We start from the raw sequence: 113,845 nt of genomic DNA, 5'->3' as shown, positions 1-113,845 counted from the left end.
AGCACCGCCTCGACCGCCGCGTCCGACACCTCGTTCCGGTACAGGTCGCTCTTGCCCACGGGGGGAACGGGACAGGCGGCCGTCGCCCACACCGGACCGGCGTCCATCTCCTCGTCGGCCTGGAGGACGGTCACGCCCCACTCGCGGACGCCGTCGTGGATGGCCCAGTCCAGGGAGGACGGGCCCCGGTCGCCGACGGGCCCGGGGTGGACGATCAGGCAGGTGCGGGCCGACCACACATCGCGGGGTACGACGGCCTTGAGCATCGGCGCGACGACCAGGTCGGGGGTGTGCCGCCCGACGGCCGCCCGCACGTCGTCGCCACGGGGCGTCACCTCGACGGCGACCCCGTGCCCGCGGTCGCGGAGCTCGGCGTGCACACGCTGGGTGAGGCTGTTGTAGGCGCTGCCGATGAGCAGGATGCGCATGCCCGTGATGGTCATACAGGCGCATCCCTCGACGTCGACGCGAATCCCGCCGGTCACTCGTAGGAGGCGCGGTTCCCGCCAGATGGCCGGGCGGAGGCCGGCCGGAGCCGGCGGGCGAGGGGGCCTACACTGCTGGGCATTTATGTGGTTATGCCCTGTATGCCGGTGAGTGGGAGAATCGCTAGCGTCCGGGCACCGACGGTGCCCCCTTCCGACAGCGGACAGGCAGGTCGGCGCATGGCCAAGGAACGCAAGTCATCGAAGTCGTCTCGCGGCGGTGGGCCCAGCCGGCACGAGGGGACCGAGCAGCACGGCTGGTCCCCCGACGTCGACGAGACGCGACAGCAGGACAACCCCAGTGCCCGGCGCTCGTTCCAGGCCGAGGAACACGCGCCGAAGCGCGGGCCGGGCCGCAGCAAGTCCAAGGAGGAGCGCAGGTCCGTCCCCGGTGACGTCGTAGGCAGCGAGGGCCGCAGCGGCGAGGAGTACGCCCGGAAGTCCGGCAAGGGCATGCGGGACAGCGGCGGCAGGGGCCGCTCCGGCCGGCCCAGCGGCACCAAGGACGACGACGCCTACACCGGCGTCGACCCGAACGACTCCGAGCCGGGGCACCGCCCGGGCTGACGGCCCGGCACATCCGGTCCGTCGCGCCGCCCTCCCGTACCCGGGACGGGTGGCGCGACGGCGTGAGGGCAGGGACGGGGTGTGCCTCCGTACTCTCTTGCGGTTACTCGGAAACCGTAGGAGAGTCAACGCTGAACTGGAAGAAGGCACCTTTGACGTCTGGGGGACCACAACGTGGCCAAGCAGTTCACGGGCCTGCCCGAGGACGCGGACCTGCGGCGCGCCGACTCGCTGGCGCGGGAGATCTTCTCGGACGTCGCCAACAAGTGGGCCTTGCTGATCATCGAGGCTCTCGGTGAGCGCACCCTGCGCTTCAGCGAGCTGCGCGCAGAGGTCGAGGGCGTCAGCCACAAGATGCTCACCCAGAACCTGCGCATGCTGGAGCGCAACGGACTGGTGGACCGGAAGGTGCACCCCACCGTGCCGCCGCGGGTCGAGTACACCCTCACGGTGCCGGGCCGGGCCCTGCGGGCCACGGTCGACGGCATGTGCGGCTGGACCCACCGGTACCTGGGGCACATCGAGGACGCCCGCAGCCGCTTCGAGGCCTGACGGCCGCGGCGTCACCACCGCGTCACGCGGTGCGCACCTCCCGGATCGGATCACCCCACCTGTCCCGCGACCTGTCCCGCGCTCGACGGGCTCGGCGTCGGGGCCGTGGTGTTCACGTCGAGGTCCGGACGGGGTTTGAGGGCAAGGACGGGAGAGCCCGGCTGGGGCGGAGGCGGGGTCAGCTGTTCCTGGGGCAGCTTCGGCGGCGAGGTCTGCTGGAACTGGACCTGCTCGTAGTTGACCATGCCGGTCTTCTCCAGCACCGTGATGTGGTCAAGGACGGTGTCGTTGGCCTGGTCGGCCAGCGTGCGGACCAGCGAGTTCTTGGTGTTGGCGCGGATCTTGGCGATCGCCGGGAAGATCTGGCCGTGGGTCACGCGCATGATGTTGACGGCCGTGATGTCGAACTGCTGTCCCGTCTCCGAGTCCACGGTCGCCACGAACTGCTGCTGCTGCGGCGACGCCTGGTTGGGCAGGGTGATGCCGAGTTCGGGCGCGATTCTGCGGCAGGTGGCGTCGAGTGCCGCGTGCCCGACGATGAGGTGCTCGCCGGCCTCCTTCATCTCCGGAGTGGTGCCCCGTTCCATGGCCATCTCCCCGAGCGGGTACTCCCACAGCCCCGCCGAGCGGACCTTGACGACGAAGTCCCGGTCGGCTTCGGTCAGCGGGCCGTAGGCGGTGTTGGCGATGATGCGGTCCTGGGAGGAGGCGGTGTTCTCGATCCCGAGCATGGCCGGGTACGCGAGGGCGGCGAGGGTCAGACCCATCGCGCCGAACACGAAGATGCTTCCCAACTTGCTGGGTGAGACGGGCATGGAGCCTCCTGACGCGAGCGACGTGTACGCCAGGAGGTACGGATGGGCCGGTCGGATCCATCATCGCGGCGGTCGAAAATCGCTCCAGGGCGTGTGTTTTGCGTCACAGTGTCGGTGGGCCGGGGCAGCGTGTCGCCGGCCGGCCGGCACGCCGGTCATGGCCTGCCTACGGTGTCCTGGTCGTCGAGGTGCGCGGTGGGCGGGTTCTGCTGGGCATCGGCCCTGGAGGCGGACCTGCGCCGCAGACGCGCCAGGCGTGTGGCGACAGGCTCGGTGTAGCGGGCGGTGAGCGGTCCTAGAAGGACCAGGATCAGGACGTACGCGGTGGCCAGCGGGCCGAGCGAGGGCTCGATCCCGGCGGTGACGGCGAGTCCGGCGATGACCACGGAGAACTCGCCGCGCGCCACCAGGGTGCCGCCCGCCCGCCAGCGGCCCCGTGTGGCGACGCCCGCCCGTCTCGCGGCCCAGTACCCGGTAGCGATCTTCGTCAGCGCGGTGACCGCGGCGAGGGCGAGCGCGGGCAGCAGGACGGGCGGGATGCTCGCCGGGTCGGTGTTGAGGCCGAAGAAGACGAAGAACACGGCGGCGAACAGGTCCCGGAGCGGCGCGAGCAGACTGTACGCGCCCTCGGCGACCTCACCGGACAGCGCGATGCCGACCAGGAACGCGCCCACCGCCGCGGACACCTGCACCTGCTGGGCGAGCCCGGCGACCAGCAGCGTCAGCCCGAGGACGACCAGCAGCAGCTTCTCCGGGTCGTCACTGGAGACGAAACGGGAGACGTGGCGGCCGTAGCGCACCGCGACGACCAGTACGAGGGCGGCGGCACCGAGCGCGATGGCCAGGGTGACACCGCCGGCCGCCAAGCCGATGCCCGCCACGAGGGCCGTGAGAATCGGCAGGTAGAGGGCCATGGACAGGTCTTCGAGGACCAGGATGCTGAGCACGACCGGCGTCTCGCGGTTGCCCAGCCTGCCCAGGTCGCCGAGGATCTTGGCGATCACGCCCGAGGACGAGATCCAGGTGACGCCACCCAGCGCGACGGCCGCGACCGGACCCCAGCCCAGCAGCAGCGCCAGCCCGGCGCCGGGCAGGGCGTTGAGGGCGGCGTCCACCAGGCCCGCCGGGTAGTTGCACTTGAGGTTGGTGACGAGGTCGCTCGCCGTGTACTCGAGGCCCAGCATGAGCAGCAGCAGGACGACCCCGATCTCGGCGCCGACGGAGATGAACTCCTCGCTGGCGCCCAGCGGGAGCAGGCCGCCCTTGCCGAAGGCGAGCCCCGCCAGCAGATAGAGCGGAATGGGCGACAGCCGCAGCCGGCCGGCGAACCGGCCCAGCAGCCCCAGGGCCAGGATGATCGCCCCGAACTCGATCAGGAAGACGGTCGAGGAGTGCACGGCGGCTCACTTCCGCCCGAGTGTCCCGGCCGCCGCCTCCAGTCCCTCGCGGGTGCCGATCACGATCAGGGTGTCGCCCCCGGCCAGCCGGAAGTCCGGCGTGGGGGAGGGGATCGCCTCGGCCCGGCGCAGGACTGCCACGATCGAGGCGCCGGTCGTGGTGCGGAGCCGGGTCTCGCCGAGCACCCGCCCGTTCCAGTGGGAGTTGCCGGACAACTCGATCCGCTCGGCCACCAGGCCGAGATCGGTGGTGTACAGGAGATTCGGGGTGTGGTGCGCGGGCCGCAGCGCGTCGATGAGGGAGGCCGCCTCCTCGGCGGTGAGCCGCACGGACAGCGCGCAGTCGTCCGGGTCGTCCTGGCGGTAGGTGCTGAGGGTGCGCTCCCCGTCCCGGTGCGCGACCACCGACAGGCGGCGATGCTCGTGAGTGGTCAGGTCGTAGCGGACGCCGATTCCCGGGAGCGGCGTACTGCTCAGGCGTGGAGCGCCCATGGCGACCCCCTCTCTCACGGGGCACCCGCGGCGGCACCGTGGGGACGCGCCGCGGCACCCCGGTCCGGGCCTGTGGGAACCATCCTAGGCGCGGCAATCCGGACAGGCCGGGCGCCCGGCCGTCCCGGCTGCCCGGAACGGAGACCGTCTCGTCCCGGCACACCGGCCGCCGCCGGTGCGGTGCGGTCGAGGGGACGGTGGGCGATGTCCGGCGCCGCCGAAGCCACCGCGCCCCGCGGCACCCGGCACCGCCGCCGCTCGAAGCACTGGCCCCGCCCCTCCGACTGCCCGTAGGTTGCGGTGACTTCGGCGCCCGAGCCCGGCACCGCCCTGCGACCGGGCGCGGAAGGCCGTCATCGCGTACACAGGACAACCGCATACGCGCGTGTTGGGGGGAAGGCGGTGGGAATCCGGCACTGACCTGCAAGCGTGTGCGGCCGTGGCGCCGCGAGCCGGGCAACCCGGCACGTGCCGAGTGCCGCTTCCCACTGTCACGGTCTGCAGCGCGAAGCCGAGAGCCGGGCCGGCGCCCGCCGCCGACGCGGCGCACGACTCCGGCTCCGCCGTCCCGGCGGTGACAGGCCTCGTGCTGGTCGCGCTGGTCGCGCTGGTCGCCGGGGCGGCCGGTTCGCCGCGCGCCGACGTCGTCGTACCGAGTGACCGGCCGCGGCCTCCACGACCTTGGACGCGGCCGGGACACCGGTCCAGGCCTCAGCGGGCCGCAGGACCCTGCTCGTAGACATGGAACCCGCGCCCGGCCTTGCGCCCCAGGAGCCCCGCCTCCACCATCCGCTGCAGGAGCGGGGGCGGGGCGTACAGCGGCTCCTTGAACTCGTCGTACAGGGACTCCGCGATCGAGGCGACCGTGTCCAGGCCGATCAGGTCGGCCAGCTTGAGCGGGCCCATGGGGTGGGCGCAGCCCAGTTCCATGCCGGCGTCCACGTCGCCGGCGGAGGCGAAGCCGGACTCCGTCATTCGGATCGCGGACAGCAGGTACGGCACCAGCAGCGCGTTGACGACGAAGCCGGCCCGGTCCTGGGAACGGATCACCGTCTTGCCGAGCGTGCGGCCGGCGAAACGCTCCACCGCGGCGACGGTGTGCCGGCTCGTGTGGAGCGAGGTCACGACCTCCACCAGGGGCAGCACCGGTACGGGGTTGAAGAAGTGCAGGCCCACGACCCGGTCCGCGCGCCGCGTCGCCATGCCCAGCCGCATGACGGGGAGGGAGGAGGTGTTGGTGGCGAGGATCGCCTCCGGATCGTCGACGATCTTGTCCAGCGCGGCGAAGACCTCGGTCTTGGCTTCGGCGTTCTCCACGACGGCCTCGATGACCAGCCGGCGGTCGCCGAGGTCGTCGAGGCTGCCGGTGAAGGCCATCCGCGCGAGCGCGTCCCGCGCGGCCGACCGCTCCAGCTTGCCGCGCTCCACCGCACGGTCGAGCGAGGCAGCGACACGCTCCCGGGCGGCGCGCGCCGCGACCGCGTCCACCTCGCACACCACCGTGTCCAGCCCGGCCCGCGCGCACACCTCCGCGATGCCGGCGCCCATCTGACCGCCGCCGACCACGCCGACGCGCACGATGTCCCCGCTCATGATCCGACCCCCACGGTCGCGTTGCGGACGAGGTGCCGGGCGCAGGCGTCCGGGGTGAAGAACAAGGGCAACTCGGCGGCCAGCGCGTTACGTTCGAACAGTTCACGGACCTCGTCGAGCGGGGCCCACGGGTACGCGGCGCCGACGGCGGCCAGCTCGTCGTCCAGCAGCCGCAGCACCGTCTCCCGGTCGACGACCCGGTGCCGCAGCCACTGCCAGATCTGGACGCGGGCGATCTCCGCGGTGGCCGCGTCCTCCATCAGGCCGTCCAGCGCGACCGCGCCCTGCCCGCGCAGCCAGGCGGCGAAGTACCGCAGCGCGACCGCGATGTTGGTGCGGACACCCTCCGGGGTGGGCGGGCCGCTGATCCGGCGCACGCACAGCAGGTCGGCCGCCGTGACCTCCACGTCGTCGCGGGTACGGTCGATCTGGTGCGGGCGCTCGCCGAGGACACCGTCGAAGACCTCGCGGCACACCGGCACGAGGCCGGGGTGGGCGACCCAGGAGCCGTCGAAGCCGTCCTCGGCCTCCCGTTCCTTGTCGAGCCGGACCTTGGCGAGTGCCGCCTCGCGGGCGGCCGGTTCCCTGCCCGGCACCTCGGCGGCCATGCTGCCGATGGCGTGCGCGCCGCGCTTGTGGCAGGTGTGCACGAGCAGTTCGGTGTACGCCCGCATGAAGGGGGCGGTCATGGTGACCTTGGCCCGGTCGGGCAGCAGGAAGTCGGTGCGGTGGCCGAAGGTCTTGATCAGGCTGAAGAGGTAGTCCCAGCGACCCGCGTTGAGGCCGGAGCTGTGCTCGCGCAGCTCGTAGAGGATCTCCTCCATCTCCACCGCGGCGGTGATCGTCTCGATGAGGACGGTGGCGCGGACGGTGCCGCGCGGGATGCCCAGCAACTCCTGGGCGAGGACGAAGACGTCGTTCCAGAGCCGGGCCTCGTAGCGGTTCTCCAGCTTGGGCAGGTAGAAGTACGGGCCGTGACCGGCGTCGATCTGCCGCTGTGCGCAGTGGAAGAAGTACAGGCCGAAGTCCACCAGGGACGCGGGCACGGGCCGCCTGTCGTACTCCAGGTGCTCCTCCAGCAGATGCCAGCCGCGTGGCCGGACCACGACGGTGGCCGGCCGGCTCCGCTCACCGAGGCGGTGGTCGCCGCCGTCCGGCGCGGTGAGGTCGATACGGCACTCGACGGCGTCGAGCAGGCAGAGCTGCCCGCCGACGACGTTGTCCCAGGTGGGGGCGGTGGCGTCCTCGAAGTCGGCCATCCACACCTGGGCACCGGAGGTGAGCGCGCCGACGGCCGTGCGGCGGTCGGGCGGGCCGGTGATCTCCACACGGCGGTCGGTCAGGCCGGGCGCCGGCGGGGCCACCCGCCAGGTGGGGTCGGCGCGCACCGCGGAGGTGACCAGCGGGAAGTCGAACGGGGATCCGGTCGCGAGCCGGATCGCCTGCCGCCGGCGCTCCTTGAGCAGTTCCTGACGGCGCTCGCCGAACGCGGCGGCCAGTCTGCCGACGAAGTCGAGGGCGGCGGGAGTGAGGATCTCGTCGTGACGATCGCCGGGGGCGGCGAGAACACGGACCTGATGAGCCAGTGCGGTGACGGTCATGGGGGTTCTCCTGAACGAGGGGAGGAACCGCGCCCCGTGAGGGGCGCGGTGCTGTACCGGTCTGCGGCACCGCCGCGTGGGCACGAACCGCCACACCCGGCCCGCAGTCCGCACACGGCCTAGTGGAACTGCTCCTCCTCGGTCGACCCGGCCAGAGCGGTGGTCGAGGAGGCCGGATTGACGGCGGTGGAGACCAGGTCGAAGTACCCGGTACCGACCTCCCGCTGGTGCTTGACGGCGGTGAACCCGTGCGCCTGTGCGGCGAACTCCCGCTCCTGGAGGTCGACGTACGCGGTCATGCCGTGCTCGGCGTAGCCCCGGGCGAGGTCGAACATGCCGTGGTTCAGGGAGTGGAAGCCGGCCAGCGTGATGAACTGGAACTTGTAGCCCATCGCCCCGAGCTCCCGCTGGAACTTGGCGATCTGGTCGTCGTCCAGCGCGGCCTTCCAGTTGAAGGACGGCGAGCAGTTGTAGGCCAGCATCTGGTCGGGGTACTGCGCGTGGATCGCCTCGGCGAACTCCCGTGCCTGGGCGAGGTCCGGGGTGCCGGTCTCGACCCAGATGAGGTCGGCGTAGGGGGCGTAGGCGAGGCCTCGGGCGATGACCGGTGCCATGCCGTTGCGCACGCGGTAGAACCCCTCGGCAGTCCGCTCCCCGGTGACGAACTCGGCGTCCCGCTCGTCGACGTCGCTCGTGAGCAGGCTGGCGGCGAGCGCGTCGGTACGGGCGACGATCACGGTGGGCACATCGGCGATGTCGGCGGCGAGGCGCGCCGCGTTGAGGGTGCGGATGTGCTGCGAGGTCGGCACCAGGACCTTGCCGCCGAGGTGGCCGCACTTCTTCTCGGACGCGAGCTGGTCCTCGTAGTGGATGCCGGCGGCACCCGCGGCGATCATCGCCCTGGTCAGCTCGAAGGCGTTCAGCGGTCCGCCGAACCCGGCCTCGGCGTCGGCGACGATCGGGGCGAGCCAGTCGGTGCGGTCCGCGCCGCCCTCGGCGGTGGCGATCTGGTCGGCCCGCAGCAGCGCGTTGTTGATCCGGCGTACCACCTGAGGCACCGAGTTGGCCGGGTACAGGCTCTGGTCGGGGTAGGTGTGCCCGGCCTGGTTGGCGTCGGCGGCGACCTGCCAGCCGGACAGGTAGATGGCCTGCAGGCCAGCCTTGACCTGTTGGACCGCCTGGCCGCCGGTCAGCGCGCCGAGGGCGTGGATGTAGTCGTTCTCGTGCAGCTGACGCCAGAGCCGCTCGGCGCCGCGCCGGGCCAGCGTGTGCTCCTCACGGACGCTGCCGGAGAGCCGGAGGACGTCCTCGGCGCCGTAGGTGCGCTCGATGCCCTGCCACCGGGGGTCGGTGGCCCACCGCCGTGCGAGTTCCTCGGCGGCCTTCGTCGTCGCCTCTGCCATGACTCTCCTCCGGTTGTCGGCGTTGCCAATTCCTCCGCCACCCGGACGGAGACTTGGCACTGTGTGTCTTTCCTTCTCTTCACAAAGGGTGCGGCCCGCCGTCCCGCTGCTGGGCGGAGCTGAGCAATGCTGCCGTCCGGCGGTGCGCCGTGGCCGGGATCTCCGACGTCAGGGCGTGAATCGTGCCCGGTGCTGGGCGCCGGCTGCGGTGGTTCCGGCGGGCCGCACTGGAACTCTGGCACTGGCACTGAGTGCCATCAAGCGTGGACATCTGCCAACTTCTGCGAATCTTCGCAGGCTGCTTTGCCAAGGTTGCGAAGGTCCTTTCGGGGTCTTCGTCGCATAGGCTGACGGTCATCCGTCCCCAGGAGGGGCTGAGACGAGGTGAGGACGCCCGTGAGCAAGACCTACGCGGGGGCGCGGCTGCGCCGGCTGCGCGAGGAGCGCCGGATGAGCCAGGCCGAACTGGCCCGGGCCCTCGCCATCTCGCCGAGCTATCTGAACCAGATGGAGCACGACTCCCGCCCGCTCACCGTGCCCGTGCTCCTGAAGCTGACGGAGACCTTCGGCGTCGACCCCACGTTCTTCTCCGAGCGCGACACGAGCCGGCTGGTCGCGGACCTGCGCGAGGCGCTGGCCGGAGAACTCGCCGAGGCCCGGGTGGCACCGTCCGAACTGTCTGAACTCGCCGGGCGCATGCCCGGCGTCGCGCAGGTCCTGCTCGACCTGGGACGCCGCAACCAGCTCCTCGCCGAACGGCTCGCCGACGGCCGCGGCAGCGCGCCGGACGCGCCCCGCTCACCCCACGAGGAGATCCGCGACTTCTTCTACCGCCGCCAGAACTACCTGCACGCCGTCGATCTCGCCGCCGAGCACCTGGCCGAGGAGATCGGCATCCGTCCCGGCGAGGTCCTGCGCGCCCTGACGGCACGACTGACGGACCGGCACGGCGTGCGTACGGCCACCGGGACCGGTGACCTCCTGCACCACTACGACGAGGACACCCGCACGCTGCACCTGTCCCCGCGGCTGCGCCCCGGACAGCGCGCTTTCCGCATGGCCACCCAGCTCGCCCTGCTGGAGCACGGCGACGACCTGGGCCGCCAGGCCGCCGAGGACTTCCCGCCCGCGTCCTCCGCCCACGCCCTGGCCCGGATCGGCATCGCGAACTACTTCGCCGCCGCGCTGATCCTGCCGTACACCGCCTTCCACACCGCGGCCGAGGAGGAACGCTACGACATCGAACGCCTCACGGACCGCCACGGCCTCGGCTACGAGACCGTCTGCCACCGCCTGAGCACCCTTCAGCGGCCCCGTCTGCGCGGGGTGCCGTTCTCCTTCGTCCGCGTCGACCGCGCAGGGAACATGTCGAAGCGCCAGTCGGCCACCGGCTTCCACTTCTCCCGCGCGGGTGGCACCTGCCCGCTGTGGAACGTCTACGAGGCGTTCGCCGCCCCCGGCCGGATCCATGTCCAGATCGCCGAAATGCCCGACGGGCAGCGCTACCTGTGGACCGCCCGCGCCGTCACCCGCCACCGCGGCGGCTGGGGCGAACCCGGCAGGACGTATGCCATCGGCCTCGGCTGCGAGCTCCGCCACGCCCATCGCCTCGTCTACTCCGACGGCCTCGACCTCGGCAACGCCTCCGCGGCCACACCCATCGGGATGGGCTGCCGCGTCTGCGAACGCCTCGACTGCCCCCAGCGCGCCGCACCACCCCTCGGGCGGCCGCTGCGGATCGACCACCACAGCAGCACGTTCGTGCCGTATCCGGTCGCGGACCGGGGTGAGAGCTGACCGGGGTGAGAGCTGACCGGGCAGGCGGTCGCCGTCACCCGAGCCGCAGGACGTCGAGCGCCGTGAGCGCCGTGTGCAACTCGGTGCGCTGTTCGCCCGATTCGAGGTCGCAGTCGAGGAGCCGCTCGATGGTGCGCAGGCGCTGGTAGACCGTCTCCCGGGAGAGGTTGCCCCGGCGGGCGGTGGTGGTCTTGTTGCCCGCCGCGTCCAGATAGTGCCGCAGCGTCGTCACAAGGCCGCTGCCGTGCCGGCTGTCGTGGTCGAGGAGGGGGCCGAGCCGTCGTTCGGCGAAGTCCTGGACACGGGTGTCGGTGCGGAGCGCGTACAGCAGGTGGCGCAGCCCGATGTCGGACTGTTCGTGGAACGACCTGCCGTCGGGCGGCGGCCGGCCGGGCAGCGCCGCCTCCGCGACGCGGGCCGCCGCGCGGAAGGAGCGTGGGGCGTCGGCGAGGTTCGTGACCTCCGGCCCGACGCTCACCACCGCCTCGGGACGGACCCCCAGCACGAGGCGGCTCAGCCGCTCGACCGTGGGCCGCCACCGCTGCGCGGGCCGCAGCGCCAGCAGGATGCCGATCCGGCCCGGGGCCAGCGTGCCGACGAGTGCCGGCCGTCCGAGCGCCGTGAGTTCCCGGGACAGGCGGCTCTCCAGGCCGGCCTCGTCGCCGACCGTCCCACCGTCCGTCAGCACGGCCCGGTAGACGGCACCCTCGGTCGGCAGCCCCAGCGCGGCGACACGGGCGCGGGCGTCCTCGGGGGAGTGGTGACGCTGCTCGGTGAGGTCGCGCAGGGCACTGCGGTGCGCGGTGCGCTCCCAAGGGGTGGAGTGGATCAGGCGGGCGATGGTGAGGGCCATCGCCGTGCGCTCCAGGACGGTGACGTCCTCGGGCGAGAAGGCCGCCGCCGCGCGGGCGGCGTCGGTGCCCGGCGGCGGGAGCATGGCGACGCGCCCCCAGCGTTCGCCCTGGTACTCCACCGCAGTCACCAGCCAGCCCTCCGGCCCGCGTGTCCGCGTCCGATCCCCGGGTGGAGCCGACCGGGAGCGCTGTTCCCAGCCTGTCAGCACCTCCTCCACGGTGCTGCCGGAGGGTTCGCAGATCAGGGCCTGGTGCACCAGGTTCTCCAGGACGACCGTGCGACCGCTCATCACCGCCGCCGCCCGTACGACGTCCTCGGGTCCCGCGCCGCGCAGGGTCAGGGCGGTGAACGCCTCGTGGATGCGCTGGGTGCGGCGCATCGCGTCCGTCTGGTTGCCGAGGATCAGGGCGTGCACGAGCTGGGTGACCTCCAGGAAGTTGACGTCCCTGGCCAGGGTGACGAGCGGCAGCCGCCGCGACCGGCAGGCCTGCACGAGGGCGTCCGGCGGGCGGTGGTAGCGCCGTACGAGTTCGATCACGAGGGCCGCGGCATCGACGTCGGCGAGTTCGTCGACGTAGCGGCGGACGCCCGCAGTGTCCTCGGGCAGCGGCATGCCGGTGGTCAGGACGAGTTCGCCGCCCTTGAGGAAGGAGGCCGGGTCGGTGAGTTCGGTGATGTGCACCCAGCGCACCGGCCGGTCGAGCCGGGTGACGCCGGTGACGACCTGGGGCTGACCGGCCGCGAGCACCGGGAGCGCCAGCACGTCGGCCACCGTCAGGCGCCGGCCGCTGCCTGGCGTACCGCCCGCGTGCCTCGTCCCGTCGCCCGTCGGGGGGCAGTGGGAGGGGCGAGGCGGTCCGGTGTTCTGGCTCATGATGCCTCCCTGCCCGCCCGGACACTCTGACAAGCCGTGCTGACCTGCGCAACAGCTGCCCCGGCGAGCGCCGCGACACCCAGGACCGTGCATCCGCCCCGACCCGGTTGACACTTCGTCCGGACTCCGCGCCCGCACCGGACAGATCAGTCGTTGTCCGCGTCGGGGCCGGCCGCGACGCTCGGAATGTCGGAGCAGACCGCAACGCATCGGCCGGGAGACGACCATGACCGCACTGTCGCCGCACCTTCGCCAGGCCACGCCCGTCACGGCGGTCCGGGGCGAGGGCGTCCACCTCTACGGCGAGGACGGCCGCCGCTACCTCGACTTCACCGCCGGCATCGGCGTCACCAGCACCGGGCACTGCCACCCCCGCGTCGTGGCGGCGGCGCGGCACCAGGTGGGCACGCTCGTCCACGGCCAGTACACGACCGTCATGCACCGGCCGCTGCGCCAACTCGTCGACAAGCTCGGCGAGGTCCTGCCGGGCGGCCTGGACTCCCTGTTCTTCACGAACTCCGGCAGCGAGGCCGTCGAGGCCGCGCTACGGCTGGCCCGCCAGGCCACCGGCCGGCCGAACGTCCTGGTCTGCCACGGCGGTTTCCACGGCCGTACGGTCGCCGCCGCCGCGATGACGACGTCCGGCATCCGCTTCCGCTCCGGCTTCTCACCGCTGATGAGCGGCGTGGTGGTCACCCCGTTCCCGACGGCCTACCGCTACGGCTGGGACGACAGGACGGCCACCGACTTCGCCCTGAAGGAGCTCGACTACACCCTCCAGACGATCTCCTCGCCGGCCGACACCGCCGCGGTCGTCGTCGAACCCGTGCTCGGGGAGGGCGGATACGTGCCCGCGACCCGCGCCTTCCTCGAAGGCCTGCGGGAACGGGCGGACCGGCACGGCTTCCTGCTGATCCTCGACGAGGTGCAGACCGGCGTCGGCCGCACCGGACGTTTCTGGGGCCACGACCACTTCGGCGTCACCCCCGACATCCTCGTCACCGCCAAGGGACTGGCCAGCGGCTTCCCGCTGTCCGGTATCGCCGCCCCCGAGGAGCTGATGCGGAAGGCGTGGCCGGGCTCGCAGGGCGGCACCTACGGCGCCAACGCCGTGGCCTGCGCGGCGGCCTGCGCCACCCTCGACGTCGTACGCGACGAGAAGCTCGTCGAGAACGCCGAGGCGATGGGCCTGCGGCTGCGCCGGGGCCTGGAGGCGGTGGCCGGGCGGACACCGGCCATCGGCGACGTACGGGGGCTCGGACTGATGCTCGGCACCGAGTTCGTCACCGAGGACGGCGGCCCCGACCCCGAGACCGCCGCCCGCGTACAGCGGGCCGCCGTCGACGAGGGGCTGCTCCTGCTGCTGTGCGGGGCCTGGAACCAGGTCGTCCGGATGATCCCGGCGCTCGTCGTCGACGAGACGGCGGTGGACGAGGGCCTGCGGGCGTGGGCGGCGGCGGTGGAGTCCGGCACGTCCGCGGCGGCGCGTCGATGACCACGGCGTCCGGGGAACGGCTGGCCGCCCGGCTCGCCGAACTCGCGCCCGGCCTGCCGGTGGCCACCGGACCGGGCGCCACCGGCCCGTACGCGTACGACGCCTCCAACTACCGCGTTCTTCCACGGGCCGTGGCCTTCCCGCGCTCCGCCGCCGACGTCCGCGCGGTGCTGCGGGCCTGCCGTGAGGCGGGCGTTGCCGTCACCGCGCGCGGCGGCGGCACCAGCATGGCGGGCAACGCCGTCGGGCCCGGGGTGGTCCTCGACCTCTCCCGGTACATGAACCGGATCCTCGACATCGACCCGGTGGCGCGTACCGCACGCGTCGAGGCCGGAGTCGTGCTCGACGCCCTGCGTGACGCGGCCGGTGAGCACGGGCTCACCTTCGGCCCCGACCCGTCCTCGCACAGCCGCTGCACGCTGGGCGGGATGATCGGCAACGACGCCTGCGGCAACCGGTCGGTACGGTACGGCCGGACCAGCGGCCACATCGAAGCCCTGGAGATCGTCACCGCCGCGGGACTGCACGCCGTGGCCGACCACGCCGGGCTCCGCGCCGTGGACCCCGCGGACGCCGAGCGCGTGGCCCGGCTGGAGGCGGACGTCCGGCGCCTGATCGCCGCCGACCTCGCCCCGATCCGCACCGAACTGGGCCGCATCCCCCGTCAGGTCTCCGGCTACCCGCTGCACCGGCTGCTGCCGGAGAACGGCTTCGACATGGCCCGCGCCCTCGTCGGCACCGAGGGCACCTGCGCCGTCGTCACGGCCGCCACCGTCCGCCTGGTCGCCACCGCGCCGGCGTCCGCGCTCCTCGCCCTCGGCTACGACGACGTCGTCGACGCCGCCGAGGACGTCCCGGAGATCCTCCTTTGCTCGCCCACCGCGGTGGAGGGCATGGACGAGGCGATCGTCGCCACCATGCGCGCCCGCCGCGGCCCCGGCTCCGTCACCGGGCTTCCGGACGGCCGCGCCTGGCTGTACGTCGAACTCGACGGCGACGACGAGGCCACCGTCACGGCGCGAGCGGCCGAACTCCTCGACGCCCTCAAGGCCCGGGGCCGCACCACCGGCGGACGGGTCGTCGCGAGCGCGGCCGAGCGGCGCTCGCTGTGGCGGGTCCGCGAGGACGGCGCGGGGCTGGCCGCGCGCCTGGTCGAGGGCGGGGAGTCCTGGCCCGGCTGGGAGGACGCGGCGGTCGCCCCCGGCGATCTGGCGGCCTACCTGCGGGACTTCCGGGCGCTGCTCGCCGCCCACGCGCTGACCGGTGTGCTGTACGGGCACTTCGGCGCCGGGTGCGTCCATGTGCGCATCGACTTCGACCTGGCCACGGAAGCCGGCCGCACCGCCACCCGCCGCTTCCTCGGCGCCGCGGCCGAACTCGTCGTCGCGCACGGCGGCACACTGTCCGGCGAGCACGGAGACGGACGGGCACGCGGCGAGCTCCTGGAGGTGATGTACGGCCCGCGGCTCATCCGGGCGTTCGCCGCCTTCAAGGCGGTCTTCGACCCGGAGGGACTGCTGAACCCGGGCGTCGTCGTCGCCCCGGCCCGGCTCGACGCCGACCTGGCCCTGCACGAGATCCGGCCCGTCGCTACCGAGTTCACCTTCCCGCACGACGAGGACGGCTTCGCGGGCGCGGTCCGCCGCTGCGTCGGCGTCGGGCGGTGCCGCGGCCACGCGGGCGGCGTGATGTGCCCCAGCTACCGGGCCACCGGCGAGGAGCGCCACTCCACCCGCGGCCGGGCCCGTCTGCTCCAGGAGATGCTGCGGGGCGGCGCGGTCCAGGACGGCTGGCGCGCGACCGAGGTCCGGGACGCCCTGGACCTGTGCCTGTCGTGCAAGGCGTGCGCCGCCGACTGCCCGGTGGGCGTCGACATGGCGACGTACAAGGCGGAGTTCCTGCACCGGCACTACCGGCGCAGGCTCCGGCCCCGCTCGCACTACGCGCTGGGCTGGCTGCCCCTCACCTCCGCCCTCTGCGCGTACGCCGCCCGCCCGCTCAACGCGCTGCTGCGCGGACCGCTGCGCAAACCCCTCGCCCGGCTCGGGGGAGTCACGACCCGCCGCACGATCCCCGCCCTCGCCTCCCGGCGCGCCCTGCGCGAGGAGCTGCGCTCGGCACAGTCCGGCGAGCCGGCCAGGGCCGTGCTCTTCGTGGACAGCTTCACCCGCGCCTTCCGCCCGCAGGTGGCGGGAGCGGCGATGCGCGTGCTGCATGCCGCCGGCACCCCCTGCACGGCCCGCAGTGGTCTGTGCTGCGGCCTGACCTGGGTCAGCACCGGCCAGCTGTCCATGGCACGCCGGGTCATGGCCCGCACGGTCGCCCACCTGGACGACGGCGGCGACATGCCCGTCGTCGTGGCCGAGCCCAGCTGCGCCGCCACCCTGAAACGTGACCTGCCCGAACTGCTCGGCTCCGAGGCCGCCCGGCGCGTCGCGGCCCGTGTCCACACCCTCACCGGCGCCCTGACCGACCTGGCCGCGCCGGAGTGGACCCCGCCGCCGCTGCCGGACCACGTCGTCCTCCAGACGCACTGCCACGAGTACGCCACCTTCACCGGGCGCCGCCCGCGCGACCTGCTGCGCCGCCTCGGCGCCGGGCGGATCGACGAGGCCGAGGGCTGCTGCGGACTCGCCGGGAACTTCGGCTTCGAGGAGCAGCACTACGGCACCTCGATGGCCGTCGCCGGGCTGGCCCTCGCGCCGCGCCTCGGCGACATCCCGGACGGCGGGACCACCGTCGTCGTGGCCGACGGATTCAGCTGCGTCACCCAGATCGGCCACCTCGCCGGTGACCGAGGAGTCCGGGCCCTGCACCTCGCGGAACTGCTCGACCCCGCCGCCGACCGACCAGGAGAGACCCCATGACCGCGGACGTACGCAAGCAACTGCTCATCGGTGGCGCCTGGGTGGACGCCGCCGACGGCGCCACCATGCCCGTCGACGACCCCGCGACCGGTGAGATCATCGCCCACGTCGCCGACGGCGGGCCCAAGGACGCCCGGCTGGCCGAGGACGCGGCCGTGCGCGCACAGCGGGAGTGGGCACGCACGGCACCGCGCACCCGCAGCGAGATCCTGCGGCGGGCGTACGAGATCCTCCTCGACCGCACCGACGAGCTCGCCCGCCTGATGACGTCCGAGATGGGCAAGCCGCTGGCCGAGGCCAGGGGAGAGGTGGCGTACGCGGCGGAGTTCTTCCGCTGGTTCTCGGAGGAGGCCGTCCGTGTCGACGGCGGCCACGGGACCCTCCCCGACGGCCGCAACCGCATGCTGCTCTCCCGCCGCCCCGTCGGGCCCAGCCTGCTGATCACACCGTGGAACTTCCCCCTCGCCATGGGCACCCGCAAGATCGGCCCGGCGATCGCGGCCGGCTGCACGATGGTGCTCAAGCCGGCCCCGCAGACCCCGCTCTGCGCTCTGGCCGTCGCCGCGGTCCTCAAGGAGGCGGGGCTGCCGGACGGCGTGCTGAACGTCGTCACCACCTCCCGGGCCGGCCAGGTGTGCGAGCCACTGCTGCGTGGCGGACGTATCCGGAAGCTGTCGTTCACCGGCTCCACGCAGGTCGGGCGGCTGCTGCTCGCCCAGTGCGCCGACACGGTCGTACGCGCCTCGATGGAGCTGGGCGGCAACGCCCCCTTCATCGTCTTCGAGGACGCGGATCTGGACGCCGCCGTGGACGGCGCGCTGGTGGCCAAGATGCGCAACATGGGGGAGGCGTGCACGGCCGCCAACCGCTTCTTCGTCCACCACCGCGTCGCGGAGGAGTTCGGGCAGCGGCTCGCCGCGCGCATGGGGGCGCTCGTCGTGGGCCCGGGCACCGAGGAGGGGGTCGACGTCGGCCCGCTCATCGACGCCGCCGGACGCGCCAAGGTCGAAGGGCTCGTCGCCGACGCGGTCGAGCGCGGCGCCCGGGTGCTCACCGGCGGCCGTACGCCGGACGGGCCGGGCTGCTTCTATCCCCCGACCGTGCTCACGGACGTCTCCCCGGACAGCCGCCTGACGGCCACCGAGATCTTCGGACCGGTCGCGGCGATCCTCACCTTCGACGACGAGGACGAGGTCGTGCGCCGCGCCAACGACACGCCCTGGGGACTCGTCGGTTACCTCTTCACCGAGGGCCTCGACCGTGCGCTGCGCGTCAGCGAAAGCCTGGAGGTGGGCATGGTGGGGCTCAACACCGGCCTGGTCTCCAACCCGGCGGCACCCTTCGGCGGGGTCAAGCAGTCGGGACTCGGCCGGGAGGGCGGCCGCGTCGGAATCGACGAGTTCCTGGAGTACCAGTACCTCGCGATGCCCGTGGGACGGTGAGCCCGGCGCCGTCGGCGGACCCGTGCCGGTGGACCGGCCCCGCCCCGGTCCGCAGCCCGGAGGGCGGGCTCCGGTGCTCCTGGGCGCGGCGTGCGGCGGTCTCTCCCCGGATCGGTGTGAGGCGTGGCACGCCGGGCCCCGGCGTGCTTTGCTCGTCCTTTACCATGGGTCGGGGCGACGACGCCCTTCCGTACCGACAGACCGAAAAGGAGCCAGGGACCCGCAATGGGTGAGCCTCCCAGTACCAGCCGTGCCAAGCCCCATCCACGTCACGACGGTGAGGGAACGGGGGTGGCACGGTGACCGAGGTCCTGCTGCTCCTGCTGGCCCTCCTTCTGACACTGGCCTGCGCGGTCTTCGTCGCCGCCGAGTTCTCCCTGACCACCGTCGAGCGCGGTGAGCTGGAGCGGGCCGTCACCGCTGGTGAGCGCGGCGCCGAAGGCGCGCTGAAGGCCGTACGCCGCCTGACCGTCCAGCTGTCCGGTGCCCAGCTCGGCATCACCGTCACCTCGCTGGTGATCGGCATGCTCGCCGAGCCGTCGCTGGCCGCGCTGCTGCGGGGCCCGCTCCAGGCGGCCGGCCTGGGCGGTGCCGCCTCGCCCGTGGCGACCGTGCTGGGCGTGGTCGTCTCCACCGTCGTACTGATGGTGATCGGCGAGCTGGTGCCCAAGAACTGGGCGATCTCCCGCCCGCTGGCCGTCGCGAAGGTGGTGGCCGGCCCGCAGCGCGGCTTCACGGCCGCGTTCGGCCCCTTCATCCGGCACCTGAACAACACGGCGAACCGCTTCGTCCGGCGTGTGGGCCTGGAGCCCGCCGAGGAGCTGGCCTCCGCCCGCAGTGCCGAGGAGCTGGTCGCGCTGGCCCAGCACTCGGCCGCCGAGGGTGCCCTGGAAGCCGACTCCGCCGAACTCTTCGTCCGCACCCTGCACCTCGGCGAACTGACCGCGGAGAACGTCATGACCCCGCGGGTCGACGTCAAGGCACTCGAGGCGCGGGCCACGGCCACGGACGCCGCGAACCTCACCCACGCCACCGGCCTGTCCCGCTTCCCGGTCTACCGCGACAGCCTGGACGACGTCATCGGCACCGTCCACATCCGCGACGTCCTCGCCCTGCCGCCGGAGCGACGCGCGGTCACACCGGTCACCGACCTGGCCACCGCGCCCCTGCTGGTGCCCGACAGCCTCTCCGCCGACCGGCTCCTGGAGCGGCTGCGCGCCACCCGCACCATGGCCGTGGTCATCGACGAGTACGGCGGCACGGCGGGCGTCGCGACGATGGAGGACATCGTGGAGGAGGTCGTCGGCGAGGTCCGCGACGAGCACGACCCCGTCGAGGTCCCCGACCTGCTGGCCACCCCGGCGACCGCGGACGGCCGTGCCGCGTGGGATGCGGACGGCTCCGTCCGGCTCGACCAGCTCGCCGCGATAGGGCTGACGGCCCCCGACGGCCCCTACGAGACCGTCGCCGGCCTCGTCGCCACGCGCCTCGCGCGCATCCCGGCCAAGGGTGACGTCCTGGACCTCGACGACGGCTGGCGCCTGGACGTCCTCGACGTCGAGCACCACCGCGCCGACCGCGTCCGCATCACCGCCCCCGCCAGGCTCCCGGTCCAGGCGGGCGTGACGGGGGAAATGGCCGGGGAGGCTTCCCGATGACCGCGCTGCAACTCGCCATCGGCGCCCTCACCCTGCTGACCAACGCGTTCTTCGTCGGCGCCGAGTTCGCCCTGATCTCCGTACGCCGCAGCCAGATCGAGCCCGGCGCCAAGGCGGGCAACACACGGGCCCGCATGACGATGTGGGCCCTGGAACACCTGTCCGCGATGATGGCCACCGCCCAGCTCGGCATCACCGTCTCCTCGCTGGTGCTCGGCGCGGTCGCCGAACCGGCCATCGCGCACCTGCTGGAGCCCGCCTTCGAGGCGGCCCACATCCCGCACGGCCTGATCCACCCGATCGCCTTCGTCATCGCGCTCACCGTGGCGACATATCTGCACATGCTGATCGGCGAGATGGTCCCGAAGAACATCGCCCTCGCGGCACCGGTCCCGACCGCGCTGCTGCTGGGCCCGCCGCTCGTCGCCCTCACCCGTGCCCTGCGGCCGGTGGTGTTCGGGATCAACGCCTTCGCCAACACCCTGCTGAAGCTGCTGCGGGTCGAGCCGAAGGACGAGGTCGGGTCGGTCTTCACCGACGACCAGCTGGCCCGTATGGTCGTCGACTCGAGCGAGGCGGGCCTGCTGTCGCCCGCCGACGGGGAGCGGCTGCGTGACGCGCTGGAGCTGGGCACCCGTCCGGTGGGCGAGATCCTGGTGCCCGTGCCCCGGATGCGCACCGTCGGACACACCGTCACGCCGGCCGAGCTGGAGCGGGTCGCTGCCAAGGCGGGCTTCTCCCGCTTCCCCGTCACCGGCCCGAACGGCAGCCTGCTGGGGTACCTGCACATCAAGGACACCCTCGGCGTCACCGACCGCGACCGGCCGTTCCCGCGCGAGTCGGTGCACCGGGTCACGCGTGTGCGCATCGACACCCCGCTGGACGACACCCTCACCGCCCTGCGCGCCGACGGCAGCCACCTGGCCGCGGTGACCGGCGAGAAGGGCGCGGTCCTCGGTTTCGTGACGATGGACGACGTGTTGTCGGAACTGGTCGGCCCGGAACCGGCGAGGGCCTGACGCGACCGGGCGGCCGTCTCCCGACGGCCGCCCGGCACCGCGAAGTGGACCGTCGACCTCGACGGGTCAGCAGCCGCCGCGGTTGCAGACGCTTCACCCCGACCCGCCCCGGGACTGACGGCCTGCCCCCGAGGCCATGGCGCCGCGAGGTCGGGTCCGGCCCCGTCACCGACGCACGCGGGCGTTGAGCCGGGCGGCCTGGCGCGTCAGGTGGTCGCGCTCTGCGAGGGTGGACGCCTTGTGGGCGGCCTCGGCGTACAGCCGTGCGGCTGTCTCCAGGTCGCCGTCGCGCTCATGGAGGTACGCCGCAACCGCGGCGTGGCGGGGCAGAGTGGCGTCCAGCTCCCCGAGGGCCGCCAGCCCGGCGCGCGGCCCGTCGGCCTCGCCGACGGCCACCGCGCGGTTGAGCCGTACGACCGGGCTGTCGCTCAGGCGGGCGAGCTCGTCGTACCACTCCACGATCTGCACCCAGTCGGTCTCCCCGGCGGTGGGCGCGTCGGCGTGGAGGGCCGCGATGGCGGCCTGGGCCTGGAACTCGCCCAGCCGGTCGCGCGCGAGGGCCGCCTGGAGGATGCCGACGCCCTCGGCGATGGAGGCGGTGTCCCACCGGCCGCGGTCCTGCTCGGCGAGCGGCACCAGGCCGCCGTCGGGAGCGGTCCGGGTGGCGCGCCGGGCGTGGTGGAGCAGCATGAGGGCGAGCAGGCCCGCCACTTCGGGGTGGTCGATGACCGCCGCCAGCTGCCGGGTGAGCCGGATGGCCTCGGAGGCGAGGTCGACATCGCCGGAGTAGCCCTCGTTGAAGACCAGGTACAGCACGCGCAGCACGGTGGCGACGTCGCCGGGCTGGTCGAACCGCACACCGGACACGGTGCGCTTGGCACGGCTGATGCGCTGCGCCATGGTCGCCTCGGGGACCAGGTAGGCCTGGGCGATCTGGCGGGTGGTCAGCCCGCCCACGGCGCGCAGCGTGAGCGCGACCGCGGACGACGGCGTCAGCGACGGGTGGGCGCACAGGAAGTAGAGCTGGAGCGTGTCGTCGACGGCGGGGGCGGGTCCGGGGGCGGGCTCCTCGTCGACGCGCTCCTCACGCCGGCGGCGGGCGGCGTCGGCCCGGCTCGCGTCCAGGAACTTGCGCCAGGCCACGGTGGCCAGCCAGCCCTTCGCGTCTCGCGGAGGGCCGGCCGGCCAGACGCGGACCGCCTCGACCAGGGCGTCCTGTACGGCGTCCTCGGCCGCCGCGAAGTCGGCTCCGCGGCGGACGAGGATCCCGAGCACGCCCGGAGTGAGGCTCCGGAGCTGGGCCTCGTCCATCGACGGGTCACTCCGTGATGGTGGGCGGCGCGGCCAGGAACGGACGCAGTTCGAGCCACTCGTGGATCGGCCTGCCGCCCGCCCCGGGAGCGGCGGACAACTCCCCGGCCAGCTCGACCGCGCGCTCGTGGCTGTCCACGTCGATCACCATCCAGCCGGCGATGAGGTCCTTCGTCTCGGCGAACGGGCCGTCGGTGACCGGAGGGCGCCCCTCACCGTCGTACCGGACCCACATCCCCTCGGGCGCGAGCGCCTGACCGTCGACGAACTCTCCGGTCCCCTCCAGCCGGGCCGCGAAGTCCCGCATGTACTGCACGTGCGCCGAGATCTCCTGCGGCGTCCACTGCGCCATGGGCGCGTCGTTGACCGCGGCCGGAGCGCCGCGGTAGTGCTTGAGCAGCAGGTACTTGGCCATGGTGACTCTCCTCGGTGGCGATGCGACCCATTCTGGCCGCGCTCGCTCCGGGGACGGAGCCGGTCACGGGTTCTCGACATCGCGGAGCGAGATTCTTTCGCGGAGCTCGGGGACGCCGGCCGCCGAGACAGGCCCGGACCTGCCTCGGCGGCCGCCCGGGAAGTGCGACAGCGGCGGCTCGGGAGGTGCGACCGCGGCCGCTCAGGGGAAGTACGACTGGAGCGTTCCGCGGCGCCGGACGTCGAGTGTCGCGCAGTGGAACGAGCCGCCGAACGGCGCGTAGTGCAGCAGGTCGCACGGGATCGGCTCGAAGCCCCACTTCTCCAGCGCCCGCAGCATGCCCGTGTGATGCCGCTCCGCGATGACCCGCTTCTCGTCGACCATGAGCACGTTCATGCTCAGCCACTTGCCGCACATCGACGTGATCCTGAGCAGGTGCTCGCCGATCGGCTCGGGCTCGGGCGCGACCAGGATGTCCCACGAACTCAGCACGTCGGGCAGGCGGTCGACGTCGATGTACTCCGGATTGACCAGTGCCTTGCCGGGCGCCAGCAGGACGAACGTGGTGTCGATGTGCATGGGCGTACGGCAGCGGCTCTCGATCTCGTGGATGCGGTAGCCCGGCCCGAGGTGACGGCGCAGCCAGTCGATGCCCATCCGGTTGGTGACGTTGCTCCGGGTGACGAACAGGTCCCGGCCGGCTCGGACGAAGTCCGCGGCGTCGAACACGGGCTCGAACTCGGTGAGGATGTACCGCATCGGCTCGCCGGCCTCGGGGACGCGGAAGCCCGGCTCGAACAGCTCGTCGGTGAGCTGCGGCTTCGGCGCCGCCGTCCAGCGCGCGCCCCGCCGGAAGTAGTCCTTGAGGATCTCGCGGTAGGAATGGGTCTCGAAGTAGCGGCACGGCCATGCCATCGGCGTCTCGATGATCTCGTCGCCGATCACCAGCATGGCGTCGCGCGGGCAGGTGTTGCAGAACCCGCGCGACGACCAGTCCGGGGTGCCGTAGCGCCGCTTGTGGTCGACCGGGTCCGGCCGCCTGACCGTGACGTCCAGCGACTCCAGCACAGCGATGAACTGGTCGAGTTCCTGCTGGGCCCGCTCGATCAGGAGATCCGGGTACCTGACCCCCGCGGCAAGCCGCTGGAACCGCGCCGCCCAGGGCGGGATGTTGCAGGTCACGACCGGATGTCCGGAAGGGATCGTCGCGCCCTCCAGGCGCCCGACGACGATCTCCTCCAGCGGATCCCACTCGTTGTGCGAGTTGACCGGCAGGACGAGCGGCTCCTCCGCGGCGATGTCGGCCCTTTGCGCTACCGCCATGCTCCACCGCTTTCGCTTGCGGGATGGTAGTAACTCAATATAGCCAATCTGTTACCGAAGGTGAACAGCGGGGCTTCTCACTCGAGGACCGCCATGACCTCCAGCTCGACCAGATGCTCCGGCACGTCCAGCGCCGCGACACCGATCAGCGTGGCCGGCGGCACCGGTGCGCCCCCCAGTCGCGCGCCCGCCCGGGCCATGCCCTCCAGCAGCAGGGGCATCTTCTCGGGGGTCCAGTCGACGACGTACACGGTCAGCTTCGCCACGTCGTCGAAGGAGCCGCCGGCCGCGGCCAGGGCGGTGCCCGCGTTGAGACAGCACCGCTCGACCTGTGCGGCGAGGTCACCTTCGCCGACCGTGACACCGTCGGCGTCCCAGGAGACCTGCCCGGCGACGAAGACCAGCCTCGAACCGGTCGCGACGGACACCTGCCGGTAGACGTCGATCTTCGGCAGTCCGTCGGGGTTCATCAGGGTGATGGCCATGCCGTCCTCCTCCTCGTGAGAGTGTCGTGCTCTCCTGCGGTTACTGGGGAACCGTACGAGAGTGGCCGCTGACGTGGAAGAACGCACTTTTCGGTGACTCGGGAACCTTTTGGTGACTCAGGCGCCTTCAGGGCAGGGCCGAGGCGGAGCGCACCCGTCACCGGACGGTCGTCACACTCCTCCGGCTCTGGTGCGGTGCGCGCCGGGACGGGTACGCGGTCGGTGAGAGGCCGATACACCGATTCGCAGGGCCGGCCGGGGAAGAAGTTGATGTCGATGATTTCCGACATGGTTCTGGTACCCACCGACAGCGCGATGCTCCCGGGCGACCTCGTCGTGCCGGCGCCCGCGAAGGCGGTGGTGTTGTTCGCACACGGCAGCGGCAGTTCCCGGCACAGCTCACGCAACCGTACGGTCGCTGCCGAACTGCGCTCCGCCGGCATGGGGACGCTGCTGATGGATCTGCTCAGTGAGCGGGAGGAGCGGCATGACGCGCTCACGGGCGAGCACCGCTTCGACATCCCGTTCCTGGGCCGCCGGCTGGTCGCCGCCATCGACTGGCTGGACACGCAGCCCGACACAAGGGGGCTGCCGGTGGTCGTCTTCGGCGCCAGCACCGGTGCCGCCGCGGCCCTGGTCGCCGCGGCCGAGCGCCCGGACCGGGTGCTGACCGTCGTGTCCCGGGGCGGACGGCCCGACCTGGCCGGCGAGGCGCTGGTCGCGGTACGGGCGCCCGTGCTGCTGATCGTCGGCGGCGCGGACCACGAGGTACTGCGGCTCAACCAGGAGGCGGCCGACCGGATGAGCGCCCCGCACGCACTGCACGTCGTGCCCGGCGCCACCCACCTGTTCGAGGAGCCGGGGGCGCTCCAGAACGTCGCCGACGTCGCCCGGCGGTGGTGCGGTGAGCGACTGCGCGCGAGCCGGGAGCCGACGACAGGGGTGTGACCCGCGTCGGCGGGGTGCCGAGCCGTCGGGCCGACGGGAGGAGGAGGCGGGGCTGTGAGGGCCGCCTCCTCCCCTCACCCCTGCCGCTGACCGCCCTGCCCCGTCCCGCCCGTGTGCGGCAGCGGTAGCTCCTCGTCGTCGTCGCGCTCCCCCTCCGCCTGGGAGGGGGTGGTCCGGGGCGGATCGGTGGCACGCCGGCCAGGGTCGCGGGTGCCTGGGGCGTCCATCTCGTCGTCCCGCTCGCCTTCGGCCTGGGACGGTGTCTGCTCACTCATCTCACTCATCGGTGTGCCTCATTCCCGTTGCTTCCACCGCGCCCCGCGCGCCCCGGAACCTCTTCCCGGGTCGCCCGGAGCCTAGGGCAGCGGTGTGCCCCCGGTGGCGTTGAGGATCTCCGCCGTGACGAAGCTCGCCTCCTGGGAGGCCAGATAGACGTACGCGGGTGCCAGCTCGGCCGGCTGCGCCGGGCGGCCCAGCGGACTCTGCTTGCCGAACTCCACCGTGTCGGGCAGCGTGGCGGGAATCAGCGGCGTCCACACCGGCCCCGGTGCGACCGCGTTCACCCGGATCCCGCGCTCCGTGAGCATCTGGGCCAGGCCCTGTGTGAAGGTCACGATCGCGCCCTTGGTCATGGCGTAGTCCAGCAGGTGAGGGCTGGGTTTGTACGCCTGCACAGACGTGGAGTTGATGACGCTGCCGCCCTGCGGGATGTGGGGCACGGCGAACTTCGTCAGCCAGAACATCCCGTAGAGGTTGGTACGCATGACCCGGTCGAACTGCTCGGTCGAGATCGCCTCGATACCGTCCGGCTGCGACATCTGGTAGGCGGCGTTGTTGACCAGCACGTCGACACGGCCGAACTCGGCGACCGCCCGCTCGATCAGGGCCCGGCAGTTCGCCTCCTCACGGATGTCGCAGGAGACCGCGACCGCCTTCCGGCCGGCGTCCTCGACCAGCCGGGACGTCTCGCGCGCCTCGTTCTCCTCCTCCGGCAGGTGGGTGAACAGCACGTCCGCGCCCTCCCGGGCGAAGGCGAGCGCCACCGCCCGGCCGATGCCTGAGTCCCCGCCCGTGATCACGGCCTTGCGGCCGGTCAGGCGGCCGGAGCCGCGGTAGGACTCCTCACCGTGGTCCGGGGGCGGGTCCATGGGGCCGGTCCACCCGGGGTGCGGCTGGTCCTGCGCCGGAAACTCCGGCGTCGGGTGCTGGGTCACCGGGTCCTGGCGAGCGTGCTGCGGGTCGGTCACGTCGGCCTCCTGCCTCCCGTACGGGTCCGGACGTGCGCACGAGTTCCCCCTCGCCCCGGTGAGAAAAACCCGATCGCCGGGATGCGGGCACCGGGCTCGTTCGGACCGCACACCTCGCCCCTCCCGCCCCGGCCGGTCCCGCCGCGCCGCACATACCTGGCCCCGACCGGGTCCGGCGCGGCGACGATCGAGGAAGTTCGCGGGCAGGCCGCGGACCCCTGCGACAGCGCCTCACGAAGGACGGCGCACGCGCCTGAGCCCGGGTCGGGTCAAGCGGGCAGGCCCGTGAGCCAGTCGGTGAGCAGCCGGTTGATCTCCCGGGGGCGTTCCTGCTGGATCCAGTGACCGCAGCCGTCGAGCACGCGTGACGAGAGCAGGCCCGGCAGAGTGGCCGGAAACGCCTCGATGGCGTCGGCCATCCAGCCGGTGGAGGCGTCCTGGGTTCCGCCCACGAACAGCGACGGCTGGGTGATCGGGGCACCGTCGTGGTCGGCCAGGTCCTCCCAGTCGCGGTCCACGTTGCGGTAGCGGGCCAGCGCCCCTGTCATTCCCGTCCGCTCGAACTCCCCGGCGTAGAAGTCCAGATCGCGCTCGCTCAGCCAGGAGGGCAGCCGGCCGGCCGGGAACCGGTCACGCAGGCGCCCGCCGCGGTTGACGAAGTGCGGGGCGGGCGCGCCGGGGGCGGGCATGGTCCGGGCGGACAGTGCGGCGTAGAAGCCGGCGAGCCAGCCGCGTACGTCGGGCTCGATCTCGGCCTCCGCCCGGCCCGGCTGCTGGAAGTACGAGACGTAGAACTCCTCGTCCTCCCCGCCGAACTGCGCGAACATCTCGCTCGGCCGGGGTCCGCCGCGCGGGGCGTAGGGCACGCTCAGCAACCCGACCGCACGGAAGACGTCGGGCCGCAGCAGCGCCGAGTTCGCGGCGATGGGGGAGCCCCAGTCGTGCCCGACGATCACCGCCGTCCGCTCGCCCAGGGCCTGCACGACGGCGACGTTGTCCGCCACGAGTTCCAGCATCCGGTACGCGTCCAGGGCCTCGGGCCGGGAGGAACGTCCGTAGCCGCGGACATCCACCGCGACCGCGCGGTAGCCGGCCGCGGCCAGGGCGGGCAACTGGTGGCGCCATGAGTACCAGGACTCCGGGAAGCCGTGTACGAGCAGGACCAGCGGACCGCTGCCCTGCTCCACGAGATGGATCCGGCCGGCGGGGGAGGGCACCAGGCGGTGAACGAGGTCGGCGGTGATCGTGTGCGGCATGGATCCTCCCTGGGGCTGGGGAACGGCCGGCGGCGCTGCTGCCGTGCTCCGGCCGCGGGCACTGACGGTGATCCTTCGGCAGGCGGCCGGCCGGGCGCGAGTCCGGTTGCCGCTTCGGCAAAGAAGTTCCACTCCCATCGACGAAAGGTGGCGACATGGCACTGCAGCACCCTGCCGACCGTGGCGGAGGCAAGCGTGGCCCGTTCGAACGATTCGCCGAGGCGGCGTCGTTGTTCACCAGCTCGCCGGTCTTCCATCTCCTCTGCCTGGCCATGGTGGTCGCAGTGGTCGTCACCCATGCGTCCGGCGTGGCATTGGAGTGGAAGGTCTTCGCAGGCGAGTGCATGACGGCAGTGACGCTGCTGCTGCTCGCCCTGCTGAAGAATTCCGAGCAACGGGCGGATCGAGCGATTCAGCGCAAGCTGGACGCCATCGCCACCGCGCTCGTGGAGTCCCACGTCGGTGACCGGGAGCAGGCGTTCGAGGACCTGAAGGCGGCGATCCGGATGGAGGAGGAGACGTGAGGCCGCCATGGAGCCGTGCCCGTGCTGCGTCGTCCCCGTGACGTCGCCGGCGCGATGAACGCCATCCGTACGCGGTCAGTACGGCGAAGGTGCGCCGCGCGCTAGGTTCGACGCGGTCGACGCCCTGGTCGCGTCCCGCTCCCCGTTGCCGCCCCCGGCGGAGCGCAAGCGGCTGCGCCAGGCACACGGACTGACGCTGGACGAGGTGGCCGCGGCTCTGCGAGTGCGGCGGGCGACACTGAGCGGCTGGGAGGCGGGCCGGACGGAGCCCCGGCCGCCCGAGCGGGAGGCGTACGCCCGCCTGCTCAGGCAGCTCGCGGAGATCTACCCCGCCGATCCCGACGCCACGGCGCCGCAGCAGGAGACGGCCCCCGCGCGGCAGACCTCCGCCGACCCCGACGCCACGGCGCCGCAGCAGGACACGGCCACCACGACGCCATCGCGGGACTCGGCTCCCGCGAAGCACGCGTCCGCCGACCCGGCGCCTGCGCCCGCCCTCGCTCAGGCCGGCACCCGCCCTGGCGAAGGCGGCACCCTCGTCGCCTCGCACGGGTACGAAGAAGTCCGCCGCCGGCATGGCGGACCTGGGCGTGGGCGAGAAGCTGCCGCCGGAGGAGTTCCTGAAGGCCATGGACGGCCACCGGGACCCGGAGATGGCGATCGTCCTGGACGCGGTCAAGTCCACGGTCAAGGGCGGCATCGGCACGCTGCGTGAGCAGGCGCGGGGCGGCGGCTGGAGAACGGGTCAGGCCTGGCCGGCCCTCGCCCGGCCGACCTGGCGGCCCGACATCCGCGCGGCCGTGATCTCCCGGGCCCGGGTCAACATGCACCGCAAGACGGTCGCGCTCGCCGCGGCCACCGGCCGCTACCCGGCCCGGAAGACCGCGGCCAGCACAGGTGGCATTGTCATCGACACCCGCGCCCGCTCCGGCTACACCGCCGCTCCCGGCACGACCGACGACGCCAGGCTGCGCCACCTCACCGTCGCGCTGCCGCCCCCGTACGCGGCACGCCTGTTCGAGGCACAGGAACAGGGCGCCACCGAGCAGCAGTTGCGCCACATCGCCGCCGAGGGCCTGGGCGAGATCTACTTCCGCGACCGCGACCGGCGGGCCCACGGCCTCGACGTCGAGTTCACGGACGTGGAGCACATCGACTTCGACCTCTGACCCGCGGCCCCGGCATCAGAACCCGGAACGCGGACCGCCGCCCCGGCCCCGAGGGGCGGGAGCGGCGGAACGGGCGGACGGCGCCGATCAGGTGCGGTAGGCGTAGTACGCGGCGTTCGGGTACGAGGCGATGATGCTGGCCACCGACCGGCGGTACGTGTTGGTCGAGTGGTACGTCAGATACGGCACACCCTGCCGGCTGCGGTACGTGACGATCATCGTGTGGTCCTTGGACCCGTCCTTGTCGAAGTCGACCTGGAGCACGTCGCCGACGTCCATCTGGTAGACGTTGGCAAGGCTCGTGGTGCGCTTGGCGTTCTGCGTGAACCAGGACCACTCGTTGACGCCGACGAACGAGTGCGACTGGATGTCGGCGGTACCGAACCACCTGGTGTAGTCGTACACGTAGCCGGGCACGTGCTTCCAGCCGCCCGCCTTCAGGGACTGGCTGACGAAGTTGGTGCAGTCACCTCCCGCGCCCTGCCCGTTGAAGTTCGGGTAGGCCGGGTTGTAGTTGCTCCAGTACTTCTCCGCGTAGGCGGCCATCGCCTTGTAGTCGTAGCCGCTCGCGGTGAAGTTCTTCGGGTTCGACGGCGCGGGCCGCGTGGTGGCCGCGCGCGGAGCCGACGGCGTCGTGTTGCCCGCCTTGGCCTTGGTGGCGGCCGCGACGCTCGGCGTGGCCGTCTGGTTGATCGCGAGGCCGCTGTCGTCGGACTCACGGACGTCCGTCAGCCGCCAGTTGCCGTCCCGGTCGGCCTTGAACGTCAGCTCGTGGTGCGCCTGGAACCCGGTCGTCCCCGGCTCGTCGCCGCGGACCTTCTCATACGTCAGCGTCGTGGTCTCGGTGACCTTGACGACAGCCTTGCGGCCCTTGACGCTGGTGCGGTTCAGGGTGACGGTGGTGTTCGCCGCGCTGTACTTCTCGCCGAGCCGGGCGAGCCCGTCCTTGCGGTCGCCGAGCTGGTCCACGGCGCCGTCCTCGGTGCGGGCGGCACCGGAGGAGAGCGCGACCTCGCCGGAGAAGCCGTCGATCAGCTGCTTCTTCCCCTTGCGGGGCTTGTCGACCAGGGCGTTGGTGCGGTCGGTGAAGACCGCGTCGGCCAGTCGCTGAAACGTGGCCTTCGTCTGGGCGTCCACCTCGGGCTCGGCCGGGGCCGACGCGCCCGCGCTCCAGTTGGGCAGCAGCGCCGCACCCGCGACGACCGATGCGGCGGCCGCCGTGAGTATCGTCGTGCGACGCCGCGTACGGCTCAATTTCCTTGACTTCACTGAAGTTCCCCTCTTCCCCCGGCGGAGGTATGCCGAGGTAAGCGGCATCTTTGCATGGCGTATGCGGCCAGTGTGAAGGGGGTTGCGCCCCGAACCGGGCGGAGTTACCGGACTGTCATCGCCGCCCGGCCGCGCCGGGCGGCGGGGGTCACTGCACGACCGTGGACCAGTCCGGGGACTGCGCCGGGTCCAGGCTGCGCAGCCGCTCCAGGGTGGCCGGCTTCTGGACGTCCATCCAGTCGGCGAGCTCCTTGAAGGACACGCACTTGACGTCCTTCTTGGTGCAGACGGTCTTGATGACCTCGTCGACGGCGTTCATGTAGATGCCGCCGTTCCACTCCTCGAAGTGGTTGCCGATGAACAGCGGTGCCCGGCTGCCGAAGTAGACGCGGTTGAAGCCGGCCATGTAGGCGTCGATGGTCTCCTGCTGCCACTGCGGGTACATGGCCGGATCGCCGTCGGTCTCCCCGTCGGACTGGTTGTAGAGGAAGTTGAAGTCCATGGACAGGCCCTGGTACTTGCCGCCCTCGTACGGGAGCATCTGGAGCGGAAAGTCCCAGATGCCGTTCTTCTTCGTCGGCCAGATCTGGAAGTCGCCCGCCGAGCTGGCGTCGTAGCGCCAGCCGTAGTCCTTGGACGCCTTCAGCAGGTTCTCCTGGCCTTCCAGACACGGGGCGCGGCCGCCGGTGACCGCCTTCCTGATGTCGAAGGGCAGCGGATCGAGGTCCGTGTAGCCGGTGTTGGTCTTCCACTTCTCCACGAAGTCGTAGAACTGGTCGATCTCGCTCTTCCACTCCTCGACGCTCCAGTCGCCGCCGCCCTTGGCGCCGCAGAAGTGGCCGTTGAAGTGGGTGCCGATCTCGTTGCCGTCCTCCCAGGCACCGCCGAGCTGCTCCAGCGTGGTGCGTATGTGCTCGTCGGTGGGGAAGCTGATGGCCGCGGTGCCCTTGGGGTGCTGCGGCGGCGCGTAGAGGTCCTTCTTGCTCTTGGGCAGCAGGTAGATGCCCGTGAGGAAGAAGGTCATGTGGGCGTTGTACTCCTTGGCCATCTCCCGGTAGTGGGCGAAGAGCTCGTCGTCGCCCTGGAGGGCGCCGTCCCAGGAGAAGACCACGAACTGGGGCGGCTTCTCACCGGGCTTGAGCGGCACCGGCTTCAGCTGGTTCTTCTGCGGGCCGGTGTAGGACGTCGAGCCGTCGCCGAGCACCTTGGTCTTCCCGTCCCACGCCGGCTCCTCGGTCGCCCGTGAGCCCGCGTTCTGCGGGGCGTGGTCCTCGGAGGCCGCGGTGGAGGCGGTGTCGCCGGTGTGGGAGAGCACCAGGTATCCGGCGACGAGGGAGGTCACGACGAGGAACGCCGCCAGGGTGATGAACTGCGGACGGGCGGCGGGGCGGCGGGGTGCTCGGGCCTTGCGGCGGCGGCCCGACGGCTGTTTCATCTTGCGGCTCAATCTCTTGGGGACAGGGCTGGAGCGGTGCCGGTGTCGCGCCGGTGATCAGTCGAGCGGACTCATGGCACGTGACCAGATGCCGTACGGGACGCTTTCGGTCGCGGTCCCGTCCAGGCCCTGGAGCGGCAGGGGTTCGAGGCTCTTGTTCAGGTCGATGCGGTAGACGACCACCGCCGTGGCCACCTTCTTGGCGCTGCCGACGTACCAGGCGGCGGTGTCGTCCTCGGTCGTGCCCACCTTCCCGGCGACCTCGGCGGAGGCGGGTGCGGCGTCCGGGTGGGCGGTGCGGAAGGCGTCGACGAGGGCGGACTGGACCTCCCGGGCGGTGTCGGCGCCCATCGCGCGGCGGCTGGGGGCAGCGGCGAGGGCGACCTTGTCGCCGTTGTGGGTGATCCTGCGGACCGAGTACGGCTCGGTGTGCAGGCCGTCGGCGACGAAGGTGGCGTAACCGCTGGCCATGCGGATGGCGCTGGGGGTGGAGCTGCCCGTGGAAAGGGTGGGCACCTGGGCGCCGATGCTGGAGGACAGCAGCCCGGACGCCTCCGCGGTGGAGCGCACCTTCTCCAGGCCCGTGTCCATGCCCAGCTGCATGAAGGGGGTGTTGACGGACTGGGCGAGCGCCTGATGCAGGGAGATCTGCCCGTAGGACCGGCCCCCGTCGTTGCGTGCGGCGACCTTGCGGCCGCTGCGGTCCCAGTACGGGCCCTCGGGGGTGGTGACGGGCACGCCGTCGTCGCCGTTGTAGAGGGTCTCCCCGGTCACCGGCGTGACCTCGCCGTCGCGGGTCTTGCGTACGCCGTGCTCCAGGCCGGCGGCGTAGACGAACGGCAGGAACGCCGAACCGGCGGGCACCGTGGTGGCGTTGGACTCGTTGTAACCCTGCTTACGGTGGTCGGGGCCGCCGTAGACGGCGAGGATCCGGCCGTCCGAGGCGATGGAGGCGGCGCCGTAGTGGGCGGTCCGGGCGAGCTTCGGGTGGTCCTCCTTGGCCTGCTTGCGGGCTCGGGTGACGGCTTCGGTGAGCTGGGCCTCACGGTGCTTCTCGAAGGTCGTGTAGATCTGGTAGCCGCCGAGGTCGAAGTCCTTGTCGGAGATGCGCGCGGTCTTCTTGGCGTACTGGGAGGCCAGTTGCACCAGGTAGTCGCTCTGCTCGCCGGTGTCGTACAGCGGGTTGCTCTTCAGCGGCTCGGGAAAGGTCTTGTACTTGGCGCGCTCCTGCGGCGACAGCTTGCCGATCGCCACCATGCGGTCGAGGATCCAGGACCAGCGCTCGACGGCCCGTTCGTGGTTGGCCTTGTTCAGCGTGGGGTCGTACAGGCCGGCGCCCTTGAGCAGGGCGGAGAGGAAGGCTGCCTCGCTGGCGTTGAGCTCGCTGACGTCCTTGCCGTAGTAGGCCTGCGCGGCGCGCTGGATGCCGTAGGTGCCGCGTCCGAACCAGCTGGTGTTGAGATAGCTCTCCAGGATCTCGTCCTTGCTCATCCTGTTGTCGAGCTTGAGGGCGATCATCGCCTCGTGAAACTTGCGGGTGAGTGTCTGGTCCTGGTTGAGGTAGACGTTCTTGACGTACTGCTGGGTGATGGTCGAGCCGCCCTGGGTGTCACCTCGGCCGAGGGTGCGGAACAGGGCGCGGGTGATGCCCTTGAAGGAGATGCCGGGGTCGCTGTAGAAGCTCTCGTTCTCGGCGGCCAGCACCGCCCAGCGGACGTCCTCGGGGACGTCCTTCAGGGGCATCGCCTGGCGCTGCACCCAGCCGGTGCGGGCCATCGGGGTGCCGTCGGCCCAGAAGTACACGTTGTCCTGCTGGGTCGCGTAGGTGTTGAGGTTGTCCGGGATGTCGGTGGCGGCGTAGGCGACGACCAGGAAGAGGGTGCTCAGGCCGAGGGAGGCGAGGAAGCCGCCGAGGCTCTGCCGCCAGGAGGGTATCCAGCGGCGCCACCCGGTGCGGCCCGGCCGGGGATACAGGGGGCGCAGCCGGCGGGCGTAGGGGCCGAGGCGGGCGGCGAGGGGGCCGAGCACCAGGGCGAGCCGGGGGCCGAGCGCCGCGGCGACGCGGGCGGCGGGGGAGGGGCGTGGGGCTTTGCGGCGGCGACGGGAGGACTTGCCGGATATGCCGGGCGAGGCGGGGGCAGTGTCGGGCTCGTCGGAAGTCGTGGCAGCGGCGGAGGTGGAACCGGATGTACCGGATGCGGCGGACATGTCGGAGCCGTCGGGTATCTCACCCTCGGGTATGCGCAGTTGCATGGTCTCGTCCGCGGCGGGCCGCGGTGGCGCCGGGACCTTCAACTGCATGGTGACGTCGGGCTCCACGGACCCCTCGTCGCCAGCCTGATCGCGTCCCCCCTGCCCTCCCTGGGCCACGACTGTGCCTCCCTCCGCACTCCGTGTTGCTCGCGCAGGCAGACCGTACAGTCGTACGAGGTTGGATGGTGTTGCCGCAGCAGCGGCCGTACATCCCGACTCCCCCTCCCCGGCCTCGCGGGGTATCGCGCCGCTCTCAAATTACCAGCGTCCTTCGCAAGGTCTCCACACAGAACCAGGCGGAACCGGTCACTTGTGATGTGACGGAAACCTCAGTCGATCGAGGCAACCTTCTGGCGGTCGGACACATCCCGTCAGGTTCGGACCAGGCGCCCATCAGCGGGGAAGCCGATCCGCTCCCGCACACCACCCCGGGCGGGCCGCGGGAGGCGTGCGGTGGAACTCACGTGCCGGGCGCGCTCGTGCCGAGCCGCCCGGAAGCGCGCAGCCCGGTCGGCGGATCTTCCCGGTGGTGAACGGCCGGCCCGCCGACCGGCGGGGGCACGGTGACGCCGCCGTCATGGGTGCTGCGAGGAGCGCTCCGTTCTCCGTCCGGCAAATCCCCGTCAGGGACATCCCGTCCGGGAATTCCCCCTCCGGGATGGAGTACCGAGAACCGCCGGTGTGTCATGGCGCGACGGCGCGCGCCCCGCACTTCCACGGCGGGGTCCGCTCGGGCCCGCCGCTGCCACCCCCCACCTGCGGGAACCCGTGTCCACAAGTCCGTCGCGGCCACAAGATCAGCGACTTCGTCGATACGGATCCGGCGGAGCCTCGTCCAGGGGTGCATCGGCATGCAGAACCACGGCGAGAGGGCGTGGAGCCGTGTCGAGAGGGTCGGCATCGCCCCCTGGCACGGCCCCGGAGCCCTGGCGCTAGAAGGTCAGCTTCCAGCTGTCGATGTAGCCGGTGTCCCGTGAGGCGACGTCCTGCACCCGCAGCCGCCAGGTGCCGTTCGCCGTCTCGCTGGAGGCGTCGACGGTGTACGTGGTGATGACGTCGTCCGCGGAGTCGGAGCTGCTGGAGTTCTTCAGCCGGTAGGCCGTGCCGTCGGGTGCCAGCAGGTCGACGACCAGGTCACCGCGCCAGGTGTGCTTGATGTCCACCCCGACCCGGAGCGCGGCCGGGGCGTTCCCCGTGCGTCCGGCGACGGCGACGGCCGAGGTCACCGCGGGCCCGTTGTCCGGGATGGCGACGTCGGCGGTGTTCTCGTACGAGTCGCCGGGGGGCACCGGCTGCGAGGTCCCCAGCGTCCAGACGGCGTGGGCGAGGGCGTCGCTGTTGCGGTCGAGCGCGGTGTCGTCGATGTTCGTGGTCGAGTCGCAGGAGGAGTGGTAGCACCGGTCGAACGCCTGTCCGGAGGTGCCGCCCCACTTGGCCGCCTGCGCCGCCGTCTTGGTACGGCTGGCGCCGGTGAACAGACCGCCGACGGGTATGCCGGCGTTCTTGAACGACGCGTGGTCGGAGCGGCCGTCGCCCTCCGTCTCTATCTCGGTGGGCACGCCGATGCCCGCGTACCAGTCCTTGAACACCTTCTCGATCGCCGGATCGTCGTCGTAGACGAAGTAGCCCGGGTTCGGGGAGCCGACCATGTCCAGGTTGACGTACCCCGAGACCTTGGCGCGCTCGGCGGCGGGCAGGTTGTTCACGTAGTACCTGCTGCCGATCAGCCCCAGTTCCTCGGCGCCCCACCAGGCGAACCGCAGGTGTTTCGTGGGCTGGAGCTGGGCGCGGGAGACGGCGAGGGCCGTCTCCAGTACGGCCGCGGAGCCGGAGCCGTTGTCGTTGATCCCGGCGCCCGAGGAGACCGAGTCGAGGTGGGCGCCGGCCATGAGGACCTGGTCCGGGTCCCCGCCGGGCCAGTCGGCGATCAGGTTGTACCCGGTGCTGCCGGACTGGGTGAACTGCTGCACGGTGGTGGTGAATCCGGCGGCGTCGAGTTTGGCCTTCACGTAGTCGACCGAGGCCTTGTAGCCGGGGCGGCCGTGAGCGCGGTTGCCGCCGTTGGCGGTGGCGATCGACTGGAACTGCGTCAGGTGCGCCTTGACGTTGGCGAACGGGATGTCGGGTGCCGCCAGGGTCCCGGCGCCGGTGGCGTCCGCCCCGATCCGGTCGGGCGCGGCCGTGGCGGCCGGCGAGGCGGCGATCAGTCCCGTCACGGCCGCGAGGGCCACGGCGGCCAGGCGTGCGGAGCTGGTCGTGGGCAGGCTGGATCTCGGATGTGTCATGTGGGGAGCCGCACTTTCTCGTCGATGAGGGGAGTCGATCGATGCCTGGATCAAGTGGTGCCAGAGCTGTGCGGGTGCTGTGTGCGCCTGATGCTCAGTCAGATGTCGATGTCCTGTCAAGAGCTCTATCCGGTCATGAGTGTCCGCTCAACGGACACCTGGGACGGGTGTGTGGGTGGGACGACCGCCTGGCGGCCCGGCACGGGGACGGCGCGGAACTCCCGGCCCCGGTCGAAACGGTTGTCGACGCTCACACCCGGGGCGACGATGTCCCCAGCGCATCGTCCCGAGGGAGGTTCCGTTGGCCGATCCCTGGGTGGCCCTGGAGCCGGGGGCCGACCCCGCCGAGCGCGTCCGGGTGCTGCACCGTGCCCACGAGATGTTCACCGCGGCCGGCACGGTCCCGCGTCCGGTGCGCGACGTGGTCGCCGACTCGTGGCGGCGCTCGGCGCGGGCAGGGGTCCGCCCGGACGGCACCGCCGACATCGAACTCACCGACGACGACCTCGGTGTCCTGCGCGACGAGCATCCGCTGGCCCCCGTGATGCCGCTGTTCCGTGAGCTGCTGGGCACGTTCGCCTGCGACGGCCGGCATCTTCTGGCCGTGTGCGACGCGCAGGGCAGGCTGCTGTGGGTCGAGGGGCACGCGTCGACGCTGAAGCAGGCGGGGCGGATGAACTTCGTACCGGGCGCGCGGTGGGCGGAAAGCGCGGTCGGAACCAACGCGCCGGGCACGGCCGTTGCCGTGGACCGCCCGGTGCAGGTGTTCGCGGCCGAGCACTTCGCCCGGCGCGTGCAGCCGTGGACCTGCGCCGCCGCCCCCGTCCACGATCCCCGCACCGGGCGTGTACTGGGTGCGGTGGACATCACCGGCGGCGACGGACTCGCGCACCCGCACAGCCTGGGCTTCGTCCGGGCCGTGGCACGGGCGGCCGAGTCCCAGCTCGCGCTGCTCGGCCCGCGGCGCCCCGAGGCCCGCGAACCCGACCTCACGGCGCTCGGACGCGACCAGGCGCTGCTGACGGCGGGCGGCCGCAGGATCAGGCTCAGCCGCCGGCACAGCGAGATCCTCGTGCTCCTCTCCCGCCACCCCGACGGCCTGAGCGGCGACGAGCTGCTGTGCGCCCTGTACGAGGACGAGTCGGTGACCCCCGTGACGCTGCGCGCCGAACTCGCCCGGCTGCGCCAGGTGCTCGGCCCCGGACTGCTCGCCTCCCGCCCCTACCGGCTCACGGTGCCCGTCGCCTCGGACGCCGCCGTCGTGCAACGCCGGCTGTCGGCCGGCGCGGTCACGGCGGCCCTCACCGCCTACGCGGGCCCGCTGCTGCCCACCTCGCAGTCGCCGGAGGTCGTACGGCTCAGGCGCCGCCTCGCCGACGGTCTGCGCGCGGCCCTGATCGCCTGCCGGGATCCCGACCTGCTGGCCGGCTGGGCGCACGCGCCCTGGGGCGAGGACGATCTGGACGTGTGGCGGTCGCTGGCCTCGGCCCGGCCGACGGCGGCGACCCGGGCCCGCCTCGCCGCACTCGAGTCGGAACTGGCGGCGCCGCCGAGCCGGGGACGCCCGACAGGGACGGCCCGACGGCAGGGATGAGGGCGGCCGCAACGTGACTGCAACGTCCGCCTCCCTACCGTCCCTCGCAGAGCTGCCCAACGGCGGGCAGCGCTGCTGAAGGAGGCCAGTTCCGCATGACCCGATACGCGGCGCCCGGAAGCGAGGGCGCGATCGTCTCCTACCAGCCCCGCTACGACCACTTCATCGGCGGCGAGTACGTGCCCCCGGTCAAGGGGCAGTACTTCGAGAACCCGAGCCCGGTGAACGGCCGGCCCTTCACCGAGGTCGCCCGCGGCACCGCTCAGGACGTGGAGCTGGCGCTCGACGCGGCGCACGCGGCCGCACCCGCCTGGGGGCGCAGGTCGGCGACCGAACGCTCCGACATCCTGCTGAAGATCGCCGATCGCATGGAGGCCCACCTGGAGCCACTGGCGGTCGCGGAGAGCTGGGAGAACGGCAAACCGGTGCGGGAGACCCTCGCGGCCGACATCCCGCTGGCCATCGACCACTTCCGCTACTTCGCCGGTGCCGTGCGCGCCCAGGAGGGCTCCCTCAGCGAGGTGGACGACGACACGGTCGCCTACCACTTCCACGAGCCGCTGGGTGTGGTCGCCCAGATCATCCCGTGGAACTTCCCCATCCTGATGGCGACATGGAAGCTCGCGCCCGCCCTCGCCGCGGGCAACGCGGTCGTCCTCAAGCCCGCCGAGCAGACCCCGGTCTCCATCCACTACTGGCTGAGCCTCGTCGCCGACCTGCTCCCGCCCGGGGTGCTCAACATCGTCAACGGCTACGGCCCCGAGGCCGGGAAGCCGCTCGCCTCCAGTCCCCGGGTGGCGAAGGTCGCCTTCACGGGCGAGACGTCCACGGGCCGCCTGATCCTCCAGTACGCGGCGGAGAACCTGAAGCCGGTCACGCTGGAGCTCGGCGGCAAGTCGCCGAACATCTTCTTCGACGACGTGTGGGACAAGGACGACGAGCTGCGCGACAAGGCCCTCGAAGGGTTCACGATGTTCGCGCTGAACCAGGGCGAGGTGTGCACCTGCCCGTCCCGGGGCCTGATCCAGCGCGGCAACTACCCCGACTTCCTGGCCGCCGCGGTCGCCCGCACCGAGCTGATCAAGCCCGGGCACCCGCTCGACACCGACACGATGATCGGCGCCCAGGCGTCCAGCGAGCAGCTGACCAAGATCCTGTCCTACATCGACATCGGCAGGCAGGAAGGCGCGAAAGTGCTCACGGGCGGTGAACGCGCCGACTTCGACGGTGACTTGAAGGGCGGCTACTACGTACGGCCCACCATCTTCGAGGGTGACAACCGTATGCGGGTGTTCCAGGAGGAGATCTTCGGGCCGGTCGTCTCGGTGGCGTCCTTCGACGACTTCGACGACGCGATCAAGATCGCCAACGACACGTCGTACGGCCTCGGCGCGGGCGTGTGGACCCGCGACATCAACACGGCCTACCGCGCGGGCCGCGCCATCCAGGCGGGCCGGGTCTGGACGAACTGCTATCACGCCTACCCCGCACACGCGGCCTTCGGCGGCTACAAGCAGTCGGGGATCGGCCGGGAGACGCACAAGATGATGCTGGACCACTACCAGCAGACGAAGAACCTGCTGGTGTCGTACTCACCCCAGAAGCTGGGCTTCTTCTAGCCCGGCGGGCAGGCCGCCTGACCGGGTGTCAGGCGGCCCGCCGGCTGCTCAGCCCGCTCCGTCGGCGGCCGTGAACGTGACGGGCAGGCGTACCGGACCACGCAGCCCGCCGGGGCGCCAGGTCAGCTCGGCCGGTGGCACCGCGAGGGCCAGGTCCGGCAGGCGGCGCAGGGCCGTGCCGATGGCGATCTGGCCCTCCAGGCGGGCGAGCGGGGCGCCGAGGCAGTAGTGGATGCCGTGCCCGAAGGCCAGGTGGCCGTTGTCCTGCCGGGCGAGGTCCAGCCGGTCGGGGTCGGTGAACCGGGCCGGATCGCGGTCGGCGATCGCGGAGGCGATGAGGACCGTCGCGCCCCGTGGCACGGTCACACCCGCGATCTCGACGTCCTCGCGTGCGAACCGGGCGATGCCCGGGCTGACCGGACCGTCGTAGCGGAGGAACTCCTCGATCGCGCCGGGCAGCAGACCGGGGTCGTTGCGCAGCAGCTCCAGCTGGTCGGGGTGGTCGAGGAGTGCGGCGATGCCCCCGCCGATCAGGTTGACCGTCGTGATGTACCCGGCCACCAGCAGCAGGAACGTCATGGAGATCAACTCGTCCTCGCTCAGCCGCCGCTGCTCGTCGCGGGCGCTGATCAGGGCGCTGAGCAGATCGTCCTCGGGCCGGGCGCGCTTGGAATCCAGCAGCGTCGTGAGGTACGCGCGCATCTTCTGCCACGCCTCGTTCACGACCACCGGGTCCGGCATCCGCTCGCCGCGCAGCAGCATGTCGTCGGTCCACCGCTGGAAGTCGTACCGGTCGTCCACCGGCACACCGAGCAGCTCGCTGATCACGGTGACCGGCAGGGGCAGCGCGAAGTCCGCGACGAGTTCCGCCCGGCCCGCCGGTGCCACCTCGTCGAGCAGCCGGTCGGCGATCTCCTGGATCCGCGGCCGCAGCCCGGCGACCCGGCGCGCGGTGAATGCCTTCGAGACCAGCCGGCGCAGCCGGGTGTGGTCGGGCGGGTCGGAGCGCAGCATGTTGCTCATCATCGATTCGCGCTCGAACTCGGGCAGCTGCTCCATGAGGCGGCGGTCGGACGCGTCGCGGACGTCGCTGCTCAGCCTCGGGTCGGACAGGGCCGCGAGCCCGTCGTCGTAGCGGGTGACCAGCCAGGCGTCCAGGCCGCCCGCGATGACGGCGCGCCGGACCGGGCCGTCCTCGCGCAGCTGCCGGTGGAGCGGGAAGGGGTCGGTCACGAAGGCCGGGTCGGAGTAGGGGAGAAGGACCGGCTGCTGGCTCATCACGCCTCCCGGGCACAGGGCGGACACGGGGACACTCACACGAAGTGGCATGGACACGGAGCGACTCAGGGACACGGAGCGACTCAGGGACACGGAGCGACATCGACACGGAGCAACGACGAAGAGCGACCCTGTGTGACGGTTTTACGGCTACTTGTGGGTATATACGCCAGTGTGACGCATAGGTGGCGCCAGTGAAGGGCGGAGCACGATGGACACGAGGGACGGCAGGCGGACGGGGGAGCGGACCACCTGCTGCGTGGTGGGCGGCGGGCCCGCCGGAATGGTCCTCGCCCTGCTCCTGGCCCGGGCCGGGGTGGAGGTGACGGTCCTGGAGAAGCACGGCGACTTCCTGCGGGACTTCCGCGGCGACACCGTCCATCCGACCACCCTGGCGCTCCTGGACGAACTCGGCCTGGCCGAACGGTTCGCGCGGCTGCCGCAGCGGCGGGTCACGACGATCCAGCTGCCGATCGGCGCCGACCGGACGCTGGTCACCGTCGGGAACATCGCCGCGCTGCGGCGCCGCTACAACTACATCGCGATGGTGCCCCAGTGGGACCTGCTCGACCTCCTCGCCGACGAGGCCGGACGCGAGCCGGTGTTCACCCTGCGCATGAACACCGAGGCGACGTCCTTCCTGAAGGAGCGGGGCCGCGTCACCGGCGTCTCCTACCGCACGTCCGACGGCCGCACCGGGGAACTGCGCGCCACCCTCACGGTGGCCTGCGACGGCCGTGGCTCGCTGGCCCGCTCGCTGCCCGAGCTGGAGCTGCGCACGTTCCGGTGCCCGATGGACGCCTGGTGGTTCCGGCTGCCGCGGCGCGACGGCGATCCGCACGGGCTCGTGGGGGGCGTGGGCGAGCGGTTCCTCAGCGCCATGATCGACCGCGGGGACTACTGGCAGTGCGCCGCCCTGATCCCCAAGGGCAGCGACCCGCGGCTCCGCGCGGAGGGCCTCGACCGCTTCAGGGACTCCTACGGGGCCGGCGTCACCTGGCTCGCGGACCGCATGCACACCCTGTCCTCGTGGGACGAGGTGAAGCTGCTCGACGTACGGCTCGAACGGCTCCGGCGCTGGCACCGGCCGGGGCTGCTGTGCATCGGGGACGCGGCGCACGCCATGTCGCCGGTGTTCGGCATCGGCATCAACCTCGCCGTCCAGGACGCGGTGGCCGCCGCCCGCCATCTCGTCGGGCCACTGAGCGGCGAGACGTCCGGCCTGCCGGCTGCCGTACGCCGCATCCAGCGCCGCCGCCGGCTGACCACGGCCGTCACCCAGCGCATGCAGCGCCTGGCCCACACCAACGTCATCGAGCCGATCCTGCAGGGCAGGCCGCCCTTCGGCGACCCCAAGCGCGCCAAACGCATGGCCGAACTGGTCACCACCTCACGCTGGCTGAACCGGGTACCGGCCTACTTCCTGGCCTACGGGGCGCTCCGCGAACGCCCGCCGGCGGCATCCGTGCGCCGGGCGGACAGCGGCTGAACAGCGCCGGCGCCCGCCCGGAGGTGGCGGTGGTCCGGGGAAGCGACGGCGCAGGGCCCGGAGGGTCGAGCCGGCCTCACCACGTCAGTGTCAGCGAGCCGCCGGCCGGCAGCGCGTGCCAGCGGCCGGCGTAGTCGTCGAACCGGGACACGATCCGGTCCACCACCGCCGGGATCTCCCCGGCCGTCACATACGCCGGCAAATGGCGCGCATGGCCGTGCCGCACCTCCCACACGGGTACGGCGATGCCCGCCAGCTGCTCGGACATGGCCATGTCGGCCTTCGCCCGCGGGGACGGCTTCACCGGCCTGGACCTGCGGCGCCGGGCGGCCTTGGCGCGTTCGGCGGGGTCGGCGGGCCAGAACAGGCCGTTGTCACCGGCGGCGAGCCGCCCGTAGACCCCGAGCTCGATACCGGCCTCCGCCTCGACCAGGAAGTGCACCAGGTCGTGCGGGAGGTAGGGGTGTCCGCCGGGCCCGTTGCGCGGGGCGAGCGCGACTCCCCTGTCGCGGTGCACGGCGATGTCGTAGCTCGTACCGGGGCCCTTGGTGAAGACGACACGCATGCCCGGAACGGTAGGAGCCGGACGCGGCGGACGCACCTGGTTTTCCGGCGGGCGCGACCACATGCGCCCGGTGGTTCCACCACGTGCAGGCCCGCGGACCGAGGCCTACCGTGGAAGGACACACAGCGGCAACCAGCAACGCGCACCGGAAGAGGTGACGGCGATGCCGGCAGAGCAGAGTGCCCCCTCCACGGCCGCTGCGGAGCAGGCGATCGCCGATGAGCTTCGCTCCGCGCTCCAGGGTGAGGTCATCGACCGTGCCCATCCCGGCTACGACGAGGCACGCACCGTGTGGAACGGCCTGATCGACCGCCACCCCGCGGTCGTCGCCCGCTGCTCCGGCACGGCGGACGTCGTCGAGGCGGTGCGGATCGCGCGGGAGCACCGTCCCGTCGTCAGCATCCGCGGTGGCGGGCACCAGGTGGCCGGCAGCGCGGTGTGCGACGACGGACTGGTGATCGACCTGTCGCGGATGAAGGGCGTGCATGTGGACCCCGCGGCCCGTACGGCACGCGCCCAGGCGGGCGTGACATGGGGCGAACTGGACCGCGAGACCCAGCTGCACGCCCTGGCCACGCCCGGCGGGGAGATCTCGGCGACCGGGATCGCGGGTCTCACGCTCGGCGGCGGCTTCGGTTTCGTGATGCGGACCCTGGGTCTGAGCTGCGACAGCGTCCGCTCGCTGGAGATCGTCACGGCGGACGGCACGGTGCGCACGGCCGACCGGGAGAAGGAGCCCGATCTGTACTGGGCGGCGCGCGGCGGGGGCCGGGGCATCGGCGTCGTCACCTCCTTCGAGTTCGGACTCCGGCCGCTGGGCCCGGAGGTGGCTGCGGCGGTGGTTCTCCACCCGTACGAGCACGCCGAGGCGGTGGTACGGGCCTGGCGGGACGCGACGTACACCGCGCCGGACACGGTGACCCCGGAACTGCTGCTCTGGAGCGTCCCCGCCGACCCGGCGATACCGCGGGAACTGCACAGGTCGCCCTGCGTCATCGTCGGTGCCGTGTACGGAGGGCCGCCGGACGACGGTGCCGCCGAGGCGCTGGCCCCGCAGCGCGCCCTCGGCCCGGTGCTCATGGACCTGAGCGGCACGGTGCCCTACGTGGTGCTGCAGAGCGCGAACACCTGGCGGTTCCCGGACGGCGAACGCTACTTCATGAAGTCGCACTTCATGGACGAGCTGAACGACGAGGCCATCAGGACCCTGCTGGACTGGGACTCGCGGCGGCCGACTCCGGAGAGTCTCGTCGTCGTGCGCACACTCGGGGGCGCCGTGGCCCGCGTGGCCCCCGACGACAGCGCGTTCGCCCATCGGCACGCGCGCTTCAACGTGAGTATCGACGCGGGCTGGCGCGACCCGGCGATGGACGAGGCCGCGATCGAGTGGGCCCGCTCGGCCTGGGACGCGATGAAGCGGTTCTCGAGCGGTGGGACATACGTCAACTTCGCCGGGCTGGGCGAGGACGCCAGTGAGCTGCGGGGAGCCGTCTTCGGCTCCCACGAGGAGCGACTCGGGCGCATCCGCGCCGCCTACGATCCGGAGGGGCTGTTCGCACCGGCCGCGCGGATGCCGTGAGGCTCACTCGCACGTCACCCGATGCGGGCGCCGGTGCCACTCACGCGAACGCGCCGCTCACCCGCGCGCAGCGTCACCGTGAGCTCGCCGGGGCGGCCCAGGTCCTCGCCCTGGTGCAGGGTGAGGACGGCGTCCTCGGGCACCAGGCCGAGTTCACGGGCGTACGCGCCGAACGCGGCGGCCGCCGCGCCGGTCGCCGGATCCTCCACGACGCCGCCGACGGGGAACGGGTCACGGACATGGAAGACGGTGGCTGACTCCCGCCACACCAGCTGGAGCGTGGTGAGGTCCAGACGGTGCATCACGGCTTCGAGGCGCGCGAAGTCGTAGGCCAGGTCCGCGAGGCGTGTGCGCGTCGCCGCCGCCAGGACGAGATGGCGGGCACCGGCGAACGCGATGCGGGGCGGGAAGCCCGGGTCGAGGTCGGCCGCGTCCCAGCGGAGCGCGGCGAGCGCCTCCGCGAGGTCGGCGCGGGCGATCTCCTCGATGTGCGGCTCGACGCTGGTGAGCGTGGCCCTGAGCGCGCCGCCCTCCTCGGTCACCTCCACCGGGACGGTGCCGGCACGTGTCGCGAAGACCAGTTCCCCCGGTCCTGTCCGCTCGGCGAGCGCGAGGGCGGTCGCCACGGTGGCGTGGCCGCAGAACGGCACCTCGGCCTTGGGACTGAAGTAGCGGATGCCGTAGGACCGCCCCTGCGGGCCGCCGAGGCCCTCCGGGGGCGGGGTCAGGAACGCGGACTCCGAATAGCCGAGGCCGGCGGCGATGGCCAGCATGTCGCCGTCGTCGAGATCGGTGGCGTCCAGCACGACCCCGGCGGGGTTGCCGCCGTCGGGGGTGCTGGAGAAGGCGGTGTATCGCAGCACCTCGGGCCGCGGCGGTGGCGTCGTCATGCTCGTCGCAACACGAGGCCGGCCCGCGACTATTCCAGGGCGACCACGGATCCCGGTCGCGGGACGCCACCACATGGTGGTGGCCCCCTCCCGCCCGAATCGGGCGGGAGGGGGCCGTGGAGCCGTGCGGCGACCCTGTCCGTCAGGGCTGCGCGTCCAGGAGGAAGCTCTGGGCGGCGGAGTTGTCGCACGGCCGCTGCACCAGTTGCACGCCGTTCGCCGAACTGCCGGTCGAGCTGAGGCACTTACCGCTGTGCCGCGCGACGAAGCGGTAGCTGCCGGACGCCTCCCGTACCGGCCGCCACTGCTGATTGCCGCCGCCGCCGTACGCCCACAGCTGCAGCGGCGCGTCGTCGGCGGTCGAGACGCCGGTGACGTCGATGACCTGCTGCGGGTTGCCGCGGATCGCGATCCGCGAGTAGCCGCTGTCGGTCGGGCGGAACTGGAACTGCTGGGCCAGGGTCCCGTTGCAGGTGTACTGCTGGATGGGTGTGCCGTTGGCGGTGGCCGCCGCCCTGGCGTCGACGCAGGCTCCGTTCGCGCTGTTGGCGACCGAGTACCACGCCGTCTCGGAGATCGGGCCGGCCGGCGGGTCGGGCTCCTCTCCCGCTCCGCCGAGCCATGTGAGGCCGTCGATCAGGAAGCGGTTCTGCGTGGGACTGGCGAACGTCGAGGAGAGCCGCGTGTTGGTCTCGTAGTTCATGGCGTTGTGCCCGAAGTTCGCGTACAGCATCCGGTACTGGGTGTTGGTCCACAGGATCGGGTAGTAGCCGCTGTACCACGACTGGTCCGGGTCGGTTCCCAGCGGGAAGCCCGACGGGTCGACCGAGGCCAGGATCTTGATGTCGGGCCTGGTCCGCAGGTCGTGGGACCAGCTGTACCACTCGCTGACCGCCGAGGTGAACGTCGCCGGCAGCGCGGCGGTCGAAGGGTGCGTGCGGTCCTCGGTGCGCAGGACCGCTGTCGTGGGGCCCCAGGTGTTGGACCTGAAGTTCCCGCTGCCGAGGAAGGTGTCGTAGTACCAGGGCCAGGATGCGGCATCGGTGGTGAAGGCGGAGACGTGGAAGCCCAGCCAGCCGCCGCCGGCCCGCATGTACCGTTCGAAACCGGCCCGTTGCGCGGCGGTCTTGGGCGCGTCGTCCAGGAAGAGGACGACCTGGTAGGCGTCCACCCCGCCGTTCGCCAGGAGGTTCCAGTCGGTGGTCGCCGTGTAGGTGAAGTCGTTCTGCGCCGCGGCCTGCGGGAACCACGCGTTGGCTTCCTCGACGAAGTCGATGTGCGCGGGGTCCCAGGTTCCGTTGTAGAAGGCGATGACCCTGAACGCGGGTGCCGAGGGTGCGGCGGACACGGTGGGCCCTGCGTGGGCCGGGGCGGTCAGCCCCAGCACCACGGCCAGCAGTGTCAGAAGGCGTGCTGCGAGCCGCCTCACGGGTAGCTCACCAGGTTGGCGACGTTGGTGGTCGAGTTGGACGGCCCGCCCCGGTCGTTGATGACGTGCCGGATGGTGCCGGTGCCGCCCAGTGACACGGTCACCATGTTCTGGAAGCGGACGTTGGGCTTGTCGGGCACCTCGAAGGCGCGCTCGGCGGTGACGCCCGGGTTGACGTTGAAGAAGCAGTAACTGCCGAGCCCGTAGGCCTGATGGCTGGTGACGGAGTCGGCGACCTTGTAGGCGGCGTAGCCCTGGGTGGATCCGTTCATCCAGGCGGCCTGGCTGGGCGGATCGTAGGGCATCTCGTTCTGGTAGAAGTACGTCCGCCCGCCGTTGCCGTTCCAGATGGTCTGGTGCTTCTGGTAGTGCTCGACGAAGAGGCCGTACATCGTGACGTTGTCGCCGTTGACGATCAGGCCGGTGTCGCCGGTGTTGGAGTTCCAGCCGATGCCCGTGCCGTGGTCGCCGCGCCAGATCCACATGTGGTCGCCGATGACGTTGTCGCTGTTGACGACGAGGCTGGTGGTCGCCTTGCCCACGGCGGCGCCGCCGACACGGAAGTAGACGTCGTGCAGCGAGGTGGGGTTGGCCGCGTGACCGGCCGACGCCCCGGCGGGCCCGATCTCCACCAGGGTCTGGGAGTTGGTGGTGCCGGCGTCGAAGAGGACACCCGCGATCTTCACGCCGTCGACGTCCGCGACGGTCATGGCCGTGATGCCGTTGTCCGGGATGAAGGTGGCCAGTCCCAGTCCGAGGACCACGGTGTCGGGCCGGGTCACGCGCAGTGTCTGGTTCAGGTGGTAGACGCCCGGAGTGACCAGGAGGTTCTCGCCCTCGGCGAGCGCGGCGTTGATCTGCGCGGCGGTGGCCCCCGGCTTGACGACGTGGAACTGGTCCATGCCGAGCGAGGCGCCGGGGGCGTTGCCGCTCGCCCATGTGGTGGCCGAGGAGTTGGTCCGCAGGGCCGGGACGAACACCCGGTAGGCGCCCGAGCCGTCGACGTACAGGAAGGGCTTCTCCCGCACCGCCGGGGTCTGGTCGACCGTGGTGTAGGGCGGGTTGGGGAACGTGTTGCCCGGCACGCCCTGGCTGCCTACGAAGACCATGTTCCAGTTGGAGCCGGTCCAGCTGCCGAGCTGCGAGTTGCGGGTCAGCCACTGCTGCTGGGTGCCGGAGCGGACCTGGCCGTCGATCTTGGTGTCGGCCATGAACCCGCCGCTGGACCAGCCGCCGTCACTGAGTTCCAGGTTGCCGCGCACATGCATGCGCCGGTACGCGGAGGCCTGTGAGACCGCCCAGCGGTCCGTGCCGCCGGTGGGGTTCACCGAGAGGTTCTCGGCGCCGCGCCAGAAGTTGTGGGTGGCGTTCTGCGGCGGGAACCAGTCCGCCTCCACGTGCACGGCACCGTTGATGGTGACCGAGTCGGGAGACTGGCCCAGGCCCAGGACCTGGGTGTAGAAGCCGACGTTGACGTCGTTGCTGTAGGTGCCGGGCTTGAACAGGATCGCATGGCGCTGCGAGCCGAACTGGTTCGTCTCCTGCTGCCGGAAGATCGAGTCGAGGCGGCTCTGAATCGTCGACGACGGCATCGAGGGGTCGAAGACGGCGACGTTCGGGCCGAGGTCGACATCCCCGGGCGCGGTGCTCACGGGCGTGACCTGGAAGCGCTGCGCCGCCGAACCGTTGCAGGTGTACTGCACCAGCTGCACGCCGTCGGCCGTCGATGCGGACGGCACGTCGAGGCACTTGCCGCTGTGCCGGCTGACGAAACGGTAGGCGCCGCCGCCCTCGTCCACGGCCTGCCACTGCTGGTTGTTGCCACCGCCGTACGTCCACAGGTGCACGGCCGCGTTGTCGGCGCTGGACACGTTGCTCACGTCCACCACCTGCTGGGCGTCGTTGCGGTTGCCGATGCGCACGTAGCCGTCGCTGGTCGGGGTGAAACCCCACTGCTGCGCGGTGGTGCTGTTGCAGGCGTACTGCTGCACCGCCGTGCCGTTGACCGTCCCGGCCGCCCGGGCGTCCAGGCACTTGCCGCTGCCGCTGTTCACCACCGTCGCCCAGCCCGTCGGCAGGGCGGCCACCGCCGCGGTGCCCGAGGAGCCTTGCGCCTTGGCGGCGGTGGCCTGGGCCGGCTGGACGGCCGTGAGGACGGAGGCGACGGTGGCGGCGGCCGCGAGGACGACGGTCCACGGGCGACGGGCACGGCCCAGGGGAGAGCCGCTGGAGCGGTCACGTACGGGTGGTCGCGAGGAGCGAGGCATGGTGTCTGCTTCCTGTGCCGCCGAGGCGGCTCGGGTGGGGGACGGGGAGGAAAGCGAGGAGGAAGGCGGGGAGGAACGAGGAGGAAGGCGAGGAGGAAGGCCGGAGGAAGGCCGGAGGAAGGCCGGAGGAAGGCGCGGGCCGGCCGTCGCCCGGTCAGTCGTTGTACTGGGCGAAGACGCGCGTGAAGTCCCAGGGCTGCTGGGAGACGCCCGAGCAGGTGTCGGCGGTGCCGGCCGAGGCGACGTCCAGACACTTGCCGAGCGCGCGGACGGTGCCGTCGCCGCCGACGGTCCGCTGCTGTGCGGTGGTGCCGTTGCAGTCGTAGAGCTGCACGGCAGTGCCGTCGACCGTCGCGGCGCCCGCGACATCGACGCACTTGCCGCCGAGTCCGGTGATCTGTCCGGTGGCCGCCGCGGCGGCGCCTGCCGGGGTGGAGTTCAAGCCTGCCAGGAGGGCGGCGGCGACCGCCGTACCGAGCCCGGCGCGCCCCGCGTGCCCGGGGAGGAGTGGCGTGGTCATGCGTCGGTGTCCTGTTCTGCCGTCATCCGGCCGGCACGAAAGTCCCCGCTGCCCCACCTCCAAGACCGCGCCGGTCATGAGCCATCGGGACGGCGAGCCGGAGGACCGGCAGGAGCAGTGTGATGGCGTGTCTATGACAGGTGGGTGTGAGGAGGGGGCTGCGGTGTCACGTGGCGGCTGCGATGTGGGGGAGCTGGGGAGTCAGAGCGGACCGCTTACTTCACACCGTGATTTAAGAAGTGACAGAAAACTCCTGTCAAGAGCTTGGTACGGTCCAATCGCTGAACGGCGTCGGCCAGTTGGACTCGCGGGCAGCCGCGCGCGCGGCGCCGGGGCTACGGTGTGAGAGGAACACACCTGCCGCCCCGCAGGCGAGTGCCGCGGGGGCGGGGCGGTGGCGAAGAGGCTCCGGAAGCCGCAGCCTTGGAGGTCGCGTCAGTCCGACTGCCGCGGGAGTTCCCCGGCCTGCGTGGGCGCCGCGACCGTCTCCGAGGCGGTGTAGAAGACGGACGAACCCTGCTTGGTGCGCTGGGCCTGGTTCTTGGCCACGAGCCCTTCGAGCGTCGTGCGCACGACAGTTGTCTTGACGGTGCGCTCGGGGTGCTGCTGGCCCAGTGCGGTGGTGATCTCGGTGGCGGAGCGGGGTTCGGCCTGGCCGGCCAGCTGCGCGCGTACGAGTTCGACGAGCGTGGGTGAGGTCGGCGACGCCGCCGCCTTCGTGGCGCCCTTCTTCTCGGTCCGCTTCCGGGCCGCGGCGGTCGGCTTCTTCTCCTTGGCCTGCTTGGTCGTCTTCGAGGCGGCCGCCGCCTTCTTGCGGGGCGCGGGCACCGCCGCGGCGGGTGCGGGTGCCGGGACACCGAGGGCCTGCTGGATGTTCACCAGCACCGTGTGGTCGTGGCGCAGGCCGGTCAACTGGGCCTGCAGTTCCTCGATTTCGGCGCTGAGGCGCTCCTGTTCCTTGATATTGCGGTCGAGGTCGCCGGCTACCTGTGCGCTGTACTGAGAAGTCAACTCGGTGGTTTCCGCGATGGGTTCGGCAGTGGTTTCGGACAAGGTCCTCACATCTTTCCTGGGAGTCGTGTCCTGCGGGCGGCAGGCCCGTGGCGTATGCGAAATCCAACGTGTGCGCATTTCGCCTGCTGCTGTGCGGGCGGTGGCGGTTACTGCCGCACACAGTTGTGTTGCAGTGATGGTACGGAAGATGTCCGCTCCGTAGTGGGTGCCGACAGCGGTACACCGTGAGGCAGGAGTATGCACGACGGCGTGCTTCGCGCGGTGTTAGGGTTGTTGTGTCCGTGCTGATCAGGTGCCGAGTAACAGGGAGGTGAGGTTGATGACCGTGCTCGAGGCCACCGTGCGCAGCGCCCGGGTCTCCCTCACTTCCCGGGCCGTGGCCTGACTCCGTCCATTGTCGCCTCGCTGAGCACGTGAGCTCACGGGGCGACCACACGAACACCTCCTGAATCGGAACTTCACCGTCATGAGCAGAAACTGGACGACGCGCGCGGAAAGCAGCGCCGATATCCCCGCCATCCGTGAGATCAACCTCGCGGCCTTTCCCACCTCCGCGGAGGCAGACCTCGTCGACGCCCTGCGCGCCGACCCGGCCGCATGGATCGAGGGCCTTTCTCTCGTCGCGGTGGACGAGTCGGGCCGCCCGGTGGCCCACGCGCTGCTGACCCGCTGCCATGTCGACGACACCCCGGCGCTGTGCCTGGCCCCTTGTGCCGTCCTGCCGGAACGGCAGCGGACCGGTGCGGGCAGCGCGGCCGTACGGGCGGCCCTGGCCGCGGCGAGGGCATTGGGGGAGCGTCATGTGGTCGTCCTGGGGCACCCGGACTACTACCCTCGTTTCGGATTCACCCGCGCCCGTGACCATGGGATCCGTGTGACGATCGACGTTCCCGACGAGGCCCTGATGGCGCTGGGTCTCGACGCCGGCCACCCGCTCCCGAGCGGCACGGTCCATTACGCCGCTCCGTTCGGTATCTGACCCGGCCCGTGCCGCGTGGGGGATTCCGAACTCCCGCGCGCCGTCCGCCTCCCTCACGTCCCTCGCCCCGGCTCCTTCGCCGCTGTCCGGCGGGAGCGGCGGGGATCAACTCGCGGAGAGCGGCACGCCCGGACCGGCGCTCGCCGTCGGCGCGGCGGCTCTCGTCTGCGCCGGCGGCCTCGGCGGGCATCGGCGACGCGTCGTGGCACGCCACGGTCACCGTCACCGCGGAGGCCTTCACCGTGCGGGAGACGCTGGTGCTGGTGGTCGTGGGCAGGACGCTGGTGGTCCTCAGCGAGGCGGGCAGTCCCGCGGCACCGCCCCGCTCCAGGACGCTGGGCCTGGCACGCACCGCGGCCGCACGCGTGCCCTGACCGGAGTTCCGTCCTGGCGCGGGGCGGGGCGCCGGGATATGAGAGCCGAATGACGTGACGGCCGCGTCAGACGTGCGTGAGCAGCCGCGCCAGCGGCCGGGGAACGCGGTCGGGGTCCAGGTGCGCGACCAGCGCCTGCGCGTACAGGGCCTTGCGACCGCTGTGCGTGCCCATGAAGCGCCGCAACTGGTGCTCCACGGGGCGTCCCCGCTGTGCCGGCTGGCCCCGGAACGTGCGGAACGGACGCGTCTCGCCCTGGTCCTCGATCACCTGTTGCACGCCTGCGGCCCCGAGGGCACGGATCAGCTCGTCCTCCAGGTCGGCGACGCAGATGTGGAACCCGAGGGTCTCCAGTTCGGCGGGGGTGAGACCGGTGCCCAGCCCGACCCGCTCCAGATGACGCCGGAAGTGCCGCTCCTCGCCGATGTCGCAGAGGCCGGCCAGCGGGAGGCCGAGCCCAGGGGGACCACACACGTCCAGGAAACGCCCGATGTTCGTCGCTCCCCCGAGCGGAACCACCGCGACGCCCTCCGCTTCGAGGTCGCGGCCGTGGCGCGCGGCCAGCGCTTCTAGCGCGACCTGGTCACTGCTCCCCTCGACGAGCACGATCGTCCGCGCACCGCCGCCGGCCAGCTCCCGGGCCACCTCGGCGGCCTCACCCGCCCCCGGCCCTCCGGCCGCCCACGCGACCAGCGCACGGCGAAAACGCCTCAACTCGTCCACAGGACCTCGCTTCCCGAGGCCATCGTGGCACGGGCGAGATCTCAGACGCACGCACGTTTTCCGGGGCGGCGACACAGCAAGCCGCGGAACCTCCAGCGGCCCCGCCTGCGACCGCGCCGGCGGGGCCGCTGGAGGTGCGCAGCGCCCCGAATGCGGGTGTCCGGCGCAGCCCGCATCCTGTTGCCATGGCCATCGCACCGCCCGTCGTGATCTACCCACCCGCCGGGGACGGCGGCAGGCGGGTCCGCGTCGACCGGCACTTCGTGGGGATGGCGTACGGGCTCCTGGACATCGTCGAGTTCCTGCGGCTCGCGGGTCTCGACGACGTGGACGACGACTGGGTACGCCGGTCCGAGCTCGTCGAGTGGCGTGGCGGCGGCCCGGACGCGTGGGAGGGCTGAGGGCCGCCGGCGCCGGTGAGGGCAGGACGGCCCGGGCACCGGTGTGTGCCCGGGCCCGTGGCCTACGCGGCGAGTGCGTGGCCGGGGTGCAGGACCACCTTGGTGTAGCCCTCGATGCGCTTGTCGAACTTCTCGTACGCCTGCGGAGCGTCCTCCAGCGGCAACTCGTGGGAGACCACGAAGCTGGGCTTGGCACGCTCGGCGATGATCAGATCGCGCAGCTGGCGGTTGTACCGCTTGACGTTGCACTGGCCGGTGCCCATCTTCTGGCCCTTCTCGAACATCCTGCCGATCGAGACCAGGAGCTGGCCGTGCTTGGCGTGCTCGTCGGGTCCACCCGGGTCGGACGGTACGTACAGGCCGGGAATGCCGAGCCTGCCGGTCGCCCGTACCGTTTCGACCAGCGCGTTGAGGACGATGGCCGGTTCCTCGTGGCTGGTGTCGTGTGCCTGGGCCTGGTATCCGACCGCGTCCACGCCCTTGTCGGTTCCTTCTCCGTTCGTCTGTTCCTTGATCTGTTCGGCCGGGTCGCCCTTGGTGAAGTCGATGGGGATGGCCCCGATCTCCTGCGCCTTGGCGAGCCGCTCGGGCACCCGGTCGACGGAGAACACCTTCGACGCACCGCGCAGCAGCGCCGAGTAGGCGGCCATCAGGCCCACCGGCCCGGCGCCGTAGACGGCGACGCTCTCCCCGGGTATCACCTGGGCGAGCTCACAGCCGTGGTAGCCGGTCGGGAAGATGTCGGCGAGCAGGACGAAGTCCGTCTCGAACTGCTCGCCCGCCGGCAGCTTCAGGCAGTTGAAGTCGGCGAACGGAACACGCAGCCGCTCCGCCTGCCCGCCCTTGTACGGGCCCATGGCCACGTAACCGTAGGCACCGCCGGCGAAGCCGGGGTTGACCGTCAGACAGAAGCCCGTCTCGCCCGCGAGGCAGTTCTTGCAGAATCCGCACGCGACGTTGAAGGGCATCACGACACGGTCGCCCTCGGCCAGGGAGGTCACGCCGTTGCCGACCTCCTCTATGACGCCCAGGTTCTCGTGTCCGAAGACAATGCCCGGCTCCGCTGCCGTGCGGCCTTCGTACATGTGCAGGTCGGAGCCGCAGATCGCGGACGACGTGACCCGTACGAGCACGTCGTTGGGGTGCTGGATCCGCGGATCGTCGACGTCCTTCACCGTGACGCTGAAGGGCCTTTCGTAGACAACGGCTTTCACCCCTGTCACCTCCCGTGAAGCGGTGGAGGGCGGCCTGGAGGACGAGCCGTTGCCGGGGACGCACAGAGGAAGGCGCGGCTTTCGGTATGCGCCGCGATCATGGGCTCGCCTCACCGCCGGTACTTCCAGGGAACGCCCATGGGGGAGGGGTCGCAACCCGCCTGGGATCTCATCGGCGTGGGGAGTTCGGGGGCTGTGCCGATGCCATGCCCGCTGTCGGGGACGTCGGCTCCGCGGCGCGCGACCGCGCACGCGGCGGAGCGAGCGTGAACACGACCACGCCCCAGCAGAAGACCCGGCGGTTGCCCAGCCGGTCGCCCAATGCGCCAGCGGTCATCAGGAAGCCGGCGAGGACGAGGGTGTATCCGCCGGTGATCCAGTGGATGCCGGTGAGCGAGGCGGACAGTTCCCGGCCCACGACCGGCACGGCGACGTTGATGATCGTCACGTCGAGGATCACCATGAAGTACCCGGTACACACCGCCGTCAGCGGCGCCAGGGACCGCCTTCCGCCGGGCTCCGCGGCTGGTGCGCAGGAGGACACAGGCATCACGGTCTGCTCATGAGGATCCGCCTGGAAGAGCGCACCGACGGGACTGGGACTCCTTCGAAGAGCCTCAGCGCTGAACGATCGCCGACTCCGCCGCCGCCTTGATCCGGGCGCCGAAGCCGTCGGCGTCCTTGCGTGCGGCGGCCAGGGCGAGACCTACGAGGAGCTTGCCCAGGCCGTGACCCTCCAGGACGTTGAAGAGACGGACCCGGGTCCTGCCGCCGTCCAGGCGCTCCAGGTCGTACCCGCCCTCACGTGCCGTCACCGCGTTCCTCGACACCTCGGCCCAGCGGATCCTCACCGGGGCCTCGAGCTCGGTGATGCGGAACTCCCTGGCGGTCTTCATCCCGGCGTCCTTGACCGTGCTGCGGAATACGGTCCCCACGGCGGTCGGCGCTTGCGGGACTCGCTCGATCCGGAGCACCCGGGGGCTGAACTGCGGGTCGTTGCGTCCGTCGGCGAGGTAGTCGAACACCGCCTCGATGGGCCGATCGACCTCGACCGTCGCTTCAAACTGTCCTGACATGCGCACCCCTGATCGGTTGAGCCGCGTCGCTTCCGCGCCCTGTCGCACGTCCGCCGTACGGGCGGCGCCGGGGCAGTCACGCCCTCGCGTGAAGGAACGTGAAGGTCGTGGCCGTCCGTCGTGGCGGCACCGCGACCTTACCGGCACCCCGGCACGTCCCGCGAGGCGAACGGCACCACCACCACGGGCGCGCAGGGCCCGTCCGGCGGACCGTGCCGCGGACGGGGCACCGCCGGTTCCCTGCGACCGAGGGGCCGCACGGCCCACCGGCCGTCTCCCGCGGCGCGAGCGGGGCGGGGTACGGCTCGCCGACGCCGGCCGAGCGGCCTGACCTCCTCCCATCGTGTCGCCTCGGCGAGCTGGCGGCGGGAGTAGCCCTGCGCCATGGTCGCCGCGTTCGCGCCCAGCAGCAGCGCCGCCCACTCGTGCTGGGACGGCGAGGAGCCGACCGGTGCCCGCGCTGCCCGGCAACGGGTCATGGTCGCTCGCGACCTGGAGCGCCGAACCCGCCGTGACGTGTCCGAGCCGCAGTGCGCGTTCCATGTCCCCGTCGCGCAGCAGGCCGGCGAGGAATCCGGCGGCGAACGCGTCCCCCGCCCCGACCACCTCCCCCACCTCTCCGCGCAGGGCGGGCACCGTGCACACGCCCGCGTCGCCGAAGGCGGTGGCCTCGCGACCGCCTTCCTTGACGACCAGCAGGCGGGGCTGCGGCAGCGACTCCCGTACTCCGGCCGGTTCCAGACCGGCCCCCCACAGTTCCCGTGCCTCGTCGAGGCTGCGTCCCGCGAAATGTCCTTCCGCGCTCTCGCGCCCCCTGCTGTCCTCGCGGTCAGCTGCCGTGCCTCGGCCCGGAATCCGTGGCCCGGCCCGCCGCGGCCACCTCCAGCCGGTCGGGCGCGACGTCACGGTCCGTCGAGGAGGCCACGAGTACCGGGCCCGTGACGGAAGTCCTGCGGCCGGCGAACTCCGACCCGGTGGCCAGCAGCGCGAACACGATGACCCCGGCGCCGTAGAGCGTGGCCGTGGCGTTCAGACCGAGCGACGGTACGGCGAGCCCCGCCAGCACGGCGGGAACGCTGAGGGCCAGATAGCTGACGACGTAGACGGCGGCGATCAGCTTCGCCCGGTCCCCGGGGCCGGCCAGCGCGGCGAGCGAGCGGAAGGCACTCAGGAAGGAGCTGCCGAAGCCGGCACCGGCGACGGCGGTCGCGAGGAAGAACAGGGGTGCCGAGGACACCGCGAGGGCGAGCAGGGTGAGACCGGTCCCGGTGGCGAGCACCAGGGGCCCGGCGGCCGTCACCCGCCGCGGTGCGCCGTGCACCAGCAGTGAAGCGGCCGCTCCCGCGCCGAAGAGGGTGGTCACCACCAGTGCGCCGACCAGATGACTGGCGATGTGCAGCTCCTCCGTGGTCAGCGAGGGGCCGAGCGCGAGGTGGAGGCCACCCAGTGCCCAGGTGGCGATCAGGGCGGGAGCGGCCGTCAGGAAGGTCCTGCGGGCATGGGACGGCACGGCCACCCGCGGCCGCAGCGAGGCCCAGGCGCCCGGGCGCGGCGTGACCGGCTCCGGCAGCAGGAGAACGGCCGCGGCCAGCACCACGAAGAGGACTGCGAACAAGGCGAAGACCAGCGTGGTGGGGGCCGGCGCGTACTGCGCCAGCAGTCCCGTGCCCAGCGCACCGGCGGCCAGTCCGACAGCGGGCGCGAGGCTGTTCAGCAGTGGGCCGAGGGACGAGGCCGGTGACGGCTGCAGATCCAGCAGCCCGGCGCTGATGGCACCGGTCGCCGCACCTGTCGCCAGTCCTTGCAGGGCCCGCGCGAGGAGCAGCGGCCCGACACCGTCGGCGGTCAGGAAGACGACCATGGACGCGACCTCGACGATCAGTGCGCCGGCGAGCACGGGACGCCTGCCGATGTGGTCGGAGAGTCCCCCGACGGTCAGCAGCGCGACCAGCAGGGCCACGACGTAGATCGCGAAGATCGTGGTGAGGACGGTCGGCGAGAAGCCCCAGCGGTCCTGGTAGACGACGTAGAGCGGGGAGGGGGCGGCGGACGCGGCAAGGATCGCCAGCAGTGTGAAGGCCAGCAGCCAGAAGGCGACGGGGCGAGGTATCCGCCCCGCCAGGAGCGTGGGGTACACGTCGGATTCTCCTCGGAGGGGGTGCGGGCGGTGACCGGCGCGAAGGTCCGGGCGGTGGCCGGCGGGAAGGGCGTGAGGATCGTTCAATCGCGGTTGTCCATGCCCCAACGCGGGCAGCCGGCGAGGTAATCCCCTTCTTGGAAATGACCATGTTCGTTAGGGTGGAGAGATGACCACGAGGGAGCGATCGGAGTCCGCGCGGGACGTGCCCGCGACTGCCGCCGCGGTCGTCGCCCTGCTGAATTCCCGGGCCCACAGGAGCGTTCGGTCGTTGCCGGACACGCTTTCGGACCCGGGGACGGCGAGCGCCGTTCTGCGCCCGTTCCGCCGTTCCGGCGCGATGGAGGTGTCACCGGAGGGCCTCGCCGGGATCCGCGCCCTGCGCGCGACCCTGGTGAACCTCGTGACGGGGCAGGACGGGACCGAGGCGGCGAAGGCCTGGACGGAACTCTCCGAAAGGACCTCGTCCGTCACGCTGCGGCAGGAGTTCTCGGCGCCCGGGAAGGTGCGGATGCGGCAGGTGACCGGCGACCCCGTGATCGGCGGCATCACCCTCGCGGTGGCGGAACTGGTGGAGGACGGCACCTGGTCCCGTATCCGCGTCTGCGCCGATGAGCGCTGCGGCCACGCCTTCTACGACAGCACCCGCAGCCGTACCCGGCGGTGGCACTCCTACGAGACGTGCGGCAACAGGAGGAACGTGGCCGCGTACCGGGCCCGGCAGAAGGCCCGGCTCGAGGGGTGACGCGGGGAGCTGCCGGTGATCGGCCGTGCCCGGGAGACCAGTTCGCCCGTCCCCATGCGGTGACGGGCCGGGCGTGGTCGTCGGCGCTCGTGCTGGTGCCCGGCGTTCGCCACCGGCCGCCACCGGGTCGTCTCGGCCTCCTCGGCCCTTCGGGCGATCCCTCCGAGCAGCGAGGACCGTTCTTCCTGCGCCGTTCCAGGACCGTCGAGCGGCACCTGCGGCGCATGCGGACCCCGGGCAACCGTTCTGTAGGAACGCACATGCCATGCATATGGAGCGAGATCGCGCCTCATACAAAGCAACAGGGGACTTTTCCCTAGCATCTGCGCCAGTATGATCGGCGTATGGAGGTCTCCCGGACCGCAGGCGCGGACCGCCGTACCGGGCGGAGCCGGTGCTCCGGCGGCTGGGGTGATCAGCCGTGTGGTCGTCGAGAGGCAGCGCAGAAGGCCGGAAGGCCGTGGCTGGGTCCGTCAGGACCAGAGGGAGTGGACCCGTGATGACCCGTTCCATGCGCCGGACCCACCGGATGCTGAAGGTGACCGGCGCGGGTGCCGCCGCACTGCTGGCCCTGAGCGCCTGCTCGTCCTCGGAGGACTCCGTGTCGGCCCGGTCGGGTTCCTCCGCGTCGGCCGGCGCCTCCGGAGAGGTGTCAGGAGAGGTGACCGTCTTCGCCGCCGCGTCGCTGAAGGAGAGTTTCACGACGCTGGGCAAGGAGTTCGAGAAGCTGCACCCCGGTACGGAGGTGACCTTCAGCTTCGGCGGCAGCGACGCGCTGGCCGCGAGCATCACCGGTGGCGCCCCCGCGGACGTGTTCGCCTCGGCCAGCCCGAAGACGATGAAGATCGTCACGGACGCGGGGGACGCCTCCGGTACGCCCGCCGCCTTCGTCCGCAACCAGCTGGAGATCGCCACCCTGCCGGGCAACCCGGACAGGATCGCCTCCCTCGAGGACCTCACGAACCCGGGCCTGAAGGTCGTGCTGTGCGACAGGACGGTGCCGTGCGGCTCCGCCGCGCAGAAGGCCCTCGGCGCGAGCGCGCTGAAGCTCACGCCCGTCTCCTACGAGGAGGACGTCAGGTCCGCCCTCAACAAGGTGGTTCTCATGGAGGCCGACGCCGCGGTCGTGTACAAGACCGATGTCCGCGCGGCGGGTGACAAGGTGGAGGGCGTGGACTTCCCCGAATCGGCCGACGCCGTCAACGACTACCCGATCACCCTGCTCAAGAGCTCGCGGAACACCGGGGCCGCCGAGGCCTTCGTCGAGCTGGTGCAGTCCGCCGAGGGCCAGAAGGTCCTGACCGAGGCCGGGTTCCTCACGCCGTGACCGGTTCCTCGCAGGGGAAGGCCGACGCCGCGGACAGCGTGTCCGCCGGCGCGGGGCGTCGGCGCGTCCACCCCGGCCGCAAGAGCCGGGGCGTCCTCCGAGGAGCCCCGCTGCCCCTGCTGCTGCCCGCGCTGATCGGCCTGGCGTTCCTGGTCCTGCCGCTCCTCGCCCTGCTGTTCAGGGCCCCTTGGCGCAGCATGCCCGACCTGCTCACCAGCCCCGAGGTGTGGCAGGCGCTCCAGCTGTCCCTGATCTGCGCGACCGCGGCGACCGCGGTGAGCCTGGTGATCGGGGTCCCGCTGGCCTGGTTGCTGGCCCGGGTCGAGTTCCGCGGGCGCGGGCTCGTCCGTGCCCTGGTGACACTGCCGCTCGTCCTGCCACCCGTGGTCGGAGGTGTGGCGCTGCTGATGGCGCTCGGCCGCAACGGGGTCGTCGGACGGTGGCTGGACGACTGGTTCGGGCTCACGCTGCCGTTCACCACCACCGGTGTCGTGGTCGCCGAGGCGTTCGTCGCGATGCCCTTCCTCGTCATCAGCGTGGAGGGCACCTTGCGCGCCGCCGACCCGCGCTACGAGGAGGCCGCCACGACCCTGGGTGCGTCCCGTTTCACCGCGTTCCGCCGGGTCACGCTGCCGCTGATCGCCCCCGGTGTCGCCGCGGGCGCCGTGCTGGCCTGGGCCAGGGCGCTCGGTGAGTTCGGCGCGACCATCACCTTCGCCGGCAACTTCCCCGGCCGCACCCAGACCATGCCCCTCGCCGTCTATCTCGCCCTCCAGAGCGACCCGGAGGCGGCTGTCGCCCTCAGCCTGGTCCTGCTCGCCGTGTCCATCGCGGTCCTCGCGGGGCTGCGTGACCGCTGGATGACCGCCTCATGACCGACACCGAGAAGACCCCCATGAGGGCTTCGGCCCCGGCCTCCGAGGGGCTCGACGCCCGGCTGGTGGTGGAGCGCGGCGCCTTCCGGCTCGACGTGGCGCTCACCGCGGCGCCCGGTGACGTGGTCGCGCTCCTCGGTCCCAACGGCGCCGGAAAGACCACCGCGCTGCGCGCACTAGCCGGCCTCGTTCCGCTCACCGGCGGCCATCTGCGCCTCGACGGCGCCGAGTTGGACCGTACGCCCCCGGAGTCCCGCCCGGTCGGCGTCGTCTTCCAGGACTACCTGCTCTTCCCTCACCTCACCGCGTTGGACAACGTGGCCTTCGGACCGCGCTGCCACGGCGCCGGAAAGGCGCAGGCCCGCGCCGAGGCCGCCGGCTGGCTGGACCGCATGGGCCTCGCCGACCAGGCCGGCAGCAAGCCACGCAGGCTCTCCGGCGGCCAGGCCCAGCGTGTCGCGCTGGCCCGCGCCCTGGCCACCCGCCCGCGTCTGCTGCTGCTCGACGAACCGCTGGCCGCCCTCGACGCCCGTACCCGGCTCGACGTCCGCGCCCAACTCCGCCGTCACCTGGCCGGCTTCGAGGCGGTCGCCGTGCTGGTCACGCACGACCCGCTGGACGCGATGGTCCTGGGCGACCACCTCGTCGTCATCGAGCACGGCCGTGTCGTGCAGGAGGGCACCCCCGCCGACATCGCCCGCCGTCCGCGCACCGACTACATCGCCCATCTGGTGGGCCTGAACCTCTACCGCGGACTGGCCGCAGGACAGACAGTCCAGATCGACGACGGGCCCGCGATCACCACCACGGAGGACCTCACCGGCCCGGTCTTCGTCGCCTTCCCGCCCAGCGCGGTCACCCTGCACCGGGACCGCCCCGCCGGTTCCAGCGCCCGCAACCACTGGCGTTGCGAGGTCGCCGGCCTGGAGACCCACGGCGACCAGATCCGCGCCGCCCTCACCGGCGAACTCCCCCTCGCCGCCGACCTCACCACCATCGCCGCCGCCGAACTGGGGCTCCGCCCCGGAGGTGAGGTCTGGGCGACGGTGAAGGCGACGCAGACGCACGCGTACCCTGCCTGAGCGGACCGGGACGCCGGACGGCCGGCCCAGGAGTGCAGGCGACTCAGCGGCACGCGCACGCTGTGCGGGTCCCTGACGGGTAGAGGTTCAGGCTCGCAGGAGGAGATCTGACCAGAAGGTGGCGGGTAGGTGTCACCACCGACTGCCCGGACCCGCCGGCTCAGCCGGGTAGCCGCGCCGGATCGACGGATGCCCTGGTGTCGCGGCCTGCCTAGGGGGCAGGTGCCTTGTCGGGCTCCGTCGACTTCCTGGATGCCGTACGGGGGCGTAGGCGGAGTGCCACGACCCCGATGACGAGCAGGACGGCGAGGACGACGGCCATGACTCCCGGGCCTGCTGCGTCCAGGGCGTCGGCGAGGGCGCGCTGGACCGTTCCGGCGGTGTCGATGACGGGGTCCTGGGTGGTGGGGTCGTCCTGGACGCGGATCTCGTACCAGCCGTAGTAGGCGACGTAGGCGCCGACCAGGAGCAGGAGGCCGCCGCCGGTGCGTGAGGCGACGGAGCCGAAGCGGCGCATGCGGCCGACGCGGGCGCTGCGGGTGAGGGCGACCGACAGGGCGGCGGTGCCGACGATCAGGCCCATGCCGACTGCGTACGCCGTGAACAGGGTGATGCCTTCGAGGGTGGATCCGCTGCGGAAGGCGGAGACGACGATGGCGAGAAAGGGGGCGATGGTGCAGCCGAGGGAGGCGACGGCGTAGGCGGCACCGAACAGGGCCATGGACGGCAGGGAGCGGGTGACGGCGGGGGCGCGGCGCAGTCTGGGGCCCAGCGCGGGCAGGCTGCGGCCGGCGAGGAGCCAGCCGCCGACGAGCGTGAGCAGCAGTCCGAAGCCGATGGTGAACCAGGGCAGGTGTTGCTGCACTTGGCCGGCGACGGGTGCGATGGCGAGTCCGAACAGGGCGAACACCGCGGCGAATCCGGCGGTCATCGCGGCAGTCGCGACCAGGGCACGAGTGAGGGCGGCGGCGCGGGTGGGGTGGTCGTCGCCGAGGACGAGGAGGGAGAGGTAGGCGGGAAGGAGGGCGAAGCCGCAGGGGTTGACGGCCGCGAGCATGCCCGCGGTGAGGGCGAGGGCGAGGGGCAGGTCGGACATGGCGGTTCAGCCGACGAGGGGGCTCAACTTGTCGGCGAGGCCGTCGCCCGCCGGGAGGCTGCCGGTGAAGACCGCCTTTCCGTCCTTGTCGAGAACCACGTAGAAGCTCTGCTGGGTGATCTCGAACTTCTTCCAGATCTCCCCGGCCTCGTCGGACAGGTTCGGGAAGCTGCCGACTCCAGTGTCCTTGACGAAGTCCTGCATGGCCTGGCGCTTGTCGAGTCCGGCGACCCCGATCACGTGCGCCTTGCCCTGGTACTGGGCGGCGACCTTGGCGGTTTCGGGGCCCTGGGCCTTGCAGGTGGGGCACCAGGGGGCCCAGAACCACAGCACGGTGGGCTTGCCCGCCAGTGTGGCTGCGTCGAAGGGCCGGCCGTCCACGGTCGTGCCGGTGAACCGGAGTGCCTCGGGAACCGCTGACGTTCCCACGCTGTCCTGTTCCGCCGTCGAAGTGCCGGACGTCGTAGGACTGGCCGAGGCCGCTGGGCCGTTGGAGGCGGTGTTGTCCTGGGTGCCGCAACCGGCCAGGGTCAGCGCGGTGGCGGCCATGACAGTCGGGAAGAGCAGACGGGCACGCATGAAGGACAGCTCCTGGTGATCGGGGTCGGTCGAACTGTAAGCCGGTGGCGGGCGCGTGGAGGCAGGGCGGGTGCTTACGGTTCGGTGACGTCGGCCTGCGCGCGTACATCCGCTGCCCGAGGAGCACCATCTCACCGAAGGCGGCGCTCGGGGTGATGATGGCGCAGGGCAGGGCGTTGCCGTCGGCGGAGACCGGGAAGAAGCGGACCCGGCCCTCGTTGGGGAACAGCGTGATCGTCAGGTGGACCAGCCGGCCGACGAAGAAGTCGGCGGAGCCGAGGAGCCCCGCGACCAGAGTGATCGTCGTGGTGTCCATGACCGGCACGGAGACCGACGATCCAGATGCCCATGCCCATGCCCATGCCCATGCCCATGCCCAATGCCGAGGCCGCCGCGGTGGATGCGCCGACGCGGCCACCCGCGTGGCGATGGCCGCCATGGCGATCAGCCGATGACGCACGCAAGTTCTGCGAGGTCCTCAGCGGCAAGTGCGGGCTCGGTCAGCGAGCGCGGGTAGGCGGTGCGCCCGCGCCGCAGCCAGGCCCCGACCAGTCCCGCCCGCTGAGCGCCGTCGACGTCCCACGGGTGGACGGCCACGAGCATGGCCTGCGCAGGACGAACGCCGGCCTGATCGACCGCGTAGCGGTAGGCGCGCGGGTGCGGCTTCCAGCGGCGAGGACCGGTGACGTCCCACAACGCCTCGAAGCAGTCCCGGACGCCTGCCCTGTCCAGGAGCCCCTCGGTGAGGGCGCTGCTGCCGTTGGTCATGGTCACCAATCGGTATCCGGCCGCGCGTAGCGCCCGCACTCCGGCTGCTACGTCAGGGTGTACCTCCAACTCGGCGAATCCGGACACCACGTGGTGGACGGCGGCCTCCAGATCGGTGGGCTCGTGCGCCGTTCCCGCCAGCAGTGCGCGCAGACTGTCGCGGGCGAGGCCGGCGAAGTCGGCATAGGCGTCGGCTGCCGCGAGCGCGAACCCGTCGCGGAGAATCCCGGCGAACCACAGCGGCATCAGGTCCTCCGGGGCGCCGATCCCTTGGAACCGGCCGCGCAGCGGGGTCAGGTCGCTGAGGGTCTCGTTCACGTCGAAGATCAGCAATGATGGCCGTTCAGCGGGCATGTTTCCGTCCTCCTGGACTGGGGTCGTGAGGGAACGAGGGGGCTGGACTGTCCGCATCCTCCGTCGTCCCGTAGCCGACCCACGCCAGGGCGTACCGGACCGGCATGTCGTGCTGGGGGAGCTGGGGCTGGATCCGGCGCTCGGTGACCGCGCCGTGCCGGTCCTCATAGGACACCAGGGCGGTGCGACGCCGCGCAAACGCGTCGAGCAGTGCTTTCGTCAGCGCCGGCGGGGTGCGGTGCAGCCGGCGGGCACCGGCACGGATGCGGCCTGCCCGATCAGGATCCGCCGGCGCAGCGCGAGGATCCGGCGTGCCCGCGCCGGCGCGGACGCCGCTGCGACCTTGCGGGTGATCGAGCGCGGGTAGTCCAGGAGCAGTGGGGGACCGGCCTTCTCGGCGAAGGTGAGGCTGAGAAGCGGGCCGAGCGCCTCGGACTCGTTGAGGTGGACCCGGCCGAGAGACCAGCCGGGTGCGAGGCGCAGCCCGCCGCCGGTCCTCCGGTCGCCTCGACGGGGACTCCCGTCTCCCGCAGCAGCGCGAGGTCGCGGTGCAGGGTGCGCGTACTGACCCCGAGCTCCTCGGAAGGCCGGACGTCGGTGATGCCGAGGCGGACGCCGGGTTCCGGAACGCGGGCGAACTCGGCGGCAGCACGGGCCTCATACGGCCCCGGTCTCCACCTCCCTCGGCGTACGCCCCGCCCCCAGCCCCGTCGGCCTACGCCTGCCGCTCGTGACCCACGCCGGGCAGGGCACCGACAACCGAACAGTGGCCCTTGACCGAGCCGGCCCACGGCCCACAATCCCGGCCCAGGCGTGCGCCTTGCAGGGTTCGGTCCGCTGATCCCAGTGGACCGCACCCCTCTGACAGCTGATTGTCGAGCAATTTCGAAGTCAACGCGATATCTTGCGTTCACTTGTCGGGGGTGGTTGAGTGTGGCCCGCCCCACAACGCATCAGCCGACCGGTGGTGGGGCGACCTCCACGTTCATGCCCGAAGGGGTCCACCATGAGAAGTGCCCGGTTCCGCCGTACCCGCCGCGCCGGCGCGGTCGCCCTCGTCTCCGCCCTGACCCTGACCGCCCTCGCCGCCTGCGGCACGAGCAGCAGCGACGACGGCGGCGGTGCCGAGGGGAGCGGCTCGTCAGATCCGTCCGCCCCGCTGGACCCGGGGACGAAGGTGACGATCACGATCGACTGCATGCCTCCGGCGGCGAAGGCGGCCGAGCTGAAGGAGTGGAAGGAGGACGTCACCGAGTTCAACAAGACCTACCCGAACGTCACCATCGAGGGCCGCTCCACCCCGGGCCAGTGCCTGGAGCCGCCGCGCTTCACCGCCATGCTCAAGGCCAAGTCCCAGCCGGACGTCTTCTACACGTACTTCACCGACCTGGCTCAGGTGCTGGACCACGACGGCGCCGCCGACATCTCCGCGTACGTCAACGACAAGACCGTGCCGCTGCTGAAGGACATCGACCCCGACGTCCTCGGTTCACTCAAGCACGACGGCAAGCTCTACGGACTGCCCACGAGCAACTACACGATGGGCCTGCTGATCAACCGCAAGCTCTTCGAGCAGGCCGGCCTCGACCCCGACGGCCCGCCGCGCACCTGGGACGAGGTCCGCGCCGCGGCGAAGGAGATCGCCGGCCTCGGCAAGGGCGTCGCCGGCTTCGGCGAGTACAGCGCGGGCAACACGGGCGGCTGGCACTTCACCGCGCAGATGTACAGCCTCGGCGGCGACATCGTGGACGCGAGCGGAAGGAAGGCCGCCTTCAACGACGAGCTCGGCAGGCAGGTCGCCGAGAACCTCCACGCCATGCGGTGGGAGGACGACAGCATGGGCCAGACCCAGTTGCTGAAGTGGGGCGACCTGCAGAAGCAGATCGCCACCGACAAGCTCGGCATGTTCCTCGCCGCCCCCGACGACATCGCGTACATGGTCCAGCAACTCGGCGCGAAGTACGAGAACTTCGGCATGGGCCCGATACCCGGCGGCAAGAACACCCTGGCCGGCGGCAACAACTACATGATCAAGCAGGGCATCTCCGGCGACAGGATCAAGGCCGCCGTCGCCTGGCTCAACTTCAAGAACCTCACCGTCGGCAAGGGCCAGTTCGACTGGGCGCGCGCGAAGGCGGACGGCCTGCCCGTCGGTGTCCCGCAGCCCAACTTCTGGCTGAACGAGTCCAAGACCAAGGACGACGCCGCCCGCGCGGAGCACGCCACCATGCCGGTCGCCAACTTCAGGACGTTCATGGACAACCCCGTCGCGGGCAAGGCCGAGCCGCCCAAGGCGCAGGAGATCTACAAGGTCCTCGACAACGTGATGTCCGGCATCCTCACCAACCGCAACGCCGACGTCGGCAAGCTCCTGTCCACCGCCGAGACGCAGGTCAACCAGGTCCTGGCCAACCAGTGACATGACCGGGCGGGCCGGTTGCCGACCGCGGCCGCCCCGCCCGGCGGCGGCCCGCCCGCCCCGGCAGCAGACAAGGCGAGTCCAGCACCAAGGAGCATCGATGTCGGCCCCCAGCCTGACCCCGAGCAAGGCAGGACCTCCCCGCCACTGCCCGCCCCGCGAAGCCGGCCCCGTACCGCCCGGTGGCCGGTTCGCCAGGAGCCTGCGGCGCAACCTCACCGCGCACGGCTTCCTCATCGGAGCCGTGATCTGCTTCGCGGTGTTCTCCTGGTATCCCATGGTCAGGGAGTTCCTCCTGGCCTTCCAGAAGACCGAGGGCGGGCAGACGACCTGGGTCGGCCTGGAGAACCTCACCACCGTCCTCAACGATCCGGCCTTCTGGCAGGCGTGGCGCAACACCCTCCTGTTCACCGTGCTGGCGCTGGTCCTCGGCTTCGCCGTCCCGTTCGTCGTGGCGATCGTCATCAACGAGCTCCACCACGGGCAGGGATACCTCCGGCTCCTCGTCTACCTGCCGGTGATGCTGCCGCCGGTCGCCTCGGTCCTGCTCTTCAAGTACCTCTACGACCCCGGATACGGGCTGCTGAACGAGCTGCTGAGCTTCCTCCACCTGCCGCAGCAGCAATGGCTCCAGGACCCGGACCTGTCCATGCTCTCCGTCGTCATCGCCTCGACCTGGATGAACATGGGCGGCGCCGCACTCGTCTACCTGGCCGCCCTCCAGGGCATTCCCGGCGAGTTGTACGAGGCGGCCGAACTCGACGGCGCCGGGCTCTTCCGCAAGATCTGGCACGTCACCATCCCGCAGACCCGCCTCGTCCTCTCCCTGATGCTGCTCATGCAGGTCATCGCGACCATGCAGGTCTTCGTCGAGCCGTTCCTGCTCACCGGCGGCGCCGGCCCGGAGGGCTCCACCACCACGGTCGTCTACCTCATCTACCAGTACGCCTTCAACTTCAACAACTACGGTGCGGCGGCCGCGCTCGGCCTGCTCCTGCTCGTACTGCTCGCCGGATTCTCCGCGGCGTACGTGAAGCTCAGCCGCGCCGAGGACGAGTAGGCCAGGGGAGAGACACCATGTCCACGCGTACGCTCATCTCGCCCGCGCAGCGCGCCAAGCCCCGCGCCAAGGCGGTCCACCGGACCGTCTTCACCCTGGTCGTCGGCGGCTTCACCCTGGTCTTCCTCGGACCGCTGTACTGGCTTGTCTCCAGCGGTTTCAAGGACACCCAGGAGGTCGTCCGGACACCGCCGACCCTGCTGCCGGAGACCTTCACGCCCGACAACCACAGCCGCGCCTGGGAGGTCATGGACCTGTCCTCCCTGCTCTTCAACACCCTCTACTACGCCTTCGGCGCCCTCGGGTTCCAGCTGGTCCTCGACGTGGCCGCCGCGTACTCGCTGTCCAAGCTGCGTCCCGTGCTGGGCAAGGCGATCCTCGGCATGATGCTCGCCACGCTCATGATCCCGGCGACCGTGCTCGTCGTCCCGCAGTACCTGACGGTCCTGGACGTGCCGATCGTCGAGCGCAACCTGCTGAACACCCCGTGGGTGATCTGGCTGCCGTCCGTCACCAACGCGTTCAACATCTTCCTGCTGAAGCGGTTCTTCGACTCGATCCCGAAGGAACTCCTGGATGCCGCCGCCATGGACGGTGCGTCCCCGATGCGCACCCTGTGGGCGATCGTCCTGCCGATCTCCCGTCCCATCCTGGGCGTGGTGTCGATCTTCGCGGTGGTCGGTGTCTGGAAGGACTTCCTCTGGCCGATGCTCACCCTGCCCGACCCCGCCAAGCAGACGCTCAACGTCGGCATCTACTCGCTGTCCAACGGCGTGCCGGTGAACGTGCTGATCGCCGCGCTGACCATCGCCTCCCTGCCCACCCTGCTGATCTTCCTGGTCTTCCAGCGCAACATCATGAGCGGCCTCACCGCCGGCGGGCTCAAGGGCTGATTCCCGCCCGGTCCGCCCCGCCCCCGGTCCGCCCCGCCCCCGGTCAGCCCTCCCCACCGAAGCCTTCGCCGCCGGCCCGTCCGACGCCCCGCTGATCCGGGCCGACGGCGAAGATCCGCCCTGCCCGAAAGGAATGCCCCGTGGCAGCCCCTCACTCGTCCCGCTCCGACGCCTGGTGGCGGGACGCCGTCATCTACCAGGTGTACCCGCGCAGCTTCGCCGACGGCGACGGCGACGGAACAGGGGACCTCGCGGGAGTCCGGGCGAGACTGCCCCATCTCGCCGAACTCGGCGTGGACGCAGTCTGGTTCACCCCCTGGTACGCCTCCCCGATGGTCGACGGCGGATACGACGTCGCCGACTACCGCGCCATCGACCCCGCCTTCGGCACCCTCGACGAGGCCGAGAAGCTGATCGCCGAGGCCGCCGCCCTCGGTGTCCGGGTCATCATCGACATCGTCCCCAACCACGTGTCCGACCAGCACGCCTGGTTCCGGGCTGCGCTGGCGTCCAAACCCGGCAGTCCCGAGCGGGAGCGCTTCCACTTCCGGCCCGGACGCGGGGCGAACGGCGAACTCCCGCCCAACGACTGGCCCTCCCAGTTCTCCGGTGCCACGTGGACCCGCGTCCCCGACGGCGAGTGGTACCTGCACCTGTTCACGCCCGAGCAGCCCGATCTCAACTGGGCCCACCCGGACGTCCGCAGGGAGCACGAGGAGGTACTGCGCTTCTGGTTCGAGCGCGGTGTCGCGGGCGTGCGGATCGACTCCGCCGCATTGCTCGTGAAGGACCCCGCGCTCGCCGACTTCGTGGAGGGCGTCGATCCCCACCCCTACATCGACCAGGACGACCTGCACGTCATCTACCGCTCCTGGCGGGCGATCGCCGACGAGTACGGGGCCGTCTTCGTCGGCGAGGTCTGGCTGCCCGACGCCGAACGCTTCGCCCGCTATCTGCGCCCCGACGAACTCCACACCGCGTTCAACTTCAACTTCCTCACCTGCCCCTGGGAGGCGGACCGGCTGCGCCGCACCATCGACGCGACCCTCGCCGAGCACGCCCCCGTCGGCGCCCCCGCCACCTGGGTGCTCTGCAACCACGACGTGACCCGGACCGTCACCCGTTACGGCCGCGAGGACACCGGGTTCGACTTCGCCAAGAAGCGCTTCGGCACCCCCACCGACCTTGCTCTCGGCACCCGGCGGGCCCGTGCCGCGGCGCTGCTCACCCTCGCCCTGCCCGGTTCCGTCTACCTCTACCAGGGCGAGGAACTGGGCCTGCCCGAGGCCGACATACCGCCGGAGCGCATCCAGGACCCCATGTACTTCCGCTCCGGCGGCGTCGATCCGGGCCGCGACGGCTGCCGGGTGCCGCTGCCCTGGGAGGCCGAGGCACCGTCGTACGGCTTCGGGGCGACGTCGGATCCCTGGCTGCCGCAGCCCCCCGACTGGGCCCGCCGCGCCGTAGACCGTCAGCGCACCGAGCCGGAGTCGATGCTCACGCTCTACCGCGAGGCCCTGCGGCTGCGCCGGTCCGAGCCGGGCTTGGGCGACGGCGCCCTGTCCTGGCAGCCGTCCGAGGAGGGTGTCCTCTCCTTCGCCCGTGCGGGCGGCCTGCTCTGCGTCGTCAACCTCTCGGACCGGCCGGCCGTCCTTCCGCGGCATGAACGGCTGCTCCTCGCCAGCGGTCCGCTCGACACCGACGGAGCGCTGCCGCGGGACACGGCCGTGTGGCTGCGGGCCTGAGCGGGAGTCCGTGCCGGACCGTTGATGGATTCCGGAAAGGAAATGATGCAATCCACTTACACAACTTGCATCGGTTTTGCGCTAGCGTTGCGTGTATGACGCGACGACTTGCTCAGGTGGCGAAGAAGGTGGGGGTCAGCGAGGCGACGGTCAGCCGTGTCCTCAACGGCAAGCCCGGGGTCTCCGAGGCGACCCGTCAGTCCGTGCTCACCGCCCTCGACGTCCTCGGCTACGAGCGGCCGACCCAGCTGCGCGGAGAGCGCGCGCGGCTCGTCGGCCTCGTGCTCCCGGAGCTGCAGAACCCGATCTTCCCCGCGTTCGCCGAGGTCATCGGCGCGGCGCTGGCGCAGCAGGGGCTGACACCCGTGCTGTGCACGCAGACCCGTGGGGGTGTCTCCGAGGCCGACTACGTGGACCTGCTGCTCCAGCAGCAGGTCTCGGGCGTGATCTTCGCCGGCGGGCTCTTCGCGCAGGCCGACGCGCCGCACGACCACTACCACCAGCTGGCGGAGCGGAAGATCCCCGTCGTCCTGGTCAACGCGTCGATAGAGGGGCTGGACTTCCCCTGTGTCGCATGCGACGACGCCGTCGCCGTCGAGCAGGCCTGGCGGCACCTCGCCTCGCTCGGCCATGAGCGGATCGGCCTGGTCCTCGGTCCCGCCGATCACGTGCCCTCGCGTCGCAAGCTGGAGGCCGCCGCGGCGGCGGCGAAGGCCGCTGACATGCCGTGGGCCGACGAGCTCGTCGAGCGGACGATCTTCTCACTGGAAGGGGGGCAGGCCGCGGCGGCCCGGCTGCTGCAGCGCGGGGTCACCGGCATCGTGTGCGCCAGCGACCCGCTCGCCCTCGGGGCCATCAGGGCCGCCCGCCGGCGGGGGCTCGCCGTCCCCTCCGAGGTGTCGGTCGTGGGTTACGACGACTCGGCCTTCATGACCTGCACCGAACCGCCCCTGTCGACGGTGCGTCAGCCCATCGAGGCCATGGGCCGCGCGGCGGTGGACCTGCTGTGCGCCCAGATCCAGGGGACCCACGCACACCCCGGCGAGCTGCTCTTCGAGCCCGAGCTCGTCGTGCGTGGATCGACCGCCCCGCCGCCGGTCCGCTGATCGCGCCCAAGCACCGCATCCCTCTGCCCATCTGACGTCGCGTCACCCCACGGCACCGGTATCGCCGTGGCCCCTCGGCGGGCCCGTTACCGGTGCCGTCGTCTTTCCGGTGGCTCTCGTCTGCCGTGTGCATGACGGAACCGTTGACAAAGCTGCCAGGCAGTAGAAACCTGTCACCTTGGCGATGCAAATGAGTTACAGAATCACTCAAGAAATCGTCCTGCCGTCGCCGTTCCTTATTGGAGTCATGCTGGGTCCCGCGCGTGATCTCCTCGCCCCTCCTCCAGGCATTCGCGTGCGCGCGTTCACACCCGCCTCCGGGAGACGGCGAGAGGTCACGCGCCGCGCCCGGATCGTGGAGAGGCCACCATGAGAGGCACACATCCGAGCAGGCGGCTGGGGGTCGGTCTGCTGACAGCGGGCCTGCTCGTCGTCGGACTGCTACCCGCCCCCGCTCATGCCGCGGCGGAGACCAACCTCGCCCTCGGGAGAGCGGCGACGGCCGGGGGAGCGCACGGCGGCTACCCGGCGGCCAATGTCACCGACGGAAGCCAGCAGTCGTACTGGGAGGGCCCGACGGGCTCCTTCCCGCAGTGGGTGCAGGTCGACCTGGGCGCCCGGACATCCCTCGATCGGGTCGTCCTGAAGCTGCCCACCGGCTGGGAGGCGCGCTCCCAGACGCTGGCCGTCCTCGGCAGCACCGACGGAACCTCCTTCAGCACCCTCGCCGCCGGGCAGGCGCGCTCCTTCGACCCGTCCCAGGCGAACACCGCGAACATCGACCTGCCCACCGCGACCGCCCGGTTCGTCCGGGTGCAGGTGGCGTCCAACACGGGCTGGAACGCCGCCCAGCTGTCCGAGCTCGAGGTCTACGGCGAGGACGGCTCGGGCCCGGTCGACCCACCGGTCGAAGGGACGAACCTGGCACGGAACAAGCCGATCGAGGCGACCTCGACGACGCAGAACTACGTGGCGGCGAACGCCAACGACGACAACACCGGCACCTACTGGGAGTCGGCGGGCTTCCTCGCCGGCCTGACGGTCAGGCTCGGCGCGGACGCGGACGTCGAGGCCGTGGTCGTCAAGCTGAACCCGGACCAGATCTGGGGACCGAGGACCCAGTCCCTGGAGGTCCTGGGCCGTGCGCACGGTTCCCCGGACTTCACCTCGCTCAAGGCCCGTAGCACCTATGCCTTCAGCCCCTCCTCGGGCCAGAACTCCGTCGTCATCCCGGTGACCGGCCGCGTCGCCGACGTCCGCCTCACCTTCTTCTCCAACACCGGAGCCCCCGGCGCCCAGGTCGCGGAGGTCCAGGTCCTCGGCACGGCCGCACCCGCGCCGGACCTCGTCCTGACCGACTTGACCTGGACCCCGGCCTCCCCGTCCGAGGCGGACGACGTGACGGTCCGGGCCACCGTCCGCAACGCCGGCACCGCCCCGGCGCCCGCGACGACCACCCATGTCAGCGTCGAAGGCACCGTGGCCGGCTCCGCCCCGGTCGCCGCCCTCGCCGCCGGTGCGTCCACCACCGTCGGCGTCCCCGTCGGCCGGCGCCCCATGGGCTCGTACACCGTCTCCGCCGCCGTCGATCCGACGGACACGGTCGCCGAGCTGGACAACGGCAACAACAGCCGCACAGCGGCGACCAAGCTGACCGTCACCCGGAGCCCGGGGCCGGACCTGCGGGTCACCGGTATCACCACCCACCCGGCGGCACCCGCGGTCGGCACGCCCGTCTCCTTCACCGTCGCGGTCGACAACCGCGGCACCACCGGCGTCCCGGCGGGCACCGTCACCCGCCTCACCGTCGGCGGCACCACCTTGCAGGGCATCACGGGCGCCATCGCCGCGGGGCAGACGGCGAACGTCGCCATCAGCGGCACCTGGACGGCCACCAGCGGCGGCGCGACCCTCACCGCCACGGCCGACGCCACCGGCACTCTCGCCGAGACCGACGAGAACAACAACGTCTTCGCCCGCTCCATCGTCGTCGGACGCGGAGCCGCGGTCCCGTACACCGAGTACGAGGCCGAGGACGCCCGCTACAGCGGAACGCTGCTCACCGCCGACAAGAAGCGCACCTTCGGGCACACCAACTTCGCCACCGAGTCCTCCGGGCGCCAGTCGGTCCGCCTCAACAGCACAGGCGACTACGTGGAGTTCACCTCCACGAACGCCGCCAACTCCGTCGTCGTGCGCAACTCCATCCCCGACTCCGCGGCCGGCGGCGGCCGCGAGGCCACCATCAGCCTGTACGCCGACGACACCTTCGTCCGCAAGCTGACGCTGTCCTCCAAGCACAGCTGGCTCTACGGCAGCACCGACGACCCGGAGGGACTCACCAACCGGCCCGGCGGTGACGCCCGGCGCCTCTTCGACGAGTCGAACGCCCTGCTGACCCGGTCGTATCCGGCGGGCACGAAGTTCCGTCTCCAGCGGGACACGGGCGACACCGCCGACTTCTACATCATCGACCTGATCGACCTGGAGCAGGTCGCGCCCCCGGCCGCCAAGCCGGCCGCCTGCACCTCCATCACCGAGTACGGCGCGGTCCCCAACGACGGCATCGACGACACCGACGCCCTCCAGCGCGCCGTCACCGCCGACCAGAAGGGCGAGATCGCCTGCGTGTGGATACCCGCCGGGCAGTGGCGCCAGGAGCAGAAGATCCTCACCGACGACCCGCTCGACCGCGGCACCCACAACCAGGTCGGCATCCGTGACGTGACGATCCGCGGCGCCGGCATGTGGCACGCGCAGCTGTACACGCTGACCCCGCCCCACCAGGCGGGCGGCATCAACCACCCGCACGAGGGCAACTTCGGCTTCGACATCGACCACAACACGCAGATCTCCGACATCGCCATCTTCGGCTCCGGCACCATCCGCGGCGGCGACGCGGGCGCCGAGGGCGGCGTCGGTCTCAACGGCCGGTTCGGCAAGAACACCAAGATCAGCAACGTGTGGATCGAGCACGCCAACGTCGGTGTCTGGGCCGGCCGGGACTACTCCAACATCCCCGAGCTGTGGGGCCCCGGAGACGGCCTGGAGTTCACCGGCATGCGGATCCGCAACACCTACGCCGACGGCATCAACTTCGCCAACGGCACCCGCAACTCGACGGTCCACAACTCCTCCTTCCGCAACACCGGCGACGACGCCCTGGCGGTCTGGGCCAGCAAGTACGTCAAGGACACCTCGGTGGACGTCGGCCACGACAACCACTTCCGCAACAACACGATCCAGCTGCCCTGGCGGGCCAACGGCATCGCCGTCTACGGCGGTTACGGCAACACGATCGAGAGCAACGTGGTCTCCGACACCATGAACTACCCGGGGATCATGCTGGCGACCGACCACGACCCGCTGCCCTTCTCCGGGCAGACCCTCATCGCCGACAACGCGCTGTACCGCACGGGCGGGGCGTTCTGGGGCGAGGCACAGGAGTTCGGCGCGATCACGCTCTTCGCGCAGGGACCGGACATTCCCGGAGTCACCATCCGTGACACCGACATCCACGACTCGACCTACGACGGCATCCAGTTCAAGACGGGCGGCGGCGCGATGCCGGGCGTGAAGGTCTCCGACGTCCGCATCGACAAGTCGGTGGGCGGCTGCGGTGTCCTCGCGATGAGCGGAGCCAGGGGCAGCGCGACCCTGACGAACGTGACCATCACCGAATCGGCGCAGGGCGACGTCTGCGTCGAGCCGGGCTCGCAGTTCGTCGTCAACCGCGACTGATCCGACAGCACCGGCGTGGCGGCCCGTCCACCCCGGCGGGCCGCCGCGTGTCAGATCCGGACACCATCCCCGAGCCGCGACTCGCACCCGGTGCGTATGGACACCACCGGCAGACTTTCCAACGGCGGGCGCCGCCGGGCGTCCGGAAGGGGGACCGTCACCGCCTCCGGCACCGTCGTGGCCCCCGCCGCGGCACGTACGCGGCGACCTGCCGCCGGACAGCCCTTCGAACCGTGCGCCGTGATCTCCCCGCGGGCCGGCGATCCGCTCCGGGTGCCGGCCGCCCGGCCTGCCGCCGAGGAGCCGGCCGGGCCGTCGGCCCAGCGGTTGGCGTGCGCGCGTCGGTGGCGGAGAGGCAGGATGGAGTGGCCGGAGTACGGACGCCGGCCGACTCGCGGTCCTGTCCGGCGGACGGCAGTGCGATCGGCGGCCGGAGGGAGCCTTGGGCATGGGTGCGACCGAACCGTTCCGGGGTGAGCCCGGCGCGGCGGGTGTGGTCGCGTCGGGGCCGGGCGGCCTGCTCGACGTGCTGAACGTGGCCGCCGTCCTCCTCGACTCCGCGGGCAGGATCGATCTCTGGAGCCCGCAGGCCGAGATCCTCTTCGGTTACACGGCCGACGAGGCCGTCGGCCAGTACGCCGGCCGCCTGCTGATCGACGAGGAGCACCTCGACACGGTGCTGGCACTGTTCGCCCAGGTCATGCGGGACGGCCGGAGCTGGGCGGGGGTCTTCCCCATCCGGCACAAGGACGGCAGCACGCGCCTGGTGGAGTTCCGCAACATGCGACTGCTGGACGACCAGCGCGAGTACTGGGCGCTGGGGCTGGCCGCGGACCAGGCGACACTGCGGCGGGTGGAGCGGAACCTGTCCCTGTCGGACCAGCTGGTGTCCCAGTCCCCGATCGGGCTGGGAATGCTCGACACCGAGCTCCGGTACATCTCCGTCAACCCCGCGGAGGAACGGATGAACGGCGTGCCGGCCGCCGAGCACGTCGGCCGCCACGTCGGCGAGGTGCTGCCCTTCCTCGACGAGTCCTTCGAGGCAGCCATGCGCGAGGTCCTCGCCACCGGGATCCCGATCCTGGACCAGTACACCGTGGGCCGCACGGCGGCCGACCCGGACAACGATCACGCCTGGTCGATCTCGTTCTACCGGCTCGAAGCCCCCAACGGGAAGGTGCTGGGAGTGGCCACCTCCAGCGTCGACGTCACCGACCGGCACCGTGCCGTGGAAGAGCAGCGCCGCACCGCCCTCACCCTGCAGCGCAGCCTGCTGCCGCACCCCCCTGCGCAGCGCCCCGGTCTCGACGTCGCCTACCGCTACCGCCCCGCGCAGGCCACCATCGAGATCGGCGGCGACTGGTTCGACGTCATTCCCCTGGCGGGCGACAAGACGGCGCTCGTCGTCGGTGACGTCATGGGCAGCGGCGTGGCGGCCGCCGCGGCCATGGGGCAGCTGCGCACCGCCACGCGTACGCTGGCCGAACTCGATCTGGCGCCCGACCAGGTCCTGCATCACCTCGACCACATCACTGACGGTCTGGACACCCTCGCGACCTGCGTCTATGCCGTGTTCGACCCCGGCATCGGGCAGTGCTGCGTCTCCCTCGCCGGGCACCTGCCGCCGGTCCTGCTCAGCTCCGGCGGCGCCCGCGATCTCCTCACCCTGCCCACGGGCGCGCCTCTGGGCGGCTGCGGCATTGACTTCGACGCCACCACCGTCGACTTCGCACCGGGAGATCAGCTGGTGCTCTACACCGACGGTCTGGTGGAGCGGCGTGACCTGCCGATCGACTCGTGCCTGGACGCCCTCCTCGCCGCCCTCGACGACCCCGCCCGGCCGCTGGACGCCACCTGCGACCTGTTGCTGCACACCCTGCGTGACGGGGGTGACCACGACGACGTGGCCCTGCTCATCGCCCGCGCGTGTCAGGGCTCCGCAGGGGGCACGGGCGCCTGAGCCGTGGCCGACCGCGGGGCCTGGTGGCCCGCGCGAGCGCGCAGTACATGCCGTCCGCGACCGCGCGGGCCGGGGTGATCTCGTTGCCGGTGCCTCCGCTTGCCTCGAGGCCCCGGCGGTAGTAGGCGAAGGAGAGCGCGCCGGCGACGCAGCCGACGTGGCCGCCGCGCTCGGCGCGTCGCGCGGGGGACAGGGTGTCGCCCCGCCGTCACCCTCGCCGTCCGGGTCACCGGCCGCCGGGACGGTACGGGCCCGGCCCTGCGGGAAATGGCGGCGCGGCTCCCTCGCGCCGGTCGTCGCGGCACGACTGCCCGGCGCCGCGCTGGGGCTGGGGGGTGGCGAGCCGGGGCTCGCCGTGCGGCACGAGGACGCCGGACGCGCGAGCGGGACGCCCGGACACCGGTCTCCGCGGGTCGGCACGCGCCCAGCCGGGGGCAAAGGCCGAAAAGCCGCACCTTGACCGAGATCGAGCGGTGAGGTCCTGGTCCGGCAGGGGCCGGGGAGCCGCCCGCCCGATCGGTACGCGCCAATACCGCCGGCGGGTGCCCGCGCATCGCCCCCCGCGCCGTGGCTCCGCCGGCCGGTGTGCCGCACCGGCGGCAGCGTGCACGTATACGATCCACGGCATCCCGTCACACTTCCCCGCAGGGCCTTCACGCCAAGCGCGCTTTCGGTCGTCGCCGGATCACGGCCTCGGATCGAGGCAGACGCCCCGTCGCCCCCGTGCCTAGCCTCCCTGGCCATGCGATCACCTTTGATGAGACGCCTGGGTCTCACCACCGTCCTCGCCCTCGTCCTCGCCGTGTTCGGCCTGGCCCCCGCCGCGAGCGCCGCCCCCGCCCCCGCCGAACTGACGTTCACCACGGACGCGGCCACCACCACGCCCGGCGGCACCGTGAACGTGGCGATGACCCTCACGAACAACAAGACCTACGACATCTGGTTCGTCCACCAGACGATCGACCCCACCTGGCTGACCACCCAGCGCCCCGACCTGAAGTACTCCTTCACGGGCTGCACCCTCACCGCGCCCAGCGGCATCAGCTCCTGCTCCGGCACCGCCGACCTCGGCGCCAACTACGGCGCGACCATCCCGCCCGGCCAGAGCCGGACCGTGACGCTGACGCTGCAGGTCGCCCCGGACTCCGGCTGCAACGGGAACATCGGCTTCTACTCGTACTTCTACGCCGAGTTCAGCGACGCCACGAGCGTCGGCGGCGGCCCGGTCCACACGCCCGAGACGCGCGTGCTCTGCGCCTGACGCCCGTGCCGGGCGGGACGTGATGACCAGAAACCGGTCCATGGTCGTCCGGCGGACAGCTCGCTGTCGACGACAGCCCCACCGGCGGGCCCCCCAGGGTGCGCCGGTGGTTCGTATTCCCCCTCCCACCTGCGAAGTCGGTCCCGAAGCGGCGGCCGGCCGGAGTCTGTGGCGGGTGGCCGGATCCTCGTCCCCCGACGACCGGGAGCCGCAGGCACACCTGCGCTTTTCCGTCAGGTTTCGCTACGGGACCACAAAAGCTTCACAGGTGCCCCACCATTTGACGCGACGGATGCGTGAACGACCGGTCTCTGAGGGGGAAGCCGGCGGCACGCAAGGGGGTGCGTCCGCTCCGCGGAGCTGTACTCACCCCTGCCCTGGGAGGGGACAGCACCGCATGAAGCGGACCTTACGCACCACCCTGCTCACGACGGGCGCGCTGATAGCCGCCGTCTGTGTGCCCGCCACCGCCGCACCCGCCGCCGCGGACGCCCGCGTCGATCTGCGGGTGCTCGTCGTGAGCGACGGCGGCCCGGCCACCGACGCCATCGCGGCCGAACTGGACGCCGCCGGAACGCCGTACACGGAGATCGACCTCACGCGTGCCGACCGGCCCGTGATCGATCCTGGTTTCCTCGCGGACACCGTGGACGGCCGGGCCCGCGCCAAGTTCCAGGCCGTCGTACTGCCCGACGACAACCCGTTTCCCGCGAACTCCCCGGAGATGGCCGCCCTCGCGGCCTACGAGCGGACCTACGACATCCCGCAGGTCGACGCCTACACCTACGCCCGCCCCGAGGCGGGGCTGCAGTACCCGGTGTACGGCGGCTACTCCGGCAGCGTGGACGGGGTGCGTGCCCAGGTCACCGACGCCGGCCGGTCCGGGCCGTTCGGCTACCTCGAAGGCGTGGTGCCGTTCGAGGACAACTCGCCGTCCGTCGGCGAGAGCTACGCCTACCTGTCGACCCCGATGGCGGGCGCCGACTTCACCCCGTACGTCGAGGCGGCCATCCCCGGCACGGCCAAGCGGGGCTCGCTGGTGGGTGAGTACCGGCACGACGGGCGCCGCGAACTCGTCGTGACCTTCGTCTACAACCGGTACCAGCAGCAGTTCCGGCTGCTGGCGCGGGGCATCGTCGCGTGGATGACCGGCGGAGTCCACCTGGGCGCGTCCCGCAACTACTTCGCCGTGCACGTCGACGACGTCTTCGCGGCGGACGACCGCTGGAACTCCACGCTCAACTGCACGCCCGGCGACGTGGACTGCACGGACCCGAACGCCACGCCCGACCCGATCCGCATGACCGCGGCCGACGTCGACCACGCCGTGGCCTGGCAGCGCGAGCGCGGCTTCACCCTCGACCTCGCCTACAACGGAGCCGGCAGCGTCGACCACCGCGAGGACAACGACGGCGCCGACGCGCTGGCCGACCGGTTCGTCGCCGAGCGCGACGAGTTCCGCTGGGTCAACCACACCTACACGCACGCCTTCCTCGGCTGCCGGCAGGACACCACGGTCGTGCCGTGGCGGTGCGCCACCCATGCCGACGGGTCGGTCGACTGGGTCAGCCGCGACGACATCTCCGACGAGATCGCCGACAACCGTGTGTGGGGCGAGGTCGCGGGACTGCCGGTGGACGACGGTGAACTGGTCACCGGAGAGCACTCCGGGCTGCGGGTGCTGCCGCAGCAGACGTCGGACAACCCCCATCTGGCACTCGCCCTGGCCGACAACGGCATCGAGTGGCTGGCCTCGGACAACTCCCGCGAGTCCGGCGGGCGGACCGTCGGGCCCGCCACCACCGTTCCCCGCCACCCGATGAACGTCTTCTACAACGCCGGGCGGGCGGCCGAACAGGTCGACGAGTACAACTGGATCTACACCAGCCGCGCGCAGGGCGGCAGCGGCATCTGCGAGGACAACCCGGACACCACCACCTGCCTGCCCGCCCCGCTCGACCTCGCCACCGGCTACACGGACCACATCGTGCCGCTGGAGCGGCAGATCGCCCTCGGCCACGTCCTCGCCAACGACCCCAAGCCGCACTTCATCCACCAGTCGAACCTGGCGGAGGACCGCATAGCCTACCCCGTCCTCGACGGCGTGCTCGCCGGCTACGCCACGCTCTTCGCGGAGAACACCCCGGTGGTCAACCTGCGGATGCGTGACATCGGGACCGAACTCCAGCGCCGCGCCGCCTGGCGCAGCGCCGTACAGGCCGGCCAGGTCACCGCCTACCGCATCGGCACCACCCTCACCGTCGAGGGCCCCGACGGCGTCGCGATTCCCGCGACGATGCCCGAGGGCACCACGCGGGCCGGCTCCGCCTTCGCAGAGTCGTACGCGGGCGACAGGTCCGGATGGACCACCGCGGCGGACGCACCGCTCACCCTCACCCTCCCGGCGTCCGCCGCCCCTTCCACGGCCCCCGACACGGCCGGCCCCGTCCCGGCCGGCGAACCGGCACCGGACACCCGCGTGCCCGAGGGCGTCGCCGAACCCCTTTCCCCCGGCGCGGGGAGCTGACCGGGCCCACCGGCAGTGAGGTCCCGGCCGCCCGTCGGCGGCCGGGACCGGCACGACCACCCACACCCCGGCCGTGGAGCACACCGATGCACGTTCACCCCAGCGGGCGGCACTCCGGCGCGACCCGTGTCACCCTCCTCACCGAAGGCACCTACCCGCACAGTCACGGCGGTGTGAGCGTGTGGTGCGACCAGCTCGTCACCGGTATGCCGGACATCGGCTTCGACGTCATCGCCGTCACCGGCACCGGCCGCGAGCGGGTCGTGTGGGACCTGCCGGACCATGTCCGCGGCGTCCTGTCCGTCCCCATGTGGGGCGACGCCCCGGCGGGCCGCCCGCCCCGCGGCAGGGCCCACCGGCGAGTCGCCGGCGCCTACGAGCGGTTCCTGACCGCGCTGCTCGACCCACGGGCCGAGCAGGGTTTCGCGCCGTCCCTGTACGAACTGGCACGGGCGGCGGCGGACGGAGTGCTCAGCCCCTTCCTGCGGGGCGACACCGCGATCGCGGTCCTGGCCGCCGTATGGCGGCGGCCCGGACTGGCCGTACGCGAGGCGGGGCCGACACTGCACGACGCGCTCACCGCCACCGGCCTGCTCGAGCACGCCCTGCGCCCGCTGACCGCGCCACCGCCAACGGACGGCGTCGCACACGCCGTCAGCGGCGGGGTCGCCGTGCTGCCCGGCCTCGCGGCCCTCGAACGGCACGGTGTACCGCTGCTGTTGACCGAGCACGGCGTGTACCTGCGCGAGCGCTACCTCGGTTACCGCACCGCCCCCTACCGCTGGCCGGTCAAGGCCGTGATCCTGGGCTTCTTCCGGTTGCTGGCCGAGGAGAGCTACCGCCGGGCGGCGCTGATCACCCCCGGCAACCGCTACAACCGGCTGTGGGAGGAACAGGGCGGCGCCGACCCCGCGTCGATCCGCACCGTCTACAACGGCGTCGACCCCGCCGCGTTCCCCCCGGCCGGCCCCGAGCCGCAGGCGCCCACCCTGAGCTGGGCCGGGCGGGTCGACCCGATCAAGGACCTGGAGACCCTGATCCGTTCCTTCGCTCTCGTCCGCGCCCGGCTGCCCGCCGCCCGGCTGCGGATGTTCGGCGGTACGCCCCGGGGCGGGGAGGCCTACCGGCAGCGCTGCGAGGCCCTGGCCGCCGAGTTGGGTCACGCCGACGCGGTGACGTTCGAGGGACGTGTCGACGACATCAAGGACGCCTACGCGGCCGGCAACGTCGTGATGCTGTCCAGCATCAGTGAGGGCTTCCCCTTCACGCTGATCGAGGCCATGTCGTGCGGGCGGGCGACCGTCTCCACCGACGTCGGCGGTGTGCGGGAGGCCGTCGGCGACACCGGCCTGGTGGTGCCGCCGCGCGACCCGGAGGCGATGGCCGGCGCCGCGCTGGACCTGCTGGGCGATCCCGCCCGGCGCCGGGCCATGGGCGAGGCGGCACGGCTGCGGGTGATCGAGCAGTTCACGCTGCGGCAGACCATCGACACCTTCCGCGCGATCTACCACGAACTCGCCACGGTCACGAAGGAGCCGCCCGCCCGGATCGTGCTGCCCGCACCGGCGGTCACCGGCACGGGGAGTCTCGCCGTATGAGCGGGCCGATATCCCTCGAACCGGGCCGCGCCGAGCAGGACACGCTGGCGCTGCGGCTGGCACGGCCCCGGCGCCGCCGTCCCCGCTGGGCACGGGACGACACGGCGGACGACGCGACGCTCGCCATCCGGGTGCCTCGGCAGGGCCCCGACGAGGACGCGGTCAGCGCGCTCGCCGCCGAACTGGCCGACCGCGTCGGCCCGGCCGTCCACCCCTACGAGGTGGCCGCGCTGCTGGAGGCGGACGGCCTGTCCGCGGCCGTCGTCAACGAGCGCTACGGCCACCCGAACCTGTTCTCGCTGGCGTCGGCGCTGTACGCGCGGGTACCCCGGACGTACCCCGAGCCGCCGGCGGCGCCCGACCCGTGGCGGCCCGACACGGTGCGCTGCCTGCTGCGCGGCGTGCTGTTCGCGCTGCCCGCCCTGGCCTACCTGCTCACCGCCCCGCTGTGGCCGGTCGACCGGTACGCCCCGGTCCTGATCGTGGCGGGCATCGCCTCCTGGGCGTGGGGACAGGCACTCGGCCACCGCGCGCACCTCAGGCTGGTGACGGGCCGTCGGGAAGCGTCCGGCACCCTGCTGGCAGGGGCGGCGCTGGGCGCGGTCGTGGCCACGGGCCTGGCCGCGCTGCCCGCGGGAGGCGACGGTGCCGTCCTGGCGGTGGCCGCCGCGCAGTCGCTGTACCTCGCGGCGGCGGGCGTACTGCTGGTGCTCGGCCGGGAGCGGCTGCTGCTGGCCGCGCTCACCCCGCTGATCGCGGGTGCCGCGCTGCTGCCGTGGTGGCAGCCCGGCCCCGTACCGAGGGTGGGGCTGCCCCTGCTGGCGCTGCTGGCCACCCTCGCGGTCACCGCCCGCGTCCTGCGGGCCGGCCTCGCCACCCCGGCAGCCGCCGCCGGTCCACGCCCGCGCCTCGTCACCTCCCTCCCGTACGGCCTGTTCGGGCTGGCCGCGGCGGTGCTGGTCACGCTGGAGGGCCGGCGGCACCCGTACGCGGTGATCGTCCTGACGCTGAGCATGGGGCCGGCCGAGTGGCTGCTCTACCGCTACCGGGGCTGGTCCGTCGCCGCGCTGCGGGTCAGCCGGACACCCAGGGCCTTCGTGCTCCGCTCGGCAGGCGTCCTCGGTCTCTGCCTGACCGGCTACCTGCTGCTGTTGCTGCCCCCCGCCCTGCTGACCGGGGCCGGCCCGGCCGCGCTGCTGCTCGCGGCGACCCTGTGGACCGCCCTGCTCCTGCAGGCGTTCGGGGTGGCCTGGCCGCCGGCCGTGCTCTGCCTGGCCGCCGCCGGTGCCGCCGCGGCGGTCACCTGGCTGGAGCGGCCGCCGGGTCCGGCCGTGCTGCCGATCGTCTGCGCTGTGGCCGCGCTCTGTCTGGCGGCCTGCGCGATCCGGCTGCTCGGCAGGCCGTCCTCACACACCTGACCCCGCCCGTCCCCGCCCGCCGCGACCACCGGCGGCACCCCGGCCCTCCCACCGACGAAAGGAATCAGAGAGTTGACCTCCGCACCGCTCGCCGCCGTCACCGGAGCCGAAGGGTTCATCGGCTCGCACCTCACCGAAGCGCTCGTCGCCCGCGGACACCGCGTCCGGGCCATGGCCCAGTACAACTCGTTCTCCTCCTACGGCTGGCTGGAGACCCTGCCCGCCGACGTCCTCGACCATGTGGAGATCGTCCTCGGCGACGTACGAGATCCGGGCTCGGTACGCGCGCTGCTCGACGGCGCCGACTGCGCGTACCACCTCGCCGCGCTCATCGCGATCCCGTACTCCTACCAGGCCCCCCACAGCTACGTGGACACCAATGTCACCGGCACCCTCAACGTGCTGGAGGCGGTGCGCGCGCTGGGGACACCGCGCCTGGTGCACACCTCGACCAGTGAGACGTACGGCACCGCGCAGACCGTGCCGATCACCGAGGACCACCCCATCAACACCCAGTCCCCGTACGCCGCTTCGAAGGCGGGCGGCGACCGGCTGGCCGACAGCTACCACGCCAGCTTCGGCACCCCCGTGGCGACGCTGCGGCCCTTCAACACCTTCGGCCCGCGCCAGTCGATGCGCGCGGTGATCCCCACCGTCGTCGGCCAGGTGGCGGCCGGACAGCGCACCATCACCCTCGGCGACCTGCGTCCCACCCGTGACTTCACGTTCGTGCAGGACACCGCGCAGGCCTTCCTCGCGGTGGGCACCGCCCCGGCCGAGAAGGTCGTCGGCCGCACCTTCAACGCCGGGACCGGCGGCGAGATCTCCGTCGGCGACCTGGTCGCGCTGATCGGCAAGGTGATGGACGCCCCCCTCGACGTCCGCGAGGACCCCGAGCGCCTGCGGCCCGCGGGCTCCGAGGTGATGCGGCTCGTCGCCGACGCGACCCGGCTGACGGCGGCGACCGGCTGGCGGCCGGGCCACACCTTGGAGGAAGGGCTCGCGCGGACCGCCCGCTGGTTCGTCGACCCGGCCAACCTGGCCCGCTACAAGACCGGCATCTACAACATCTGACCCGACCGGACGTACCCGCAGGAGGTATGCCATGCACGCAGTCATCCTGGCCGGAGGAAAGGGCGTCCGGCTGCGGCCGTACACCACCGCGCTGCCCAAGCCGCTCGTCCCCATCGGCGATCAGCACGCGATCCTGGAGATCGTGCTGCGCCAGCTCTCCACGGCCGGCTTCACCCACTGCACCATCGCCATAGGCCACCTCGGCGAGATCATCCGCGCCTATGTCGGCGACGGCACGCAGTGGGGCATGAGCGTCGACTACGCCACCGAGGAGAGCCCCCTCGGCACCATGGGCCCGCTCCTGAACCTGCGCGAGCGCCTGCCGGAGAACTTCCTGGTCATGAACGGCGACGTGCTCACCGACCTCGACTACGCCGACGTGCTGCGGCGGCACGAGGCATCGGGCGCGCCGCTGACCATCGCCACGTACGCCCGCAAGGTGCACATCGACTTCGGGGTGCTGACCACCGACGCGAGCCGCGTCGTCGCCTTCACCGAGAAGCCCAGCATCGACTACCGGGTGTCGATGGGCGTCTACGGTGTCTGCCGGGCCACCCTCGACGGCTACACACCAGGACTGCCGCTGGGCTTCGACGAACTGGTGCTGGACCTGCTCGCCGCCCAACGCCCGCCGCACGCCTACCAGTTCGACGGCTACTGGCTGGACATCGGGCGCCCCGACGACTACGACCGGGCCAACGCGGAGTTCACCAGCCGCAAGTCGCTGCTGCTCAAGGGAGCCTGAGCACCGATGCGCATCCTCGTCCTCGGCGCCACCGGATACCTGGGCGGCCATGTCGCCGGCCGGCTGCGGGCCCTGCCCGGCACGCGGCTGCTCCTCGGCGGCCGCTCACCCGGCGCCGACGTCACCGTTAACCTCGCCACCGACCGCCCGCAGGCCCTGGCCAGGGAACTGGCGTCGGCGGCGCCCGACGCCGTCGTCAACTGCGCGGGCGCGACCGGCGCGGACCCCCTCACCCTCGCGGAGGTGAACGCGCGCGGCCCCGCCCTGCTGTGCGCGGCCCTGCGCGAGGCTGCGCCCGCGGCCCGCCTGGTCCACCTCGGCTCGGCCGCCGAGTACGGCCCCGGCACCCCCGGCGTGCGGGTGACGGAGTCGGACCCGGCCGGCCCGGCCGGGCAATACGGCGCGACCAAGCTGGCGGGCACGGTGGCGGTGACCGCGTCCGGCCTGGACGCGGTGGTGCTGAGGGTGGGGAACCCGGTGGGCCCGGGAGCCCCGCCCACCGGGCTGCCCGGCCGGGTGGCGGCACTGCTGGCCGGCGCCGGCAGCGATCCGGACGCGACGCTGCGGCTCGGAGACCTGTCGGCGCACCGCGACTTCGTGGACGTACGCGACGTGGCACGGGCCGCGCAGTTGGCGGCCACCGCCGTGGGACCACTCCCACCGCTGCTCAACGTCGGGGGCGGCGAGGCGATCCCGGTGCGCGAACTGGTGCGGAGGCTGGCGGTGGTGGCGGGCTTCCGGGGCCGCGTCGTCGAGGCCGGTGGCGGCGGGGCCGCGCGGTCCGCCCAGGTGTCGTGGCAGTGCTCCGACATCACCGCCGCCCACGCCGCGCTCGGCTGGCGGCCGTCCCACGGTCTCGACGCCTCACTGGCCGCCCTGTGGGCGGCGGCGGGCCCACGGCCCGCCGGCCCCGAAGGGGTACCGGCGCCGTGAGCCTGCTGATTCCGCTCTACGTCCATCCGGCCGAGGACCCGGCCGCATGGCACCACCTGATCACCCGCGCCGCCCGCACCTACGCGGTCGTGCTCAACCCGGCGAACGGGCCGGGCGACGTGCCGGATCCGGCGTTCCTCGCCGCCGCCGAGGCACTGCGCGCGGCCGGGGCCCGGCTGCTCGGCTACGTCGACACGGACTACGGCGCCCGGGACCGGGCGCAGGTCGTCGCCGACATGCGCCGGCACCTGGAGTGGTACGCCGCGGACGGCTGCTTCCTCGACCGGACGACCGCGGGGCCGGAAGGGCTGCCTGCCTGCCGCCGTCTCGTCCGCTCGCTGCGCAGGCTCGGCGTCTCGACGGTGGTCCTCAACCCGGGCGTCCACCCCGCGCCCGGCTACGTGGCCCTCGCCGACCTGACCGTCACCTTCGAGGGTCACTGGTCCACGTACGTGTCGGCGTTCAGCCGCCCGTCGTGGACCGAACGGCAGCCGCCCGAGCGGTTCTGCCACCTCGTCTACGGCGTGCCCGCACCACTCGTTCCGCTCGCGGTCCGCACCGCGCTGCAGCGGGGCGCCGCGGTGTGCGGGCCGGTGACGGGGGAGCCGCCCAACCCCTGGTCGGGGCTGACCCCCGCACTGGCCGAGGCGGACCGATGAGGCGGCTCGTATCGGCGTTCCTGAGCCCCGCGTTGCTCCTCGCCGCGCTCGCCGCGTGCTCCGGGGAACCCGACCGGACGTCCGGAGCGCTGTGGCGCCCCCGTCCCGGACTGGCCTGGCAGTGGCAGCTCGACGGCAGGGCCGACCCGTCCGTCGACGTGCCCGTCTACGACATCGACGGATTCGAGAACAGCGCCGCCGACGTCGCCCGTCTGCACCGGGACGGCCGCAAGGTGATCTGTTACATCAACGTCGGCGCCTGGGAGGACTTTCGCCCCGACGAGAAGGCCTTTCCCCGTTCCGTCCTGGGCAGGCCCAACGGCTGGCGCGGCGAACGCTGGCTGGACATCCGCCAGGTCGAGGTCCTGCGGCCACTGATGGAACGCCGGTTCGACATGTGCCGCGACAAGGGCTTCGACGCGGTGGAACCGGACCTGGTGGAAGGCTACGCGAACGACACCGGCTTCCCCCTGACGGCGAACGACCAGCTCCGCTACAACCGCATGATCGCCCGCATCGCCCACGAGCGCGGTCTGTCCGTGGGACTCAAGAACGACCTGGCCCAGATCCCGCAACTGCTGGACGACTTCGACTTCGCGGTCAACGAGGAGTGCGCCCAGTACGGCGAATGCGCGCGCCTCGCACCCTTCATCGCGGCGGGCAAGGCGGTCTTCCACGTGGAGTACGCGGAGCCCACGGACCGATTCTGCACGGCGGCCCGGAAGATGCGGCTGTCGTCGATGCTCAAGAAGCCGGAGCTGGGGACCTGGCGCAAACCGTGCTGACGGTCCGCCGGCTCAGTCCACCGGATGCCCGGGCTCGATGCGGCAGGCGGCATCCGCGATCGTCGGCGGCCTCGCATCTGGGGCGGACGGGGCCGTCTGCGCGGACACTCCTGGACGGCGGGCACGGCTGACGCCACCGTCTTCGCCGACCCCCGCCGGCGGCGATGCCCAGTCGGCGCGGCCACGCGTGCCGCTCGGCCCCACGGCCGCATGCTCCGCCCGTTCGACGGAAATGCTTGACAGGCTGTTCGCACGATGATGCGCCACCCCCGCTCCGAGAGGTCCGCCATGCGCCCCCACTCCACTGCCTCGTCTCCTCCGCCCAGGAGGCTGGGGGCGGTTGACCGTGCCTTCCGGTCGGTCGCCGCCGGTCCTCTGACCATGGGCATCATGCTGGACTTCGACGGCCCCGCACCGACGCTGACCAGCGTGCGGGCCCGGGTCGCCGAGCGCGCCCCGGACATCGCCTCCCTGCACTACGAGGTCGACGGGGACGGCAGGGGACTCACGGCCGTCCGAGAACTGGCGGTGGACGACCACGTACACCAACTCGGCCTTCCGCAAGGCCAGGACACGAGCCCGGAGGGAGACGGCCGGGCAGCCGACCGCATGATGATCAGCGCCCTGCCTGCGACCGGCCGGCCGCCGTGGGACCTGTGGCTGATCCCCAGGGCGAAGGGCTACTCCCTGTGCTTCCGGTCCGACCACGCGCTCAGGGACGGGGCCGCCGCCGTCGGCATCACCCGTGCGCTCCTGGACGACCGGCCCGGCTGGCAGCCACGGATGCACCCTCGGATCGCCCCCGGTCTGCGCGGCTTCGCGTCGGTGACGGGACAGGCGCTCCGGGCGCTGCGTTCCCCCCACGTGCCTGCGGCCTTCGCGGCACGGCCCGCCGCGACGCAGAGCATGTTCCACGCCGACATCGCCCTCGAGCGCCTCCGCACGGCGCGCCGGATCCATGGCGGCACCGTCAACGACGTCTATCTGGCCGCCCTTTCGCAGGCCGTCCGGCGCTGGCACGCGCAGGACGGCGGCCGGGCGCACCCCCCGATGCCCATCTCCATGCCGCTGTCGGTGCGAGCCCCGGGCCAGGAACTGGCGGTCGGCAACGCGCTGGTGACGGCCCGGGTGACCTTGCCCTGTGCGCAGAGCGATCCGCGCAGGGCGCTCGAGCACGTCATCGCACAGACCGAACCTCTCAGGCGCAGCCACCACCGCCACGCCGCGCGTCTCATGCTCGGCGGCCTGCCCGCGGCAGTCGGGATGCGGGCGGCGCTGCGCCTGGCCGACGCCGAGGCGGTCCCGGCCCTGGCGTCCACCATGGAGGCCGGGCCCGAGCTCACCCACCAAGGCCGACGGGCGACCCACGCCGCCATGTTCATCGCCCTGGCCGGCGGACTTCGCTGCTACACCGCCCTGACGACCTACCACGACAACGCCCGGCTGACGGTCGTGCACGATGACGGCCTCACCGGCATCGACGGCCTCGGCCGGCACTGGCTCACCGCGGTGCACGAACTCGCGACTGCCCGTCCACGTACCGGCCGGTGACGTGAGCCCGGATCCGTCAGCAGACCCCGGCGGATCCGGGCAGACCGTCGTCGCCCCGCGCCCGCTCATGCACGGCGTCCGCCCTCGACACACCTTCGGGGCCGGCGGCCTCGGTACTCCGCCCGGAGGTCCCTCCTTGATCAACCAACGACGGCTGCGTGTCATCAACGTGACGGCCGGGTGCAGCTGGGCCCGTCCGTCCCCGCCCCCGGCCTGTAGTGGGCCCGGACGAGCGTGATCACGGTGTCGGCCGTGCGGGCGAGGTGGCTGCGGCCGTCGGGCAGGCGCGCCGCCGGGCTGATGTAACTGAGCGGCCCGACGTGCGTGGCCGGGTCGAGCCGGTGGACGGTGATCTTGCCGGAGCGGCGGGCCCGGTTCCAGGCGCTGGCGCGCAACAGCGGCCAGCGCTGCGGGAAGATCCAGGTGCCGATCCGCTCGATCCGGTCGCTCCCACTGGTCAGCCGATGGAGGTGCTCGGCACGGGAGAGATCGTTGGCCCCGTTGTGGAACCCGCCGAGCGTGATCAGTACGAGCGGGGAGCGCAACTGTGCGTGCAGTTCGTCGACAGCCCCTCCGGCGACCTGCGCGCCGCCGCTGTAGCTGAGCAGTACCACGGGGATACCGCTGTCCGGCCGGTAGCCGGCGAGGCGGAGCTGCGTGGCGATCTGGGAGCCGACGGCCCGGTTGTACAGGGGCCGGTACCGGCGGTCCGCGGCGACGAAGATCTGCATCACGTTGTGCAGGAACAGCAGCAGGCCGACGCGGCGGCGCAGCCACGCCCACACCGGCCGGTCGGCGAGCGGATCGGCCAGTGGGGAGTAGGGCAGCACCTGGCTCAGCACCCGTAGCTCCGGTGCTCCGGCGAGCAGGGCCTTGACCAGCTGGCCGCCGTCCCGGCTGTCGCGGACGCGCCGCTTGCCGATGCCGTCGAGGTAGACCAGGTAGGCACCCGGGGGAGCGCCGGGCTCCGCGCCCCGGGCGTAGGGCACGCCCTTGGGGAGCACGCTGGCGGGGGCCCGCCAGCCGGCGCCGTAGGCCAGCACCTCGTAGCGGGCCAGCAGTGCTTCGGCGAGCAGGGCCGGCCCGATGGCGAACGCCCAGAGCAGGAATCCGCTCATGCGATCGCCTCCCGTGCGTCGGCGGCGCTGAGGCTGACGACCAGTCGGCGAACGGCCTCCACGGCGGCACCGAGCCCGGCCCCGGCAAGGGCCACGCAGCCGACGGCGCTCCACCAGCCCAGCCCGGAGGCCGTGGCGAGAGGATCGGCCAGGCCCGCCCCGACACCCACGAAGAGCAGCAGGTGGAGACCTGGGCCGAGCCAGGGGAACGCGAGGACGGCGGCGAGCACCAGGGGAGCCACGAGGCCGGGTGTCCACACCAGCCCGTCGCCGGGCGGTGGAGAGGACACCACGAACTCGGCCAGGGTCCACGCGGTCAGCGGCCACAGCCCGAACACGGCACCTTCGACGAGGCCACCGGCCAGCAGCACCGAGGCCACCAGGCCCCGTGGCATGCCAGGTCGGCGCACCACCAGAGGCAGGACGCGCCCGGCGGCCTCCGACACCCCGGCGAGCAGCAGCAGCAGAACGACGGCAAGTGACATCTCTCAGCCTCGCCGCGCCTGTCCGCCGGGAGCCCGCCGACCGGACGGCCGGGCCGCGCGCAGGTACCGCTCGACTTCGTCCGCTGCGCGCCGATGCCCACCGGCCTCGCGCTGCGCGACCTGCAGGGCCCCGGCGAACGCCCGGAACCGGCGGTCGTGCAGCAGTCGCCGGGCCAGGGCACGTACGGAACCTTCGGTGACGTCCTGGGTACGGATCGACAGTCCGGCGCCGAGCTCCACGACACGGCGGGCCACCATGGGCTGGTCCGCCCCCTGGGGCACCACCAGCATGGGAACCCCGGCGTGCAGGGCCTCGTTGACGCTGTTCATACCGCCATGGGTGATGAACAGCGCCGCACGGTCGAGCACCTCGGGCTGCGGGACGAATCGGCGGGCGAGCACGTTGGCCGGCAACGGGCCCAGCGCGGCGGGATCGGTCTGCCCGGTGGAGACGACGACGGTGCCGCCCAGAGGCGCGAGCGCGGTGGCGAAACTCCGCAGCAGCCGCGGAGCGGCGTTGAACACGGTCCCCAGGGACGCGTACAGCACAGGGTCACGCAGCCGGTCGGCCGGGAACGACGGATCCGCCGGGCGGCCGCCGATGCTCGGACCGACGAACCGGTAGCTCTGGTCGAAGTCCGCGGCGTAGGGCTGGAGGGCCCGTGCGGTGTAGACGAGATTGAGCGGCTGGCGGATGTTCCCCATGTCGAACCATGGCAGCCCCCTCGTGTCGAAGTGCCGGTGAAGCCACAGGCGGGAGCGCAGGTGGTTGCGCAAGCTGCGTGGCCGTGCCGCAGCCGCGGCCAGCAGGTGGGGCGAGACGCGGGTGGGGCTGGGCACCCGCCGGCTGTACGCGAACGTGGTGAACGACGATGCCGCCGGCACCCCGAGTTCGCGGGCCGCGACCGCTCCCCACGGACACGTGCTGTCATGGACGATCAGGTGGGGTTCTATGCGTCGCAGGTCGTTCAGCACCACGGGCAGCAGGCGGCCGGTGGCGCCCGTCAGTTGCTCGATCAGGGTGAGCGGTGTCGGCGGATCGGGGAGCGGCTGGTCGTCGCCGGGGTAGAGGCAGACCTGCGCGCCCGCCGCCGCGATCTCCTCACGGAACGCGGGGAGGGTGTGGTACGTGACGGAATGACCGCGCCGCACGAGCTCGGCCACCAGCGGCAGCGTCGGGTTGACGTGCCCGTGCATGGCGATGTTGAGGAAGGCGATGGTACTCACAGAGCGCTCCGCGACAGGGAAGAAGTCGATGCCCCGCCCGCTCCGGGATTGCCGGCCGAAGGGTCCTCCAGCCGGTACAGGCCGGGCCCGCTGACGCGCAGCCCGTCGAGGAAACGTCCCGCCGAGCGGTGCGCGGTGCTGATCATCCGCTGGGGATGGCCGAAGTCCCACGGGGCGGGCCAGGTCTCGATACCGGTCGGCAGGACGACGGTCGGCACGTGCCGGGACACGGAGTCGGAATCGCGTTCGATCTGGCGATGCAGCGCCAGCATCGAGGCCCCGGCGGCGATCGTGCCGGCCCGGCGGTGCGGTACGGCCCGCCGCGACAGCGAGCTCCCCGGCCCGGTCGACAGCACCACGACGCTGGCCGCCCCGGCCCGCAGGGCCGCCAGCACGGGGACGTGGGCGATCAGGCCGCCGTCGACGAGCGTTCTGCCCTCGCGATGCACCGGGGGCAGCATCCCCGGCACGGCCGCGCCGGCCAGCAGTGCGGACTCCAGGTCCCCGTGGTCGAGCAGCGCCGGCGCGTCGGTGGCCAGATCCATGGCCACGGCGGTGAACGGGACGGGCAGGTCCTCGATCCGGGACGGCAGTCCGGAACGGGCGATGAGCCGGCGCAGCCCGCGACCGGTGACGCTGGCCCGGGAGGGCAGGTAGCCGAGCGGATACACCTCACGGCGACGCAACCGGGTCCACACGCCGTCCGGCCTGGGCACGGCCCCGGAGGGGTGGGCGGCCACGATGGCCCCGGTGAGGGCGCCCACGGAAGTCCCGACGATCATGTCCGGGGTGAATCCGCGTTCCTCCGGCGCGTACCCCACGCCGACATGCGCCGCCCCGAGCACACCGCCCGCGTTCACCACCACGGCCACCGGGCGGGGAAGGGCGCGCAGACCGGGCGGCCTCGGCCCCCCGGGCCGAGGGCCCGGCACGGAAGGCGTCCGCACGGCGCCCGTCGGGGTCCGGCGCTTCGCGTGGTCACGACCTCTCGTCGAGCCGCCCCCGCTGAATCTCCGGCGTGCCCATGAGACCGGACTCCGGCCACAGGCATTCGTCATGATCAACCTTTCTCACCAAGGCAAGCAGTCGGACCGGTGCCGCGACCGGCTCAGGGCGGCAACCCGATCTGGGAGGCGAACCGCCCCGCGCGCCTGGTGAAGCCGTCGCTGAGGCGTGCGACGACACCCCGTACTCCCCGCGAGCGAGGTGCGGGGTGCCTGGTGCCCTCCGCACGCGTGCCTCCCTGGCGGTGAGGCCGCCACCGCGAGGAGGAGCCGGTCGCCGCCGCCCTCTGCGGCGCGCGCGGCCGGGGCGGGGCGGCCACCGAGTCGACGAACGTGACCGTTTCGCCGAGTGGTGCCCGGCCCGTACGGGGGTGCTTCACCCTGGCGTCCGCGTAGCCGATCGACATGCCGCAGAAGAGGATGAGCTCGTCCGCGGGTGCCAGGACCTCCGCGACGGTCCGGTGGTACTTCGCCCACGCCATCTGCGGGCAGCTGTGCAGTCCTTCGGCGCGGAGCAGCAGCATGACCGTCTGCAGGTACATGCCGATGTCGGACCACTGAGCCGGACCCATGTCGCTGTCCACGTAGCAGAACAGGGCGGCGGGTGCGCCGAAGCAGTCCCAGTTCGCCGCGGCGGCACGCTGACGGGCCTCCAGGTCCCCGCGTGCGATGCCGAGTGCGCCGTAGCGCTGCGCACCGAAGGCGGCTCGGCGCTCGCAGTACGGGGACTTGAGCTCGGGCGGGTACTGCGGGTACTCCGGTTCGTCCCAGGGCTCTTCCGCGGCCAGGCGCCGGCCGGTGCGCTTCTTGAGCTCGGCCAGCGGCTCGCCCGTCAGCACGTAGGTGTGCCACGGCTGGAGGTTCGACGCGGAGGGCGCCCAGGACGCGGCGGACAGTACGCGTTCCAGCACCTCCCTCGGGACGTGCTGGCCGGTGAAGCACCGTGTCGCCCGCCGGCTCGTGACCGCCTCGTAGACATCCAACATCGTCCACCTCCCATTTGCTCAGGAGCCAAGGCTCGTTGCACTTGCGATAGTATCATTCAAGACGATCTCGTGTGTAACGATCTCTGCCGTGCAGCGGTCCGACCTCCACCGTCGGGGGCGCCGATGTCCGGGAGGGGCAGCACCCGGAAGGCGCGGTGCTCTGCCGCGACATCGCCGCCGGTCCCGTGCTGCAATCGCTCCGGGCGCCCGCACCCCGGGCTTCGCGGCCCCGCCGGGCGCGCCATGGAGCGGGCCGACACCTCGTCGCGTGCATGACACTCATGGGTCCCGGCCCGGTGGCCCACCGGGCCGACGCGCGGTCTGCCGGTCGGTGCAGGGCATTCCGCAGACCCTCGTCGCGCACCCTCGATCGCCGCTGCTACGGCACCTCAGGGCGAGCGCGACGCCGGGGAGGCCGCCTGCCGTGCCCCGCCTGTCGCGCGAGCGTGCTCAGGGGTGTTCGTCCGCGGGGTAGGCGACGCGGGTCAGCAGATCCATCAGCTTCTCGGGCTCACCGGGACCCAGTTCGGCGACGAGCCGCCCGGCCAGCGGCTCCGCCGACACATGTGCCGCGTCGAAAAGTTCGATGCCCGCGGGCGTGATCTCCACCGCCCGCGCCCGCCGGTCCCCCGGAACGGCCTTGCGTTCGGCGAGCCCCCCGCGTTCCAGGTCGTCCACGACCCGCATGATGCCCGCCTTGTCCATCCCCGTGGCGGTGGCCAGGTCCCGCTGCACGGTGGGCCCGCGGTCCATCAGCACGATCAGCACGGCGAAGTGACGCAGCTCGACGCCGAGCGGCCGGAGCGCCTCCGCCGCCATCGCCGCCGCGCGCCAGTGGGCCCGGCGCAGCAGCAGACCGAGGGCGAAAGGCGACGTGTCACCGTGACGGCCGGTGGCACGCGAGGCGGTGGGCTTGTCAGCAGCGTCGGCGGCCATACAGGCACACTACCAGTGACCTTCTCATTCGATACGGTATCGCCCGCGACTGCAGGCAGCCGCTTCCGGGGCCGTACTCGGGGCGCAGGGGCTCGGGGCGGCGGGTCGCAACCGCCGTCAGGTCAGGAGAGTTCGAGCCCGCCGTCGATCGTGAGCACCTGCCCGGTGAGGTGGGTTCCCTGAGGGTCGGCCAGTCGCAGTATCCGGTCTGCGACGTCCCGGGGGGCACCGAGACGGCCCGTCGGGATGCGCTCCCGCTCGTAGGACCGCACCTCGTCGATCGCCTCGCCGGTCAGGCCCGCCGCGGCCAGCACGCCGGTCTCGGTGGGGCCGGGCGCGATGGCGTTCACCCGCACCCCGTCGCGGGCGAGCTCGAGTGCCCAGCTTCGTGTGAGCTGTTCGAGGGCGCTCTTCGTGGCCGCGTAGTGCGCTCCTCCGGCCAGGGGCCGGTGACCGTAGGTGCTGGAGACGTTGACGATGGAGCCGGAGACCTCCCGCAGATGCGGCAAGGCCGCGTGAGCGAGGAGGCTCGGTGCCGTCACGTTCGGCTCGAACAGCTTGGCGATGACGGACCGGTCGGTCTCCGCCAGGGGCATCAAGGCCGTGGCGCCGGCGTTGTTCACGGGCACGTCGAGCCGGCCCCAGCGGTCCACGGCGCCCTCCTCGCAGATGTCCAGGGGCAGGCTCGCGATGCCGGCGTGTGCCCTGGCCGTCTCCTCCAGGGCCTCCTTGCGGCGCCCGACGCCGAGGACGTGGGCGCCCGCCTCGGCCAGGGCGACCGCCGTCGCCCGGCCGATTCCTGATCCCGCCCCGGTGACGACGGCGACACGGCCTGCGCAGGGCCGGCTCGGGGAGCTGGACATCCCTCCCTCTTGTTCGATGTTTGGTGGATATCGAACAAAGAGAAGGTGGGCGCCGGGGGCCGAGGCGTTGCGAGCCGTCTCCGCGCCGGAGGCCGGGGCGGCGCGGAGACGGACGGTCCGCGTCCGGGCGAGCCGGACGCGGCGCGTGAAATCAGCCGAACTGGCCCGGCTTGTAGGCGCCGGCCGGCTGCTGGTTGATGACGTTGATGCGGTTGTAGGCGTTGATGAGCGCGATCAGCGAGATGAGCGCGACGAGCTGCTCCTCGTCGTAGTACTTGGCGGCGTTCTGCCATGCCTCGTCGGTGACCCCGCCGGCTGCGTCGGCGAGCCGGGTGCCCTGCTCGGCCAGTTCCAGCGCGGCGCGCTCGGCGTCGGTGAAGACGGTGGCCTCCCGCCATGCGGCCACCAAGTTCAGCCGCTGCTGGGTCTCGCCGGCGGCGGTGGCGTCCTTGGTGTGCATGTCGGTGCAGAAGCCGCAGCCGTTGATCTGGCTGGCGCGGATCTTCACCAGCTCCTGCGTGGCGTGCGGCAGGCCGGACTCCGACACCACCTTGCTCGCAGAGTTGATGTGCTTGAGCACCTTGCCCGCGAAGGCGTTGCCGAAGAAGTTCAGACGCGGATCCATGGCCATCTCCTGGTCGGGTTGCAGTTACGCACTCCTGACCGGACAGCCCCGCCTGCTGTGACACCACGGCGTGTGTCCCACGTCACCGGCACCGCAAAGTGCCCTCGCCTGGACGGGCGTTCGACCGGAACCGGACGACGGTAATCTCGTTGCATGCCGGACCACTCGTCACCCCCCGACAGCGAGATCACCTTGCCGCGCCTGCTGGGCGCGCTGAGCGATCCGACCCGGCTCGGGATCGTGCGGGTCCTGTCCGATGGCGCGGAACGGGGATGGGGCCAGGTGTGCGCCCCGTCGCCAAATCCACCCTCAGCCACCATCTCAAGGTGCTGCGCGAGGCCGGTGTCACGCAGACCCGCCAGGAAGGCACCCGGTGCTACGTGACGCTGCGACGCGAGACCCTCGACGCCCGCTTCCCCGGCCTTTGCCGGCGCTGCTGTCCGCAGCCGTCGCCGGCGACGTCGGAGAACACGTGACCCTGCGCGACGAGCAGGCGTGACCGCGGGTACGCCTCCCGGGGCGCGGGTCAGGCGGCGGTGCCGCGTGCCGCGGACCGCTGATCAGCCTCGCTCGCGCGGGTAGCGGCCGCCGCGCCACCACGGAGGAGCCTCAGATGGCCCCGCCGGGCGTGCCGGGCGGGGCGGGAGACCTCGTGGAGCTTGTCCTCGATACGGCTCATGGCGATCAGCAGCAGGCTGAGTCCGGGCAGCAGCAGGATGGCGAGCATCAGCACGGGCTTTCCCCTCCCTGTGTGGCCATGGCAGGCGGGTGCCCCCGATTCCCCGGGTCATTGAGGCACGACCGGAAGACCACCTCGGACCGTGCCGCCGCTGGCGGCGGGTGCCGCGCCGAGGCCGGCCCGCAGCCGTGCCGCCGGGCCGGGGTGGTGCGGGAAATGCTCCGTCACCACCCCGCTGACGTGCGCTCCACGAGCGGCGGGTCAGCGCCGCTCGGGAAGGTCACGCTCGGCGGGCAGCGACACCGCGCCGCGCGTGGCCGTGGTGGCGGTGCGGGCGGACGCCACCGGCGTCGGCCGTGTCCCGCAGAACGCGGCCTCCAGCGTGTCACCGAGCGCTGTGTTGGCCTCGCCTCGGTTGGAGGTGTTCGCCATGGCGGACAGGCTGCGGCGGCCGTCACGGGTGGAGAAGGCGTACGTGTAGTAGCCCTGTACCGTGCCCGTGTGGCCGTACACCGGCGTGCCGCAGGAGAGGTCGTAACGGCGCAGACCGAGCCCGTAGAAGCGGGTGCTGGTCGTGTCCGTCGGCGTCACGGTCGTCATGGCCTCCCGCATGGCCGGGGACAGCAGCCGGCCGCGCATCAGCGCGCCGGTGAAGGTGTTGAGGTCGGCGGCACTGGAGATGACCGCCCCGGCGGACTGCGCCCATGACACGGTCTGCTCGGTGGAGTCCACGAGCGGCGCGCCGGCCTCGTCCGGGTGCAGGTAGCCACGTACGCGCAGTCCCTCGATGTGCGTGTCGGGATGCACGTACGAGGTGTGACGCAGCCCCAGCGGCTTGATGATGCGGCGCTGGTAGGCGTCGGCCACCGGACGGCCCGTCAGCCTCTCGATGAGCATGCCGACGACCACGAAGTTGGTGTTCGAGTACTTGTACGCGGCGCCGGGCTCGGTGGTGGGCGGCTCGGTGAGGGAGAGGCCGACGAGCTCGCGGTAGCCGAACACCCGGTTCCGCACGGCCTCGAAGCCGGGCACGGTCTGGGCGAACATGGCCTCGGTGTAGTCGGCCAGGCCGCTGCGATGGGCGAGCAGATGACGGACCGTGACGCGCTCGTCGGGCAGCAGCCCCGGCAGGTAATGACCGACCGGACGGTCCAGCTCCACCCTGCCCTCGTCGGCCAGCTGCAGCAGCACGACGGTGGAGAACGTCTTGCTGACGCTGCCGGTCCGGAACCGCGCGTCGATGTCCATCGGTGCCCCCGAGACTCTGTCACGGACTCCGACGGCACGGCTCCTGACGCCGTCCGGCGCGGTGTAACGCGCCATCGCGCCCGGTGCGCCCTTGGCCATCGCGGCGTTGAGAGCGGCGGCCACCCCGTCCATGTCGGGGACGTGCGTGGCGGGTGCGCCGTCGGCGGCGGGGACGGCGCTGGGCGCGACGGGAGCGGCCGACGCACCGGTGAGGGGAGCGAACCCCCCGGCGAGTGCGGCGATCACGGTGACGCTCACGGCAAGACGTCGGTGCGGCGACAGGGGCACGGTGACTCCTCGACTTCTTCCTGGACGGGTTCGGCGCGGTGCTCGATCCCCGGCGCCCGCGAGTGGCCGGCAGCGGGCACGCATGGATCATGAGTGCCTGAACGCCGCTCGCGGTTGCAGACACGCGAGGTACCGCGAACGGGCACGCCGGAGCCGGGCGTGCCCGCAGAGCAGGCGCCCCCCTTCGGCGGGACGCCCGGCCATTGCTGTGCTCGGTTCGCGGCGCCCGTCAGGGGAGCGGCCCGCAGTCGCCGTGCCGACCCGCCGCACCTCCTGGTTGTCGGTGAGCCGGTCCACCGTCGCCTCGCCCGGCTCAGCGGCAAACCTGCGGTCCGCCTCCTCGGCGCGTTCGTACGTGCTCATGGCCGGCGCGTCCACGGCGCGGTGCGGTTCGGCAAGGGCCCGGTACCGCTTCCCGGACTTCTCCTCCAGCAGCCGTGTCCCGGCCTCGGTGCGGTCCAGCCGGCCGCGCAATAGGCGTACTCACTCCTGGGGTCGTGGGGCCCGCCGGTCCTTCCGCTGCACCAGTTCCTCCTCGTCGAGGACGAGCACGTTTGCCGGGCTCACACATCATCGTGACGTGTGCCCCGTCCGGCATGGTCGTTCGTCATTGCGCGACCTGCAGCCCGCGTCCGGTGCCGTCGCGCGGTGGAACATACCTGGACAGATTACGATTTTTCTGTACAAAGTAACCAGGCGTGTGAAGCGCACGGCTCTATCGGTCGGGCGTCTTCGCAACTCGGCGAGAGGGTGCGTCATGAAGGTCACCGTTCTGGGGGGGAGCGGCCGGGTCGGCTCGCAGGTGGGGGAACGACTGAGAGCGGCCGGCCACGAGGTGGTGTCCGCCTCGCTCTCCACGGGAGTCGACGTGATCGCCGGGAAGGGCCTGGAGGAGGCACTGCAGGGCGCCGATGTGGTGGTCAACCTGATCAACTCCCCGGCGTTCGACGACTCCTCCATCGAGTTCTTCGAGACTGCGATGAACAACGTGGTGAGGGCGGCCGACGCGGCCGGTGTCCGCCACCATGTGATCGCCTCGATCGTCGGCGTGGACCAGGTGCCGCAGCTCGCGTACTACCGGGCGAAATCCCTCCAGGAGAACCTCCTGCGGGAAGGTCCCACACCGTTCACGATCGTCCGGGCCACCCAGTTCTACGAGTTCGTCGAGGCGATCATGTCCTGGACGACCGAGGGCGACTCCGTTCACCTGCCCTCCACTCCCGTACAGCCGATGGCAGCCGCCGACGTGGCCGCGGCGGTCACGAAGGCCGCGTCGGAAGCGCCGTTGCGGGGGATCCGCAATGTCGCGGGCCCGCAGGTCTACGCCCTTGACGAGCTGGGCCGGATCACACTGGCGGCGCGTTCGAACGGCCGGCAGGTCGTCACGGACGAGGAGGCGGGTATGTTCGCCGTGGTCAGCGGGGACGTGCTGACAGCACCTGAGGGGGCGGAGCTGGCCTCGACTCGCTACGAGGACTGGCTGCAGCGTCAGCAGTAGCGCGCCACAGCGGGATCACCTCGGCGCTCGCAGGTGTCACGGCCTGTGGCGGCGAGGAACCCGGCCCATCGAATGAACACGGTGTGACAAATTGCAGCAACGCCGTGTGCGAAAGCGTGCCCGATTCCTTCCTTGACGAGACGTTCCACACGGTGGGACCACCCGGCCGCCTGCGCTCCCGCGTGCGAGTTATGCTCGATCCGCAGGACAGGCCTGGCGGGAGGATCATCTCGACGGGCAGGACGGCGGGCACACCGGCGACGCCCCTTCGCCCGAGCACGATGACACTGTCGCAGGGTGGCATCCGGTCACTCGGCGGTACAGTGTCACATCTTGTGCCCCGCGGTGCTAGGTGCGCTTGGCGCGGTAGAGACCCCGGCCGGTCCGGCGGATCCGGGAATTGCCGACCAGACGATCCAGGGTGCTGCGGACTGCGTTGATGCTCCCGCTGTCGGTGTCGCGGCCCAGAGCCGCGGCCACGTCGCGCGCCCGCACATCCGCCTGGCCGGCCGTGGCGAAGTACTCCAGGATCTGCTCGGTGAGCTGACCGTACTTCCGGTGCCCGTCCGCGTCGGCGGACGCATCCGGGCGGGCGGTCGCTTCGGCGTCCTGCCTGTTCCCGGCTTGCTCGTTCCCCGTCCTGGCTTTCGGCGCCGGGCCGGCGGAGGGTGCCTCGGCCCCCGGCTTCGCGGCCGGGCTGCGCATCAGGGTGTCGATGGCGTTGAGCGCGCGCTGGACGGAGCCGAGATGGGCTACGACCGCGGCCAGTTCCCGCTCCAGCGCCTGCTTCTGCAGTTCCAGGCGTGCCAGGTCCTTGTGCAGGCTTTCAGCGGTGACCTCGACGGATTGCGCAGCGTGGGTGCCGGAGACCATGTGTTCCTCTCATTCCCGACCCAATGTGTCGCGTCCCTGACCACTTGTCTTCGGCGCGGTTCGGCCGAGCACCGACGTGGGCGCCTTCATCATAGGCAAAGGAGAACCTCTGAATACAGACGGTTCATGTCATGCGCACGTGAACGTCGCGCCGCGTCGGGAGCAACCGCACCACAGGTCTGACACCGACGAGGCACAAGACGTTGTCACACAATGTGCGCCTTCTCGGTCACAGATGTCGATGCCACGGATCCGTAGTGGCTGCCCACGGCCGAACCCTGCCAGGAACTCCCTGTGCGAGCGGGCCATGACGCCGGGGCCGTGTGAACGCGTCACCCGACGGCACGGATTTCCCGGAGGAACGGAGACAGCAGGGCGAATGCACCTCAGAACGTCCGCGGAGAACTCCCTGGAGGAGGCCGTTTCTGTCTTCGTGCGGCGCCGTCCGCGCCTCTTCGGTATCGCGTACCGGGTGCTGGGAAGCGCGGCCGAGGCGGAAGACGTCGTACAGGACGTATGGCTGCGCTGGCAGAAGACCGACCTAGACAAGGGCGATCACCGACGGCTCCTGGACGCCTTCGTGTGCGCGGCGCAAACGGGAGATGTCGCTTCGCTGGAGGATTTGCTGACGCCGGACACCGTCAGCAGGTCCGGCGCCGGCTGCGCAGGAGGGGCCGCTGACGCAGGTGGTCCGGGCCCCGCCGAGGTGGCGAATCCAGCGGCCGGGCCCCGGCCCTCCGAAGCGGCAGACCCGTTTCCCTCCCGAACACTGTCACACGCTGGCAGCCACGTCAGACATGGTCGTTCCAGCTGCGGAGCTTGTCCGGATTGAGGACGACCCAGATCCGCCGCACCCTGCGACCGGCGATGTCCAGGCTGATGACAGCAGCGACCTTGCGGCCGAAGTACACCACGAGGCCGGTCCGTCCGTTGACTTTCCGGGTCTGCAGGCTGGTGCGAGGGTCGGGGGGCAGCAGCATCATCAGGCTGCGGGCGATCTGCCGGGCGCCGTGCACCGGCGTGACCAAGGCCCTGACTTTGCCGCCGCCGTCGAAGGACGCCGTGGCATCGGCCGTCAGCAGGTAAGCCAGGAGAGCCTCGTCCTCCGTGGCCCACGCCCGCCGGAAGGCATGGGCCATCGCGTCCTCTTCCCGTGCCGCTGAGGACTGCGCACGGCGGACCGGAGGCCCGCCGGCTGCGGGGTGGGCCTGCTCAGGGCGTTCCGGCTGCCCCATGATGTCGTCCACGGCGCGCGCCGTCCGTTCGATCACCTCGTTGAGCATGAACGCCGTCCGCTCGGCCCGAGACAGGGAGTGCAGGGCACCGCGCAGCACCGAACCGACCTCTCTGCCGAGCTCCTCGTGCGGGTCCGCTCGCGCCCCGTGGGCCGGCGGCCCGACTGCCATGCCCGTGCCCCAGATGGGCCGGGCCAGCCGTGAGATGCAGATGCCGCCGGCGACCGCGGCCAGCCAGGCACCGGGCTCCGCGATGGCCGCTCGCGCCGGACCGGACAGCCCGTACCAGCGCCGGTAGGTCTCATCGATGACGCTCTCGGCCTCGCTGCTGTCGCCCAGCATGCGATGTGCCATGTCCAGCAGATGCCGTCGCTCGTCTAGCAACTCCACGATCGGCACCGCGTCGTCGGGATGGTTCATATGGCAGCCTCCCTCTTTCGCACGGCGTCACGCGCCGCAGCAACCGCCGCCACCGACCTGGATCGGAATCAGGAGAGCCTCGGAGGGCCTGGAGCGTCGTCGGCAGGATCTCGTGCCACGTTTCGTGTATACGAGTGACCGGATGGACACGGTCCCTGTGACATCGCGCCGGGCGGGAAGGCGCCGTGGTCCGTCCGGGCCGGTGTCACATGTTCTGCGGGCCGCCGGTCACGGCGAGGCGTGCCAGGACCCGCCGCGTTCAGGGGCGGCGTGCGTCACCGGGGTTCACCCTCAGCGGCAGGGGAGGTGACCGCTGAGCGAGCCAGGCTGTGCAGCGCGTCGGACACGGACTGCATCTGCTCGTTGATCTCCACAAGTGCTCGGTGAATCTCGTTGACACGCGTCTCGAGTTCGGCGGCCTTGCTGGTCAGTGCCTCGACCGTGGCCGCGTAGGCGACGGGGTTCTCGCGAAACGGTGGTATCACTGCGCGGCCCCTTGACCGACCCGCACGGCCGAGATGCCGAGCGTCAGCTTCACCAAGTCGCTGACCGGAACACCGCCTGTGCCCGGCCCACCGGCCCAGGTGAGTCCCCAGTCCGAGCGCTGCACAGTGGCCGTGCCCTCGAACCCGACGCGGTGCCGCCCGCGGCTGTCCCTGGTCACCCCGCCGAACTCGACGTCCATGGCGAGCGGCAGTTCGACATCCTTGATCTTGAGGTTGCCCGACATGCGGAACGCGTCGTCATCCACCGGCGCCAGCCCGGTGGAACGAAAGGTCATCAGGGGAAAGGCCGAGGAGTCGAAGATGGCGGGCCCCGTGAGGTACGCGTCGCGCTCGCGCATGCCCGTGTCCAGGCTGTCGGTCCGGACACTCACCAGGGCCCCGGACCGGCTGGGCCGGGCCGCGTCGAACTCGAGGAATCCCTCGAAGGATTCGAACTTCCCGTGCACATGCGACACCAGGGCCTGCCGGACGGAGAAGCCGAAGGTGCTGTGAACCGGGTCAATGATGTACACCCCGGCCAGAGTCCTGCCCGGGCCGCTCCCGAGAAGGGTGGTCTGCCCGCTCTTCTGGCGCATGGTTGTCCGCTTTCCTGGTGCGATGGGTGCCGCATCGGGCCATCTGGCCGAAGTGCGGGTGGCCCCTGACGTACAGAGGCCACCCGCAAGGTGGGTGCTACTACTACTGCTGCCGCGCGAGCCAGTCGGTGAACCGGGTCCCGGCGATCTGTGCGTCGGGACCGGGAAGGAGGTCGTTCTCCTCCAACTCGGACCCGAAGTACTGCCCGTGCGGGTCCGACACCACGGTGCGCGTGTCGTTGCCGGGAGCGAGGCCCATGTCGACGAACTCCTTGAAGTCGAACGTGTCAGGGCCGGCGATCTCCACCATGCCGTCTACAGGCGTGTCGACGGCCGTGCGGGCGACCGCGTCGGCCACGTCGCCGGAGTAGATGGGCCGGATCTTCGCGGCGGGGGCACGCACGGTGTCGCCCTCGGTCATCGAGTCCGCTATGGCCTTCGCGAACTCGAAGAACTGCGTCGCGTGGACGATGGAGTACGCGACCCCCGACGCCTTGATGAGGTGCTCCTGCGCCAGCTTGGCGCGGAAGTAGCCGTTCTTCTCGAGCCGTTCGGTGCCCACGACGGAGAGGGCGACATGGTGGGTCACACCGGCCGCCGCCTCGGCCGAGAGCAGGTTGGTGGTGGAGGTGCGGAAGAACTCCATGACCGCGTCGGGCGCGAACGAGGGGGAGTTCGACACATCGACCACGACCGAGGCGCCCTTCAGGACGTCCGCCAGGCCTTCACCCGTGAGTGTGTTGACGCCCGTGTTGGGCGAGGCGGGCACCGCCTCGTGACCGAGTTCCTTGAGCTTCTCGACCACCTGCGAGCCGATGAGACCGGTCCCGCCGATCACCACAACCTTCATGCGATCTACCTCGAAATCCTTGTGGGTGCGTGCACATGGGCCAGGCACGTGGCGCTGCGTCTGTGCTCTGTCCGAGAGAAGACAAGACGTCGATCGCATCTGTGACAGGGGTGGCCGTCCCGCGCGCTATTCGGCGAGCTTGCCTTCGGTCGAGACCTCCTGCATCAGGGACGAGATGTCCTCCGGGATCGAGGCAATGGGTTCGCGGGTGACCCCCGTGGCAGGGGACCACACGAGATTGACCTGCAGTGCGGGATCCATGTCCGGGTAGTCACTGCGGTTGTGGCAGCCGCGTGTCTCGCGGCGTTCGAGCGCCGCCTCGAGCGTCGCCCGCGCGGCCAATGCCGCGGCCTTGAGGTCGAAGGCGTGCGCGAGATCCTGGTAGCCGGCGATGTCGGGATGGACGCCGATGTCATCCATCCGCTTTTCGATCGCGCTCAGCTCCGCCAGACCGGCGCGCAGCCCCTCCTCGTCGCGTACGACGCCGGCGTGCTCGGTCATGGTGTTGCGGATGGCACGCTGCAAGGCCCGGACGTTCTCCTGCCCGTCGGCTGCGAGCAGGCCGTCGACCTCCGCGCGGGCCGCGGCCACGGCGGCTGCCGAGCGCGGCTGCGCCGTCAGTGACTCCGAGTAGGCGGCGGCGGCCTGCGCCGTGATGCGGCCGAAGACCAGCAGCTCGATCAGGCTGTTGCCGCCGAGGCGGTTGGCTCCGTGCAGTCCGCTCGACGCCTCACCGATGGCGTACAGCCCGCGTACGTCGGTGCTGTGGTCCTCGGGGCGGACCCAGACACCGCCCATCGAGTAGTGGGCCGTAGGTGCGACCTCGATCGGGTTTCGGGTGATGTCCAGCATCTGCAGGTCGAGAAGCGTCTGGTAGACCCGGGGAAGCCGATTCATGATCGTCTGCCGGGGGAGGTGGGAGACGTCGAGCCATACTCCGCCGTTGGGGGTGCCGCGGCCTTCCTTGATCTCCGTGTAGGACGCGAGGGCCACGCGGTCACGGGTGGAGAGCTCCATGCGCTCGGGGTCGTAGCGGCTCATGTACCGCTCGCCGAGCGCGTTGCGCAGGATGCCGCCCTCGCCGCGCGCCGCTTCGCTGACCAGCGTGCCGGCCGCGTTCTCGGGCTCGATGATCCCGGAGGGGTGGAACTGGACGAGCTCCGGGTCGCGCAGGCGGGCCCCGGCCTCGACCGCCAGCCTGAACGAGTCACCGGTGTTCTCGTCGCGCCGGGAGGAGGTGCGCCGCCAGATGCGGGTGTGGCCGCCGGCCGCGAGGATCACCGCGTCGGCGTGGATGAGGTACCGCTTGCCGTTCGTCAGGTCGAACCCGTAGGCCCCGAAGACCGCCCCGTCGTGCACCAGGAGCCGGGTGATGTAGACGCTGTCGAGAACGGGGACGCCGAGCTGCCCGGCCCGCCCCACGAGCGTGCGCTGGATCTCCAGACCGGTGTAGTCGCCGGCGAAGGCGGTGCGGCGGAACTTGTGCGCGCCGAAGAACCGCTGCGAGATACGGCCGTCCTCCTCCCTGGCGAAGGCCATGCCGTACCGCTCCAGGTCGTCGATACCGCGGGCGGCGCCCTGCGTCACGATCTCGACGGTGTGGGGATCGGCGAGCAGGTAGCTCTCCTTGAGGGTGTCCGCGGCATGCTGCTGCCAGCTGTCGCCGGGGTCCATCGTGGCGAGGGCCGCGTTGATTCCTCCGGCGGCGAGGGCGGTGTGCGCGTCCTCCTTGGGGCGCTTGCCGACGGCGAGTACGTCGACACCGGCCTCGGCCAGCTCGATCGCCGCCCGCAGGCCGGCGCCTCCGGTGCCGATCACCAGCACCATGGTGGAAAGTCGTTGTTCGGTGAGAGACACGATTGCTCCGATCGGCTTGTTGGTCATCGACTACGACCGGACGACCGAGGTATCTGTGACAGACGAGCGTGCTTCCGGCGCGGCGGCCGGGGCGGAACGCCGTCAAGTGACGAGAGTGTCCGGGGGGACACCCGGGTCGCAGAGGCGGGCCTCGTCGACATCGGCTCCGGACAGGACCAGGGCACGGATCGAGTCGACCACGTCCCACACATTGACGTTCATACCCGCAAGCACACGGTTCCCCGACATGCAGAAGGAGATGAATCGCCGCTCCGCCTCCTCACCCCGCGGGAGACGACGCGATGCTGATGGGCGCCCGGACAGCGGCGGCCGGATGCGGGGGCCCTCCCGCTCCTCGCCGCCCACGACGAGGAGCGGGCCGTCGTGCTTCCGCCGGGCCTCTGCCGTGGTGCCGGCGGCGAGCCGTCGCTGAAGAGGTCATCCCGGCTCCGGCGCCGTCCCCTCCCCGGAGCCGGTGGGCGTCGCCGTCACCACCGGCACGGTGATCACCGAGACGTCCCCGGTCAGCAGGCGATGCACCGGACAACGTCCGGCCGCCGCCAGCAGCCTCTCCGTCTGCGTGGCGTCCAGGTCGCCGGCGAGCGTGATGCGTCTGACGATCTGCCCTTGAGCGTCGAACCGCACGTCGACGTCGACGCGGTCGAGTGGCCAGCCACGGCGGTTCGCCGAGGCGCGGACCGCCATGGAGGTGCAGGACCCGAGCGCGCCGAGGAGCACTTCCACGGGCGTGGGCCCCGTGTCCGCACCCAGCGGCTCGGACTCGTCCGCCGTCAGGGTGTGCGGACCGATCGCCATGGAGCGGGCGAGACGTGGGCCTTCACTGACCGAAACGGCGCGTCCGGACATGAGTGACATGAGTCGGCCTCTCTGAGGAGTCAGGGGCAGCGCGCCGCTCAGCCGGTGGTGCGGCGGCACGCGGCGGGTCGCCTGTCGCCACTATGACCGGGCATGTGTCGCCCGTGTGACAGCGTGTGCTCCTCTCGACCCTCGATCACCCCCGGACCGCGAGCGGGAGTCGCGGACCGGCCCACAGGGGGAGGGTCAGCCCTGCCACCGGTGGCGGTGACGGGCCTTGCCGGCCGACTCCCCGGAACCGGACTCCAGTTTCTGCACGATCTTGGAGCTCGACCGCACGGGACCGTCCAGGCGCTGAAGGCGGAGACAGGGGGCGAGGCCCGGACGGAGGCCGTGGCCGAGGGCGGGCCGGGCAAGGCCTGTCCCTGCCCGGCGAACCGATCCGCCCTCGCCCCCGCCGGCCGTCACCGCACCGGCCTCATGCGGCGGACCTCCCCGTAAGTCGGGCCGCGACCTCGGTCGTACCGGCCGGGACGCCGACGAGCGTGCCGAGGTCCGTCACAACGGCCGGCGAGGCCGACCCCGCGTCGGTCTCCGCCGCCGCGCCCACCAGCAGTACCCGCCATGCCCCCGGTACGCCCTCCGCCTCGACGGCCACCACGTCACCGTCCCGGCGGGTGCGGAACACGGAGTCCGCCGCGCCGTCCGGGGCCGGGATCGTGGTGACCGTCGTCACTCCGTCGGCCGGCGCGTGGACACGCAGCGTCACCCCGTCCGCCCAGTCGTAGACGGCCGAGTCGTCGCTCGCGCCGAACGGGATCACCGACCCGGGGCGGGCGAGAAGCGGCAGGCTGTCGAAGCCGTACCGCTCGCGTCGCCACCCGGGCCCCTGGACCTGGTCGCCCGACAGCACATGTGTCCAGGTGCCCGCCGGCACGTAGTACTCGACCTCGCCGTCCGCCGAGAAGACGGGCGCCACGAGCAGATCGTCGCCCAGCATGTACTGCCGGTCCAGCGACTGGCAGGCGGGGTCGTCCGGGAACTCCAGCACCATGGCGCGCATCAGGGGAGTGCCGTGCTCGGCGGCCTGCCGGGCCGCGCGGAACAGGTACGGCATCAGCCGGTGCTTCAGCCGCGTGAAGTCGCGCGTGACGGCGACCGCCTCGTCGTCGTAGTCCCACGGCACCCGGTACGACTTGCTGCCGTGCAGCCGGCTGTGCGACGACAGCAGCCCGAACTGCACCCACCGCTTGAACACCTCGGGCGTGGGCGTGCCCTCGAAGCCGCCGATGTCATGGCTCCAGAAGCCGAAACCGGACATGCCCAGTGAGAGTCCACCGCGCAGGGACTCGGCCATCGCGCCGAAGTGGGACTCGCAGTCGCCGCCCCAGTGCACCGGGAACTGCTGGCCTCCGGCCGTCGCCGAGCGGGCGAAGAGCACGGCCTCGCCCGCGCCCCTGGCCTCGGTCAGCACGTCGAAGACGGTCTGGTTGTACAACTGCGTGTAGTAGTTGTGCATGCGTTCCGGGTCGGAGCCGTCGTGCCAGACCACGTCGGTGGGTATGCGCTCGCCGAAGTCGGTCTTGAAGCAGTCCACGCCCTGCGCGACCAGCACCCGCAGCTTGCCGGCGTACCACTGCCGGGCGTCCGGATCGGTGAAGTCCACCAGGGCCATGCCCGCCTGCCACAGGTCCCACTGCCACACGTCGCCGTTGGCCTTGCGCACCAGATGACCGAGGCGCTTGGCCTCCGCGAACAGCGGGGACTTCTGCGCGATGTAGGGGTTGATCCACACGGAGACGCGCAGATCGTGCTCGTCCTTCAGGCGCCGCAGCATGCCCTCCGGGTCCGGGAAGACGTCCGGGTCCCAGACGAAGTCGCACCACTGGTACTCGCGCATCCAGAAGCAGTCGAAGTGGAAGACGCCGAGCGGGATGTCGCGTTCGGCCATGCCACGCACGAACCGGTTCACCGTCTCCTCGTCGTACGAGGTCGTGAACGACGTCGACAGCCACAGGCCGAACGACCACGCGGGCGGCAGTGCCGGACGTCCGGTCAGCGCCGTGTAGCGGTCGAGGATCTCCTTCGGCGTCGGGCCGTGGACGACGAAGTACTCCAGCGACTGGTCCTCCACGCTGAACTGCACCCGCCCCACGGCCTCGGACCCGATCTCGTAGCTGACCCTGCCCGGGTGGTTGACGAAGACCCCGTAGCCCCGGTTGGTCATGTGGAACGGAACGTTCTTGTAGGCCTGTTCGCTCGCCGTACCGCCGTCGGCCTGCCAGATGTCGACGGTCTGGCCGTTCTTGACGAACGGCGTGAAGCGTTCGCCGAGCCCGTACACCAGCTCACCGACGCCGAGTGAGAGCTGGGCCAGCGAGTGGTGGGCGCCGTCACCGGTGACCGCGAAGCCGGTGCCGCGGGCCTCGGCGGACGTCAGGATCCTGCCGTCAGCGGTGAAGTCGAGGCGCCAGGGGGCCGAGGTGTCCACCCGCAGGGACAGATCACCGGTCCTCAGCTCCAGCAGTGCGCCGTCCCGGGTGACCTCGGCCGCGTGGCCGGCCTGCATGTGCAGCGCGAAGTCCGGTCCGCGCTCGGCGGCGCCCGCGTGGTGGGTGGAGCGGACACCGATCACGCCCTCGGCCGGCGACCAGCATTCCACGGTCAGCAGTGGGCTGTTGAGGGTGTGGCCACGGTCGGACACATGACGCACGGGCGCGTGGAGCGTGAACCGGTCGTCGGCGACCTGGACGTCGGCGACCTCCGCCGCGTACGAGGCGTGAACGCCGTCACGCATCAGCCAGTAGCCGTCGGTGAACTTCATCGGGTGTTCCTCGCCATGGGGATCTCGGTACCGCCGGTCCGCGCGCCGCGGTGGGCGGCGATCAGCTGCCGGAACCAGTGGTAGCTGTCCTTGGGGATGCGCTGTTGCGTGTCGTAGTCGACACGGACGATGCCGAAGCGCTGGTCGTAGCCGCGGGCCCACTCGAAGTTGTCCAGCAGCGACCACACGTAGTAGCCGCGCACGTCCACGCCCGCCCGCATGGCGGCCGCCAGAGCCTCCAGGTGGCCGCGCAGGTACTCGATCCGGTCGTAGTCGCGGACACGGCCCCCGGCGTCGACGCTGTCGGCCTCCGCCGAGCCGTTCTCGGTGATCAGCACCGGCGGCAGCGTGGGATAGCGCCCCGCCAGGTCGACCAGCAGGTCCGTGAAGGTGTGCGGGACGACGGGCCAGCCCATGGTGGTGTGCCGCACGTCGGCGCGCCAGCTCTCCCTCGCCCGGATGTCGACGGCCGTGCGCGAGGCCGGGTCGGGGTTCTCGTACGGGGCGTCGGCGACGGTGATCGGCCGGTAGTAGTTGACGCCGACGAAGTCGAGCGGAGCGCCGATGAGGCCGAGGTCGCCCTCGCGCCGGAACGGCTCGCCGGACTGGAGGAGCTCGCCCCAGGTCTCTGCCTCGTGCCGGGGGTAGCGCCCCGCGAACAGCGGCTCGAGGAACACGTCGTTGTGCAGCGTCCCGGCCCGGCGTACGGCGGCCAGGTCGGCCGGCGACTCCGTGGCCGGGAGCAGCCGGTCGGGGTTGAGGGTGATCCCGACCTCCCTGGCACCCGCGGCGCGCAGCGCGCGTACGGCGAGTCCGTGCCCGACGAGCAGATGGTGGGCGGCGGCGAGCGCGCCGTGACCCTCGCGGGCACCCGGGGCGTGGCCGCCGGCCGCGTAGCCGACGAAGGCGCTGCAGAACGGTTCGTTGAGGGTGATCCAGCGGTCCACCCGGTCACCGAGCCGCTCCGCCGCGATCGCCGCGTACTCGGCGAAACGCTCCGCGGTCCCGCGCACCCGCCAGCCGCCCCGGTCCTCCAGTGCCTGCGGCAGGTCCCAGTGGTAGAGCGTGGCGGCCGGCGATATCCCGGCGGCGAGCAGTTCGTCGACGAGCCGGTCGTAGAAGTCCAGTCCCGCCGTGTTGACCGGGCCCGAGCCGGTGGGCTGGACACGTGGCCAGGCCAGGGAGAAGCGGTAGCTGTCCACTCCCAGCTCGCGCAGGAGGGCGACGTCCTCGCGGTAGCGGTGGTAGTGGTCGCATGCCACATCACCGGTGGCGCCTCCCGCCACGCGGCCGGGTTCGCGGCTGAAGGTGTCCCAGATGGACGGGCCTCGGCCGTCCTCGTCGTGGGCACCCTCGATCTGGTAGCCGGCGGTGGCGGCGCCGAAGAGGAAGCCGTCCGGGAAGCGCGGGAAGCCTGAGGGCTCGGGCTCGGGGGGATTGCTCACGGGAAACCGTCCTACTTGACCGATCCGCCGGTGATGCCGGCGGCGATGTACTTCTGGGCGACGACGAGCAGCACAGCGGCCGGCACGGCGGAGAGCACGGCGGTCGCCATCACCGCGCCCCAGTCGCTGACGTGCGCGCCCACGAACTGGTAGATGCCGAGCGTGATCGGCTTGACGTCGTCCGTGGTGTTGAGGGTCAGCGCGAAGATGAAGTCCGACCAGGCGAAGAGGAAGGTGAACAGCCCCGCTGTGATCAGCGCGTTGCGGCTCATCGGCAGGACGATCCGGAGAAACGCGGTGAACCGGTTGGCCCCGTCGACCATGGCGGCCTCCACCACCTCGGTGGGGATGGAGACCATGAACGCCCGCAGCAGCACGATCGCGAACGGTAGCCCGAGCGAGGCGTCCGCGAGGACGAGCCCGAGGTAGGAGTTGACCAGCCCCAGCTCCGCGTAGGCGCTGTACATGGCGTTGGCGACGACGATGCCCGGCACCATCTGGGTGATCAGTGTGGTGAACACGATGCCCTGGCCGCCGCGCAGGCCGAACTGGGCGAGCCCGTAGGCGGCGGGCGCGGCCAGCGCGAGGCAGACGAGGACGGCGCCCAGCGCGACAGCGAGGCTGGTGAGCAGCGAACCGCCCTGGGTACGGAGCGCCGTGTCGAAGTTCTCCAGGCTGGGCGACGTCGGCAACCACCGCGTGGCCGCGATGCTCGACTCGGGCTGGAGCGCGGTGTTGAGCATCCAGTACACCGGGAAGAGCAGCAGGGCGAGGATCAGCAGCGCGGCGGTGGTGTTCCAGGCCGAGCGTAGACGGGCGGAACGGGCGAGCCGGTTCGTCCGCGCGTTCGTGGGTTGCTTCATGGTCGGTCACTTTCCCTTGCCGAAGTCGGCGCGGTCGGCCCGCAGGTACAGCACGGCGAACACCGCGCTGACGAGGATCAGGACATTGCCCACGACGGCGCCCTGGCCGAAGTCGAGCTGCAGGAAGGACAGCTGGTACGTGACCGTGCCCAGTGTCTGCGTGGAGTCCGCCGGGCCGCCGGAGGTGAGCGCGAGGATCAGGTCGAGGATCTTGACGGTCGACATGAAGCCCAGCACCAGGACGACGGTGATCACCGGCCGCAGCATCGGCAGGGTGATGCTGCGGAACGTCCGCCACGGGCCGGAGCCGTCCAGCGCGGCGGCCTCGTACAGGTCGCGCGGT

General features: G+C 71.8%; 100 protein-coding genes, 5 pseudogenes and 1 riboswitch (2 of these 106 cut by a window edge). Of the genes and pseudogenes, 44 read left to right on the top strand and 61 right to left on the bottom strand.

Annotated elements, in window-relative coordinates; all coding sequences use genetic code 11:
* Positions 1-428 carry the 5' end (the start) of an enoyl-CoA hydratase-related protein gene (locus ACGF8A_RS13885; RefSeq protein ID WP_393107674.1) on the bottom strand. It extends 1,303 nt beyond the left edge of the window, so 428 of the gene's 1,731 nt are visible here — the first part of the coding sequence; the start codon lies at positions 426-428; the stop codon falls past the left edge of the window.
* A 237-nt stretch (positions 429-665) separates the two neighbouring features.
* On the opposite strand from ACGF8A_RS13885, the gene ACGF8A_RS13880 reads away from it, so the two are divergent.
* Positions 666-1,052, top strand: coding sequence for a hypothetical protein (locus tag ACGF8A_RS13880; RefSeq protein ID WP_393107603.1), 387 nt, complete (start codon positions 666-668; stop codon positions 1,050-1,052).
* 174 nt (positions 1,053-1,226) lie between these two features.
* A complete protein-coding gene (locus ACGF8A_RS13875) occupies positions 1,227-1,604 on the top strand; it encodes a winged helix-turn-helix transcriptional regulator (RefSeq protein WP_393107601.1) in 378 nt (125 codons plus the stop codon).
* A gap of 50 nt (positions 1,605-1,654) precedes the next feature.
* On the opposite strand, the gene ACGF8A_RS13870 is transcribed toward ACGF8A_RS13875, so the two are convergent.
* The 6 genes from ACGF8A_RS13870 to aceA all read right to left on the bottom strand — a co-directional run bounded on the left by ACGF8A_RS13870 (position 1,655) and on the right by aceA (position 8,905).
* Complete coding sequence (locus ACGF8A_RS13870) at positions 1,655-2,419, bottom strand: DUF4142 domain-containing protein (protein WP_393107599.1); 765 nt, start codon at positions 2,417-2,419, stop codon at positions 1,655-1,657.
* A 155-nt stretch (positions 2,420-2,574) separates the two neighbouring features.
* Positions 2,575-3,816: a cation:proton antiporter gene (locus ACGF8A_RS13865; RefSeq protein ID WP_393107597.1), complete on the bottom strand. Its 1,242-nt coding sequence runs from the start codon at positions 3,814-3,816 to the stop codon at positions 2,575-2,577.
* A gap of 6 nt (positions 3,817-3,822) precedes the next feature.
* Positions 3,823-4,308 carry a cation:proton antiporter regulatory subunit gene (locus ACGF8A_RS13860; protein ID WP_393107595.1) on the bottom strand — a complete coding sequence of 162 codons (486 nt, stop codon included), beginning with the start codon at positions 4,306-4,308 and terminating at the stop codon, positions 3,823-3,825.
* Positions 4,309-4,677: 369 nt separating this feature from the next.
* Positions 4,678-4,792, top strand: a riboswitch (cobalamin riboswitch).
* 227 nt (positions 4,793-5,019) lie between these two features.
* The gene (locus ACGF8A_RS13855) at positions 5,020-5,901 is read right to left on the bottom strand and encodes a 3-hydroxybutyryl-CoA dehydrogenase (RefSeq protein WP_393107593.1); all 882 of its coding nucleotides are present in this window, start codon (positions 5,899-5,901) and stop codon (positions 5,020-5,022) included.
* Positions 5,898-7,502, bottom strand: a complete 1,605-nt coding sequence (aceB, locus tag ACGF8A_RS13850; RefSeq protein WP_393107590.1) for a malate synthase A — start codon at positions 7,500-7,502, stop codon at positions 5,898-5,900. Before aceB ends, ACGF8A_RS13855 begins: the two co-directional genes overlap by 4 nt.
* A gap of 119 nt (positions 7,503-7,621) precedes the next feature.
* Positions 7,622-8,905 carry an isocitrate lyase gene (gene aceA / locus ACGF8A_RS13845; protein WP_393107588.1) on the bottom strand — a complete coding sequence of 428 codons (1,284 nt, stop codon included), beginning with the start codon at positions 8,903-8,905 and terminating at the stop codon, positions 7,622-7,624.
* Positions 8,906-9,301: 396 nt separating this feature from the next.
* Here aceA and ACGF8A_RS13840 point away from each other — a divergent pair, with 396 nt between their 5' ends.
* Positions 9,302-10,702 (top strand): short-chain fatty acyl-CoA regulator family protein, encoded by a 1,401-nt coding sequence (locus ACGF8A_RS13840; RefSeq protein WP_393107586.1) that lies wholly within the window; start codon positions 9,302-9,304, stop codon positions 10,700-10,702.
* Between the two features lie 34 nt (positions 10,703-10,736).
* Here the strand turns inward: ACGF8A_RS13840 and ACGF8A_RS13835 are convergent, their stop codons facing one another.
* Positions 10,737-12,431, bottom strand: a complete 1,695-nt coding sequence (locus ACGF8A_RS13835) for a PucR family transcriptional regulator (RefSeq protein ID WP_393107584.1) — start codon at positions 12,429-12,431, stop codon at positions 10,737-10,739.
* A 226-nt stretch (positions 12,432-12,657) separates the two neighbouring features.
* Between ACGF8A_RS13835 and ACGF8A_RS13830 the strand changes: the two genes are divergently transcribed.
* From ACGF8A_RS13830 to ACGF8A_RS13810, 5 genes are all read left to right on the top strand, one after another.
* On the top strand, positions 12,658-13,926 hold the full coding sequence (locus ACGF8A_RS13830) for an aspartate aminotransferase family protein (RefSeq protein ID WP_393107582.1): 1,269 nt from the start codon (positions 12,658-12,660) through the stop codon (positions 13,924-13,926).
* A complete protein-coding gene (locus tag ACGF8A_RS13825; protein WP_393107580.1) occupies positions 13,923-16,793 on the top strand; it encodes an FAD-binding and (Fe-S)-binding domain-containing protein in 2,871 nt (956 codons plus the stop codon). The genes ACGF8A_RS13830 and ACGF8A_RS13825 overlap by 4 nt, the downstream gene beginning before the upstream one ends.
* Complete coding sequence (locus tag ACGF8A_RS13820; protein WP_393107578.1) at positions 16,790-18,235, top strand: NAD-dependent succinate-semialdehyde dehydrogenase; 1,446 nt, start codon at positions 16,790-16,792, stop codon at positions 18,233-18,235. Before ACGF8A_RS13825 ends, ACGF8A_RS13820 begins: the two co-directional genes overlap by 4 nt.
* 299 nt (positions 18,236-18,534) lie before the next feature.
* The gene (locus ACGF8A_RS13815) at positions 18,535-19,893 is read left to right on the top strand and encodes a hemolysin family protein (protein WP_393107576.1); all 1,359 of its coding nucleotides are present in this window, start codon (positions 18,535-18,537) and stop codon (positions 19,891-19,893) included.
* Positions 19,890-20,912: a hemolysin family protein gene (locus ACGF8A_RS13810; RefSeq protein WP_393107574.1), complete on the top strand. Its 1,023-nt coding sequence runs from the start codon at positions 19,890-19,892 to the stop codon at positions 20,910-20,912. Before ACGF8A_RS13815 ends, ACGF8A_RS13810 begins: the two co-directional genes overlap by 4 nt.
* A 165-nt stretch (positions 20,913-21,077) precedes the next feature.
* On the opposite strand, the gene ACGF8A_RS13805 is transcribed toward ACGF8A_RS13810, so the two are convergent.
* From ACGF8A_RS13805 to ACGF8A_RS13790, 4 genes are all read right to left on the bottom strand, one after another.
* On the bottom strand, positions 21,078-22,223 hold the full coding sequence (locus tag ACGF8A_RS13805; protein WP_393107572.1) for an RNA polymerase sigma factor: 1,146 nt from the start codon (positions 22,221-22,223) through the stop codon (positions 21,078-21,080).
* A gap of 7 nt (positions 22,224-22,230) precedes the next feature.
* Complete coding sequence (locus ACGF8A_RS13800) at positions 22,231-22,638, bottom strand: YciI family protein (RefSeq protein ID WP_393107570.1); 408 nt, start codon at positions 22,636-22,638, stop codon at positions 22,231-22,233.
* A 201-nt stretch (positions 22,639-22,839) separates the two neighbouring features.
* Entirely contained in the window at positions 22,840-23,961 is a 1,122-nt protein-coding gene (locus ACGF8A_RS13795; protein ID WP_393107568.1) for an amidinotransferase, read from the bottom strand.
* Between the two features lie 77 nt (positions 23,962-24,038).
* Positions 24,039-24,446, bottom strand: coding sequence for a RidA family protein (locus ACGF8A_RS13790; protein ID WP_393107566.1), 408 nt, complete (start codon positions 24,444-24,446; stop codon positions 24,039-24,041).
* A gap of 276 nt (positions 24,447-24,722) precedes the next feature.
* Between ACGF8A_RS13790 and ACGF8A_RS13785 the strand changes: the two genes are divergently transcribed.
* The gene (locus ACGF8A_RS13785; protein ID WP_393107563.1) at positions 24,723-25,394 is read left to right on the top strand and encodes a dienelactone hydrolase family protein; all 672 of its coding nucleotides are present in this window, start codon (positions 24,723-24,725) and stop codon (positions 25,392-25,394) included.
* Between the two features lie 74 nt (positions 25,395-25,468).
* On the opposite strand, the gene ACGF8A_RS13780 is transcribed toward ACGF8A_RS13785, so the two are convergent.
* The 3 genes from ACGF8A_RS13780 to ACGF8A_RS13770 form a co-directional block, all read right to left on the bottom strand.
* The gene (locus ACGF8A_RS13780) at positions 25,469-25,678 is read right to left on the bottom strand and encodes a hypothetical protein (RefSeq protein ID WP_393107561.1); all 210 of its coding nucleotides are present in this window, start codon (positions 25,676-25,678) and stop codon (positions 25,469-25,471) included.
* 72 nt (positions 25,679-25,750) lie between these two features.
* Positions 25,751-26,641, bottom strand: a complete 891-nt coding sequence (locus tag ACGF8A_RS13775; protein ID WP_393107559.1) for an SDR family oxidoreductase — start codon at positions 26,639-26,641, stop codon at positions 25,751-25,753.
* A gap of 269 nt (positions 26,642-26,910) precedes the next feature.
* On the bottom strand, positions 26,911-27,897 hold the full coding sequence (locus ACGF8A_RS13770; protein ID WP_393107557.1) for an alpha/beta hydrolase: 987 nt from the start codon (positions 27,895-27,897) through the stop codon (positions 26,911-26,913).
* A 155-nt stretch (positions 27,898-28,052) separates the two neighbouring features.
* Between ACGF8A_RS13770 and ACGF8A_RS13765 the strand changes: the two genes are divergently transcribed.
* The 3 genes from ACGF8A_RS13765 to tpg all read left to right on the top strand — a co-directional run bounded on the left by ACGF8A_RS13765 (position 28,053) and on the right by tpg (position 29,590).
* On the top strand, positions 28,053-28,421 hold the full coding sequence (locus tag ACGF8A_RS13765) for a low affinity iron permease family protein (protein ID WP_393107555.1): 369 nt from the start codon (positions 28,053-28,055) through the stop codon (positions 28,419-28,421).
* A 205-nt stretch (positions 28,422-28,626) separates the two neighbouring features.
* Positions 28,627-29,136, top strand: a complete 510-nt coding sequence (locus ACGF8A_RS13760; protein ID WP_393107672.1) for a hypothetical protein — start codon at positions 28,627-28,629, stop codon at positions 29,134-29,136.
* Positions 29,051-29,590: a telomere-protecting terminal protein Tpg gene (gene tpg, locus ACGF8A_RS13755; protein WP_393107670.1), complete on the top strand. Its 540-nt coding sequence runs from the start codon at positions 29,051-29,053 to the stop codon at positions 29,588-29,590. Before ACGF8A_RS13760 ends, tpg begins: the two co-directional genes overlap by 86 nt.
* Positions 29,591-29,677: 87 nt before the next feature.
* Here tpg and ACGF8A_RS13750 read toward each other — a convergent pair whose 3' ends face one another.
* The 4 genes from ACGF8A_RS13750 to ACGF8A_RS13735 all read right to left on the bottom strand — a co-directional run bounded on the left by ACGF8A_RS13750 (position 29,678) and on the right by ACGF8A_RS13735 (position 36,832).
* The gene (locus tag ACGF8A_RS13750; protein ID WP_393107553.1) at positions 29,678-30,859 is read right to left on the bottom strand and encodes an amidase domain-containing protein; all 1,182 of its coding nucleotides are present in this window, start codon (positions 30,857-30,859) and stop codon (positions 29,678-29,680) included.
* Between the two features lie 148 nt (positions 30,860-31,007).
* Positions 31,008-32,294 carry a hypothetical protein gene (locus ACGF8A_RS13745; RefSeq protein WP_393107551.1) on the bottom strand — a complete coding sequence of 429 codons (1,287 nt, stop codon included), beginning with the start codon at positions 32,292-32,294 and terminating at the stop codon, positions 31,008-31,010.
* 57 nt (positions 32,295-32,351) lie between these two features.
* Positions 32,352-34,595, bottom strand: coding sequence for a transglycosylase domain-containing protein (locus ACGF8A_RS13740; RefSeq protein WP_393107668.1), 2,244 nt, complete (start codon positions 34,593-34,595; stop codon positions 32,352-32,354).
* An 884-nt stretch (positions 34,596-35,479) separates the two neighbouring features.
* Entirely contained in the window at positions 35,480-36,832 is a 1,353-nt protein-coding gene (locus ACGF8A_RS13735) for a M28 family peptidase (RefSeq protein ID WP_393107549.1), read from the bottom strand.
* Between the two features lie 301 nt (positions 36,833-37,133).
* On the opposite strand from ACGF8A_RS13735, the gene ACGF8A_RS13730 reads away from it, so the two are divergent.
* Complete coding sequence (locus ACGF8A_RS13730) at positions 37,134-38,426, top strand: GAF domain-containing protein (RefSeq protein ID WP_393107547.1); 1,293 nt, start codon at positions 37,134-37,136, stop codon at positions 38,424-38,426.
* Positions 38,427-38,521: 95 nt separating this feature from the next.
* Positions 38,522-40,045 carry an aldehyde dehydrogenase family protein gene (locus tag ACGF8A_RS13725; protein ID WP_393107545.1) on the top strand — a complete coding sequence of 508 codons (1,524 nt, stop codon included), beginning with the start codon at positions 38,522-38,524 and terminating at the stop codon, positions 40,043-40,045.
* A 48-nt stretch (positions 40,046-40,093) separates the two neighbouring features.
* On the opposite strand, the gene ACGF8A_RS13720 is transcribed toward ACGF8A_RS13725, so the two are convergent.
* Complete coding sequence (locus ACGF8A_RS13720) at positions 40,094-41,323, bottom strand: cytochrome P450 (RefSeq protein WP_393107542.1); 1,230 nt, start codon at positions 41,321-41,323, stop codon at positions 40,094-40,096.
* 211 nt (positions 41,324-41,534) lie between these two features.
* Between ACGF8A_RS13720 and ACGF8A_RS13715 the strand changes: the two genes are divergently transcribed.
* The gene (locus ACGF8A_RS13715) at positions 41,535-42,812 is read left to right on the top strand and encodes an FAD-dependent oxidoreductase (protein WP_393107540.1); all 1,278 of its coding nucleotides are present in this window, start codon (positions 41,535-41,537) and stop codon (positions 42,810-42,812) included.
* A 76-nt stretch (positions 42,813-42,888) separates the two neighbouring features.
* Here the strand turns inward: ACGF8A_RS13715 and ACGF8A_RS13710 are convergent, their stop codons facing one another.
* Positions 42,889-43,377 carry a hypothetical protein gene (locus ACGF8A_RS13710; RefSeq protein ID WP_393107538.1) on the bottom strand — a complete coding sequence of 163 codons (489 nt, stop codon included), beginning with the start codon at positions 43,375-43,377 and terminating at the stop codon, positions 42,889-42,891.
* 163 nt (positions 43,378-43,540) lie between these two features.
* On the opposite strand from ACGF8A_RS13710, the gene ACGF8A_RS13705 reads away from it, so the two are divergent.
* Positions 43,541-44,956: an FAD-binding oxidoreductase gene (locus ACGF8A_RS13705; RefSeq protein WP_393107536.1), complete on the top strand. Its 1,416-nt coding sequence runs from the start codon at positions 43,541-43,543 to the stop codon at positions 44,954-44,956.
* Between the two features lie 14 nt (positions 44,957-44,970).
* Here the strand turns inward: ACGF8A_RS13705 and ACGF8A_RS13700 are convergent, their stop codons facing one another.
* From ACGF8A_RS13700 to ACGF8A_RS13680, 5 genes and pseudogenes are all read right to left on the bottom strand, one after another.
* The gene (locus tag ACGF8A_RS13700; protein WP_393107534.1) at positions 44,971-45,846 is read right to left on the bottom strand and encodes a PhzF family phenazine biosynthesis protein; all 876 of its coding nucleotides are present in this window, start codon (positions 45,844-45,846) and stop codon (positions 44,971-44,973) included.
* 142 nt (positions 45,847-45,988) lie between these two features.
* Positions 45,989-47,275 (bottom strand): ThuA domain-containing protein, encoded by a 1,287-nt coding sequence (locus tag ACGF8A_RS13695; RefSeq protein WP_393107532.1) that lies wholly within the window; start codon positions 47,273-47,275, stop codon positions 45,989-45,991.
* The gene (locus tag ACGF8A_RS13690; protein ID WP_393107530.1) at positions 47,272-49,542 is read right to left on the bottom strand and encodes an RICIN domain-containing protein; all 2,271 of its coding nucleotides are present in this window, start codon (positions 49,540-49,542) and stop codon (positions 47,272-47,274) included. The genes ACGF8A_RS13695 and ACGF8A_RS13690 overlap by 4 nt, the downstream gene beginning before the upstream one ends.
* A 190-nt stretch (positions 49,543-49,732) precedes the next feature.
* Positions 49,733-50,062: pseudogene (locus tag ACGF8A_RS13685) on the bottom strand (ricin-type beta-trefoil lectin domain protein); the annotation flags it as partial.
* 435 nt (positions 50,063-50,497) lie between these two features.
* Positions 50,498-51,124, bottom strand: a complete 627-nt coding sequence (locus ACGF8A_RS13680) for a hypothetical protein (RefSeq protein WP_393107528.1) — start codon at positions 51,122-51,124, stop codon at positions 50,498-50,500.
* A gap of 418 nt (positions 51,125-51,542) precedes the next feature.
* On the opposite strand from ACGF8A_RS13680, the gene ACGF8A_RS13675 reads away from it, so the two are divergent.
* Positions 51,543-52,055, top strand: a complete 513-nt coding sequence (locus tag ACGF8A_RS13675) for a GNAT family N-acetyltransferase (protein WP_393107526.1) — start codon at positions 51,543-51,545, stop codon at positions 52,053-52,055.
* 242 nt (positions 52,056-52,297) lie between these two features.
* Positions 52,298-52,429: a hypothetical protein gene (locus tag ACGF8A_RS13670; protein ID WP_393107524.1), complete on the top strand. Its 132-nt coding sequence runs from the start codon at positions 52,298-52,300 to the stop codon at positions 52,427-52,429.
* 66 nt (positions 52,430-52,495) lie between these two features.
* Here the strand turns inward: ACGF8A_RS13670 and ACGF8A_RS13665 are convergent, their stop codons facing one another.
* Complete coding sequence (locus tag ACGF8A_RS13665; protein ID WP_393107522.1) at positions 52,496-53,152, bottom strand: TOPRIM nucleotidyl transferase/hydrolase domain-containing protein; 657 nt, start codon at positions 53,150-53,152, stop codon at positions 52,496-52,498.
* A 185-nt stretch (positions 53,153-53,337) separates the two neighbouring features.
* On the opposite strand from ACGF8A_RS13665, the gene ACGF8A_RS13660 reads away from it, so the two are divergent.
* Positions 53,338-53,553 (top strand): hypothetical protein, encoded by a 216-nt coding sequence (locus tag ACGF8A_RS13660; RefSeq protein ID WP_393107520.1) that lies wholly within the window; start codon positions 53,338-53,340, stop codon positions 53,551-53,553.
* Between the two features lie 62 nt (positions 53,554-53,615).
* Here ACGF8A_RS13660 and ACGF8A_RS13655 read toward each other — a convergent pair whose 3' ends face one another.
* The 6 genes and pseudogenes from ACGF8A_RS13655 to ACGF8A_RS13630 form a co-directional block, all read right to left on the bottom strand.
* On the bottom strand, positions 53,616-54,767 hold the full coding sequence (locus ACGF8A_RS13655; protein WP_393107518.1) for a glutathione-independent formaldehyde dehydrogenase: 1,152 nt from the start codon (positions 54,765-54,767) through the stop codon (positions 53,616-53,618).
* Positions 54,768-54,936: 169 nt separating this feature from the next.
* Positions 54,937-55,230, bottom strand: a complete 294-nt coding sequence (locus ACGF8A_RS13650) for an MFS transporter (protein ID WP_393107516.1) — start codon at positions 55,228-55,230, stop codon at positions 54,937-54,939.
* A gap of 154 nt (positions 55,231-55,384) precedes the next feature.
* A complete protein-coding gene (locus tag ACGF8A_RS13645) occupies positions 55,385-55,843 on the bottom strand; it encodes an SRPBCC family protein (protein ID WP_393107666.1) in 459 nt (152 codons plus the stop codon).
* 137 nt (positions 55,844-55,980) lie between these two features.
* Positions 55,981-56,322, bottom strand: coding sequence for a hypothetical protein (locus ACGF8A_RS13640; protein WP_393107678.1), 342 nt, complete (start codon positions 56,320-56,322; stop codon positions 55,981-55,983).
* A 49-nt stretch (positions 56,323-56,371) separates the two neighbouring features.
* Positions 56,372-56,749: pseudogene (locus ACGF8A_RS13635) on the bottom strand (PfkB family carbohydrate kinase); the annotation flags it as partial.
* Positions 56,673-57,980 carry an MFS transporter gene (locus ACGF8A_RS13630; RefSeq protein ID WP_393107514.1) on the bottom strand — a complete coding sequence of 436 codons (1,308 nt, stop codon included), beginning with the start codon at positions 57,978-57,980 and terminating at the stop codon, positions 56,673-56,675. The pseudogene ACGF8A_RS13635 and the gene ACGF8A_RS13630, both read right to left, overlap by 77 nt.
* Before the next feature lie 271 nt (positions 57,981-58,251).
* On the opposite strand from ACGF8A_RS13630, the gene ACGF8A_RS13625 reads away from it, so the two are divergent.
* The 4 genes from ACGF8A_RS13625 to ACGF8A_RS13610 all read left to right on the top strand — a co-directional run bounded on the left by ACGF8A_RS13625 (position 58,252) and on the right by ACGF8A_RS13610 (position 62,009).
* Positions 58,252-58,725, top strand: coding sequence for a CGNR zinc finger domain-containing protein (locus ACGF8A_RS13625; protein WP_393107512.1), 474 nt, complete (start codon positions 58,252-58,254; stop codon positions 58,723-58,725).
* Positions 58,726-59,224: 499 nt separating this feature from the next.
* Entirely contained in the window at positions 59,225-60,052 is an 828-nt protein-coding gene (gene modA, locus ACGF8A_RS13620; protein ID WP_393107510.1) for a molybdate ABC transporter substrate-binding protein, read from the top strand.
* A gap of 38 nt (positions 60,053-60,090) precedes the next feature.
* Positions 60,091-60,927, top strand: a complete 837-nt coding sequence (gene modB / locus ACGF8A_RS13615) for a molybdate ABC transporter permease subunit (RefSeq protein WP_393107664.1) — start codon at positions 60,091-60,093, stop codon at positions 60,925-60,927.
* Positions 60,924-62,009: an ABC transporter ATP-binding protein gene (locus ACGF8A_RS13610; RefSeq protein ID WP_393107508.1), complete on the top strand. Its 1,086-nt coding sequence runs from the start codon at positions 60,924-60,926 to the stop codon at positions 62,007-62,009. The genes modB and ACGF8A_RS13610 overlap by 4 nt, the downstream gene beginning before the upstream one ends.
* A gap of 211 nt (positions 62,010-62,220) precedes the next feature.
* On the opposite strand, the gene ACGF8A_RS13605 is transcribed toward ACGF8A_RS13610, so the two are convergent.
* From ACGF8A_RS13605 to ACGF8A_RS13595, 3 genes are all read right to left on the bottom strand, one after another.
* On the bottom strand, positions 62,221-63,105 hold the full coding sequence (locus tag ACGF8A_RS13605) for a cytochrome c biogenesis CcdA family protein (protein ID WP_393107505.1): 885 nt from the start codon (positions 63,103-63,105) through the stop codon (positions 62,221-62,223).
* Positions 63,106-63,111: 6 nt separating this feature from the next.
* A complete protein-coding gene (locus ACGF8A_RS13600; RefSeq protein ID WP_393107503.1) occupies positions 63,112-63,684 on the bottom strand; it encodes a TlpA family protein disulfide reductase in 573 nt (190 codons plus the stop codon).
* Between the two features lie 444 nt (positions 63,685-64,128).
* Complete coding sequence (locus ACGF8A_RS13595) at positions 64,129-64,806, bottom strand: haloacid dehalogenase type II (protein WP_393107501.1); 678 nt, start codon at positions 64,804-64,806, stop codon at positions 64,129-64,131.
* Between the two features lie 25 nt (positions 64,807-64,831).
* On the opposite strand from ACGF8A_RS13595, the gene ACGF8A_RS13590 reads away from it, so the two are divergent.
* Complete coding sequence (locus ACGF8A_RS13590; protein WP_393107676.1) at positions 64,832-65,173, top strand: hypothetical protein; 342 nt, start codon at positions 64,832-64,834, stop codon at positions 65,171-65,173.
* On the opposite strand, the gene ACGF8A_RS13585 is transcribed toward ACGF8A_RS13590, so the two are convergent.
* Positions 65,085-65,597, bottom strand: a complete 513-nt coding sequence (locus tag ACGF8A_RS13585; protein WP_393107498.1) for a helix-turn-helix domain-containing protein — start codon at positions 65,595-65,597, stop codon at positions 65,085-65,087. The genes ACGF8A_RS13590 and ACGF8A_RS13585 overlap by 89 nt on opposite strands.
* Before the next feature lie 215 nt (positions 65,598-65,812).
* On the opposite strand from ACGF8A_RS13585, the gene ACGF8A_RS13580 reads away from it, so the two are divergent.
* The 7 genes from ACGF8A_RS13580 (at position 65,813) to ACGF8A_RS13550 (ending at position 77,730) form a co-directional block, all read left to right on the top strand.
* Positions 65,813-67,225, top strand: coding sequence for an ABC transporter substrate-binding protein (locus ACGF8A_RS13580; protein WP_393107496.1), 1,413 nt, complete (start codon positions 65,813-65,815; stop codon positions 67,223-67,225).
* Positions 67,226-67,325: 100 nt separating this feature from the next.
* Positions 67,326-68,285: a carbohydrate ABC transporter permease gene (locus tag ACGF8A_RS13575; protein WP_393107494.1), complete on the top strand. Its 960-nt coding sequence runs from the start codon at positions 67,326-67,328 to the stop codon at positions 68,283-68,285.
* Positions 68,286-68,302: 17 nt separating this feature from the next.
* Positions 68,303-69,178, top strand: coding sequence for a carbohydrate ABC transporter permease (locus tag ACGF8A_RS13570; RefSeq protein WP_393107492.1), 876 nt, complete (start codon positions 68,303-68,305; stop codon positions 69,176-69,178).
* Between the two features lie 140 nt (positions 69,179-69,318).
* Entirely contained in the window at positions 69,319-70,923 is a 1,605-nt protein-coding gene (locus ACGF8A_RS13565; protein WP_393107490.1) for a glycoside hydrolase family 13 protein, read from the top strand.
* A gap of 95 nt (positions 70,924-71,018) precedes the next feature.
* The gene (locus ACGF8A_RS13560; protein WP_393107488.1) at positions 71,019-72,029 is read left to right on the top strand and encodes a LacI family DNA-binding transcriptional regulator; all 1,011 of its coding nucleotides are present in this window, start codon (positions 71,019-71,021) and stop codon (positions 72,027-72,029) included.
* A 369-nt stretch (positions 72,030-72,398) separates the two neighbouring features.
* Positions 72,399-75,770 (top strand): CARDB domain-containing protein, encoded by a 3,372-nt coding sequence (locus ACGF8A_RS13555; RefSeq protein WP_393107486.1) that lies wholly within the window; start codon positions 72,399-72,401, stop codon positions 75,768-75,770.
* 448 nt (positions 75,771-76,218) lie between these two features.
* Positions 76,219-77,730, top strand: coding sequence for a SpoIIE family protein phosphatase (locus ACGF8A_RS13550; protein WP_393107484.1), 1,512 nt, complete (start codon positions 76,219-76,221; stop codon positions 77,728-77,730).
* Here ACGF8A_RS13550 and ACGF8A_RS13545 read toward each other — a convergent pair.
* Positions 77,684-77,929 (bottom strand): annotated as a pseudogene (locus ACGF8A_RS13545) (hypothetical protein); the annotation flags it as partial. The gene ACGF8A_RS13550 and the pseudogene ACGF8A_RS13545 sit on opposite strands and share 47 nt — an antisense overlap.
* 543 nt (positions 77,930-78,472) lie before the next feature.
* On the opposite strand from ACGF8A_RS13545, the gene ACGF8A_RS13540 reads away from it, so the two are divergent.
* The 10 genes from ACGF8A_RS13540 (at position 78,473) to ACGF8A_RS13495 (ending at position 90,281) form a co-directional block, all read left to right on the top strand.
* Positions 78,473-78,991, top strand: coding sequence for a hypothetical protein (locus ACGF8A_RS13540; RefSeq protein ID WP_393107482.1), 519 nt, complete (start codon positions 78,473-78,475; stop codon positions 78,989-78,991).
* Between the two features lie 397 nt (positions 78,992-79,388).
* Positions 79,389-81,518, top strand: a complete 2,130-nt coding sequence (locus ACGF8A_RS13535; protein ID WP_393107480.1) for a hypothetical protein — start codon at positions 79,389-79,391, stop codon at positions 81,516-81,518.
* 86 nt (positions 81,519-81,604) lie between these two features.
* Positions 81,605-83,116: a GT4 family glycosyltransferase PelF gene (gene pelF / locus ACGF8A_RS13530; protein ID WP_393107478.1), complete on the top strand. Its 1,512-nt coding sequence runs from the start codon at positions 81,605-81,607 to the stop codon at positions 83,114-83,116.
* Complete coding sequence (locus ACGF8A_RS13525; protein WP_393107476.1) at positions 83,113-84,534, top strand: hypothetical protein; 1,422 nt, start codon at positions 83,113-83,115, stop codon at positions 84,532-84,534. The genes pelF and ACGF8A_RS13525 overlap by 4 nt, the downstream gene beginning before the upstream one ends.
* 72 nt (positions 84,535-84,606) lie before the next feature.
* Positions 84,607-85,608, top strand: a complete 1,002-nt coding sequence (locus ACGF8A_RS13520) for a GDP-mannose 4,6-dehydratase (protein ID WP_393107473.1) — start codon at positions 84,607-84,609, stop codon at positions 85,606-85,608.
* Positions 85,609-85,639: 31 nt separating this feature from the next.
* Entirely contained in the window at positions 85,640-86,353 is a 714-nt protein-coding gene (locus tag ACGF8A_RS13515; RefSeq protein ID WP_393107471.1) for an NDP-sugar synthase, read from the top strand.
* Positions 86,354-86,359: 6 nt separating this feature from the next.
* Positions 86,360-87,286: an NAD-dependent epimerase/dehydratase family protein gene (locus ACGF8A_RS13510; protein WP_393107469.1), complete on the top strand. Its 927-nt coding sequence runs from the start codon at positions 86,360-86,362 to the stop codon at positions 87,284-87,286.
* Positions 87,283-87,945 (top strand): spherulation-specific family 4 protein, encoded by a 663-nt coding sequence (locus ACGF8A_RS13505; protein ID WP_393107467.1) that lies wholly within the window; start codon positions 87,283-87,285, stop codon positions 87,943-87,945. The genes ACGF8A_RS13510 and ACGF8A_RS13505 overlap by 4 nt, the downstream gene beginning before the upstream one ends.
* Positions 87,942-88,730: an endo alpha-1,4 polygalactosaminidase gene (locus ACGF8A_RS13500; RefSeq protein WP_393107465.1), complete on the top strand. Its 789-nt coding sequence runs from the start codon at positions 87,942-87,944 to the stop codon at positions 88,728-88,730. Before ACGF8A_RS13505 ends, ACGF8A_RS13500 begins: the two co-directional genes overlap by 4 nt.
* A gap of 390 nt (positions 88,731-89,120) precedes the next feature.
* Positions 89,121-90,281: a condensation protein gene (locus ACGF8A_RS13495; protein ID WP_393107463.1), complete on the top strand. Its 1,161-nt coding sequence runs from the start codon at positions 89,121-89,123 to the stop codon at positions 90,279-90,281.
* Between the two features lie 164 nt (positions 90,282-90,445).
* On the opposite strand, the gene ACGF8A_RS13490 is transcribed toward ACGF8A_RS13495, so the two are convergent.
* From ACGF8A_RS13490 to ACGF8A_RS13455, 8 genes and pseudogenes are all read right to left on the bottom strand, one after another.
* Positions 90,446-91,399, bottom strand: coding sequence for a hypothetical protein (locus ACGF8A_RS13490; RefSeq protein ID WP_393107461.1), 954 nt, complete (start codon positions 91,397-91,399; stop codon positions 90,446-90,448).
* On the bottom strand, positions 91,396-91,884 hold the full coding sequence (locus ACGF8A_RS13485; RefSeq protein ID WP_393107459.1) for a hypothetical protein: 489 nt from the start codon (positions 91,882-91,884) through the stop codon (positions 91,396-91,398). Before ACGF8A_RS13485 ends, ACGF8A_RS13490 begins: the two co-directional genes overlap by 4 nt.
* Before the next feature lie 3 nt (positions 91,885-91,887).
* Positions 91,888-93,111, bottom strand: coding sequence for a macrolide family glycosyltransferase (locus ACGF8A_RS13480; protein WP_393107457.1), 1,224 nt, complete (start codon positions 93,109-93,111; stop codon positions 91,888-91,890).
* A complete protein-coding gene (locus ACGF8A_RS13475; protein ID WP_393107455.1) occupies positions 93,108-93,983 on the bottom strand; it encodes a patatin-like phospholipase family protein in 876 nt (291 codons plus the stop codon). Before ACGF8A_RS13475 ends, ACGF8A_RS13480 begins: the two co-directional genes overlap by 4 nt.
* Before the next feature lie 455 nt (positions 93,984-94,438).
* Positions 94,439-95,098, bottom strand: a pseudogene (locus tag ACGF8A_RS13470) (nitroreductase); the annotation flags it as partial.
* A gap of 453 nt (positions 95,099-95,551) precedes the next feature.
* Positions 95,552-96,037, bottom strand: coding sequence for a MarR family winged helix-turn-helix transcriptional regulator (locus tag ACGF8A_RS13465; RefSeq protein WP_393107453.1), 486 nt, complete (start codon positions 96,035-96,037; stop codon positions 95,552-95,554).
* Positions 96,038-96,159: 122 nt separating this feature from the next.
* Entirely contained in the window at positions 96,160-96,900 is a 741-nt protein-coding gene (locus ACGF8A_RS13460) for an SDR family NAD(P)-dependent oxidoreductase (RefSeq protein ID WP_393107451.1), read from the bottom strand.
* 151 nt (positions 96,901-97,051) lie between these two features.
* Entirely contained in the window at positions 97,052-97,525 is a 474-nt protein-coding gene (locus ACGF8A_RS13455; protein ID WP_393107449.1) for a carboxymuconolactone decarboxylase family protein, read from the bottom strand.
* A 272-nt stretch (positions 97,526-97,797) separates the two neighbouring features.
* Here ACGF8A_RS13455 and ACGF8A_RS13450 point away from each other — a divergent pair, with 272 nt between their 5' ends.
* Entirely contained in the window at positions 97,798-98,001 is a 204-nt protein-coding gene (locus ACGF8A_RS13450) for an ArsR/SmtB family transcription factor (protein WP_393107448.1), read from the top strand.
* A 50-nt stretch (positions 98,002-98,051) separates the two neighbouring features.
* Here the strand turns inward: ACGF8A_RS13450 and ACGF8A_RS13445 are convergent, their stop codons facing one another.
* The 3 genes from ACGF8A_RS13445 to ACGF8A_RS13435 form a co-directional block, all read right to left on the bottom strand.
* Positions 98,052-98,258, bottom strand: coding sequence for a hypothetical protein (locus ACGF8A_RS13445; protein ID WP_393107446.1), 207 nt, complete (start codon positions 98,256-98,258; stop codon positions 98,052-98,054).
* A gap of 207 nt (positions 98,259-98,465) precedes the next feature.
* Positions 98,466-99,740, bottom strand: a complete 1,275-nt coding sequence (locus ACGF8A_RS13440; protein WP_393107444.1) for a serine hydrolase domain-containing protein — start codon at positions 99,738-99,740, stop codon at positions 98,466-98,468.
* Between the two features lie 87 nt (positions 99,741-99,827).
* Positions 99,828-100,214 carry a hypothetical protein gene (locus tag ACGF8A_RS13435; RefSeq protein ID WP_393107442.1) on the bottom strand — a complete coding sequence of 129 codons (387 nt, stop codon included), beginning with the start codon at positions 100,212-100,214 and terminating at the stop codon, positions 99,828-99,830.
* Positions 100,215-100,497: 283 nt separating this feature from the next.
* Here ACGF8A_RS13435 and ACGF8A_RS13430 point away from each other — a divergent pair, with 283 nt between their 5' ends.
* The gene (locus ACGF8A_RS13430; protein ID WP_393107440.1) at positions 100,498-101,238 is read left to right on the top strand and encodes an SDR family oxidoreductase; all 741 of its coding nucleotides are present in this window, start codon (positions 100,498-100,500) and stop codon (positions 101,236-101,238) included.
* Between the two features lie 348 nt (positions 101,239-101,586).
* On the opposite strand, the gene ACGF8A_RS13425 is transcribed toward ACGF8A_RS13430, so the two are convergent.
* Positions 101,587-102,111, bottom strand: a complete 525-nt coding sequence (locus ACGF8A_RS13425; RefSeq protein WP_393107438.1) for a hypothetical protein — start codon at positions 102,109-102,111, stop codon at positions 101,587-101,589.
* A gap of 379 nt (positions 102,112-102,490) precedes the next feature.
* Here ACGF8A_RS13425 and ACGF8A_RS13420 point away from each other — a divergent pair.
* Positions 102,491-102,652 (top strand): annotated as a pseudogene (locus ACGF8A_RS13420) (sigma factor); the annotation flags it as partial.
* A gap of 250 nt (positions 102,653-102,902) precedes the next feature.
* Here ACGF8A_RS13420 and ACGF8A_RS13415 read toward each other — a convergent pair.
* The 11 genes from ACGF8A_RS13415 to ACGF8A_RS13365 form a co-directional block, all read right to left on the bottom strand.
* Positions 102,903-103,766 carry an RNA polymerase subunit sigma gene (locus ACGF8A_RS13415; RefSeq protein ID WP_393107436.1) on the bottom strand — a complete coding sequence of 288 codons (864 nt, stop codon included), beginning with the start codon at positions 103,764-103,766 and terminating at the stop codon, positions 102,903-102,905.
* Positions 103,767-104,041: 275 nt separating this feature from the next.
* Complete coding sequence (locus ACGF8A_RS13410; protein WP_393107434.1) at positions 104,042-104,251, bottom strand: hypothetical protein; 210 nt, start codon at positions 104,249-104,251, stop codon at positions 104,042-104,044.
* Positions 104,248-104,847 (bottom strand): YceI family protein, encoded by a 600-nt coding sequence (locus tag ACGF8A_RS13405; protein WP_393107432.1) that lies wholly within the window; start codon positions 104,845-104,847, stop codon positions 104,248-104,250. Before ACGF8A_RS13405 ends, ACGF8A_RS13410 begins: the two co-directional genes overlap by 4 nt.
* A gap of 103 nt (positions 104,848-104,950) precedes the next feature.
* A complete protein-coding gene (locus ACGF8A_RS13400) occupies positions 104,951-105,697 on the bottom strand; it encodes an SDR family oxidoreductase (protein WP_393107430.1) in 747 nt (248 codons plus the stop codon).
* 126 nt (positions 105,698-105,823) lie between these two features.
* The gene (locus ACGF8A_RS13395; RefSeq protein ID WP_393107662.1) at positions 105,824-107,524 is read right to left on the bottom strand and encodes an L-aspartate oxidase; all 1,701 of its coding nucleotides are present in this window, start codon (positions 107,522-107,524) and stop codon (positions 105,824-105,826) included.
* 132 nt (positions 107,525-107,656) lie between these two features.
* Positions 107,657-107,920, bottom strand: a complete 264-nt coding sequence (locus ACGF8A_RS13390) for an oxidoreductase C-terminal domain-containing protein (protein ID WP_393107428.1) — start codon at positions 107,918-107,920, stop codon at positions 107,657-107,659.
* A gap of 72 nt (positions 107,921-107,992) precedes the next feature.
* Positions 107,993-108,421, bottom strand: a complete 429-nt coding sequence (locus ACGF8A_RS13385) for an OsmC family protein (protein ID WP_393107426.1) — start codon at positions 108,419-108,421, stop codon at positions 107,993-107,995.
* A gap of 427 nt (positions 108,422-108,848) precedes the next feature.
* A complete protein-coding gene (yicI, locus tag ACGF8A_RS13380; RefSeq protein ID WP_393107424.1) occupies positions 108,849-111,194 on the bottom strand; it encodes an alpha-xylosidase in 2,346 nt (781 codons plus the stop codon).
* Positions 111,191-112,639 carry a GH1 family beta-glucosidase gene (locus ACGF8A_RS13375; RefSeq protein WP_393107422.1) on the bottom strand — a complete coding sequence of 483 codons (1,449 nt, stop codon included), beginning with the start codon at positions 112,637-112,639 and terminating at the stop codon, positions 111,191-111,193. Before ACGF8A_RS13375 ends, yicI begins: the two co-directional genes overlap by 4 nt.
* Positions 112,640-112,650: 11 nt before the next feature.
* Positions 112,651-113,502 (bottom strand): carbohydrate ABC transporter permease, encoded by an 852-nt coding sequence (locus ACGF8A_RS13370; protein WP_393107420.1) that lies wholly within the window; start codon positions 113,500-113,502, stop codon positions 112,651-112,653.
* 6 nt (positions 113,503-113,508) lie between these two features.
* Positions 113,509-113,845, bottom strand: partial view of a carbohydrate ABC transporter permease gene (locus ACGF8A_RS13365; protein WP_393107418.1) — the final stretch only. Its footprint extends 623 nt past the window's final position; only the last 337 of its 960 coding nucleotides appear in the window; the start codon falls outside the window, past its right edge — the gene reads right to left on this strand; it ends in the stop codon at positions 113,509-113,511.

Source organism: Streptomyces sp. NPDC047706, assembly GCF_043204795.1.
In the GTDB taxonomy this organism is placed as follows: domain Bacteria; phylum Actinomycetota; class Actinomycetes; order Streptomycetales; family Streptomycetaceae; genus Streptomyces.
The sequence above is the reverse complement of the archived record's forward strand: the minus strand, read 5'-3'. Positions and strand labels throughout refer to the sequence as shown.

Coding starts and splice junctions, on each gene's coding strand:
- ACGF8A_RS13490 (WP_393107461.1), bottom strand. CDS start 91,399: ATGAGCGGATTCCTGCTCTGGGCGTTCGCCATCGGGCCGGCCCTGCTC.
- ACGF8A_RS13795 (WP_393107568.1), bottom strand. CDS start 23,961: ATGGCGGTAGCGCAAAGGGCCGACATCGCCGCGGAGGAGCCGCTCGTC.
- ACGF8A_RS13645 (WP_393107666.1), bottom strand. CDS start 55,843: ATGTCAGGACAGTTTGAAGCGACGGTCGAGGTCGATCGGCCCATCGAG.
- ACGF8A_RS13725 (WP_393107545.1), top strand. CDS start 38,522: ATGACCCGATACGCGGCGCCCGGAAGCGAGGGCGCGATCGTCTCCTAC.
- ACGF8A_RS13535 (WP_393107480.1), top strand. CDS start 79,389: ATGAAGCGGACCTTACGCACCACCCTGCTCACGACGGGCGCGCTGATA.
- ACGF8A_RS13450 (WP_393107448.1), top strand. CDS start 97,798: ATGGGGCCAGGTGTGCGCCCCGTCGCCAAATCCACCCTCAGCCACCAT.
- ACGF8A_RS13560 (WP_393107488.1), top strand. CDS start 71,019: ATGACGCGACGACTTGCTCAGGTGGCGAAGAAGGTGGGGGTCAGCGAG.
- ACGF8A_RS13570 (WP_393107492.1), top strand. CDS start 68,303: ATGTCCACGCGTACGCTCATCTCGCCCGCGCAGCGCGCCAAGCCCCGC.
- ACGF8A_RS13525 (WP_393107476.1), top strand. CDS start 83,113: ATGAGCGGGCCGATATCCCTCGAACCGGGCCGCGCCGAGCAGGACACG.
- ACGF8A_RS13660 (WP_393107520.1), top strand. CDS start 53,338: ATGGCCATCGCACCGCCCGTCGTGATCTACCCACCCGCCGGGGACGGC.
- ACGF8A_RS13555 (WP_393107486.1), top strand. CDS start 72,399: ATGAGAGGCACACATCCGAGCAGGCGGCTGGGGGTCGGTCTGCTGACA.
- ACGF8A_RS13870 (WP_393107599.1), bottom strand. CDS start 2,419: ATGCCCGTCTCACCCAGCAAGTTGGGAAGCATCTTCGTGTTCGGCGCG.
- ACGF8A_RS13790 (WP_393107566.1), bottom strand. CDS start 24,446: ATGGCCATCACCCTGATGAACCCCGACGGACTGCCGAAGATCGACGTC.
- ACGF8A_RS13770 (WP_393107557.1), bottom strand. CDS start 27,897: ATGCCGCACACGATCACCGCCGACCTCGTTCACCGCCTGGTGCCCTCC.
- ACGF8A_RS13595 (WP_393107501.1), bottom strand. CDS start 64,806: ATGCCCGCTGAACGGCCATCATTGCTGATCTTCGACGTGAACGAGACC.
- ACGF8A_RS13740 (WP_393107668.1), bottom strand. CDS start 34,595: ATGCAGTTGAAGGTCCCGGCGCCACCGCGGCCCGCCGCGGACGAGACC.
- yicI (WP_393107424.1), bottom strand. CDS start 111,194: ATGAAGTTCACCGACGGCTACTGGCTGATGCGTGACGGCGTTCACGCC.
- ACGF8A_RS13805 (WP_393107572.1), bottom strand. CDS start 22,223: ATGGACGAGGCCCAGCTCCGGAGCCTCACTCCGGGCGTGCTCGGGATC.
- ACGF8A_RS13575 (WP_393107494.1), top strand. CDS start 67,326: ATGTCGGCCCCCAGCCTGACCCCGAGCAAGGCAGGACCTCCCCGCCAC.
- ACGF8A_RS13430 (WP_393107440.1), top strand. CDS start 100,498: ATGAAGGTCACCGTTCTGGGGGGGAGCGGCCGGGTCGGCTCGCAGGTG.
- ACGF8A_RS13385 (WP_393107426.1), bottom strand. CDS start 108,421: ATGTCCGGACGCGCCGTTTCGGTCAGTGAAGGCCCACGTCTCGCCCGC.
- ACGF8A_RS13855 (WP_393107593.1), bottom strand. CDS start 5,901: ATGAGCGGGGACATCGTGCGCGTCGGCGTGGTCGGCGGCGGTCAGATG.
- aceA (WP_393107588.1), bottom strand. CDS start 8,905: ATGGCAGAGGCGACGACGAAGGCCGCCGAGGAACTCGCACGGCGGTGG.
- ACGF8A_RS13765 (WP_393107555.1), top strand. CDS start 28,053: ATGGCACTGCAGCACCCTGCCGACCGTGGCGGAGGCAAGCGTGGCCCG.
- ACGF8A_RS13720 (WP_393107542.1), bottom strand. CDS start 41,323: ATGAGCCAGCAGCCGGTCCTTCTCCCCTACTCCGACCCGGCCTTCGTG.
- ACGF8A_RS13485 (WP_393107459.1), bottom strand. CDS start 91,884: ATGTCACTTGCCGTCGTTCTGCTGCTGCTGCTCGCCGGGGTGTCGGAG.
- ACGF8A_RS13830 (WP_393107582.1), top strand. CDS start 12,658: ATGACCGCACTGTCGCCGCACCTTCGCCAGGCCACGCCCGTCACGGCG.
- aceB (WP_393107590.1), bottom strand. CDS start 7,502: ATGACCGTCACCGCACTGGCTCATCAGGTCCGTGTTCTCGCCGCCCCC.
- ACGF8A_RS13640 (WP_393107678.1), bottom strand. CDS start 56,322: ATGACCCGTTGCCGGGCAGCGCGGGCACCGGTCGGCTCCTCGCCGTCC.
- pelF (WP_393107478.1), top strand. CDS start 81,605: ATGCACGTTCACCCCAGCGGGCGGCACTCCGGCGCGACCCGTGTCACC.
- ACGF8A_RS13515 (WP_393107471.1), top strand. CDS start 85,640: ATGCACGCAGTCATCCTGGCCGGAGGAAAGGGCGTCCGGCTGCGGCCG.
- ACGF8A_RS13810 (WP_393107574.1), top strand. CDS start 19,890: ATGACCGCGCTGCAACTCGCCATCGGCGCCCTCACCCTGCTGACCAAC.
- ACGF8A_RS13605 (WP_393107505.1), bottom strand. CDS start 63,105: ATGTCCGACCTGCCCCTCGCCCTCGCCCTCACCGCGGGCATGCTCGCG.
- ACGF8A_RS13510 (WP_393107469.1), top strand. CDS start 86,360: ATGCGCATCCTCGTCCTCGGCGCCACCGGATACCTGGGCGGCCATGTC.
- ACGF8A_RS13495 (WP_393107463.1), top strand. CDS start 89,121: ATGCTGGACTTCGACGGCCCCGCACCGACGCTGACCAGCGTGCGGGCC.
- ACGF8A_RS13650 (WP_393107516.1), bottom strand. CDS start 55,230: ATGGTGATCCTCGACGTGACGATCATCAACGTCGCCGTGCCGGTCGTG.
- ACGF8A_RS13370 (WP_393107420.1), bottom strand. CDS start 113,502: ATGAAGCAACCCACGAACGCGCGGACGAACCGGCTCGCCCGTTCCGCC.
- ACGF8A_RS13800 (WP_393107570.1), bottom strand. CDS start 22,638: ATGGCCAAGTACCTGCTGCTCAAGCACTACCGCGGCGCTCCGGCCGCG.
- ACGF8A_RS13455 (WP_393107449.1), bottom strand. CDS start 97,525: ATGGATCCGCGTCTGAACTTCTTCGGCAACGCCTTCGCGGGCAAGGTG.
- ACGF8A_RS13700 (WP_393107534.1), bottom strand. CDS start 45,846: ATGACGACGCCACCGCCGCGGCCCGAGGTGCTGCGATACACCGCCTTC.
- ACGF8A_RS13835 (WP_393107584.1), bottom strand. CDS start 12,431: ATGAGCCAGAACACCGGACCGCCTCGCCCCTCCCACTGCCCCCCGACG.
- tpg (WP_393107670.1), top strand. CDS start 29,051: ATGGACGGCCACCGGGACCCGGAGATGGCGATCGTCCTGGACGCGGTC.
- ACGF8A_RS13580 (WP_393107496.1), top strand. CDS start 65,813: ATGAGAAGTGCCCGGTTCCGCCGTACCCGCCGCGCCGGCGCGGTCGCC.
- ACGF8A_RS13400 (WP_393107430.1), bottom strand. CDS start 105,697: ATGAAGGTTGTGGTGATCGGCGGGACCGGTCTCATCGGCTCGCAGGTG.
- ACGF8A_RS13550 (WP_393107484.1), top strand. CDS start 76,219: ATGGGTGCGACCGAACCGTTCCGGGGTGAGCCCGGCGCGGCGGGTGTG.
- modA (WP_393107510.1), top strand. CDS start 59,225: ATGACCCGTTCCATGCGCCGGACCCACCGGATGCTGAAGGTGACCGGC.
- ACGF8A_RS13785 (WP_393107563.1), top strand. CDS start 24,723: ATGATTTCCGACATGGTTCTGGTACCCACCGACAGCGCGATGCTCCCG.
- ACGF8A_RS13745 (WP_393107551.1), bottom strand. CDS start 32,294: ATGAAACAGCCGTCGGGCCGCCGCCGCAAGGCCCGAGCACCCCGCCGC.
- ACGF8A_RS13715 (WP_393107540.1), top strand. CDS start 41,535: ATGGACACGAGGGACGGCAGGCGGACGGGGGAGCGGACCACCTGCTGC.
- ACGF8A_RS13820 (WP_393107578.1), top strand. CDS start 16,790: ATGACCGCGGACGTACGCAAGCAACTGCTCATCGGTGGCGCCTGGGTG.
- ACGF8A_RS13415 (WP_393107436.1), bottom strand. CDS start 103,766: ATGAACCATCCCGACGACGCGGTGCCGATCGTGGAGTTGCTAGACGAG.
- ACGF8A_RS13690 (WP_393107530.1), bottom strand. CDS start 49,542: ATGCCTCGCTCCTCGCGACCACCCGTACGTGACCGCTCCAGCGGCTCT.
- ACGF8A_RS13395 (WP_393107662.1), bottom strand. CDS start 107,524: ATGGTGCTGGTGATCGGCACCGGAGGCGCCGGCCTGCGGGCGGCGATC.
- ACGF8A_RS13705 (WP_393107536.1), top strand. CDS start 43,541: ATGCCGGCAGAGCAGAGTGCCCCCTCCACGGCCGCTGCGGAGCAGGCG.
- ACGF8A_RS13600 (WP_393107503.1), bottom strand. CDS start 63,684: ATGCGTGCCCGTCTGCTCTTCCCGACTGTCATGGCCGCCACCGCGCTG.
- ACGF8A_RS13735 (WP_393107549.1), bottom strand. CDS start 36,832: ATGACACATCCGAGATCCAGCCTGCCCACGACCAGCTCCGCACGCCTG.
- ACGF8A_RS13610 (WP_393107508.1), top strand. CDS start 60,924: ATGACCGACACCGAGAAGACCCCCATGAGGGCTTCGGCCCCGGCCTCC.
- ACGF8A_RS13825 (WP_393107580.1), top strand. CDS start 13,923: ATGACCACGGCGTCCGGGGAACGGCTGGCCGCCCGGCTCGCCGAACTC.
- ACGF8A_RS13780 (WP_393107561.1), bottom strand. CDS start 25,678: ATGAGTGAGATGAGTGAGCAGACACCGTCCCAGGCCGAAGGCGAGCGG.
- ACGF8A_RS13405 (WP_393107432.1), bottom strand. CDS start 104,847: ATGCGCCAGAAGAGCGGGCAGACCACCCTTCTCGGGAGCGGCCCGGGC.
- ACGF8A_RS13425 (WP_393107438.1), bottom strand. CDS start 102,111: ATGGTCTCCGGCACCCACGCTGCGCAATCCGTCGAGGTCACCGCTGAA.
- ACGF8A_RS13465 (WP_393107453.1), bottom strand. CDS start 96,037: ATGGCCGCCGACGCTGCTGACAAGCCCACCGCCTCGCGTGCCACCGGC.
- ACGF8A_RS13860 (WP_393107595.1), bottom strand. CDS start 4,308: ATGGGCGCTCCACGCCTGAGCAGTACGCCGCTCCCGGGAATCGGCGTC.
- ACGF8A_RS13500 (WP_393107465.1), top strand. CDS start 87,942: ATGAGGCGGCTCGTATCGGCGTTCCTGAGCCCCGCGTTGCTCCTCGCC.
- ACGF8A_RS13675 (WP_393107526.1), top strand. CDS start 51,543: ATGAGCAGAAACTGGACGACGCGCGCGGAAAGCAGCGCCGATATCCCC.
- ACGF8A_RS13540 (WP_393107482.1), top strand. CDS start 78,473: ATGCGATCACCTTTGATGAGACGCCTGGGTCTCACCACCGTCCTCGCC.
- ACGF8A_RS13880 (WP_393107603.1), top strand. CDS start 666: ATGGCCAAGGAACGCAAGTCATCGAAGTCGTCTCGCGGCGGTGGGCCC.
- ACGF8A_RS13710 (WP_393107538.1), bottom strand. CDS start 43,377: ATGCGTGTCGTCTTCACCAAGGGCCCCGGTACGAGCTACGACATCGCC.
- ACGF8A_RS13460 (WP_393107451.1), bottom strand. CDS start 96,900: ATGTCCAGCTCCCCGAGCCGGCCCTGCGCAGGCCGTGTCGCCGTCGTC.